Source organism: Pseudomonas sp. HN2-3, from assembly GCF_020691745.1.
Taxonomy (GTDB): domain Bacteria; phylum Pseudomonadota; class Gammaproteobacteria; order Pseudomonadales; family Pseudomonadaceae; genus Aquipseudomonas; species Aquipseudomonas capeferrum.
Window position 1 is genome coordinate 2,787,582 of sequence record NZ_CP085704.1, and the last position, 115,343, is coordinate 2,902,924.

At 63.6% G+C, this 115,343-nt stretch carries 73 protein-coding genes, 2 pseudogenes and 1 riboswitch (2 of these 76 cut by a window edge); of the genes and pseudogenes, 56 read left to right on the top strand and 19 right to left on the bottom strand.

The window, feature by feature from the left end:
* The 4 genes from LJX93_RS27350 to LJX93_RS12660 all read left to right on the top strand — a co-directional run.
* Positions 1-15,162, top strand: the 3' portion of a protein-coding gene (locus LJX93_RS27350) for a non-ribosomal peptide synthase/polyketide synthase (protein ID WP_320442646.1). It extends 7,161 nt beyond the left edge of the window; 15,162 of the gene's 22,323 nt are visible here — the last part of the coding sequence; its start codon lies off the left edge, out of view; the stop codon is at positions 15,160-15,162.
* Positions 15,159-26,480: a non-ribosomal peptide synthetase gene (locus LJX93_RS12650; protein WP_227697256.1), complete on the top strand. Its 11,322-nt coding sequence runs from the start codon at positions 15,159-15,161 to the stop codon at positions 26,478-26,480. Before LJX93_RS27350 ends, LJX93_RS12650 begins: the two co-directional genes overlap by 4 nt.
* 63 nt (positions 26,481-26,543) lie before the next feature.
* Entirely contained in the window at positions 26,544-27,701 is a 1,158-nt protein-coding gene (gene macA / locus LJX93_RS12655; protein WP_047583598.1) for a macrolide transporter subunit MacA, read from the top strand.
* A 2-nt stretch (positions 27,702-27,703) separates the two neighbouring features.
* Positions 27,704-29,707 carry a MacB family efflux pump subunit gene (locus LJX93_RS12660; protein WP_052040686.1) on the top strand — a complete coding sequence of 668 codons (2,004 nt, stop codon included), beginning with the start codon at positions 27,704-27,706 and terminating at the stop codon, positions 29,705-29,707.
* 144 nt (positions 29,708-29,851) lie between these two features.
* Here LJX93_RS12660 and LJX93_RS12665 read toward each other — a convergent pair whose 3' ends face one another.
* Entirely contained in the window at positions 29,852-30,496 is a 645-nt protein-coding gene (locus LJX93_RS12665) for a helix-turn-helix transcriptional regulator (RefSeq protein WP_227697257.1), read from the bottom strand.
* Positions 30,497-30,715: 219 nt separating this feature from the next.
* On the opposite strand from LJX93_RS12665, the gene hisN reads away from it, so the two are divergent.
* On the top strand, positions 30,716-31,507 hold the full coding sequence (hisN, locus tag LJX93_RS12670; RefSeq protein ID WP_033697704.1) for a histidinol-phosphatase: 792 nt from the start codon (positions 30,716-30,718) through the stop codon (positions 31,505-31,507).
* A gap of 148 nt (positions 31,508-31,655) precedes the next feature.
* On the top strand, positions 31,656-32,387 hold the full coding sequence (locus LJX93_RS12675) for a hypothetical protein (RefSeq protein ID WP_033697706.1): 732 nt from the start codon (positions 31,656-31,658) through the stop codon (positions 32,385-32,387).
* Positions 32,388-32,398: 11 nt separating this feature from the next.
* On the opposite strand, the gene LJX93_RS12680 is transcribed toward LJX93_RS12675, so the two are convergent.
* Positions 32,399-33,283: an alpha/beta hydrolase gene (locus tag LJX93_RS12680; protein ID WP_047583597.1), complete on the bottom strand. Its 885-nt coding sequence runs from the start codon at positions 33,281-33,283 to the stop codon at positions 32,399-32,401.
* 84 nt (positions 33,284-33,367) lie between these two features.
* Positions 33,368-34,330 carry a LysR family transcriptional regulator gene (locus tag LJX93_RS12685; RefSeq protein ID WP_047583596.1) on the bottom strand — a complete coding sequence of 321 codons (963 nt, stop codon included), beginning with the start codon at positions 34,328-34,330 and terminating at the stop codon, positions 33,368-33,370.
* Positions 34,331-34,685: 355 nt separating this feature from the next.
* Here LJX93_RS12685 and LJX93_RS12690 point away from each other — a divergent pair, with 355 nt between their 5' ends.
* From LJX93_RS12690 to LJX93_RS12765, 16 genes are all read left to right on the top strand, one after another.
* Positions 34,686-35,564 carry a quaternary amine ABC transporter ATP-binding protein gene (locus LJX93_RS12690; RefSeq protein ID WP_271910504.1) on the top strand — a complete coding sequence of 293 codons (879 nt, stop codon included), beginning with the start codon at positions 34,686-34,688 and terminating at the stop codon, positions 35,562-35,564.
* Positions 35,565-35,583: 19 nt separating this feature from the next.
* A complete protein-coding gene (gene proW, locus LJX93_RS12695; RefSeq protein ID WP_033697709.1) occupies positions 35,584-36,537 on the top strand; it encodes a glycine betaine/L-proline ABC transporter permease ProW in 954 nt (317 codons plus the stop codon).
* Between the two features lie 58 nt (positions 36,538-36,595).
* Positions 36,596-37,624 (top strand): glycine betaine/L-proline ABC transporter substrate-binding protein ProX, encoded by a 1,029-nt coding sequence (gene proX, locus LJX93_RS12700; protein ID WP_033697712.1) that lies wholly within the window; start codon positions 36,596-36,598, stop codon positions 37,622-37,624.
* Between the two features lie 79 nt (positions 37,625-37,703).
* Complete coding sequence (locus tag LJX93_RS12705; protein ID WP_033697714.1) at positions 37,704-38,750, top strand: GlxA family transcriptional regulator; 1,047 nt, start codon at positions 37,704-37,706, stop codon at positions 38,748-38,750.
* 237 nt (positions 38,751-38,987) lie between these two features.
* Complete coding sequence (locus tag LJX93_RS12710; RefSeq protein WP_033697715.1) at positions 38,988-39,944, top strand: helix-turn-helix transcriptional regulator; 957 nt, start codon at positions 38,988-38,990, stop codon at positions 39,942-39,944.
* 101 nt (positions 39,945-40,045) lie between these two features.
* Complete coding sequence (gene benA, locus LJX93_RS12715) at positions 40,046-41,404, top strand: benzoate 1,2-dioxygenase large subunit (protein ID WP_047583601.1); 1,359 nt, start codon at positions 40,046-40,048, stop codon at positions 41,402-41,404.
* Positions 41,401-41,886, top strand: a complete 486-nt coding sequence (gene benB, locus LJX93_RS12720; RefSeq protein WP_033697718.1) for a benzoate 1,2-dioxygenase small subunit — start codon at positions 41,401-41,403, stop codon at positions 41,884-41,886. Before benA ends, benB begins: the two co-directional genes overlap by 4 nt.
* A gap of 70 nt (positions 41,887-41,956) precedes the next feature.
* A complete protein-coding gene (benC, locus tag LJX93_RS12725) occupies positions 41,957-42,970 on the top strand; it encodes a benzoate 1,2-dioxygenase electron transfer component BenC (RefSeq protein WP_033697720.1) in 1,014 nt (337 codons plus the stop codon).
* Positions 42,971-43,025: 55 nt separating this feature from the next.
* Positions 43,026-43,787, top strand: a complete 762-nt coding sequence (locus tag LJX93_RS12730) for a 1,6-dihydroxycyclohexa-2,4-diene-1-carboxylate dehydrogenase (RefSeq protein ID WP_227697258.1) — start codon at positions 43,026-43,028, stop codon at positions 43,785-43,787.
* A 56-nt stretch (positions 43,788-43,843) separates the two neighbouring features.
* Positions 43,844-45,172 (top strand): MFS transporter, encoded by a 1,329-nt coding sequence (locus LJX93_RS12735; RefSeq protein ID WP_227697259.1) that lies wholly within the window; start codon positions 43,844-43,846, stop codon positions 45,170-45,172.
* A gap of 64 nt (positions 45,173-45,236) precedes the next feature.
* Positions 45,237-46,436 (top strand): benzoate/H(+) symporter BenE family transporter, encoded by a 1,200-nt coding sequence (locus LJX93_RS12740; RefSeq protein ID WP_033697725.1) that lies wholly within the window; start codon positions 45,237-45,239, stop codon positions 46,434-46,436.
* Between the two features lie 53 nt (positions 46,437-46,489).
* Positions 46,490-47,740 (top strand): OprD family porin, encoded by a 1,251-nt coding sequence (locus LJX93_RS12745; RefSeq protein ID WP_095064781.1) that lies wholly within the window; start codon positions 46,490-46,492, stop codon positions 47,738-47,740.
* A 104-nt stretch (positions 47,741-47,844) separates the two neighbouring features.
* Complete coding sequence (locus LJX93_RS12750) at positions 47,845-48,921, top strand: metal-dependent hydrolase (protein WP_033697728.1); 1,077 nt, start codon at positions 47,845-47,847, stop codon at positions 48,919-48,921.
* A 3-nt stretch (positions 48,922-48,924) separates the two neighbouring features.
* A complete protein-coding gene (locus LJX93_RS12755; RefSeq protein WP_156310279.1) occupies positions 48,925-49,617 on the top strand; it encodes a TraX family protein in 693 nt (230 codons plus the stop codon).
* A gap of 190 nt (positions 49,618-49,807) precedes the next feature.
* Entirely contained in the window at positions 49,808-50,020 is a 213-nt protein-coding gene (locus tag LJX93_RS12760) for a cold-shock protein (protein ID WP_003179963.1), read from the top strand.
* A gap of 309 nt (positions 50,021-50,329) precedes the next feature.
* The gene (locus LJX93_RS12765) at positions 50,330-50,554 is read left to right on the top strand and encodes a hypothetical protein (RefSeq protein ID WP_033697731.1); all 225 of its coding nucleotides are present in this window, start codon (positions 50,330-50,332) and stop codon (positions 50,552-50,554) included.
* A gap of 54 nt (positions 50,555-50,608) precedes the next feature.
* On the opposite strand, the gene LJX93_RS12770 is transcribed toward LJX93_RS12765, so the two are convergent.
* Positions 50,609-51,619 carry an aldo/keto reductase gene (locus LJX93_RS12770; protein WP_227697260.1) on the bottom strand — a complete coding sequence of 337 codons (1,011 nt, stop codon included), beginning with the start codon at positions 51,617-51,619 and terminating at the stop codon, positions 50,609-50,611.
* 276 nt (positions 51,620-51,895) lie between these two features.
* Between LJX93_RS12770 and LJX93_RS12775 the strand changes: the two genes are divergently transcribed.
* The 7 genes from LJX93_RS12775 (at position 51,896) to LJX93_RS12805 (ending at position 59,253) form a co-directional block, all read left to right on the top strand.
* On the top strand, positions 51,896-54,076 hold the full coding sequence (locus tag LJX93_RS12775) for a PQQ-dependent dehydrogenase, methanol/ethanol family (RefSeq protein WP_033697735.1): 2,181 nt from the start codon (positions 51,896-51,898) through the stop codon (positions 54,074-54,076).
* A gap of 48 nt (positions 54,077-54,124) precedes the next feature.
* Positions 54,125-55,516, top strand: coding sequence for an aldehyde dehydrogenase (gene aldA / locus LJX93_RS12780; protein WP_414004138.1), 1,392 nt, complete (start codon positions 54,125-54,127; stop codon positions 55,514-55,516).
* Between the two features lie 318 nt (positions 55,517-55,834).
* Positions 55,835-56,854 carry a PAAR domain-containing protein gene (locus tag LJX93_RS12785; RefSeq protein ID WP_227697262.1) on the top strand — a complete coding sequence of 340 codons (1,020 nt, stop codon included), beginning with the start codon at positions 55,835-55,837 and terminating at the stop codon, positions 56,852-56,854.
* A gap of 39 nt (positions 56,855-56,893) precedes the next feature.
* A complete protein-coding gene (locus LJX93_RS12790; protein WP_227697263.1) occupies positions 56,894-57,232 on the top strand; it encodes a hypothetical protein in 339 nt (112 codons plus the stop codon).
* A complete protein-coding gene (locus LJX93_RS12795; RefSeq protein WP_156056743.1) occupies positions 57,225-57,623 on the top strand; it encodes a hypothetical protein in 399 nt (132 codons plus the stop codon). The genes LJX93_RS12790 and LJX93_RS12795 overlap by 8 nt, the downstream gene beginning before the upstream one ends.
* Before the next feature lie 1,083 nt (positions 57,624-58,706).
* Positions 58,707-58,976: a hypothetical protein gene (locus LJX93_RS12800; RefSeq protein ID WP_227697264.1), complete on the top strand. Its 270-nt coding sequence runs from the start codon at positions 58,707-58,709 to the stop codon at positions 58,974-58,976.
* Between the two features lie 4 nt (positions 58,977-58,980).
* Complete coding sequence (locus LJX93_RS12805; protein WP_033697742.1) at positions 58,981-59,253, top strand: DUF3077 domain-containing protein; 273 nt, start codon at positions 58,981-58,983, stop codon at positions 59,251-59,253.
* A 46-nt stretch (positions 59,254-59,299) separates the two neighbouring features.
* Here LJX93_RS12805 and LJX93_RS12810 read toward each other — a convergent pair whose 3' ends face one another.
* The 3 genes from LJX93_RS12810 to LJX93_RS12820 all read right to left on the bottom strand — a co-directional run bounded on the left by LJX93_RS12810 (position 59,300) and on the right by LJX93_RS12820 (position 64,366).
* Entirely contained in the window at positions 59,300-61,201 is a 1,902-nt protein-coding gene (locus tag LJX93_RS12810) for a sigma-54-dependent Fis family transcriptional regulator (RefSeq protein WP_047583593.1), read from the bottom strand.
* Between the two features lie 166 nt (positions 61,202-61,367).
* The gene (locus LJX93_RS12815) at positions 61,368-62,888 is read right to left on the bottom strand and encodes an FAD-dependent oxidoreductase (RefSeq protein ID WP_227697265.1); all 1,521 of its coding nucleotides are present in this window, start codon (positions 62,886-62,888) and stop codon (positions 61,368-61,370) included.
* Between the two features lie 149 nt (positions 62,889-63,037).
* On the bottom strand, positions 63,038-64,366 hold the full coding sequence (locus LJX93_RS12820) for an MFS transporter (protein WP_033697748.1): 1,329 nt from the start codon (positions 64,364-64,366) through the stop codon (positions 63,038-63,040).
* 163 nt (positions 64,367-64,529) lie between these two features.
* On the opposite strand from LJX93_RS12820, the gene LJX93_RS12825 reads away from it, so the two are divergent.
* The 9 genes from LJX93_RS12825 (at position 64,530) to asnB (ending at position 75,043) form a co-directional block, all read left to right on the top strand.
* Positions 64,530-65,627 (top strand): sugar diacid recognition domain-containing protein, encoded by a 1,098-nt coding sequence (locus LJX93_RS12825; RefSeq protein ID WP_033697751.1) that lies wholly within the window; start codon positions 64,530-64,532, stop codon positions 65,625-65,627.
* Between the two features lie 115 nt (positions 65,628-65,742).
* A complete protein-coding gene (locus tag LJX93_RS12830; protein WP_095064775.1) occupies positions 65,743-66,903 on the top strand; it encodes a glycerate kinase in 1,161 nt (386 codons plus the stop codon).
* 203 nt (positions 66,904-67,106) lie between these two features.
* Positions 67,107-68,423, top strand: a complete 1,317-nt coding sequence (locus LJX93_RS12835; RefSeq protein ID WP_033697755.1) for an AMP-binding protein — start codon at positions 67,107-67,109, stop codon at positions 68,421-68,423.
* Positions 68,420-70,135: a prenyltransferase/squalene oxidase repeat-containing protein gene (locus LJX93_RS12840; protein WP_033697757.1), complete on the top strand. Its 1,716-nt coding sequence runs from the start codon at positions 68,420-68,422 to the stop codon at positions 70,133-70,135. The genes LJX93_RS12835 and LJX93_RS12840 overlap by 4 nt, the downstream gene beginning before the upstream one ends.
* A 9-nt stretch (positions 70,136-70,144) precedes the next feature.
* Complete coding sequence (locus LJX93_RS12845; RefSeq protein WP_033697759.1) at positions 70,145-70,552, top strand: hypothetical protein; 408 nt, start codon at positions 70,145-70,147, stop codon at positions 70,550-70,552.
* Complete coding sequence (locus LJX93_RS12850; protein ID WP_033697761.1) at positions 70,549-70,833, top strand: acyl carrier protein; 285 nt, start codon at positions 70,549-70,551, stop codon at positions 70,831-70,833. Before LJX93_RS12845 ends, LJX93_RS12850 begins: the two co-directional genes overlap by 4 nt.
* The gene (locus LJX93_RS12855) at positions 70,830-71,825 is read left to right on the top strand and encodes an AMP-binding protein (RefSeq protein ID WP_227697266.1); all 996 of its coding nucleotides are present in this window, start codon (positions 70,830-70,832) and stop codon (positions 71,823-71,825) included. Before LJX93_RS12850 ends, LJX93_RS12855 begins: the two co-directional genes overlap by 4 nt.
* Positions 71,812-73,197 carry an amidase gene (locus LJX93_RS12860; RefSeq protein WP_227697267.1) on the top strand — a complete coding sequence of 462 codons (1,386 nt, stop codon included), beginning with the start codon at positions 71,812-71,814 and terminating at the stop codon, positions 73,195-73,197. The genes LJX93_RS12855 and LJX93_RS12860 overlap by 14 nt, the downstream gene beginning before the upstream one ends.
* Positions 73,198-73,207: 10 nt before the next feature.
* Positions 73,208-75,043 (top strand): asparagine synthase (glutamine-hydrolyzing), encoded by a 1,836-nt coding sequence (gene asnB / locus LJX93_RS12865; protein WP_156310270.1) that lies wholly within the window; start codon positions 73,208-73,210, stop codon positions 75,041-75,043.
* Positions 75,044-75,045: 2 nt separating this feature from the next.
* Here the strand turns inward: asnB and LJX93_RS12870 are convergent, their stop codons facing one another.
* On the bottom strand, positions 75,046-75,987 hold the full coding sequence (locus LJX93_RS12870) for a LysR family transcriptional regulator (protein WP_033697770.1): 942 nt from the start codon (positions 75,985-75,987) through the stop codon (positions 75,046-75,048).
* Positions 75,988-76,262: 275 nt separating this feature from the next.
* Here LJX93_RS12870 and LJX93_RS27355 point away from each other — a divergent pair.
* Together LJX93_RS27355 and LJX93_RS27360 are read left to right on the top strand one after the other, a co-directional pair.
* A pseudogene (locus LJX93_RS27355) lies at positions 76,263-76,778 on the top strand (SDR family NAD(P)-dependent oxidoreductase); the annotation flags it as partial.
* Positions 76,779-76,799: 21 nt separating this feature from the next.
* Positions 76,800-77,909, top strand: a complete 1,110-nt coding sequence (locus LJX93_RS27360) for an SMP-30/gluconolactonase/LRE family protein (protein ID WP_320442650.1) — start codon at positions 76,800-76,802, stop codon at positions 77,907-77,909.
* On the opposite strand, the gene LJX93_RS12880 is transcribed toward LJX93_RS27360, so the two are convergent.
* From LJX93_RS12880 to LJX93_RS12895, 4 genes are all read right to left on the bottom strand, one after another.
* Entirely contained in the window at positions 77,899-78,879 is a 981-nt protein-coding gene (locus tag LJX93_RS12880; RefSeq protein ID WP_084213366.1) for a site-specific integrase, read from the bottom strand. The two genes, LJX93_RS27360 and LJX93_RS12880, sit on opposite strands and share 11 nt — an antisense overlap.
* A 34-nt stretch (positions 78,880-78,913) precedes the next feature.
* Positions 78,914-81,283: a putative bifunctional diguanylate cyclase/phosphodiesterase gene (locus LJX93_RS12885; protein WP_050506050.1), complete on the bottom strand. Its 2,370-nt coding sequence runs from the start codon at positions 81,281-81,283 to the stop codon at positions 78,914-78,916.
* An 80-nt stretch (positions 81,284-81,363) separates the two neighbouring features.
* A complete protein-coding gene (locus tag LJX93_RS12890; protein ID WP_047583588.1) occupies positions 81,364-82,350 on the bottom strand; it encodes an SCO family protein in 987 nt (328 codons plus the stop codon).
* Between the two features lie 60 nt (positions 82,351-82,410).
* Positions 82,411-85,803: an Ig-like domain-containing protein gene (locus LJX93_RS12895; RefSeq protein ID WP_227697269.1), complete on the bottom strand. Its 3,393-nt coding sequence runs from the start codon at positions 85,801-85,803 to the stop codon at positions 82,411-82,413.
* 243 nt (positions 85,804-86,046) lie between these two features.
* A riboswitch (TPP riboswitch) is annotated at positions 86,047-86,162 on the top strand.
* 79 nt (positions 86,163-86,241) lie between these two features.
* Between LJX93_RS12895 and LJX93_RS12900 the strand changes: the two genes are divergently transcribed.
* On the top strand, positions 86,242-86,889 hold the full coding sequence (locus LJX93_RS12900) for a TenA family protein (protein WP_033697780.1): 648 nt from the start codon (positions 86,242-86,244) through the stop codon (positions 86,887-86,889).
* 2 nt (positions 86,890-86,891) lie between these two features.
* The gene (tenA, locus tag LJX93_RS12905) at positions 86,892-87,551 is read left to right on the top strand and encodes a thiaminase II (protein ID WP_033697781.1); all 660 of its coding nucleotides are present in this window, start codon (positions 86,892-86,894) and stop codon (positions 87,549-87,551) included.
* Between the two features lie 140 nt (positions 87,552-87,691).
* Here tenA and LJX93_RS12910 read toward each other — a convergent pair whose 3' ends face one another.
* The 5 genes and pseudogenes from LJX93_RS12910 to LJX93_RS12930 all read right to left on the bottom strand — a co-directional run bounded on the left by LJX93_RS12910 (position 87,692) and on the right by LJX93_RS12930 (position 94,105).
* Positions 87,692-88,879: an MFS transporter gene (locus tag LJX93_RS12910; protein WP_227697270.1), complete on the bottom strand. Its 1,188-nt coding sequence runs from the start codon at positions 88,877-88,879 to the stop codon at positions 87,692-87,694.
* Positions 88,880-89,847: 968 nt separating this feature from the next.
* Positions 89,848-90,843 (bottom strand): aldo/keto reductase, encoded by a 996-nt coding sequence (locus tag LJX93_RS12915; protein WP_033697784.1) that lies wholly within the window; start codon positions 90,841-90,843, stop codon positions 89,848-89,850.
* A gap of 115 nt (positions 90,844-90,958) precedes the next feature.
* Positions 90,959-91,808, bottom strand: a pseudogene (locus LJX93_RS12920) (LysR family transcriptional regulator).
* A gap of 51 nt (positions 91,809-91,859) precedes the next feature.
* Positions 91,860-93,074, bottom strand: coding sequence for an MFS transporter (locus LJX93_RS12925; RefSeq protein WP_033697786.1), 1,215 nt, complete (start codon positions 93,072-93,074; stop codon positions 91,860-91,862).
* 95 nt (positions 93,075-93,169) lie between these two features.
* A complete protein-coding gene (locus LJX93_RS12930; protein ID WP_033697787.1) occupies positions 93,170-94,105 on the bottom strand; it encodes a LysR family transcriptional regulator in 936 nt (311 codons plus the stop codon).
* A gap of 101 nt (positions 94,106-94,206) precedes the next feature.
* Between LJX93_RS12930 and LJX93_RS12935 the strand changes: the two genes are divergently transcribed.
* Positions 94,207-94,479, top strand: a complete 273-nt coding sequence (locus LJX93_RS12935) for a PepSY domain-containing protein (RefSeq protein WP_050506051.1) — start codon at positions 94,207-94,209, stop codon at positions 94,477-94,479.
* 430 nt (positions 94,480-94,909) lie between these two features.
* Here the strand turns inward: LJX93_RS12935 and LJX93_RS12940 are convergent, their stop codons facing one another.
* Together LJX93_RS12940 and LJX93_RS12945 are read right to left on the bottom strand one after the other, a co-directional pair.
* Positions 94,910-97,465, bottom strand: coding sequence for an HWE histidine kinase domain-containing protein (locus LJX93_RS12940; RefSeq protein WP_227697271.1), 2,556 nt, complete (start codon positions 97,463-97,465; stop codon positions 94,910-94,912).
* A gap of 201 nt (positions 97,466-97,666) precedes the next feature.
* Positions 97,667-99,043 (bottom strand): amino acid permease, encoded by a 1,377-nt coding sequence (locus LJX93_RS12945; protein WP_227697272.1) that lies wholly within the window; start codon positions 99,041-99,043, stop codon positions 97,667-97,669.
* Between the two features lie 356 nt (positions 99,044-99,399).
* Here LJX93_RS12945 and LJX93_RS12950 point away from each other — a divergent pair, with 356 nt between their 5' ends.
* The 13 genes from LJX93_RS12950 to LJX93_RS13010 all read left to right on the top strand — a co-directional run.
* The gene (locus LJX93_RS12950) at positions 99,400-101,097 is read left to right on the top strand and encodes an FAD-dependent monooxygenase (protein ID WP_047583703.1); all 1,698 of its coding nucleotides are present in this window, start codon (positions 99,400-99,402) and stop codon (positions 101,095-101,097) included.
* 7 nt (positions 101,098-101,104) lie between these two features.
* Positions 101,105-101,293: a DUF2783 domain-containing protein gene (locus LJX93_RS12955; RefSeq protein ID WP_227697273.1), complete on the top strand. Its 189-nt coding sequence runs from the start codon at positions 101,105-101,107 to the stop codon at positions 101,291-101,293.
* Positions 101,294-101,378: 85 nt separating this feature from the next.
* Positions 101,379-102,719 (top strand): MFS transporter, encoded by a 1,341-nt coding sequence (locus LJX93_RS12960; RefSeq protein WP_047583704.1) that lies wholly within the window; start codon positions 101,379-101,381, stop codon positions 102,717-102,719.
* A gap of 76 nt (positions 102,720-102,795) precedes the next feature.
* Complete coding sequence (locus LJX93_RS12965) at positions 102,796-103,611, top strand: helix-turn-helix transcriptional regulator (RefSeq protein WP_227697274.1); 816 nt, start codon at positions 102,796-102,798, stop codon at positions 103,609-103,611.
* 26 nt (positions 103,612-103,637) lie between these two features.
* Positions 103,638-104,060, top strand: a complete 423-nt coding sequence (locus tag LJX93_RS12970) for a hypothetical protein (RefSeq protein WP_047583705.1) — start codon at positions 103,638-103,640, stop codon at positions 104,058-104,060.
* Positions 104,061-104,074: 14 nt separating this feature from the next.
* Complete coding sequence (locus LJX93_RS12975; RefSeq protein WP_047583706.1) at positions 104,075-104,692, top strand: dTMP kinase; 618 nt, start codon at positions 104,075-104,077, stop codon at positions 104,690-104,692.
* 53 nt (positions 104,693-104,745) lie between these two features.
* On the top strand, positions 104,746-105,123 hold the full coding sequence (locus LJX93_RS12980) for a VOC family protein (RefSeq protein WP_033697802.1): 378 nt from the start codon (positions 104,746-104,748) through the stop codon (positions 105,121-105,123).
* A 143-nt stretch (positions 105,124-105,266) separates the two neighbouring features.
* Entirely contained in the window at positions 105,267-106,193 is a 927-nt protein-coding gene (locus LJX93_RS12985) for a 2-hydroxyacid dehydrogenase (RefSeq protein WP_033697804.1), read from the top strand.
* 177 nt (positions 106,194-106,370) lie between these two features.
* Complete coding sequence (locus LJX93_RS12990; RefSeq protein WP_227697275.1) at positions 106,371-109,277, top strand: FAD-binding and (Fe-S)-binding domain-containing protein; 2,907 nt, start codon at positions 106,371-106,373, stop codon at positions 109,275-109,277.
* Positions 109,278-109,383: 106 nt separating this feature from the next.
* Complete coding sequence (locus LJX93_RS12995) at positions 109,384-110,946, top strand: PucR family transcriptional regulator (protein ID WP_033697807.1); 1,563 nt, start codon at positions 109,384-109,386, stop codon at positions 110,944-110,946.
* Between the two features lie 125 nt (positions 110,947-111,071).
* Positions 111,072-112,355: a 4-aminobutyrate--2-oxoglutarate transaminase gene (gabT, locus tag LJX93_RS13000; protein WP_033697808.1), complete on the top strand. Its 1,284-nt coding sequence runs from the start codon at positions 111,072-111,074 to the stop codon at positions 112,353-112,355.
* Positions 112,356-112,534: 179 nt separating this feature from the next.
* Positions 112,535-113,947, top strand: a complete 1,413-nt coding sequence (locus LJX93_RS13005) for an amino acid permease (RefSeq protein WP_033697810.1) — start codon at positions 112,535-112,537, stop codon at positions 113,945-113,947.
* Between the two features lie 70 nt (positions 113,948-114,017).
* Positions 114,018-115,343, top strand: partial view of an NAD-dependent succinate-semialdehyde dehydrogenase gene (locus LJX93_RS13010; protein ID WP_033697811.1) — the 5' portion only. The gene runs 150 nt beyond the window's last position; only the first 1,326 of its 1,476 coding nucleotides appear in the window; the start codon lies at positions 114,018-114,020; its stop codon lies beyond the right edge, outside the window.

A 115,343-nucleotide genomic window follows, 5' to 3' on the forward strand; every position in this document is an offset into this window, starting at 1 on the left:
GCCGAACTGGCTGACATCGACGCGCCGACCTTGCCCTATGGCCTGCTCGACCTGCAGGGCCAGGCCAGTGCCTTCGAACTGGCCACCGTGCAGCTGCACAGCGAGCAATACCGGCGCCTGCGCCGCCAGGCGCAGCAGCTGGGCGTAAGCGCCGCCAGCGTGCTGCACCTGGCCTGGGCGCGGCTGGTGGCCGCCACCAGTGGCCAGGACCGCGTGGTATTCGGCACCGTGCTGCTCGGCCGCCTGCAAGGCGGTGCGGGGGCCGACCGCGGCCTGGGCATGTTCATCAATACCCTGCCGCTGCGCTTGGACCTGCTGGGGCTGGGTGTGCAAGCCGGTGTGCGCCTGGCCCATCAGCGGCTGAGTGCGCTGCTGGTGCACGAGCATGCCTCGCTGGCCCTGGCCCAGCGCTGCAGCGGTGTGGCCGCGCCGACACCTTTGTTCAGTGCCATGCTCAACTACCGCCACGGCGCCAGCCAGCCCGAACAGCAAGCGCAGCGCGAAGCCCTGGAAGGCATCGAGGCCCTGCCCAGCGGCGGGCACGGCAACTACCCGCTGAGTGTCAACGTCGACGACCTGGGCGACGGCCTGCGCCTGACCGCCCAGGTCAGCGCCCAGATCGGCGCGCAGCGCGTCTGCGAGCAACTGTTGCAGGTGTTGGTCGGTTTGCTGGATGCCCTTGAGCATGCGCCCCACACGCTAGTGCAGCAGCTGCCAGTATTGACACCGAATGAACGCCAGCAACTGCTGGCCAACGCCACGCAGCGGCCCGACGCTGCGGAGCAACCGTTGCACGCGCTGTTCGAGGCGCAGGTGAGGCGCACGCCGAATGCCATTGCCCTGGCCGCCGAGGAGGGCGAACTGAGCTATCGCCAGCTCGACGAGCAGGCCAATCGCCTGGCCCATCACCTGATCGGCCTAGGGGTAAAACCCGATGACCGTGTGGCGATCTGCGTCGAGCGTGGTTTGTCGATGGTGGTCGGCTTGCTGGCCATCCTCAAGGCGGGCGGTGCCTATGTGCCGGTCGACCCGGGTTACCCGGCCGAACGCATTCGCCACATGCTGGTGGACAGTGCGCCGCTGGCGGTGCTGGTGCACAGCGCCACCCGCGAGGCCGCGCACGGCGCCCAAGCGCCCCTGGTCGACCTCGACCAGCCTTGCTGGCACGCCCAACCGATCAGCAACCCACGCGTGCCTGCGCTGAACGCTCGGCATCTGGCTTATGTGATCTACACCTCAGGCTCCACGGGCCTGCCCAAAGGGGTCATGGTCGAGCACCGCAACGTGGTCAACCTGGTGCGCTGGAGCCAGCGCCTTTGCCAGCCGGCGGGTGACGGCGCGGTGCTGCACAAAACCCCGGTCAGCTTCGATGCCTCGGTGTGGGAGCTGTTCTGGCCACTGTGCAGCGGCCTGCGCCTGGTGCTGGCACGCCCGGACGGCCAGCGCGACCCGCAGTACCTCGCGCAACTGATCGAGGCGCAGCAGGTCAGCGTGGTGCAATTCGTGCCGGCGTTGCTGCAGCAGTTCCTCGAAACTCCCGCCAGCAGCCGCTGCACCCGCCTCAGCGATATCGTCTGCGGTGGCGGCGAGTTGACCGAAGCCCTGGCCGCCCAGGTGCGTCAGCGCCTGCCGGGTGTGCGCCTGCATAACGTTTATGGGCCGACCGAGACCACCGTCGATTGCAGTGCCTGGACGCTGGAGCCGGGCGCCGAGCTGCCGCAAGGGGCATTGCCGATTGGCACCGCCATCGACAATACCCGCCTGTATGTACTCGACCCCTACGACCAACCGGTGCCCTGGGGCGTGGTCGGCCACCTGCACATCGGTGGCGCCGGCGTGGCCCGTGGTTACCTGGGCTTGCCAGCGCAACAGGCCGAGCGTTTCATCGCCAGCCCCTTCGTCGACGGCGAGCGCCTGTACCGCAGCGGTGACTTGGTGCGCCAGTGCCAGGACGGTAACCTGGTCTTCCTAGGCCGCAACGATCACCAGGTGAAGATTCGCGGCCTGCGCATCGAACCGGGTGAGATCGAAGCCTGCCTGGTGCGTATTCCCGGCGTACGCGAGGCAGTGGTGCTGGCCTTCGATGCCCCAGTCAGTGGCGCGCGCCTGGTGGCCTACCTCACCGGTGAGCCGCAGGCGGCAGACGGCCTGCGCAAAGCGTTGCTGATGCATCTACCGGAATACATGCTGCCGGCGCAGTACATCCACCTCGACCACCTGCCTTTGACGCCGAATGGCAAACTCGACCGCAACGCGCTGCCTGCCCCGGACGGTGCATTGCATGAGCGCCTGTACGAGGCCCCGCTCGGTGAAACCGAAACCCTGCTGGCTCGATTGTGGGCCGAACTGCTCGGCGTGCAGCAGGTAGGCCGGCACGACAACTTCTTCGAACTCGGTGGCCATTCGCTGCTGGCGGTCAGCCTGACTGCACGGCTGCGGCTGGAGGGCCTGCAAGTCGATGTGCGCACCCTGTTCGGTCAACCAACGGTTGCGGCCTTGGCCGCGACACTGGGGCGTAATCAGCAAGTAGTGGTGCCTGCAAACCGTATCCCTGCCGACTGCCCGCGTATCACCCCAGACCTGCTCAGCCTGATCGAACTCGACCAAACGGCGCTCGACCGCATCGTTGCGAGCGTGCCGGGCGGTGCCGCCAATGTGCAGGATATCTACCCCCTGGCGCCCCTGCAGGAAGGCATTCTCTACCATCACCTGAGCGCCGAGCACGATCCTTACGTGCTGTATTCACGGCTGCGCTTTGCCAGCCTGGAGCGCTTGCAAGCCTTCGCCAGCGCGCTGGACCAGGTCATCGCCCGCCATGATGTGCTGCGTACCGCCGTGCTCTGGGATGGCCTGCCACAAGCCGTGCAGGTGGTCTGGCGCCATGCGCCGCTGCAGCTGTTGCACCTCGACGCAGGCGCGAGCGGCCTGGACCTGAGCCAGGCGCCGCTGATCCGTCTGCTGCATCGTCAAGTGCCTGGCACCGAGCAGATCGAAGCCACCTTGCAGTTCCACCACATCGTCCTCGACCACACGGCCCTGGAGGTGGTCGGCGAAGAGCTGATCGGCTTCCTGCACGGCACGCCGCCGGTGGCCACCCCGGTGCCGTATCGCAACTATGTGGCCCAGGCGCGCCTGGGCATCAGCCCGGCCGAGCATGAGCGGTTCTTCCGCGAACAACTTGCCGATATCGATGAGCCGACCTTGCCGTTCGACCTCAGCGATGTGCAAGGCGATGGCCGCGACATGCACGAGGCCAAGCTGGCGCTGTCGGCCGAGCTGGCCGCAGGGCTGCGAGGCCAGGCGCGGCAGCTTGGCATCAGTGTCGCCAGTCTGTTCCACCTGGCATGGGCACGCCTGCTGGCGGCTGCCAGTGGCAAGGACTGCGTGGTGTTCGGTACCGTGCTGCTTGGCCGTTTACAAGGAGGCGAAGGCGCCGAGCGGGCGCTGGGCATGTTCATCAATACCCTGCCGCTACGCGTCGACCTTAACGAGGTGAGCGTGCGCGAGGGCGCGCAGGCCGTGCACCAGCGCCTCAGCGCACTGCTGGCCCACGAGCACGCGTCCTTGGCGTTGGCCCAGCGTTGCAGCGGTGTGGCTGCGCCATTGCCACTGTTCAGCGCCATGCTCAACTACCGCCATGGCGCTGAAACCAGCGCCGAGCAGCGTCAGGCATGGCAAGGCATCGAGGTGTTGGAAGGCCAGGAGCGTACCAACTACCCGCTGAGCCTGAACGTGGATGACCTGGGTGAAGGCTTCCGCCTGGTTGCCACGACCCTGGCAGAAGTGGGCGCGGCACGTATTTGCGGGCAGATGAACCAAGTGCTGGAGGCGATGGTCGAGGCGCTGGAACAGACGCCACAGTTGCAATTGCAGCGCTTGCCGGTGCTGGAGCCAGAGGAGCGCCAGCGAGTGCTGCAGGGCTTCAATGACACGGCGGCGGCGTACGACCTTGAGCAGACCCTGCATGGGCTGATCGAGGCGCAGGTGGTGCGCACGCCAGATGCGGTTGCAGTGCGGGCCGAGGAAGGCACGCTCAGCTACCGCGAGTTGAATGAACAGGCCAACCGCCTGGCGCATCACTTGATCGCGTTGGGCGTGAAGTCTGATGATCGGGTGGCGATCTGCGTCGAACGTGGGCTGTCGATGGTGGTTGGCCTGTTGGCCATCCTCAAGGCGGGCGGCGCCTATGTGCCGGTGGACCCGGATTACCCGACCGAGCGCGTGCGCCACATGCTGAGCGACAGCGCGCCGGTGGCGGTGCTGGTGCACAGCGCTACGCGCCACGTACCGGAGGCGGCCCAGCTTATTGATCTGGACCAGCCAACCTGGAATGCGCAGCCTTCCAGCAACCCGGTAGTTCCTACGTTGACCCCGCGTCATCTGGCCTACGTGATCTACACCTCTGGCTCCACCGGCTTGCCGAAGGGGGTGATGAACGAGCACGCCGGTGTGGTCAACCGTCTGCTGTGGATGCAGGACGCCTACAACCTCGGCGCAGACGATGTGGTCTTGCAAAAGACCCCATTCAGCTTCGACGTGTCGGTGTGGGAGTTCCTCTGGCCGCTGCAAACCGGCGCACGCCTGGTCATGGCTCGCCCCGGTGGCCATCGTGACCCTGAGTACCTGCGCCAAGTGATCCGCAGCGAAGGCGTCACCACCTTGCACTTCGTGCCATCGATGCTGGATGTGTTCCTGGCCCACGGCGATGCTTCGGCAGATGCTCTCAAGCGCGTGCTGTGCAGCGGTGAAGCCTTGCCGGGCAGCCTGGTACGGCGCTTCCACGCGCAGTTGCCAACGGTCGAGCTGCATAACCTTTACGGCCCGACCGAAGCAGCAGTGGACGTCAGCGCCTGGCATTGCATGACGGCGCCGGACAACACCCCGATCGGCAAGCCCATCGCCAACACCACGCTGTACGTGCTCGATACGCTGGGCCAGCCAGTACCGCAAGGTGTCGCTGGCGAGCTGTTCATCGGCGGCGTGCAAGTCGCCCGTGGCTACCTCAACCGCGCCGAACTGACCGCCGAACGCTTCATCGACGACCCGTTCAGCACTCGCCCCGGCGCACGCCTGTACCGCACCGGCGACCTGGCGCGGCACCTGAGCGATGGCAATATCGAGTACCTGGGCCGCAACGACGACCAGGTGAAGATCCATGGCCTGCGCATCGAGCTGGGTGAAATCCAGGCCGGGCTCACCGCCATCGACGGCGTCAAGGAAGCGGTCGTTATCGCCCGCGACCAGCGTCTGGTGGCGTACTACACCGGCGAGCAGCAGGCCGTGGAAGCCCTGCGCAGTGCACTGCTGGCTCATCTGCCAGCGTTCATGGTGCCCGCGCTGTTCATGCACCTGCCGGCGCTGCCGCTGAGCCCCAACGGCAAACTCGACCGCAAGGCCCTGCCGCTGCCAGACGCCGAAGCCCTGCAAAACCGCGAGTACCAAGCCCCCGAAGGCGACACCGAAACCCTGCTGGCTGCGATCTGGGCCGAACTGCTGGGCGTGGAACGGGTAGGGCGCCACGACAACTTCTTCGAACTGGGCGGCCATTCGCTGCTGGCAGTCAGCCTCACCTCGCGCCTGCGTCAGCAAGGCCTGCATGCCGATATCCGCGTGCTGTTCGGCCAGCCGACCCTGGCTGCGTTGGCCGCCGCCATCGGCGGTGAAACCGGCGTGAGCGTGCCGGCCAACCGCATCCCGATAGATGGCACCCGCATAACCCCGGACATGCTGCCGCTCGCCGAGCTGTCCCAGGCGGCCATCGACACCCTGGTCGGGCAGATCCCAGGGGGCGTGGCCAATGTCCAGGACATCTACGGCCTGGCCCCGCTGCAACAAGGTATCCTCTACCACCACCTCGCCAGCGAGGGCGCCGACCCCTATGTGCTGCAAGCGCGCTTTGCGTTCCCGGGGCAGGCCGAACTCGATGCCTTCGCCGCGGCGTTGGATCAGGTCATTGCCCGCCACGATATCCTGCGCACCAGCATCCACTGGCAGGGCCTGGACGAACCCGTGCAGGTCGTCTGGCGCAGCACGCCTGCAGTGGCCGGCCAGGCTGGCACCACCACCCTCGACCTGAACCAGGCCCCCTTGATCCGCCTGGTGCCAAGCCCAGGCAAAGGTCGCGTGGAGGCGACCCTGCTGATTCACCACATCATTCTCGACCATGCGGCTGTCGAGCAACTGGTGGCCGAGATCACCGCGGTGCTGCAAGGCCAGGCCCTGTCGCACGCCAGCGTGCCTTACCGCAACTACGTGGCCCAGGCGCGCCTGGGCGCCGATGCCCAGGCCGACCAAGCCATGTTCGGCGAGCTGCTGGGCGATATCGACGAACCTACCACCGTGTTCGGCCTGCGCGATGCGCACAGTGACACCAGCCGGGTGCTGGACAGCCGCCTGGCACTAGACAGCGCCCTGGCCGGCCGCCTGCGTGAGCAGGCCCGTGTGCTGGGTATCAGCGTCGCCAGCCTGGTGCACCAGGCCTGGGGGCAGGTGCTGGCGCAATTGTCCGGGCGCGAAGAGGTAGTGTTCGGCACCGTGCTGCTCGGCCGCCTGCAAGGCGGCGAGGGGGCCGAACGGGCGCTGGGCATGTTCATCAATACCTTGCCGCTGCGGGTGAGCGTGGGCGCGATGGCGGTGGCCGAGGGCGTGCGCCTGACCCACCAGCGTCTGGCGCGTTTGCTGGCCCACGAGCAAGCTTCGCTGGCCCTGGCCCAGCGTTGCAGCGCAGTGCCCGCGTCCCAGGCGCTGTTCACCAGCCTGCTCAACTTCCGCCACAGTGCCCCGGCCAAGGCCGAGCTGCGCCAGGCCTGGCAGGGTATCGAACAACTGGCCGCGCATGAGCGCAGCAACTACCCACTGGTGGTCAATGTCGACGACCTGGGCGACGCCTTTGTGCTGACCGTGCAAGCGGTGCCAGAGGTCGATGGCGCGCAGGTCTGCCAGTTGCTGAGCACCGCCCTCGAACAATTGGCCGAGGCCCTTGCACAGGCACCGTCCATGGCCTTGCACCAGGTGAGCAGCCTGGCGCCGGCCGAGCGCGAGCGGGTGCTTCAAGGCTTCAACGCCACCCGCCGCGATTACCCACGCGAACAGGCGCTGCATACCCTGTTCGACACCTATGCCGCGCTCAGCCCTACTGCGCCGGCGGTGTTGCACGGTGACCGGCAATGGAGCTACGCACAGCTCGAACAGCACGCCAACCGCCTGGCCCATCACCTGTTGGGCCTGGGCGTACGCCCTGGCGACCGGGTTGCGCTGTTGTTGCCACGCAGCATCGAACTGCTGGCGGCGCAACTGGCGGCCAGCAAGTGCGCTGCGGTGTTCGTGCCGCTGGACAGCAATGCGCCGGTCGAACGCCAGGCTTTCATGCTCGATGACAGCCAGGCGCGGGTGTTGCTCACCCTCAGCAGTGAACACGCGGTGGGCCACGCCCTGCGCGTCGAGCTGGACCGCCTTGACCTTGCCGGCTACCCGCAGCAGTCTCCGGGCCTGGTGGTGGATGCCGAAAGCGCCGCCTACATCATGTATACCTCCGGCTCTACCGGCACCCCCAAGGGCGTGCAGGTACCGCACCGGGCCATCGTGCGCCTGGTGATCAACAACGGCTTCGCCGACTTCACCTGCCAGGACCGCGTCGCGTTCGCCTCCAACCCGGCGTTCGACGCCAGCACCTTGGAAGTCTGGGCGCCGCTGCTCAACGGCGGCGCAGTGGTGGTCATCGACCAGCACCAGGTGCTGTCGCGTCAGGCCCTGCGTGAGGTGTTGCTGGAGCAGGGCGTGACGGTGCTGTGGCTGACTGCAGGCTTGTTCCACCAGTTTGCCGACGACTTGCTGCCGGCCTTCGCCAAGCTGCGTTACCTGATAGTTGGCGGCGATGTACTGGACCCGGCCGTGGTCAACCGGGTATTGCGCCATGGCGCCCCGGCGCACCTGCTCAATGGCTATGGCCCGACCGAAGCCACGACGTTCAGTACCACCTACGCCATCCGTGCGGTCGATGCGGGCAGCATTCCCATCGGCAAACCGATCGGCAATGGCCGCTGCTATGTGCTCGATGCGCGTCAGCAGCCGTTGCCAGTCGGCGCGGTCGGTGAGCTGTACATCGGTGGCGACGGCGTCGCCCTGGGTTACCTCGGCCAGCCCGCGCTGACCGCCGAACGCTTCCTCGACGACCCGTTCAGCCGCGAGCCGGGTGCGCGCATGTACCGCAGTGGCGACCTGGCCTGCTGGCAGGCCGACGGTACCTTGCGCTACCTGGGCCGTGCCGACCAGCAGATCAAGCTGCGCGGCTTCCGTGTCGAACTGGGCGAGATCGAAGCGCGCCTGGGGGCGTGCGCCGGGATCCGCGAGACGGCGGTGGTGGTGCGCGAAGATGTGCCGGGCGACAAGCGCCTGGTGGCTTATTTCACCGCCAGTGAGCCTGCCCCAGGCATTGCCGAACTGCACCAGCAGTTGCAAGGCCAGTTGCCGGACTACATGCTGCCGGCCGCCTATGTCTGCCTGGGTGGGCTGCCGCTGACCGCCAACGGCAAGCTTGACCGCCGTGCCTTGCCGCAGCCAGGCAGTGATGCCGTGCTGAACCGTGCGTTCGAGGCTCCGCAGGGTGAGGTCGAAACCACCTTGGCAGCGATCTGGGCCGAGCTGCTCAAGGTCGCGCAGGTCGGCCGCCACGACCATTTCTTCGAACTGGGCGGCCATTCGCTGCTGGCCGTGACCCTGGTCGAGCGCATGCGCAAGGCCGGCCTTGGCGCCGATGTGCGTGTGCTGTTTGCCCAACCGACGCTGGCAGCTTTGGCTGCTGCGGTGGGCAGCGGGCGCGAAGTGCAGGTGCCGGCCAACCGTGTGCCGCAAGGTGCCCGCCACATTACCCCGGACATGCTCAGCCTGATCACGCTCGACCAGGCCAGTATCGACCGTATCGTCGCCACCGTACCCGGCGGCGCGGCCAATGTGCAGGAGATCTACCCGCTGGCGCCGTTGCAGGAGGGCATCCTGTACCATCACCTGAGCGCCGCACAGGGCGATCCGTATCTGCTGCAATCGCGCCTGGCGTTCGACAACCTGGCGCAGTTGCAGCGCTGGGCGGGTGCCTTGCAGCAGGTTATCGACCGGCACGACATCCTGCGTACTGCTGTGGTCAGTGAAGGGTTGGAGCACGCCGTGCAGGTGGTATGGCGTGAAGCGCGGATGCAGGTGTGCGCAATCGACGGCTTGGCCGCCGGCTCGGTGATCGACGCCTTGCAGGCACGCTTCGACGCCCGCCACCAGCGCCTGGACCTGTCGCGTGCACCGCTGTTGCGCCTGCTGCATGCCGACGACCCGGCCAACCAGCGTGTGGTGGCGATGTTGCAGTTCCACCACCTGGCCCTGGACCACACCGCCATGGAAGTCATCGCCAGCGAGATGCAGGCGGTGCTGGCGGGCCACGGCGAGCGCTTGCCGGCGCCAGTGCCTTACCGCACCTACGTCGCCCAGGCGCGCCTGGGGGCCAACGATGCCGGCCACGAGGCGTTCTTCCGCGACATGCTGGGCGACCTCGACGCGCCGACCTTGCCGTTCGGCCTGGCCGATGTGCAGGGGGATGGCCGCGCCATCGAAGAAGCCCGCCTGGCCATCGATGCCAGCTTGGCACGCGGCCTGCGCGAGCAGGCGCGACGCCTGGGGGTGAGCGCCGCCAGCCTGGCGCACCTGGCCTGGGCACGGGTGCTCGGGGTGCTCGCCAACCGCACCGATGTGGTGTTCGGCACGGTACTGATGGGGCGCTTGCAGGGCGGCGAAGGAGCCGACCGGGCGTTGGGCGTGTTCATCAATACCCTGCCGCTGCGCATCGACCTCTGCGCACCCGTGGCGCAAGCGGTGCGCATCACCCACCAGCGGCTCTCGGCGTTACTGGCGCACGAGCACGCGTCCTTGGCATTGGCCCAGCGTTGCAGTGGCGTGGCGGCATCCACGCCGTTGTTCAGCGCCTTGTTCAACTACCGTCACAGCACGGCTGGGGCACCTGCCGAGGCCGATACCGGCACCCCGGGCGTGCGCCTGCTGGGCGGCGAGGAGCGCAGCAACTACCCGCTGACCCTGAGTGTCGACGACCTGGGTGAAGGGTTTGCCCTGAGCGTGCTGGCCCAGGAGGGCATCGGCGCCGAACGGGTCGCCGGCTGGATGAACCAGGCCCTGATCGAGCTGTTGCAGGCCCTGACCCAAACGCCGGACAAACCGGTGGATACGTTGTCGATCCTCGACCCGACAGCGCGCCGACAGGTGCTGGAAGCCTTCAATACCACCGCACGCGACTACCCGAAAGGGTTCACCGTGCACGCCCTGGTCGAAGCCCAGGCGGCCCGCACGCCGCAAGCGGCGGCGTTGGTGCAGGATGGCCAGGTGCTGAGCTATGGCGAGCTGAACCGCAGCGCCAACCGCCTCGCCCACCACCTGATCGAGCGTGGGGTAAAGGTCGGCGACCGGGTTGCGTTGTGCTTGCCGCGTACCCTGGAGCGCGTGCTGGCACTGCTGGCCGTGCTCAAGGCCGGTGCAGCCTACGTGCCGATCGACCCGGCGTACCCGGCCGAGCGCATCGCCTACCTGCTCGAAGACAGCGCACCGGCACTGGTGCTGGTCGAGTCCGCCACCCTGGCGCTGGTCGGCGAGACCCCTTGCGTCCAGCTGCACCGCGATGCCTGGCAGGGCGCAGCCGACAGCAACCCGCGTGTGGCAGGCCTGGATGATCGCCAACTGGCGTACGTGATCTACACCTCCGGCTCTACCGGCCAGCCCAAAGGGGTGATGGTCGAGCACGCCACACTGGCCAACCTGGTGCATTGGCACGGCGAGGCCTTTGCCCTGAACGCCGGTAGCCATACCAGCACGGTGGCCGGTTTCGGCTTCGATGCGGTGGCCTGGGAGGTGTGGCCGGCGTTGTGTGCCGGGGCCGTGCTGCACCTGCCGCCTGCGCGTATCGCCGCTGAGCACGTCGATGAACTGCTCGACTGGTGGCTTGCGCAACCGCTGGCGGTCAGCTTCCTGCCAACGCCGGTGGCCGAGCAAGCGCTGCGCCGCGAGCGCCAGCACCCGACCTTGCGCACGCTGCTGGTCGGGGGGGATCGCCTGCGCCAGTTCGAGCGTGACCCAGGCTTTGCCCTGGTCAACAACTATGGGCCCACCGAGGCCACGGTGGTTGCCACCTCCGGGCAGTTGGCGGCGGCCGGTGCGCTGCATATCGGCATGCCGATCGCCAACACCCGGGTGTATGTGCTCGACGAACGCCAGCAACCGCTGCCAGTGGGCGCCGTGGGCGAGTTGTACATTGGCGGGGCGGGGGTCGCCCGCGGTTACTTCAACCGCCCGCAACTGACCGCAGAGCGCTTTGTCGCCGACCCGTTCAGCGGGCAACCCGAGGCGCGGCTGTACCGCACGGGTGACCTGGTGCGCTGGAACGCTGACGGCACCCTCGACTACCTGGGCCGTAACGACGACCAGGTGAAGATTCGTGGTGTACGCGTGGAGCTTGGCGAGATCGAAAGCGTGTTGGCCGCACAGCCCGGTATTGGCGATGCGGTGGTGCTGGTGCGCGGCGAGCGGTTGCTGGCCTGGTTCACCGAAACCGCACCGGTGGCCGTGGACACACTGCGCCAGGCGTTGCAGGCAAGCCTGCCCGCGCACCTGGTGCCGATGGCCTTCATGCATCTGCCGGCATTGCCGTTGACCAGCCATGGCAAGCTCGACCGCAACGCGTTGCCCGACCCCGACCCGAACCTGCTCGCAGGCCAGGCCCACGTTGCCCCGCAAGGTGAGGTGGAAACTGCCCTCGCGGCAGTATGGGCCGACATGCTGGGTGTCGAACGCGTGGGCCGGCACGACAACTTCTTCGAGCTGGGTGGCCATTCGCTGCTGGCCGTGAACCTGACCGCGCGCCTGCGCCGGGAAGGCTTGCAAGTCGATGTGCGCACGCTGTTCGGCCAACCGACCGTGGCGGCGCTGGCAGCAACCCTGGGCCAGGGAGGCCAGGTGCAGGTGCCGGCCAACCTGATCCCGGCTGGCTGCCAGCACATCACCCCGGGCATGCTGCCCCTGATCGCGCTGGAGCAGGCGGCCATCGAGCGCATCGTTGCCCAGGTGCCGGGCGGCGCCAGCAATGTGCAGGACATCTACCCGTTGGCGCCGTTGCAGGAGGGCATTCTCTATCACCACCTCAGCGCGCAGGCACATGACCCTTATGTGTTGCAGTCGCGCTTCGCCTTTGCCAGCCGCGAGCACCTGGACCACTTTGCCACAGCGCTGGGCAAGGTCATCGCCAGGCATGACGTGCTGCGTACCGCCGTGCTTTGGCAGGGCCTGCCGCAAGCCGTGCAGGTGGTCTGGCGGCATGCGCCGTTGTCGGTCATGCCGGGCGGCGATGAGCGCGATGCAACGCTCGACCTGGGCCAGGCACCGCTGATCCGCCTGCGCTACACCCAGCAGCCGGGTACGGAACGTATCGAAGCGACCCTGCAGTTCCACCACATCGTGCTCGACCACACCGCCATGGAGGTGGTCGGCGAGGAACTGATCGGTTACCTGCAGGGCGCTGGCGAGCCGGCGCAGGCGCCGGTGCCATATCGCAACTATGTAGCCCAGGCGCGGCTGGGTATCAGCCAGGCTGAGCACGAAGCGTTCTTCCGCGAGCAGTTGGCGGATATCGACGAACCGACCCTGCCGTTCGGCCTCAGCGATGTACAAGGCGATGGCCGCGACATCGAAGAGGCCCAGCTGTGGCTGCGGGACGACCTGGCACAACGTCTGCGTCAGCACGGCCGGCAGCTGGGGATCAGCGTTGCCAGCCTGTTCCACCTGGCGTGGGCACGCCTGCTGGCGGCTGCCAGCGGCAAGGATCGCGTGGTGTTCGGCACCGTGCTGCTTGGCCGTTTGCAAGGCGGCGAAGGCGCCGAGCGGGCGCTGGGCATGTTCATCAACACCTTGCCGCTGCGGGTCGACCTGAACGAAGTGAGCCTGCGCGAGGGTGCGCAGGCCGTGCATCAGCGCCTCAGCGCCTTGCTGGCCCATGAGCACGCGTCCTTGGCCTTGGCCCAGCGTTGCAGCGGTGTGGCTGCGCCATTGCCGTTGTTCAGCGCCATGCTCAACTACCGGCACAGTACGCAGGTCACTGACAGCCAGCGTCAGGCTACCCAGGGTATGGAGAACCTCGAGAGCCAGGAGCGCAGCAACTACCCGTTGGGCCTGAACGTGGACGACCTGGGTGAAGGCTTCCGGCTGGTTGCCATGACCCCGGCCGAAGTGGGTGCGGCTCGTATTTGCGGGCAGATGAACCAGGTGCTGGAGGCGATGGTCGAGGCCCTGGAGCAGACGCCACAGTTGCAATTGCAGCGCTTGCCGGTGCTGGCGCCAGAGGAACGCCAGCGGGTGTTGGTGGACTTCAATGACACCGCGGTGGCTTACGACCTTGAGCAGACCTTGCACGGGCTGATCGAGGCGCAGGTGGTGCGCACGCCAGATGCGGTTGCAGTGCGGGCCGAGGAAGGCACGCTCAGCTACCGCGAGTTGAATGAACAGGCCAACCGCCTGGCGCATCACTTGATCGCGTTGGGCGTGAAGTCTGATGATCGGGTGGCGATCTGCGTCGAACGTGGGCTGTCGATGGTGGTTGGCCTGTTGGCCATCCTCAAGGCGGGCGGCGCCTATGTGCCGGTGGACCCGGATTACCCGACCGAGCGCGTGCGCCACATGCTGAGCGACAGCGCGCCAGTGGCGGTGCTGGTGCACAGCGCTACGCGCCACGTACCGGAGGCGGCCCAGCTTATTGATCTGGACCGGCCAACCTGGAACGCGCAGCCTTCCAGCAACCCGGTAGTTCCTACGTTGACCCCACGTCATCTGGCCTACGTGATCTACACCTCTGGCTCCACCGGCTTGCCGAAGGGTGTGATGAACGAGCACGCCGGTGTAGTTAACCGCTTGCTGTGGATGCAGGACGCCTACAACCTCGGCGCAGAAGACGTTGTCTTGCAAAAGACCCCATTCAGCTTCGACGTGTCGGTGTGGGAGTTCCTCTGGCCGCTGCAAACCGGCGCATGCCTGGTCATGGCTCGCCCCGGTGGCCATCGTGACCCTGAGTACCTGCGCCAAGTGATCCGCAGCGAAGGCGTCACCACCTTGCACTTCGTGCCATCGATGCTGGATGTGTTCCTTGCTCATGGCGACGCTTCGGCAGATGCCCTCAAGCGCGTGCTGTGCAGCGGTGAAGCCTTGCCGGGCAGCCTGGTACGGCGTTTCCACGCGCAGTTGCCAACGGTCGAGCTGCATAACCTGTATGGCCCGACAGAAGCGGCGGTGGACGTCAGCGCCTGGCATTGCATGACGGCGCCGGACAACACCCCAATCGGCAAGCCCATCGCCAACACCACGCTGTACGTGCTCGATACGCTGGGCCAGCCGGTACCGCAAGGCGTCGCTGGCGAGCTGTTCATCGGCGGCGTGCAAGTCGCCCGTGGTTATCTGAACCGCGCCGAACTGACCGCCGAACGCTTCATCGACGACCCGTTCAGCACTCGCCCCGGCGCACGCCTGTACCGCACTGGCGACCTGGCGCGGCACCTGAGCGATGGCAATATCGAGTACCTGGGCCGCAACGACGACCAGGTGAAAATCCATGGCTTGCGCATCGAGCTGGGTGAAATCCAGGCCGGCCTGACCGCCATCGAGGGAGTGAAGGAAGCGGTTGTAATCGCCCGCGACCAGCGTCTGGTGGCGTACTACACCGGCGAGCAGCAGGCCGTGGAAGCCCTGCGCAGTGCACTGCTGGCTCATCTGCCAGCGTTCATGGTGCCCGCGCTGTTCATGCACTTGGAGGCCCTGCCGCTAAGCCCCAACGGCAAGCTCGACCGCAAGGCCTTGCCGCTGCCGGACGCCGAAGCCCTGCAACACCGCGAATACCAAACCCCCGAAGGCGACACCGAGACCCTGCTGGCCACGATCTGGGCCGAACTGCTGGGCGTGGAGCGGGTAGGTCGCCACGACAATTTCTTCGAACTGGGCGGCCACTCACTGCTGGCAGTGACCCTGACCTCCCGCCTGCGCGACCAAGGCCTGGAAGCCGATGTGCGCGCCCTGTTCGACCAACCGACATTGGCAGGCTACGCAGCCATCACAGACAGAATGGAGATCGTCCTGTGAGCATCAACCAACTACTGGCAACACTGACGGCCAAAAACGTGCAGCTGGCGCTGAAGGACGGCCAGCTGGCCGTCCAGGGCAACCGCCAGGCCTTGACCGACGCCACACTGGTGGCGCAACTGCGCGAGCACAAGCCGGCGCTGGTGGCGATGATCGAGCGCGGCGAGTACGTGGCCGTGAGACAGGGCGCGGTGCAGGTGCCGGCAAACCTGATCGCGCCTGGCTGCACACGCATCACCCCGCAAATGCTCAACCTGATCGACCTCGACCAGGACACCCTCGATGGCATCGTTGCCTGCATCCCCGGCGGCGCGGCCAATGTGCAGGACATCTACCCGCTGGCACCCTTGCAGCAGGGCATGTTGTTCCACCATGCCAGCGCCACCGACAGCGACCCTTACGTGATGCAGGCGCGTTTCGTGTTCGCCAGCGAAGCACGCCTGCAGGCGTTCGCCGAGGCCCTGCGCGGGGTGATCGCCCGCCACGATATCCTGCGCACCTCGGTGCACTGGGAAGGGCTGGAAACACCGGTACAGGTGGTGTGGCGCCGTGCCGACCTGCAAGTGGCGACACTGCCCGCCAGCGACCCCCAGCGCGGCATGCTCGACTTGACCCAGGCGCCGCTGATCCGCCTGCTGCGTGAGGCCCCAGAGGCCGATGGCGCATTGAGTGCCACCCTGCAGTTTCATCACATCGCCATGGACCACAGTGCCCTGGAGGTGGTGCGCCACGAACTGATCGCGTTTCTGGCGGGCGAGGGCGAGCGCCTGGGCACGCCGGTGCCGTTTCGCAACTACGTGGCGCAGGCCGTGCTGGGGATCAGCGAGGCCGAGCACGAGGCGTTCTTCCGCGACATGCTGGAGGGCATTGATGAATCGACTCTGGCGTATGGCATCCAGGATGTGCAAGGCGTTGGCGAAGTGCACAACGAGCACTCGCTCGACCTGCCGCTCGCCCTGTGCCAGCAACTGCGCACCCTGGCGCGCAGCCTGGGGGTGAGCGTCGCCAGCGTGTTCCACCTGGCCTGGGGGCGTGTGCTGGGGGGGCTGACCGGCCGTGAGCAGGTGGTGTTCGGCACGGTACTGATGGGGCGCCTGCAAGGGGCCGAAGCCACTGACCGGGCGTTGGGGATTTTCATCAACACCCTGCCAGTACGTGTGGACCTGGGCAGCGAGGACCTGGCAACGGCCATTCGCGCCACCCACCAGCGGCTGAGTGCATTGATGCGCCACGAACACGCGCCTCTGGCGCTGGCCCAGCGTTGCAGCGGTGTGGCAGCGCCGGCGCCGCTGTTCAATGCCTTGCTCAACTACCGTCACAGCGCGGTGGACACTACCCAACCACGCCGCGCAGCCCTGGCGGGTATCGACATCGTCGAGTCCGCCGAGGCCACCAATTACCCGTTGACCCTGAGCGTCGATGACCTGGGTGAGGGCTTTCGCCTGACCTTGCTGGCCAGTGCCGAGGTCCCGGCGCAGCGCGTCTGCGGCTATTTGCAGCAGGTCCTTGAAGGCCTGTTGCAGGCCCCTCAGGCAGCGGTCACGGCGCTTGCCATGCTGCCTGACAGCGAGCGCCAGGAACTGCTGGAAACGTTCAACGATTACCCGGCCAGCTACGAACGGCAGCTGGCGCTGCACCAGCGCATCGCACAACTGGCCGAGCAGTACCCTGACCACGTTGCCGCCACCTGCGCCGGCGCGTGCCTGACTTACGCCGCGCTCAACCGCCAGGCCAATGCCCTTGCGCAGCACCTGATCAGCCTGGGGGTGCGGCCCGATGACCGTGTCGCCGTGGTCGCCCGGCGCAGCCTGGAGACGCTGGTTGGCTTGTTGGCTGTGCTCAAGGCAGGGGCGGGCTACGTGCCGGTAGACCCGGCCCACCCGGATGAGCGCGTGCACTACCTGCTCAGCGACAGCGGCCCGGTGGTGGTACTGACGCAACAGGCATTGCAGGCGCGCCTGGGGCCCGTCGAGGTGCCGGTGCTGCTGCTGGACCAGCCGGGCTGGCCCGCCTGCGACAGCAACCCCCTTGTGCCCGGCCTGGATGCAAGCAACCTGGCCTATGTGATCTACACCTCGGGCTCGACCGGTCAGCCCAAGGGGGTGATGGTCGAGCACCGCACTGTCAACAACCTGGTCGACTGGCATTGCCGCGCCTTTGACCTGTGCCCTGGCCGGCACACGTCGAGCCTGGCCGGCTTTGGTTTCGATGCCATGGCCTGGGAAGTCTGGCCGGCGTTGTGTGCCGGGGCCACGTTGCACCTGGCGCCAGCATCCCAGGGCAACGAAGACCTCGACGCCATGCTCGCCTGGTGGCAGGCACAGCCGCTGGACGTCAGTTTCCTGCCCACGCCGGTGGCCGAATACGCCTTCAATCACCAGCTCGAACACCCGACTTTGCGCACTCTGTTGATCGGCGGCGACCGCCTGCGCCAGTTCAACCGCACCCTGCGCTTTGCCGTGGTCAACAATTACGGCCCCACTGAAACCACCGTGGTGGCCAGCTCTGGCGTGTTGGAGCCCGGCGCGGCGCTGCACATCGGCCGGCCGGTCGACAACGCGCGCCTGTATGTCCTCGACGCCCATCAGCAACCTGTCGCGCTGGGCGTGCCAGGGGAGCTTTACATTGGCGGTGCCGGGGTCGCCCGGGGCTACCTGAACCGCCCGGCATTGACCGCCGAGCGCTTCCTTGACGACCCCTTCGTCGCCACGGCCGGCGGGCGTATGTACCGCACGGGCGACCTGGTGCGCTGGTTGCCCGACGGCACCCTGGACTACCTGGGGCGCAACGACGACCAGGTCAAGATCCGCGGCGTACGCATCGAACTGGGCGAAATCGAAAGCCGCCTGAGCGCCTTGGCCGGCATCGATGAGGCGGTGGTGCTGGCCCGCGAGGACCAGCCCGGCCAGCCACGGCTGGTGGCTTACTTCACCGCCCAGGCCGACGTCAAGCCGCTCACCCCCGAAGGCCTGCGTGCCCAGTTGCAGGCGCACTTGCCCGAATACATGGTGCCGGTGGCGTTCGTCGCGCTGCAGGCGTTGCCGCTGACTGCCAATGGCAAACTCGACCGCCGGGCATTGCCCCAGCCTGACCGCTCGGCATTGTTCGAGCAGGGTTACGAGGCCCCCGAGGGCGAGCTGGAGCAGGCCCTGGCGCACGTGTGGGCCGAGCTGCTGCAGGTCGAACGCGTCGGCCGTCGCGACCATTTCTTCAGCCTTGGCGGCCATTCCTTGCTGGCCATGCGCATGGTCTCCCAAGTGCGCGTGCGCCTGGGCGTCGAGCTGAGCCTGAGCGAACTGTTCGCCAACCCGGAGCTGGCTGCGGTGGCCGACGTGCTGGCCAAGGCCGTGCGCAGCGAGCTGCCGGCGATATGCCCGGTGCCGCGCGATGCGCCGCTGCCAATGTCGTTTGCCCAGCAGCGGTTGTGGTTTCTGGCGCAGATGGACGGCGGCAACCAGGCTTACAACGTGCCGATGGCCCTGGTCCTGCGCGGGCCACTGGACGCGGATGCCCTCGAGACTGCATTGCTGCGGATCATCGAGCGCCACGAAACCTTGCGCAGCCGCTTCGTGCCGCGTGATGCCAGTGCCGAGGTGGTGTTTGCCGCCACAGCGGGTGGCGAGTGGTTCCAGCGCGAAGACATTGGCGCCGATGCCCTGCCAGCCCGCTTGCATGAAGCGGCCAGTGCACCGTTCGACCTGGCCCACGGGCCGTTGCTGCGGGCGTGTCTGCTGCGCCTGGGCGCCGAGCATCATGTGCTGGCCCTGGCCGTGCACCACATCGTCGCCGACGGCTGGTCGCTGGGTGTGCTCACGCACGAGTTGAGCGCGCTGTACACCGCCATCTGCCAGGGCCGGGATGAACCACTGCCGGCATTGGGCATTCAGTATGGCGATTACGCGGTGTGGCAGCGCCGCTGGCTGGCCGGCGCCCAGTTGCAGCGCCAGGCCGATTACTGGCGCCAGGCCCTGGACGGTGCGCCCAGCCTGCTCAAGCTACCTAGCGACCGCCCACGCCCCGAGCGCCAGGACTTTGCCGGGGCAAGCCTGCCGCTGCAGCTGGAGCCGCGCCTGGCGGCGGGCCTGCGCACCCTGGCCCAGCGTCATGGGGTGACGCTGTACATGGCCGTGCTCAGCGCCTGGGCTGGCGTGCTGTCGCGCTTGTCCGGCCAGGCTGAGGTGGTGATCGGTTGCCCTGTGGCGGGCCGCGGCCGTGCCGAGCTGGAGCCCTTGGTGGGTTTGTTCGTCAATACCCTGGCCCTGCGCATCGACACTGCAACGGCACCGACAGCGCACGCCCTGCTAGAGCAGGTGCGCGCGCGTGTACTGGACGCCCAGGCGCACCAGGACTTGCCGTTCGAACAGGTGGTGGAAATCGTCCACCCGCTGCGCAGCCTGGGCCATACGCCGTTGTTCCAGGCCACCCTGAACTGGCAGGCCACCGAGGGTGCCGCCTTGCAGTTGCCGGGCCTGCAACTGGAAGCCGTGGCCCAGGCTGGCCAGGTGGCCAAGTTCGACCTGACGCTGAACCTTGGCGAGCATGGCGACAACTTGCGTGGCAGCCTCGACTACGCCACTTCGCTGTTCGACGAAGCCACCGTGCGGCGCTATGTGGGCTACTTCGAAACGTTGATGTGGGCCATGATCGATAACGATCAACAGCCACTGTCGCAGGTGCAGCTGGTTGGCGACGCAGAACGCCAGGCCTTGCTGAATGGCTTCAATGCCACCCAGCGCGACTACCCTCGCGAATGTGCGGTGCAGCGCCTGTTCGAGCAGCGCGTGGCCCGCCACCCGCTGGCACTCGCGGCGGCGCATGGCGACCAGGCCGTGGACTACGCCACGCTCAACGAGCGCGCCAACCGCCTGGCGCATTACCTGATGGGCACCGGTGTGGCGCCGGGCGCCTGCGTTGCGGTGTTGTTGCCGCGCTCGTTGCAACTGCTGGTGGCGCAACTGGCAGTGCTCAAGTGTGGTGCGGTCTATGTACCGTTGGACATCCATGCCCCCGCCGATCGCCAGGCGTTCATGGTCGAGGACTGCCAGGCCGCCGCAGTGCTGACGCTTGCCGCTACGCCAGTCGATCTTGCGGTGCGGCGTGTGAACCTCGACCAACTGTCACTCGACGACCAGCCCGGCCACAACCCTGGGCTGGCCCAGGATGGCGGGAGCACGGCCTACGTGATGTACACCTCCGGTACCACCGGCACACCCAAGGGCGTTTGCGTCACGCACCGGGGCATCGCGCGGCTGGTGCTGAACGACAGCTTTGCCGAATTGACGGCGGGCGACCGTATCGCCTTCGCCTCCAACCCGGCGTTCGATGCCAGCACCCTGGAGGTCTGGGGCGCACTGCTCAACGGCGGGCAGGTGCGGGTGATCGATCACCACACGCTGGTCGACCCGCAGCGTTTCGCGGCGGCGCTGGTGGACCAAGGCATCACCGTACTGTTCCTGACCACGGCGCTGTTCAACCAGTACGTGCAACTGATCCCCGAGGCCTTGGCGCTGCTGCGCGTGTTGATCAGCGGCGGTGAGCGTGCAGAGCCCGCAGCCTTCCGTACGCTGCTGCAGAAGGCGCCTGGGTTGCGCCTGGTCAATGGCTACGGGCCGACCGAAACCACCACCTTCGCGGTCACTTTCGAAGTGCATGAACTGGCGCCGAACGCGCCTCAGGTGCCGATTGGCCGGCCTATCGGCAACACCCAGGTGTATGTGCTGGACGCCTGGCAGCAACCCGTGCCGCAGGGGGTGGTCGGTGAGCTGTACATCGGCGGTGACGGTGTGGCCCTGGGCTACCTGAATCGCCCGGAGCTCACGGCGCAGCGTTTCATCGATGACCCGTTCAGCCAGCAACCCGGTGCCAGGCTGTACCGCACCGGCGACCTGGTGCGCTGGCAGCCTGACGGCCAATTGGAGTGCCTGGGGCGCAATGACGACCAGGTCAAGATCCGCGGCTACCGGATCGAGCTGGGTGAAATCGAGCAGCAGTTGGCCTTGGCACCGGGGGTTGGCGAGGTGGTGGTGATGGCCGTGCCTGGCGAACAGGGGCCGCTGCGGCTGGTGGCCTGGTTCACCCGGCTCGAGGCAGCGCTGCAGGCCACAGAGCTGCGCGCGTTCCTGCGTGGCCGCTTGCCGGAATACATGGTGCCGAGCGCCTTTGTCGCGCTGCCACGGATGCCGCTGAACAACAACGGCAAGGTCGATCGCCAGGCCTTGCCGGCACCGGGGCCCCAGGACCTTGCGCTGACGGCTTACGAAGCGCCCGAAGGCGAGCGCGAGCAGGCACTGGCCACGCTGTGGGGCGAACTGCTGCAACTGCAGAGCGTCGGGCGCCAGGACCGCTTCTTCGAACTGGGGGGCCATTCGTTGCTGGCGATGCGCATGGTGGCCCAGGTTCGCCAACGCCTGGGCCTTGAGCTGGCCCTGGGTGATCTGTTCGCCGATGACAGCCTGGCGGCGGTTGCGGCGCGCCTTGCCCATGACGGCAATGCGTTGCCGGCTATCCAGCCGGGCCCACGCCAGGGTGCCTTGCCGCTGTCGTTCGCCCAGCAGCGGCTGTGGTTTTTGGCGCAGATGGAGGAGGCCAGTGCGGCCTATCACATTCCGCTGGCCCTGCGCTTGCAGGGCCGCCTGGACTGCGCAGCGCTGGAGCGGGCCTTGCGGCGCCTGGTCGAGCGCCATGAGAGTTTGCGCAGCCATTTTGTGAAGCGGGACGGCGAGCCGCAGGTGGTACTGGCCAGCGGCAGCGATGGCTTCCAGCTTGGTTGGGAAATCTGCAATGGGCTGGATGAGCTAGCGCTGGCGGCGCTGATTCGCGAGGAGGCCGGCCGACCCTTCGCCCTGGCCAGGGACTTGCCGGTGCGGGCGCGCATGCTGCAGCTCGCCCCGGACCACCATGTGCTGTTGCTGACCTTGCATCATCTGGTGGCCGACGGCTGGTCGCTGGCCGTGTTGGTACGCGAGTTGGGGGCGCTGTACCAGGCTTTCGGCAGCGGTGGCGACGACCCGTTGCCAGCCTTGCCTGTGCAGTACATCGACTATGCCCTGTGGCAGCGGCGCTGGCTGAGCGGCGATGCGCTGCGCCAGCAGGCCGATTACTGGGTCGGCCAGTTGGCCGGGGCACCGGCGCTGATCAGCCTGCCCTGGGACCACCCACGGCCCGAGCGCCAGCAGTATGCCGGTGGCAGCGTCGCGGTGTGCCTGGAGCCGCGCTTGAGCCGCGACCTGAAAGCGTTGTGCCGGCGCCATGGCGTGACGCCTTACATGCTGTTCATGGCGGCCTGGGCGGTGCTGTTGAGCCGGCTGGCTGGCCAGGACGAAGTGGTGATCGGCTCGCCCGTGGCCAACCGCAGGCAAGCGGAAGTGGATGGCCTGGTCGGCATGTTCGTGAACGCCATGGCGTTGCGCGTGCAGACTTCGGATGCACCGGATGTCGCCACGTTGCTGGCCAGGGTCAAGGCTGTGGTGCTGGCCGGGCAGGCGCACCAGGACCTGCCGTTCGAGCAGGTGGTCGAGCTGCTGCGCCCACGCCGCAGCCTGGCGCATACGCCGCTCTACCAGGCCACCCTGGACTGGGAGGCCAGCCCGGAGCGGCAGGCGCTGCAGTTGGCCGACCTGACGGTGAGCGCAGTGGGTGGGCCGGCATGCATTGCCAAGTTCGACCTGAGCCTGAGCCTGGGCGAGTCTGGCGATGGCTTTGCTGGCGGTATCGTCTACGCGACAGCCCTGTTCGAGCGGGCCACCATCGAGCGTTATGCGGGGTATTTCGAACAGTTACTGTGGACCTTCGCTGAAAGTGATCGGGCCATCCCTGCCCATACCGGGTTGCCCGATGCCGATGAGCGCAAGCGGTTGCTGCAGGGCTTCAACGATACTGCGGTAGCTTACGACCTTGAGCAGACCCTGCATGGGCTGATCGAAGCTCAGGTCGTGCGCACACCGGATGCGGTTGCAGTGCGGGCCGAGGAAGGTTTGTTGAGCTACCGCGAGCTGAACGAACAGGCCAACCGCCTGGCGCATCACTTGATCGCGTTGGGCGTGAAGCCTGATGATCGGGTGGCGATCTGCGTCGAACGTGGGCTGTCGATGGTGGTTGGCCTGTTGGCCATCCTCAAGGCGGGCGGCGCCTATGTGCCGGTGGACCCGGATTACCCGACCGAACGCGTGCGCCACATGCTGAGCGACAGCGCGCCGGTGGCGGTGCTGGTGCACAGCGCTACGCGACACGTACCGGAAGCGGCCCGGCTAATTGATCTGGACCAGCCAACCTGGAACGCGCAGCCTTCCAGCAACCCGGTACTCGCCGCACTGACCCCGCGTCATCTGGCCTACGTGATCTACACCTCTGGCTCCACCGGCTTGCCGAAGGGTGTGATGAACGAGCACGCCAGTGTGGTCAACCGCCTGCTGTGGATGCAGGACGCCTACAACCTCGGCGCAGACGATGTGGTCTTGCAAAAGACCCCATTCAGCTTCGACGTGTCGGTGTGGGAGTTCCTCTGGCCGCTGCAAACCGGCGCACGCCTGGTCATGGCTCGCCCCGGTGGCCATCGTGACCCTGAGTACCTGCGCCAAGTGATCCGCAGCGAAGGCGTCACCACCTTGCACTTCGTGCCATCAATGCTGGATGTGTTTCTTGCTCATGGCGACGCTTCGGCAGATGCCCTCAAGCGCGTGCTGTGCAGCGGTGAAGCCCTGCCGGGCAGCCTGGTACGGCGCTTCCACGCGCAGTTGCCAACGGTCGAGCTGCATAACCTGTACGGGCCGACCGAAGCGGCAGTGGACGTCAGCGCCTGGCATTGTGTGACAGCGCCAGACAACACCCCAATCGGCAAGCCCATCGCCAACACCACGCTGTACGTGCTCGATACGCTGGGCCAGCCGGTACCGCAAGGCGTCGCTGGCGAGCTGTTCATCGGCGGCGTGCAAGTCGCCCGTGGTTATCTGAACCGCGCCGAACTGACCGCCGAACGCTTCATCGACGACCCGTTCAGCACCCGCCCCGGTGCACGCCTGTACCGCACCGGCGACCTGGCGCGGCACCTGAGCGATGGCAATATCGAGTACCTGGGCCGCAACGACGACCAAGTGAAAATCCATGGCCTGCGCATCGAGCTGGGTGAAATCCAGGCCTGCCTGACGCGGATAGAGGGGATCAAGGAAGCCGTGGTGATCGCCCGCGAACAGCAGCTGCTCGCGTACTACACGGGCCAATTCCATCCGGTGGAGGCGCTGCGCTCGTCGTTGCTCGGGCACCTGCCGACGTTCATGGTGCCCGCGCTGTTCATGCACCTGGAGGCGCTGCCGCTAAGCCCCAACGGCAAGCTCGACCGCAAGGCCTTGCCGCTGCCAGACGCCGAAGCCCTGCAACACCGCGAATACCAAGCCCCCGAAGGCGACACCGAAACCCTGTTGGCCGCGATCTGGGCCGAACTGCTGGGCGTGGAGCGGGTAGGGCGCCACGACAACTTCTTCGAACTCGGCGGCCATTCCCTGGCCGCGATCCGGCTGGTCGACAAGATCACCAAGGCGGGTTTGCAAGTGGCCATCAACGATGTGTTCCAGCAGCCCAGCGTCGCCTTGCTGGCGGCGCGGCTGGGCAACCGGGATGCCGCGCCGCGTGGTGTGATCACGGTGCGGGCCAGCGGTACGCAGACGCCGCTGTTCCTGGTTCACGAATTCACCGGCCTGGACTTCTACTTCCCGGTGCTGGCCCAGCACCTGCCCGGTGACTTCGCTATCTACGGACTGCCCGGCGTACCGGGTGACCGCCCACAACCGCGCACCCTGGAGTGCCTGGCCCGCTACCACATCGAGCAGATGCGCAGCGTACAGGCGCAGGGGCCTTACCGCCTGGCCGGCTGGTCGTTCGGTGGGGTACTGGCCTTCGAGATCGCCAACCAGTTGCTGGGTGCGGACGAGCCAGTCGAGTTCCTGGGCTTGATCGACACTTATGTGCCGCGCCTGGCCGACCAGGGCAAGGCGCGCTGGGAGGGGCCGCGTGCACTGGAGCGGCAGTTGCTGGCCAACTGCAGCCTGTTCTGGCGCACGCAGGGCCCGGCAGGCGCCGACAAGCTGGCGCGGTTGCAGCACCTGGAAGCCGGGGAGACGGATTTTACCGCCCTGGTGGCCAGTTGCCGCGAACATCAGCTGCTGTATGGGCTGTGGGCGAGCATGACGGATGCGCAACTGCAGCACTACTTCACCCGCGAACTGGCGCACGGCCGAGCATTGGCGCATTACCGCCCTGCGCCGCTGAGTGTACCGGTGCACCTGCTGCGCGCCGAGCAGGGCAGCGACAGCCTGTCGGCCCTGGGCTGGGGCGAGACGCTGCCGACTCAGGCGCTGGTCGCCCTGGGCGTGCCGGGCGACCACCGCAGCGTGATGCAGGCGCCCCATGTGGCGGCGCTGGGGCAGGTGCTCGGGCAGGCGTTGGGCGCGGTGCCTAACGCCGAGGTGGCGGCTTATCAGCCGTTGGTAGCGATCCAGACCGGTCAGGCTGGGCACGCGCCGGTGTTCTGCGTGCCGGGGGCCGGCGACAGCGTCACCAGCTTCATTGGCCTGGCCGAAGCGCTGGGGCCGGACTGGCCGCTGTATGGCTTGCAGGCCCGCGGGCTGGATGGCTGCTCGGTGCCGCACAGCACGGTGGAAGCCGCCGCCGATTGCCATGTGCTGGCGATCGAGGCGCTGTACCCGCAGGGGCCGTTGAACCTGGTCGGGCATTCGTTCGGGGGGTGGGTGGCACATGCCATCGCCGCCAGGTTGCAAGCCAAGGGGCGGCAGGTGCGCTCATTGACGCTGATCGACAGCGAGGCCCCGGGCGAGGGTGGCACCTGTGGCCAGCCCTACACCTTCGGCGAAGCGTTGCAGCGGCTGATCGACGCGCTGCAGCTTTCCACTGGCAAAGCGCTGGGCATCGACCCAGGTGCATTTGCCGACGCCAGCGACGATCAACAGTTGAGCCAACTGCACGCGGCCATGGTCCGGGTCGGCTTGATGCCGGCACGGTCGCAGCCCGCTGCGCTGCACGGCACCGTGCGCACCTTCGCCACGGCATTGCGCACGGCCTACCGGCCAACGCTGGCCTACAGCGGCGCGGTCGGGCTGGTATTGGTGGACGACCCGGGCCTGGATGCCTTGGGCAATGCGCGCGAGCATGCCGCCATGCAGGCCGGCTGGCAGCAACTGATGCCGAAGCTGGCGCTGTGGCAGGGGCCGGGTGACCACTTCAGCATCCTCAAGGTGCCGGACGTGTTCAGCCTGGCAGCCTGGTGGCACGACGGGCAGGCGCTGCAGCACGGCAAGGTTACCCCGTAATGATCGGCCTCCCCGACCCCGCTGGGGTCGGGTTATGCGAATCCCGAGAGAAAGTGAGTGTTCATGGAAAAGTCCAGATTCCGCAAATTCGGCCTCGGCATCGCCGTGGCCCTGGTGGCCGGCATCACGCTGTATGCCATCCAGGCCCCGGCCAAGCCGCCGCAGTACATCACCGCCACGGTCGAGCGTGGCGATATCGAGAACGCCGTGCTGGCCACCGGCACGTTGGAGGGCATCAAGCAGGTGGACGTCGGTGCCCAGGTTTCGGGCCAGCTGAGGTCGCTGAAGGTCAAGCTGGGCGACAAGGTCAGCGAGGGCCAGTGGCTGGCCGAGATCGACCCGCTGGTGCTGCGCAACACCTTGCGCCAGGCCGAAGTCGACGAGGACAAGCTGCAGGCCGAACGGCGTTCGACCCTGGCCCAGCTCAAGCAGGCCCGGCGGGTGTATGAGCGTTATCGCGAACTGCAGGCCGACGAGTCGGTGTCGCGCCAGGACTTCGAGAATGCCGAGTCGGAGTACGAAGTGCAGCAGGCCGCCGTGCGCTCGCTCGATGCGCAGATCCAAAGTGCCCGGGTCGAAATCGACACCGCCAAGGTCAACCTGGGTTACACCCGCATCAATGCGCCGATCAACGGCCATGTGGTGGGCATCGTCACCCAGGAAGGGCAGACCGTGATCGCCAACCAGCTGGCCCCGGTGCTGCTCAAGCTGGCCGACCTCGACACCATGACCGTGAAGGCGCAGGTGTCGGAAGCTGACGTGATCCACATCAGCCCCGGCCAGCAGGTGTACTTCACTATCCTGGGCGAAGACAAACGCTACTACGCCAAGCTGCGCGGCACCGAGCCTGCCCCGCAGAACTACGCGCAAAGCGCCGACAACAGCGATGGCAGCGCCGCCAAACCCAATGGTGCGGTGTTCTACAACGCGTTGTTCGAAGTGCCGAACCCCGAGCATCGCCTGCGCATCTCGATGACGGCCCAGGTGCATATCGTCCTCGACACCGCCCAAGGGGTGCTGACCGTGCCGGTGGCAGCGCTGGGCGCACGCAATGGCGACGGCAGCTTCCCGGTGCGGGTGCTCGATGCCAAGGGCTTTGCCCAGGTGCGCAACGTGCAAGCGGGGATCAACAACAACGTCAAGGTACAGGTGAAGGACGGCCTGGCCGAAGGTGATCGGGTGGTGATTGGTGAGCCGGTGTCCGGCGAAGCAGGGGCGTGAGCATGAACATGAATGTCGAGCTGAGCGCGCCCCTGGCCGTGGCCAACGGCAACGGCGAACCGTTATTGCGCCTGCAGGGCGTCAGCCGCAGCTTCCTGGCGGGCGACCGCGAGTTCCTGGCACTCAAGGGCATCGACCTGCAGATTCACAGTGGCGAGCTGGTGGCGATCATCGGCGCATCAGGCTCGGGCAAGTCGACCTTGATGAACATCCTCGGCTGCCTGGACAACGCCAGCAGCGGCAGCTACCAGGTTGGCGGGCAGGAGACCCGCACGCTGGGCGATGACGCCCTGGCAGCGCTGCGCCGCGACCACTTCGGTTTCATCTTCCAGCGCTACCACCTGCTGCCGCACCTGGATGCCCTGCACAACGTCGAGATCCCTGCGGTGTATGCCGGCACCCCACAAGCGCAGCGCCACGCGCGGGCACGTGAGTTGCTCACGCGTCTGGGCCTTGTAGGGCACCTGGGGCACCGCCCCAGCCAGCTTTCCGGGGGGCAGCAGCAGCGGGTAAGTATCTGCCGGGCGCTGATGAACGGCGGCCAGGTGATCCTCGCCGATGAGCCGACCGGTGCGCTGGACACTGCCAGTGGCAAAGAGGTGATGAACATCCTGCTGGAGCTGCACGCGGCCGGGCACACGGTAATCCTGGTAACCCACGACCCCAAGGTCGCCGCCCATGCCGAACGGATCATCGAGGTCAGCGACGGGCAGATTGTCAGCGACCGGCGCACTGGCACGGCAGCCGTGCCCACCCCGGCCGCGGAGCCGCCACGGGCCGCCGAACCTGCCCGGCGCCTGGTGGCCAGCCTGGGGATGTTCCGCGAGGCCTTCAAGATGGCCTGGATCGCCTTGATCTCGCACCGCATGCGCACCTTGCTGACCATGCTCGGGATCGTCATCGGTATCACTTCGGTGGTGTCCATCTCGGCCATCGGCGAGGGCGCCAAGGGCTATGTGCTCAAGGACATCCAGGCGATCGGCAGCAACACCATCGATATTTATTCGGGCAGCAACTTCGGTGATAGCCGGGCCAAGACCATCGAGACCCTGGTGCCGGCCGACGTGACCGCGCTCAACGCGCTGTACTACGTTGACAGTGCCACCCCGGTGATCGGCCAGAGCACCTTGGTGCGCTACCGCAACCTGGACGTCGACGTGCAGCTCAATGGCGTCAGCGAACACTACTTCCAGGTGCGCAACATACCCCTGGCTGCAGGCATCGTGTTCAGTGCCGACGACGCCCGGCGCCAGGCCCAGGTGGTGGTGATCGACCACAACACCCGCAAGCGGCTGTTCGGCCCCCATGTCGACCCGCTCGGACAGGTGATCCTGGTAGGCAACCTGCCGTGCACGGTGATCGGCGTCACGGCCGAGAACAAGAACCTGTTCGTCGCCAGCAACCAGCTGAACATCTGGGTGCCCTACGAGACCGCCGCTGGCCGCGTACTCGGCCAGCGCCATCTGGACAGCATCAGCGTGCGCATCAAGGACGGCGTGCCGAGCAAGCGGGTGGAGGAGGAGGTGACCAAACTGATGCTGCAACGGCACGGCACCAAGGACTTCTTTACCAACAACCTCGACAGCATCATGCAGACGGTGCAGAAGACCAGCCGCTCGCTGACCTTGCTGCTGTCGCTGATTGCCGTGATCTCGCTGGTGGTCGGTGGTATCGGGGTGATGAACATCATGCTGGTGTCGGTGACCGAACGCACCCGGGAAATCGGTATTCGCATGGCGGTGGGGGCGCGGCAGTCGGATATCCGCCAGCAGTTTCTGGTAGAGGCGGTGATGGTCTGCCTGTTTGGCGGGGTGGTTGGCATTGGTTTGTCGTACGGGATCGGCTATCTGTTCGAGTTGTTCGTCAAACAGTGGGAGATGGTGTTCTCGCCGGCCTCGATCGTGATGGCGTTTGCCTGTTCGACCTTGATTGGCGTGTTGTTCGGGTTTGTGCCGGCACGTAATGCTGCGCGGCTTGATCCGATCGAGGCGTTGGCGCGGGATTGAGTTTTGCCTTGTCCGGCCTCTTCGCGGGGCAAGCCCGCTCCCACAGAGACTGCACTCCTACAGAGACTGCACTCCTACAGAGACTGTGCTTACTCTGTGGGAGCGGGCTTGCCCCGCGAAGAGGCCGTGACAGGCAACACATGATCAATCGGCGGTATACATCCAGCGCATCAACGAATGCCGCCCGCTGATCCCCAGCTTGATCGCCGCCCGGCGCAAATAGCTCTCGACGGTATTCACCTTCAAGGCCAACCGCTCGGCCTGCTCCGGGGCGGTAAGCCCGGCCAGCAGGCCAAGGCACACCTGGCACTCACGTTCTGACAACTTCAGCCCCGATTGCCCCAGGCGGTCGGTAAAGCGCTGCTTCAGGCTCTCCTGGGGGGGGCGCTCTGGGGCGGGTTGCAAGGCATTGATGTGTTTCTCCAGCATCGGCAACAGCAGCGGCGAGATATCGTCCAGGCGGTTGCGTTCGAAGGCCGAAAACCCGTAGGTCGAGTCGGCGCGCAGGACATGGATCTCATAGCGCGAATCGCCTTTGCGGCGGATCATGTGCAAGCGCGAAGGGTCGCTGAAATCCCTGGCCGGCGGCTCGTCCGAGGAAAACACCGTCTCGTCGATCAGGGTGGCGTGGCTGTCATAGCCGGCCGGTGCCATTGGCAACAGGCGTATGTGCGTGGCATCGATGGTCAGGTGGGCCTGGATCAGGTCGTGCAGCATGCGCGGGAACTGGCGGCTGCCGGTGCTGGCAATCACTTTGCCAATTTGCGGGTAGAGCAGGTGCGAATTCATCGTGTCATCCATGAGGTTCGGTGGTGCAAATCCCCGTCTGCCTGCTGGCCCGCATCCTGGGCCGCATTCGGGAGGTGATGGGTATCCTAGTACAACGATTGGGTGACGGTTAAATGAAGTGGCGATAATGTCATAATAGTGGCCATGGTACTGGGCGGCTGGTGCGGCGCGGCTTGTCGGGTATGATGCTGGCCCCACTATCTTCAAGAGGCCCGCCCCATGTCCCTGAGTGCTGAACAGATCGTCGAATACCGCGCCTTTGCCGAGCAGCTGGCTGATGCCGCCGCGCTGGCGATCAAGCCGTATTTTCGCGCCAGCCTGGACGTCGAGGACAAGGGCGGGCGCTTGTACGACCCGGTGACGGTGGCCGACAAGGCGGCCGAAGACGCCATGCGCGAACTGATCCAGGCCCGCTACCCCGAGCACGGCATTCTGGGTGAAGAGCAGGGCGTGGCGGTGGGGACCAGCCCGCTGACCTGGGTGCTCGACCCGATCGACGGCACCCGCGCCTTCATCACCGGCTTGCCGCTGTGGGGCACGTTGATTGCCCTGAACGACGGTGTACGCCCGGTCGTAGGCGTGATGAACCAGCCCTTCACCGGCGAACGCTTCGTCGGCACCCCGCAAGGTGCCTGGAGCAGCGGCACCCCGCTGAAGACCCGCGCCTGCGCCGACCTGGCCTCGGCCACGCTGATGTGCACCACGCCGGACATGTTCGACACCGCCGAACGCAAGGCGGCCTTCGAGGCGGTTGCCGGCAAGGCCAGGCTGATGCGTTATGGTGGTGACTGCTATGCGTACTGCATGCTGGCTTCGGGCTTTGTCGATGTAATCGTCGAAGCCAGCCTGCAGCCGTATGACGTGCAGGCATTGATGCCGATCATCGAAGGGGCGGGCGGGCTGATCACGGCTTGGGACGGCAGCTCGGCGCAGCATGGCGGCTGTGTGGTGGCGTGTGGTGACCCGGTACTGCACGCGCAGATGGTGGAGATGCTGCGCCACGCCCTGTAAGTGCTGTGTTGTCGATGGCGGCCTCTTCGCGGGGCAAGTCCTGATACCCAGTTACCGCAACCATCGCACTTTTTCCGGTTTGTGCGCTCTATGCTTGGCCAGGCCGCGCTGATCCCCGGTGCGGCCGCCGAATATCGACCCGGTGCCGATGGTTGCAAGCCCTTTCAAAACCCTCCCCGGCCTGCTGCTGGCAGGCGCCTTGACCTGCCTGTGTGCCTGCACCCAGGAGCAGGGCCGTGACATCGTCAGCCAGTTTGGCAACGGCAAGCCCAGCGAGCTGTTCCAGACCAGTGTCGACCGCCTGGCGACGCTGTCCATGCGCGACAACCTGCAAAGCCTGTACCTGCTGATGAACAAGCTGTACCTGCGCAACCCGAACCAGTGGAAGATGTCCGGCTACGTCGATGCCGCCACGGCTGAGCGGCAGATTCGCATCGCCATCGAGCAGCGCCAACCCTTGGCGCAGTTGGGCAATCGGCGCGACCTTGCGGCCCTGAGTTACGCCCTGAGCCCGGAGTTTCGTGGCGATCGGGTCGGTGCGTTCATCTACGCCATCGGCAGCATGTTGATCACCGCCCATGGCGGGCGCTCCGAGTTCTACATGACCGACACCATCGACCCGCTGTTCGTCAACAACGCGGCGCGCAATATCGAGAAGGCCACCTGGATGCTCAGCCAGCGCCAGGATGCCAATGGCGTGCTGTTGCTGTTCTCCAACGAGATTTCAGAGGAGGGCAGCAACCTGAGTTTCGCCGTTGAGTTCGGCAAGATCGTCGCGCGCCTGGATTTGCTCGCAGAGCTGCTGGATGAGCGCTATCGGCGGATCGGGCTCAACTATGCGCAAAGCCTGTTGCTGATGAATTTTTTGCCGGTGCAGTGAATGCCCTGCCTTCACAACAACGCCTGAATCGCCCGCCGATACCGTTGCCCTGCCAGGCTCATGCTGTTGTTGTGGGTAGCCCCCGGCACCAGCAACAAGGTCTTCGGCTCTTGCGCTGCGTTGAACAGCTGTCGGCTGAACCGCGAGGGTACAAAGCGATCGTCCAGCCCGTGCACCAGCAGCAACGGCAGGCCTACGTCCTTGATCTTGTCCAGCGAATCGAATTTTTGCGACATCAGCCAACGCACGGGCAGGGTGGTATCGGCAACAGCCGCAGCGACGTCGCCCAGGGAGGTGAAGGTGGATTCGAGTATCAAACCCCGGGCGGGGGGCGGGCTGCCGTCCTTGTGTGCTTGCCGTGCAAGCGCCGTGGCCAGCTCGACCGCGACCGCGCCCCCCAGGGAGTGGCCGAAGATCAACCGCTTGTTGGCATCAGGTTGCAGCTGGGCGAAGCGTGCCCAGGCGATCTGCGCATCTTCGTACACCGTCGCCTCGGAGGGCAGGCCGCCACGGCTCTGGCCAAAGCCGCGGTAATCCACGGCCAGCACCGAATAGCCCATGGCATGCAACTGCTCGATGCGGAACAATTGCCCGGTAAGGTTCCAGCGCACGCCGTGCAGGTAAAGGATTGCAGGCGCATCGGCGCGTTTAGCCGGCCACCACCAGGCGTGCAGGCTCTGGTTGTCGGTGAAGCTGTGCGGGCGCAGGTCAAGTTCCTGCACCCCGCTGGGCAGGCCGCGGAACCAGCTGGCCTGGCCCGGCTCGATGCGGAACACCAGCTCGCGCTCTTTGTGTTGCAGAACGGCGCAGCCGGTGGGGAGGCCGATGACCAGCAGGGTGGCGCACAGCCAGGTGAGCCAACGGCGGCGCAGGTGGGTAAGGAAGAAGGTAGGCATGGCGCGGTTGTACCAGATGCATGGGGTTGGATGTCGGGAAAAACGCCGAGCGGTAGCTGCGCCCTTGCGCGACGCAAGGCCGCTCTACAACAGCGGCTGGAACGCTGACAGCAGCCAATCGCGCAGGCGTCGGCAGCTGGGCTCATGTTCCTTGTCTTCGTTGAAGGCCAGGAAGTGGAAGGTGTCCTTGAGCTCCAATTGCTGCGCCACCGGCCGCACCAGCAACCCTTGGGCAACGAGCGGGGCCACCAGATGGTGCCAGCCCAACGCCACGCCCTGGCTGCCCAAGGCAAGCTGCACCAGCAGGTTGTAGTCATTGGCATTGAAGAAATGCGGCGCCGTGCTGGAGCGGCTTTTCAGGTCGACATCATGGAACGCCAACCAAACGTTCCAGTCCACGTGTTCGGCCACCTGCGAGCGGCCATAAGGGCTGAGGTTGAGCAGCGAGCCGTCGCGAATGCCTTCCAGGGTGGCCAGCTGCGGGTGCTGGGCCAGGTAGTGCGGGCTGCACACCGGGTAGATCAGGTCATGGTTGAGCGGGTGGCAGCTATAGCCCGCCTGGATCTTGCCCAGCTTGGTGATGTAGATGTCCGGCCGCACTCCCGGCTCCATCGACAAAAAGTTCTGGGTGGTCACCAGGTTGATGTCGATATCCGGGTTCTCGTCGAAGAACTTCGGCATCCGTGGCCCCAGCCACAAGGCGGCAAACGCCGGTGAGCAGCACAGGGTGACCACGTGCTTGGTGTTGGTATTGCTGCGGATTCGCTCGGCCGCCTGGGAGATGTTGACGAACGATAACTGCACCGCATCGAAGAAGATCGACCCGGCCACGGTCAGCTCCACCGCGCGGCCGACCCGGGTGAACAGTTCGGCACCCAGGTAGGTCTCCAGCTCGCGGATCTGCCGGCTTACCGCCGCCTGGGTCACGCACAGCGCTTCCGCGGCACGGGTGAAGTTCTGGTATTTGGCGGCCGCGACGAACACTTTGACCGCGCGCAGCGAAGGCATCTTGAGCAGGGTCTGATCGGGTTCGGAGTGTCTGACCATGGTGCTGGGGTGGGGTCCTTCGTCTAGCCAAGGCCCTCACTCTAGCCTTTGCGCACCCTGCGGTAAATGCACAAGCGCTCTACCACCGGGGCTGCCGCCCAATTGATAACTTCAGGTAATGGTTAGCGCCCTGCAAATGTCGTTGGACCCGCTCTGGAGCTAGGCATAACGTGAAATACCGGCGCGACATTGAGACATCGATGTCGAATAACTTTTTGAAGCAGGACTTTCTGCGTGCCGGTTTTGACTCACGTTCGATTTTGAACGGACTGCCAAGCGTACTCGCACTGATCTACCCGCCTTATTGAAAGTGCGAAGTTGATAGATTGGTTATAAGCATAATAAAGAGGGTCGTATGAGCCATGCCGATGAGATTCTTTCGGTAAACAACATCTTCAAAGTGTTCGGCCCCAACCCGAACATGGCCATGGAGATGCTCCGCAAGGGCGCCGACAAGAACGAAATCTTCAGCAAGACCGGCCACGTCGTCGGCGTGTTCGATGCAAGCTTTTCCGTCAAGCGTGGCGAAATCTTCGTCATCATGGGCCTGTCAGGCTCGGGCAAGTCGACCATGGTGCGGCTGTTCAACCGCCTGATCGAACCCACCTCTGGCAGCATCCACCTCAACGGCCGTGAAATCACCGGGCTGTCCGATAAAGCCTTGCTTGATGTGCGCCGCAAGGAAATGGGCATGGTGTTCCAGTCCTTTGCCCTGATGCCGCACATGAGCGTGCTGCAGAACACGGCCTTTGGCCTGGAAATCGCCGGCGTCGGCGAAGCCGAGCGCCACAGCCGTGCTCGCGAAGCGCTGAGCCAGGTTGGCCTGGCCGGCCACGAGCACAGCTACCCGCACCAGCTTTCCGGTGGTATGCAACAACGGGTGGGGCTGGCCCGGGCGCTGGCCAACGACCCGACCATCCTGCTGATGGACGAAGCGTTCTCGGCCCTCGACCCGTTGATCCGCAGCGAGATGCAGGGCGAACTGATGCGCCTGCAGGCCGAACAGCAGCGCACCATCATCTTCATTTCCCACGACATTGAGGAGGCTATCCGCATTGGCCACCGCATCGCGATCATGGAGGGCGGACGGGTGGTGCAGATCGGCACGCCGCAAGCGCTGATCAACCAGCCGGCCAACGACTATGTGCGCGCGTTCTTCAAGACCTTCAATAGCCGCTGCCAGTGCGCCAGCCTGGCAAACAGCGCGCCGTTGCAGTCCCTGAGCCGCCACTGAACCTACGCGAGGTTGTCCCATGTCCGAATTCAGCCTGCTCGACCCGTTCCAGGCGGCCACCATCCCCCTGGGTGACTGGGTCACCGCCACCCTCAACTTCCTTGTGCACAACTTCCGCGAGGTGTTCCGCGCCATTCGCTGGCCGATCGACCAGGTGCTCAATGGCATCGAGTTCACCCTGCAGAGCATTCCACCCACCATTGGCATCCTGCTGTCGTCGTTGCTCGGCTGGCAGCTGGCCGGCAAGCGCATGGCGCTGCTGTGCTTTGTCACCCTGACCCTGCTCGGTTTGATTGGCGTCTGGTCGGAGTCGATGACCACCCTGGCACTGGTGCTCACCTCGGTGTTCTTCTGCGCGGTGATCGGTATTCCGCTGGGCATCGTCTGCGCCCGCAGCAACCGCCTGGAAAGTATCATTCGCCCGCTGCTCGATGCCATGCAGACGCTGCCGGCGTTCGTCTACCTGGTGCCGGTAGTGATGCTGTTCGGCATCGGCAACGTGCCGGGCGTGCTGGTGACCATCGTGTTTGCCCTGCCGCCGCTGGTGCGCCTGACCAACCTGGGCATCCGCCAGGTGCCGGAAGACAAGATCGAAGCCGCCCGCGCCTTTGGCTGCACGCCGCGGCAGATGCTGACCCGGGTGCAGCTGCCGCTGGCCACCTCGACCATCATGGCCGGGCTCAACCAGACCCTGATGCTGTCGCTGTCGATGGTGGTCATCGCCTCGATGATCTCGGTCGGCGGCCTGGGCCAGATGGTGCTGCGCGGCATCGGCCGGCTGGACATGGGCCTGGCCACGGTCGGTGGCGTCGGGCTGGTGCTGCTGGCGATCTTCCTCGACCGCCTGACCCAGGCCATGGGCGCGCGCAGCAGCGCCGACCCGAGCCTGCGCTGGTACCACACCGGGCCGGTGGGCGTGGTGCTGCGCCTGAGCGGTGCAGGGCAAGCTGCAGGGCGGCGCAAGACCGCCTGATACAACCCCATTTCGAACTGCCGCACACGCTATAAAAACCACAAGAAGGTACGCGACGATGTTGGAATCCATGTTTTCCCGCAGCATCCTGCAAGGCGCCAGTGCCTTGGCCCTGATCATCGCCTCGCTGTGCGCCAACGCTTCGGCCGACCAGCCGGGCGAAGGCGTGAAGGTGACGCCGATCTTCCCCTCCATTGCCGAGGAGCGCTTCCGTGGCGAGGTGGCCATGGAGGGCCTGCGCGAACTGGGCTACAAGGTCCAGGAACCCAAGGAAACCGAATACGGCGTGATGATGGTGGCGCTGGCCAACGGCGATGCCGACTTCACCGTGCACCTGTGGGACAAGCTGCACGACAAGTTCTACCAGCAGGCCGGTGGCAATGACGTGATGGTCAAGGCCGGCGACATCATGCCAGGCGTGCTGCAGGGCTACCTGATCGACAAGAAGACCGCTGAGCAGTACCACATCAAGTCCATCACCGACCTTAAAAAGCCAGAGATCGCCAAGTTGTTCGACACCGACGGCGATGGCAAGGCCAACCTCACCGGCTGCAACCCCGGCTGGGGCTGCGAGCTGGTCATCGCCCACCACATGAAGGCCTACGACCTGGGCGATAGCGTGCACGTGGACCAGGGTTCGTACTTCGCGCTGATGGCCGACACCATCACCCGCTACAAGGAAGGCAAGCCGATCCTGTACTTCACCTGGGTGCCACAGTGGATTTCCACCGTGCTGGTCGAGGACAAGGATGTGGTCTGGCTGGAAGTGCCGAAGACCGATCTACCCGATGGCAACAACGCGGTCGACACGATGTACAAGGGCAAGAACCTGGGCTTTGCGGTCGACAAGGTCGAGGCTGTGATGAACAAGGAGTTTGCCGAAGAGAACCCGGCGGCCACCAAGTTCCTGTCACTGATGCAGATCACCACGGCTGACGAGAGCGCGCAGAACCTGAAGATGCAGCAGGGCGAGAAGAAGCCTGCCGACATCACCCGGCATGCCAAGGAGTGGGTGGCGGCGCACCGCCAGCAGTTCGATGAATGGCTGCAGGCGTCGCGCGCAGCGGCGACCCAGGCCAGCAAGTAACCTGGTCCATCGGTGTTGGCTTCATCGCGGGTTCACCTGCGATGAAGGGCACCGCGATTTTCGCAGTAGAGTTGAAACCATGAGCCATTTCGAAAGCACCCTCAAGAACGCCAACCTGGCCCACCTGGACGCGGCTGGCCGCAGCGCGCTGTCGATGCCGTGCCAACGCGTCGCCTTCGTGCTGCGCGAGCACTTCTCCATGATGGCCTTCACCGCCGCCATGGACACCTTGGTCACCGCCAACCTGATGAGCGCCACGCCACTGTTTCAGATCCAGGTGGTAGGGGATGGGGCGCAGGTCATGAGCGACCTGGGCATCGCCTTGCCGGTCAACACGCCACTGGCTGAGCTGGATGTGCTGGCCCTGGACAGCCTGTTGGTGTGCGGTGGGTTTCGGGTGCGCCTGGAAAGCGCGCCGCTGCTGCGCGCCAAGTTGCGCCAGGCCGACCTGCATGGCTGCCAGCTCGGCGGTTTGTGGAACGGCGCCTACTTCCTGGCCGAGGCGGGCCTGCTCAATGATCACGACTGCGCCTTCCACCCCGATGGCCGGGCGATGATGAGCGAGCTGTTCCCCAAGGTACGGGTCAGCCGCCAGGCCCATGTCCTGGACCGCCGGCGTTTGAGCTGCGCGGGCGCCAGCAGTGCCTTGGACATGATGCTGGCGTTGCTTGAACACAGCGGCGGCCCGCTATTGCGCCGGGCAGTGGAGCAGATGCTGGCGTGCGACCGCGCGCGGGTGATGAGTGATGCGCCGGCCAGCGCAGCGGAAATCGACCCGAGCCTGCCCAAGGGTGTACGTTTGGCCCTTGAGCTGATGCATGCCAATATCGAAGACCCGATCGGCATCGACGAAATCGCCGAGCATGCGGGGTTGTCGCGTCGTCACCTGGAGCGCTTGTTCCGCCGCCACGTGCAGGCGACACCGCCGCGCTATTACCTGGAGCTGCGCCTGACCCATGCACGCCAGCTGCTGCAACACACCAGCAAGTCACTGACCGAGGTGGCGGTGGCTAGTGGGTTTGTGAGTTTTCCGCATTTCTACCGGCGCTTTAGGGAGCTGTTCGCCATCGCCCCGCGCCAGTTCCGGGCGCGCAGCCAAGGCTGGGCGGTGCAGCAGAGCGCATAATAGTGTTCGGTAATCGAACATTAAGCATTGACGCCTTGTCCGCTATCCGCACGCCCATTCCAATCGTCGCATTGCCCAACCCCCGCCTTTTTGCTTAAGTGTGGCCATTCACCGGCTGTCGCCTGCCCCAATTCCCTGCGCCCAGCCCGATAGAATGACCGTGATCGACCGCAACCACTGGCCACAAGCCCGTAGGGAGCGGCGCCCAGAACAATAACGAAACCGAGTGCCTTGCCTATGGAAAGCCGCCTGCTGAGCGAGCGCAGTAGCGTGTTTCATCACGCCGACCCCTATGCTGTGTCCGACTATGTGAACCAGCACGTGGGCCAGCATTGCATCGGCTTGTCCCGCACCACCCATCCCCAGGCCAGCCTCAGCCACCGCAAGTTCGCCGAACTCGACCTGTGCCGCATCAGCTACGGCGGTAGCGTGCGCGTCACCTCGCCAGCGCTGGAAACCATCTACCACCTGCAGGTGCTGCTCAACGGCAACTGCCTGTGGCGCGGGCACCAGCGCGAGCATCACCTGGTGCCCGGCGAGCTGCTGCTGATCAACCCCGACGACCCGGTTGACCTGACCTACTCGGAAGACTGCGAGAAATTCATCCTCAAGGTGCCGACCCGGTTGCTCGATTCGATCTGTGACGAGCACCGCTGGCAGCGGCCTGATGGCGGCGTGCGGTTCTTGCGCAACCATTACCGGTTGGAGGAGCTGGACGGGTTCGTCAACTTGCTGGCCATGGTCTGCCATGAAGCCGAGGTGAATGAGCCGTTGCCCCGCGTGCAGGGGCACTACAGCCAGATTGTCGCGAGCAAACTGCTGACCTTGATGAGCACCAACATTCGGCGCGAAAGCCTGAATACGCCGGCGGCGAGCCTGGAGCGGATACTGGATTACATCGAGCGCAACCTGAAGCTTGAACTGTCAGCCGAGGTGCTCGCAGAGCAGGCCTGCATGAGCTTGCGGTCGCTGTATGCGCTGTTTGATCGGCACCTAGGTACCACGCCCAAACATTATGTGCGGCTGCGCAAGCTGGAGCGGGTGCATGCATGCCTGAGCGATGCCAGTTGCAGCGTGAGGAGTGTGACCGAGCTTGCCATGGACTATGGCTTCCTGCACTTGGGACGCTTTTCGGAAACCTACCGGCAGCGCTATGGGGTATTGCCCTCGGTAACGCTGCGCAACCGCGGTTGATGTGCACAAAGCGGATAGCACTCTGCACGAAAAGGATATTGCCACCACGCCTTGATCCCTAACCTGACATGGTCTGAACAATAACAATGGAGACCCTGGCCATGTCCCTGGGATTCGACTACCTCAATGCCATGCTCGAGGACGACCGTGAACAGGGCATCTACCGCTGCAAGCGCGAGATGTTCACCGACCCACGGCTGTTCGACCTGGAGATGAAACACATCTTCGAGGGCAACTGGATCTACCTGGCCCATGAAAGCCAGATCCCCGAAAAGAACGACTTCCTCACCCTGACCATGGGGCGCCAGCCGATCTTCATCGCGCGCAACAAGGACGGGGTGCTCAACGCCTTCCTCAATGCCTGCAGCCACCGTGGTGCCATGCTGTGCCGGCACAAACGCGGCAACCGCGCCAGCTACACCTGCCCGTTCCACGGCTGGACCTTCAACAACAGCGGCAAACTGCTCAAGGTCAAAGACCCGAGCAACGCCGGCTACCCCGACAGCTTCAATTGCGATGGCTCCCACGACCTGACCAAGGTCGCGCGTTTCGAGTCGTACCGGGGCTTCCTGTTCGGCAGCCTGAAGGCCGATGTCAAACCGCTGGTGGAGCACCTTGGCGAGTCGGCCAAGATCATCGACATGATCGTCGACCAGTCGCCTGAAGGCCTGGAAGTGCTGCGCGGCGCCAGTTCGTACATCTACGAAGGCAACTGGAAGCTCACTGCCGAGAACGGCGCCGACGGCTACCACGTCAGCTCCGTGCACTGGAACTACGCCGCCACCCAGAACCAGCGCAAACAGCGCGAGTCGGGTGACGAGATCAAGACCATGAGCGCCGGTGCCTGGGCCAAGCAAGGCGGGGGCTTCTATTCCTTCGACCACGGCCACCTGCTGCTGTGGACCCGTTGGGCCAACCCCGAGGACCGCCCGGCATTCGAGCGACGTGATGAGCTGGTTGCCGACTTCGGCCAGGCACGCGCCGACTGGATGATCGAAAACTCGCGCAACCTGTGCCTGTACCCCAACGTGTACCTGATGGACCAGTTCAGTTCGCAGATCCGCATTGCCCGGCCGATTTCGGTGAACAAGACCGAAATCACCATCTACTGCATTGCGCCCAAAGGCGAAAGCACCGATGCCCGCGCCAAGCGCATCCGCCAGTACGAGGACTTCTTCAACGTCAGTGGCATGGCCACCCCGGACGACCTGGAAGAGTTCCGCTCGTGCCAGACCGGCTACGGCGGCGGTACCGGCTGGAACGACATGTCCCGCGGCGCTGCACACTGGGTCGAAGGCGCCGACGAGGCGGCCCGCGAAATCGAGCTCAAACCGCTGCTGTCGGGTGTGCGCACCGAGGACGAAGGCCTGTTCGTGCTGCAGCACAAGTACTGGCAGGACACCATGATCCAGGCGCTCAAGGATGACCAGCAACTGATCCCCGTGGAGGCCGTGCAATGAGCCTCTACGAAACCGTGCGCGACTTCCTCTACCGCGAAGCGCGCTTCCTGGACGATGCCCAGTGGGACCAGTGGCTGGAGCTGTATGCCGCCGATGCCAGCTTCTGGATGCCGGCCTGGGACGATGACGACCGCCTCACCACCGACCCGCAAAGCGAGATATCGCTGATCTGGTACGGCAACCGTGGCGGCCTCGAGGACCGGGTGTTCCGCATCAAGACCGAGCGCTCCAGTGCGACCGTGCCGGATACCCGCACCTCGCACAACATCAGCAACATCGAGATCGTCGAGCAAGGCGAGGGCTACTGCCAGGTGCGCTTCAACTGGCACACCCTGAGCTTTCGCTACAAGACCACCGACAGCTACTTCGGCAGCAGCTTCTACACCCTTGACCTGCGCGGCGAGCAACCGCTGATCCAGGCCAAGAAGGTGGTGCTGAAGAACGACTACGTGCGCCAGGTCATCGACATCTACCACATCTGATCCGAGGTAACGCGAGCCGCTCGGTGTGCCGCTTGGCGCGCCGTGGCGACGCTCGCCCGCGAGGTGCTACATGAGCTTCCAGATCGCACTGAATTTCGAAGACGGGGTGACCCGCTTCATCGAGGCCGATGGCCATGAAACCGTGGCCGACGCTGCCTATCGCCAGGGCATCAACATCCCGCTGGACTGCCGCGACGGCGCCTGCGGCACCTGCAAGTGCAAGGCCGAAGCCGGGCGTTACGACCTGGGCGACAACTTCATCGAAGACGCCCTGAACGAGGACGAAATCGCCGAAGGCTACGTGCTGACCTGCCAGATGCGCGCCGAAGCCGACTGCGTGCTACGCATCCCGGCGTCTTCGCAACTGTGCAAGACCGAGCAGGCCAGCTTCGAGGCCGCCATCAGCGATGTGCGCCAGTTGTCGGCGAGCACCATTGCCCTGTCTATCAAAGGCGAGGCGTTGAGCCGGCTGGCGTTTCTGCCGGGGCAGTACGTCAACCTCAAGGTGCCGGGCAGCGAGCAGAGCCGTGCCTACTCGTTCAGCTCGCTGCAAAAGGACGGCGAAGTCAGCTTCCTGATCCGTAACGTACCCGGCGGACTGATGAGCAGTTTCCTTACCAGCCTGGCCAAGGCCGGCGACAGCATGAGCCTGGCAGGGCCGCTGGGCAGCTTCTACCTGCGGCCGATCCAGCGGCCGCTGTTGCTGCTGGCCGGTGGTACCGGGCTGGCACCGTTCACCGCGATGCTGGAGAAGATCGCCGAGCAGGGCAGCGAACACCCGCTGCACCTGATCTACGGGGTGACCAACGACTTCGACCTGGTCGAACTGGACCGCCTGCAGGCCTTGGCGGCGCGCATCCCCAACTTCACCTTCAGTGCCTGCGTGGCCAACCCTGACAGCCAGCATCCGCAGAAGGGTTACGTCACCCAGCACATCGAGCCGCGCCACCTCAACGACGGCGATGTGGATGTGTACCTGTGCGGGCCGCCGCCGATGGTCGAGGCGGTCAGCCAGTACGTGCGTGAGCAGGGGATTACGCCGGTGAACTTCTACTACGAGAAGTTCGCGGCGGCTGCGGCCTGAGCGTTCGTGGGGGCTGCCGCTCCCACACAGACAGCATCAATATGGAGCGTTTCAGATGACGACAAGATTTCACGATAAAGTCGCCCTGGTCACCGGTGCTGCCCAGGGCATTGGCCGAGGGGTGTGCTGGCGGCTGAAGGCCGAAGGCGCGCAAGTGGTGGCGGTGGACCGTTCCGAGCTGGTGCACGAACTGGCCGGGCAGGGCATGCTGACCCTCACCGCCGACCTCGAGCAGCACAGCGATTGTGCACGGGTCATGGCCGCTGCAGTCGAGGCCTTCGGGCGCCTCGACATCCTGGTCAACAACGTCGGCGGGACCATTTGGGCCAAGCCCTTCGAACACTATGAAGTGGAACAGATCGAGGCCGAAGTGCGCCGCTCACTGTTCCCGACCTTATGGTGCTGCCACGCCGCCTTGCCCTACATGCTGGAACGGGGGGCAGGGGCCATCGTCAACGTTTCGTCCATCGCCACCCGTGGCGTCAACCGCGTGCCCTACGGCGCGGCCAAAGGCGGCGTGAACGCACTGACCGCCTGCCTGGCCTTCGAAACCGCCGGCCGCGGTATCCGCGTCAATGCCACCGCCCCTGGCGGCACCGAGGCGCCGCCGCGGCGGGTGCCACGCAACAGCGCCGAGCAGAGCGAGCAGGAAAAGGCCTGGTACCAGCAAATCGTCGACCAGACCCTCGACAGCAGCCTGATGCACCGCTACGGCAGCATCGACGAGCAGGTTGGCGCAATCCTCTTCCTGGCCTCCGACGAGGCCTCCTACATCACCGGTGTGACCCTGCCGGTAGGGGGCGGCGACCTCGGCTGAGCCACACCCTAAGGCAAAGGTTTTCTTCCACAACAAAAACAATAGAGACAGCTGCCATGCGAACCCTTGACGTACACCCGATCATCGATAACGCGCGCTTCACACCCTTCCACTGGATGGTCATGGCCTGGTGCGGCCTGTTGCTGATCTTCGACGGTTATGACTTGTTCATCTACGGCGTGGTGTTGCCGGTGATCATGAAGGAGTGGGGGCTGACGCCACTGCAGGCCGGCGCCTTGGGCAGCTACGCGTTGTTCGGGATGATGTTCGGCGCCCTGGTATTCGGCAGCCTGGCCGACCGGATCGGGCGCAAGAAGGGCATCGCCCTGTGCTTTGCCCTGTTTTCCACGGCAACCATCCTCAACGGCTTCGCCAGCAGCCCCAGCGAGTTTGGCATCTACCGCTTTATCGCCGGCCTGGGCTGCGGTGGGTTGATGCCCAACGCCGTGGCACTGATGAACGAATATGCGCCAAAACGCCTGCGCAGCACGCTGGTGGCGATCATGTTCAGTGGCTACTCGATGGGCGGCATGCTTTCGGCAGGCGTCGGTATCTTCATGTTGCCGCGTTTCGGTTGGGAGTCGATGTTCTTCGCCGCAGCCGTACCCCTGTTGCTGTTGCCGGTGATTCTCTACTACCTGCCAGAATCCATTGGTTTTCTGGTACGCCAAGGGCGCACCGATGAAGCCCGCGCACTGCTCAAGAAGCTCGACCCCGCTTGCGACATACAGCCTGGCGACACGCTGCAGGCAACGGACCGCAAGGGCGGCGGCAACGCTGTCGTGGAGCTGTTTCGCAACGGCCTTGCCGTGCGCACCCTGGCCCTGTGGCTGGCGTTTTTCTGCTGCCTGCTGATGGTCTACGCACTCAGCTCGTGGCTGCCAAAACTGATGGCCAACGCAGGTTACAGCCTGGGTTCGAGCCTGTCGTTCCTGCTGGTGCTGAACTTTGGCGGCATGGCCGGGGCTATTCTGGGGGGCTGGTTGGGCGACCGCTACAACCTGGTGAAGGTCAAGGTCGGCTTCTTCATCGCTGCGGCACTGTCGATCAGCTTGCTGGGCGTGAACAGCCCGATGCCGGTGCTGTACCTGCTGATCTTCATCGCCGGCGCCACCACCATCGGCACGCAAATACTGCTGTACGCCGGCGCGGCGCAGATGTACGGCCTGTCGGTACGCTCCACCGGCCTTGGCTGGGCCTCGGGGATCGGCCGCAACGGCGCCATCGTCGGCCCGCTGCTGGGGGGCGCACTGATGGGCATCAACCTGCCGCTGCAACTCAATTTCATCGCGTTCGCCATCCCTGGCGCAATTGCTGCGATGGCCATGGCCGTGCACCTGGCCAGTGGCCGGCGGCATGGCCTGGCTACGGCTGCGCAGGCCTAGCAAGATCACAGGCCTTGCAAGAGGCCTGATCCACACACCCGCCCCAAGCCTTGCGAGAGGTGCCATGAAAACCCTGTTCAAGGACAGCTCGCTGTCCGCCATCGTCGCCGGTTGCCTGGCGACGATGATTTCCTACGCCGGCCCGCTGGTGATCATCTTCCACGCCGCCGAGGCCGCGCACATGCCTCACGGCCAGCTGTCGTCCTGGGTGTGGGCCGTTTCCATGGGCAGCGGTGTGCTCGGCGCATTGCTGAGCCTGCGCTATCGGGTGCCGGTGGTGATCGCCTGGTCGATCCCGGGTTCGGCCCTGTTGGTGACTGCCTTGCCGGCACTAGGGCTGGAGCAGGCCGTGGGGGCCTACCTGGTGGCGAACCTGATCCTGCTGCTGATCGGCATCAGCGGGGCCTTCGACCGCATCATCACACGCCTGCCCGGGTCCATCGCCGCTGGCATGCAGGCGGGCATCCTGTTCAGTTTCGGCACCGAGGTGTTCCGCGCCTTGCCCGTGCAACCGCTGCTGGTACTGGCGATGTTCGTTACCTATGTGCTGATGCGCAGGGTTCAGCCGCGTTATGCGGTGGCCGCCGTATTGTGTATAGGGGCCGTCGTCACCGTGGCCAGCGGCGCGTTCCGCAGTGAGGCCCTGGTGCTGCAACTGGCCTCGCCACAGTGGGTTACCCCGCAGTTCAGCCTGGCGGCGGTGTTCAGCCTGGCGCTGCCACTGGTGCTGGTGGCCCTGACCGGGCAGTTCATGCCAGGGATGGCGGTGCTGCGTAACGCCGGCTACGCCACACCGGCCAGCCCTTTGATCGGTGCCAGCGCCATCGGCGGCGCCTTGCTGGCACCTTTCGGTTGCCACGGCCTGAACCTGGCAGCCGTCACCGCCAGCCTGTGCACCGGCCATGAGGCCCATGAAAACCCGCGCCGGCGGTATGTCGCGGCCGTCGCCGGCAGCGTGTTGTACCTGCTGTTGGGGGTTGCCGGTGCCACGTTGATGTCGCTGTTTGCTGCCTTCCCTGCGGCATTGATCGCGGCCCTTGCCGGGCTTGCCCTGTACGGGGCGATCAGCGAAGCCCTGGCGCGCAGCCTGGCCGAGCCTACGGAGCGCGATGCCGGCCTGTTCACCTTCCTGGTCACCGCCTCGGGGGTGTCTTTCCTTGGCCTGTCGGCGGCGTTCTGGGGGCTGTTGTTCGGCCTGTTGGCGCATGCGCTGCTCAGGCTGCGTCGGCCGCAAGCGAGCGAGGTATTGCGCCGTACCCCATGAGCCCCGTGTTCCCAGCGCTTTACCCATAACAACAAGATCAAGAGAGCTTCGGAATGAACCACACCCCTTGCGTTGCCATCGGCCTGACCTTGCTCAGCCAACCTGCGCTGGCCGCTGATGGCGGCTTCTTCGAGGATTCGAAAGCCAGCCTCAGCGCCCGTAATTACTACTTCAGCCGTGACTTTTCGGACATCGTCGGGGCCAATCAGCAGTCCAAGGCCGAGGAGTGGGCCCAGGGCTTCATTCTCGACTTCAAGTCGGGGTACACCCCCGGCACGGTCGGCTTTGGCGTGGATGCCCTGGGCCTGTTGGGCATCAAGCTCGACAGCAGCCCTGACCGGGTCAATACCGGCCTGCTGCCGGTGCATGGCGATGGCCGCGCCGCAGACGACTACAGCCGCCTGGCACCGACGTTCAAGGCCAGGGTGTCGAAGACCGAGCTGCGTGTTGGCGAGCTGCAACCCAACTTGCCGGTGCTGACCTTCAGCGATATCCGCCTGTTACCTCCGACTTACCAGGGCGTGAGCCTAAGCACGTCCGAGCTGCAAGGCCTGAGCCTGCAGGGCGGGCATTTGCGGTCCACGCACCTGCGCAACGAAGGCGGCGACGGCAAGATGAACGCCATGCTCGGCCATGTGCCGATGCGCCAGGCACAAAGCGATGCGTTCAACTATGTCGGCGGCGACTACGCGTTCAATGCGAACCAGAGCAGTGTCAGCCTGTGGTACGGGCAACTGGAAGACATCTACGAACAAGGTTTTGTCGGCTTCAAGCACAGCAAACCCGTGGGGGACTGGGTGCTGAGTGCCAACCTGGGGTACTTCACCGCCCGCGAAGACGGCGACGCACTGCTCGGCACCATCGACAACCAGGCCTTCTTCTCGCTGTTCACCGCCCGGCAGGGTGGGCACAGCGTGCATGTGGGGTACCAGGGCATCTACGGCGACAGCCCGTTCCCCCGGGTATTCGCCAACATCTCACCGTTGGGTAACGAGGTCCCCACCTACGAGTTCGCGTATACCGACGAGCGCTCCTATCAGCTGCGCTACGACTACAATTTCGCCGCCATGGGCGTACCCGGGTTGACGGCAGGGGTGCGTTATATCACCGGCAACAATGTCGATACCGGGCTGGGCTATGAGGGCCGTGACCGCGAGCGGGACCTGGATATCGGCTACGCGGTGCAGAGCGGGCTGCTGAAAGGGTTGGGGATCCGGCTGCGCAATGCCATGGCCCGCTCCAACTACCGCAGTGATATCGATGAGAACCGCCTGATCCTGGTGTACACCTGGCAGTTGCTGTGAATACCCATCGCCCGGCTGTTGCCACCTTTTGTCACTGAACCGCATTTGCACCGCAGGGCTGGAGAGGGGTAGTTTTCCTGGGTCATCCACACAGGAACTCCCCCTTGGACTCATTGACCCAAGCCGTACTCGGCGCCGCCCTGCAGGGCACTGTGCTCGGCCGCATCCAGGGCCGCCGTTCGCTGCTGTATGGCGCCGCGCTGGGCACCCTGCCTGACCTGGACGTGATCATCCGCTACGCCGACCCGGTCTCGCAGATGACCTACCACCGGGGTTTCTCCCATTCCCTGTTCGTCCTCACCGGGCTGGCGCTGTTGCTGGCCTGGTGCGTCAACAGGTACTGGCCGGGCAAAGGCTACACCTTGCCGCGGCTGTTCCTGGCGTTCTGGCTGGTGCTGGTCACCCACCCGGTGCTCGATGCCTTTACCGTGTATGGCACGCAACTGTTCTGGCCGCTGTCGGTTACCCCGCAAAGCTGGGCGGCGGTATTCATCATCGACCCGGTCTATACCGTGCCGCTGCTGGCCGCAGTGGTCTACACCCTTGCCAAGGGGGTGACGGGCAAGGCCGTGAGGCTGATGACCCTGGCACTGGTCTTCAGTACCGCCTACCTGGGCTTTGGCCTGGCCGGGCGCATGCAGGCGGAGCAGCGTTTTCAGGCAGCCCTGGACCACCAAGGCATCCCGGCCAGTGACGTACGCGCCGTGCCTATCGCCTTCAACAGCCTGATCTGGCGCGTGCTGGCCAAGACCCCGGACGGGGCGTACTACGAAGGTGTCAGCAGTTGGCTCGATCAACATCCGCCGGAAATGCAGCGCCTGCCCCGCAACCTTGAACTGGCTTCGGCGCTTGCCGTTGCGCCACTGCATCAACGCCTGCGCTGGTTCACCGGTGACTGGCTGCGTTACGACGAGGTCGACGGCGCGCTGGTGGTGACCGACCTGCGCATGGGGATTCCAGGCAACTACACCTTCCGTTTCAACATGGCCCACCGCGACAGCCAGGGGCACTGGGTTGCCGATACCCCCACGGCATGGCAGGGGGCAGGGGTAGCGTCGATGTTCAACAGCCATGACCTGGCCTTGATCTGGCGGCGCATCGTCGACCAGCAACCGCCGCTGCCGCTGGCTGCCTGGACCTCCCGCTACCTGGCGCCGACGGCGGCACAGCGCGGGCACTAGGGGATGCGCTCGGCAGGGCTGGACCTGGTCAAGTGGGTGGCGATCGTGACCATGGTCGCCGACCACCTGCGCTTCATATGGCCGCGTGCCGAAGGTTTGTTCATCCTTGGCAGGTTGGCCTTCCCGCTGTTTTGCCTGGCTATCGCCGTCAATGTCGGGCGCCGGCACGGGGGGGCGCTGTCAACCGGCGTCAACCTGCGCTACTTGGGCGCGATGCTGGTGTTTTCAGTAGTGTCCGAATGGCCCTACCGTTGGCTGGACAGCGGTTCGCAAACGTTCAGTGTGATGCCGACGCTGGCCCTTGGGCTCCTGGTAGTTTTGGGCGTGCAGCAGCATCAGGTGGCAGCACGGGTACTTGGCCTGGTAGCCCTGGCGGCTGCGGCCCTGTTCAGTGAACGCCTGATGTACGGCCTGGCCGGCGTGCTGTTGCCGGCCGCCTGGCTCATGGCCCGCCGCCTGGGCGCGCTGACGTGGCTGCTGCCGTGCCTGCTGGCAATGGCGGGCAACCTGACCAACGGCTGGTTGCGCGAACATCCGCTCGCGCCGTTCACCCTGCTGACTTTGGCCGCCGCTGCCCTGGCGGTGCCGTTCGGCTGTTTGCTATTACGTCGTGATGAGTGGCGCGTGCCAGCGGTGGGGCGCTGGGGGTACCTGTTCTACCCGGTGCATTTGCTGGTGATCAATGCGCTTATTTGAAGGGGTACAGGGGCATTTTGCCGGTGAATTCGGGTACAGGATTCAGCTATTTTCGATACTGGTAAAATTGTTAGTAGCTTCTCGCCGACAAAGCGCTCAATATGTGGCTTGCAGGGGCTTGTTGTTTGACATGGCCCTCGTTGTAAATTTCACGGAAAACGCATCAAAACAGCCATCGAGGGCTCAGAGCATGTCCAACAGACAAACCGGTACAGTTAAATGGTTCAACGATGAAAAAGGCTTCGGCTTCATCACCCCACAGGGCGGTGGCGACGATCTCTTCGTTCATTTCAAAGCCATTGAATCGGACGGCTTCAAGTCGCTGAAAGAAGGCCAGACTGTCAGCTTCGTTGCCGAAAAAGGGCAAAAAGGCATGCAGGCCGCCCAAGTGCGTCCTGAGTAAGACACGTACCAGCCGGCTCAACGTTCGAACAGGCACCCGCAACCTTGCGGGTTGACCGAGGTACTTGATCGAACGATGTGAAGCCAGGCAATTGTGTAACGTGTAAAAAAAGCTCCGTATCGAAAGATATGGGGCTTTTTTCGTTTTGGCTGGACAGTAGCCGTGGTCGCCCGATCAACAGGGATTACCTGGTAATAGTGCTAGTAGCCGTCTGCTTGCCGATGGGCGATTATTTACAGTGATCCGTGAATAGTTTGCTCCAGGCTACTGATAACAGTGACCAGTCAAACACAACAGGAGGTGCTGCTCATGCCCAAAAAAGCGCAGTCGCTGACCGCAATGTCGTTAGCACAGGTTGATCCCCAGTTTGTAGCACCGGGGGTTGGCGAGGTGGTGTTTCTGATGGGGGACGGCGGCCAAGGTGCCCCAATCATCCGCGAGGGTCAGCACGTCAGTTATGAAATCGAGCAGCGGGAAGATGGGCTGTTCTATGCGGTGAACATCGTCATCGAAGATGAGCCACCCTTGAACTAGATTAACTGCTCGATGGCTGGCCAGGGGGCTTCATAGCCCCTTGCCGATCTGCCTTCAACCGCGCGCCAGTCGTCCGCTGACAAAGTGCGCCACATCATTGAAACCTGGGGTAGATGCATGCCCCGGCGTCACCAGCGAATCGATGAACGCTTCATCCTCTGCCGTGATCTTCACCTCCAGTGCCCCGGCATAGGTGTCCCATTGCGCTTCGGTGCGGGGCCCGACAATCGCCGAACTGACCTGTTGGTTGTTGAGCACCCAGGCAATCGCAAATTCCACGATACCCACGCCCTTGGCCTCGACGTATGCCTGGATCTGGCGAGCGATGGCCAGTGACTCCTGGCGCCACTCCACTTCCATGATGCGCTTGTCCTGGCGCCCGGCACGGCTGCCGGCATCCGGTACCGAGCCAGGTGCGTACTTGCCGCTTAGCACGCCGCGGGCCAAGGGGCTGAACGGTACCACGCCCAGGCCATGGTAGGCCGCTGCGGTTAATTGCTCGGGTTCTGCCTGGCGGTTGACGATGTTGTACAGCGGCTGGCTCACTACCGGCTTGGCCACGCCCAGGCGCTCGGCCAGGTTGCAGATTTCGGCAATACGCCAGCCGCGGAAGTTGGACACGCCCCAGTAACGGATCTTGCCCTGGCGCAGCAGGTCGCCGATCGCCTGCACGGTCTCCTCCAGCGGCACCTTGTGGTCCTCGCGGTGCAGGTAGTAGATGTCCAGGTAGTCCAGGTCCATGCGCGTCAACGTGGCATCGATGGCATTGAACACATGTTTACGCGACAACCCGCTGCGGTTGGGCAGGCCGTCGGCGGGGCCAAAACCAACCTTGGAGGCGACGATCCAGTCCTGGCGATGACGTGCCACGGCTTCGCCGACAATTTCTTCCGAGTGCCCAGCGTTGTAGACATCGGCGGTGTCGATGAAGTTGATGCCCTGATCCCAGGCTTTTTCGATGATCCGCAGGGCGTCTTCGGTGCTGGTCTGCTCGCCGAACATCATGCTGCCCAAGGTAAGGGCGGAAACCTGCAGGCCACTTTGGCCGAGGGGACGGTAGATCATGCGGGGGAGTCCTTTGCAGTGGGCTGATGTGCCTGTTTTACACAGAACCAAGCGGCATTGAAAGCCTGCAGCAAGGGCTGACACACCTGTGTCACGGCCGCATCAGCTGTGCCATGGCTGCTGCAGCCACAGCCTGCAGACAAGCGCAGGCCGTTTGCGCTCGAACCGCTCTGGCATGGCTGTTTCGACGGGGCTGGGCGACGCTGGCACAACCGTTGCTCTGTCTGTTGCAGGCGCCTGCCATGGCGTCGCCATAACAAGAACGGAGAAGCCACCATGAACCGAACAGGCCCGCACCGCCGGCCCCTCCCGCACGCCCTGGGCTGCCTGGCCCTAGCCTTGGCCTGCTGCGCACCTGCCTATGCCGCCGACGTCGATGGCAAACGCATCATCGCCGCCGACCAGGAACCCGGCAACTGGATGAGCCACGGCCGCACCTACGATGAGCAACGCTTCAGCCCCCTCAAAGCCATCAACCAGGACAACGTCAATCAGCTAGGCCTGGCCTGGAGCTACAAACTCGACCTGGACCGTGGGGTGGAGGCCACGCCCATTGTGGTAGATGGGGTGATGTACACCACGGGGCCGTTTTCGGTGGTGTACGCGCTGGATGCCCGCAACGGCAAGCTGCTCTGGAAATACGACCCGCAGTCGGATCGCAACCGTGCCGGTGAGGCCTGCTGCGATGCGGTAAACCGAGGCGTGGCGGTGTGGCAGGGCAAGGTCTACGTCGGCGTATTGGACGGGCGCCTGGAGGCGATCGATGCCAAGACCGGCAAGCGGGTCTGGTCGGTGGACACCCGCAGCGACCATAAACGCAGCTACACCATCACCGGCGCGCCGCGGGTGGTCAACGGCAAGGTCATCATCGGCAATGGTGGGGCGGAGTATGGCGTGCGCGGCTATGTAACGGCCTATGACGCCGAAACCGGCAAGCAGGCCTGGCGCTTCTTCACCGTGCCAGGTGACCCCAAGCTGCCGCCGGAAGACAAGGCCATGGAAATCGCCAGCAAGACCTGGCACGGCGATGCCTTCGTCGAGTGGGGCGGTGGCGGCACGGCCTGGGACTCGTTCGCCTACGACCCGGAGTTGAACCTGCTGTACATCGGCGTCGGCAATGGCTCGATGTGGGACCCGAAATGGCGCAGCCAGGCCAAAGGCGACAACCTGTTCCTGTCGTCGATCGTCGCGGTCAATGCCGACACGGGCGAATACGCCTGGCACTACCAGACCACCCCGGGCGATGCCTGGGACTTCACCGCCACCCAGCACATGATCCTTGCCGAACTACCGATCGACGGCAAGCAACGCAAGGTGCTGATGCAGGCACCCAAGAATGGCTTTTTCTATGTGCTGGACCGCGCCACTGGCGAGCTGCTGTCGGCCAAGAACATCGTGCCGGTGAACTGGGCCAAGGGCATCGACATGAAGACCGGGCGGCCCATCCTCGACGACGAGGCGGCGGCCTACTGGAAGGACGGCAAGCGCAAGTTGGTGACCCCGGCATTCTGGGGCGCTCATGATTGGCACCCGATGTCGTACAACCCGAACACGGGGCTGGTGTACATCCCGGCGCATATCATGTCGGCCTACTACGAGCACATTCCCGACGCACCCAAGCGCAACCCGTTCAAAAGCGTGTACCAGCTCGGCCTACGCACCGGCATGATGCCCGAGGGTGCCGAAGGCCTGCTGGAGATGGCCAAGACCTGGTCCGGCAAGCTGATCGCCTGGGACCCGGTTAAACAGGCGCCAGCCTGGGAAGTGCCCTACATCACTATCTTCAACGGTGGCACCTTGAGCACCGCCGGCAACCTGGTGTTCGAAGGCAGCGCCGATGGCCGGGTGATCGCCTACGCCGCCGACACCGGCAAGAAACTCTGGGAGTCACCGGCCGCCAGTGGCGTGATGGCGGCACCGATCAGCTACTCGGTCGATGGCGAGCAGTACGTCACCTTCATGGCCGGTTGGGGCGGGGCATTCTCGACGTTTGCCGGGGCACTGTCGCTACGTGCTGGGGTACAGCCTTTCTCCCAGGTGCTGACCTACAAGCTTGGCGGTAATGCCACGTTGCGTGAGCCGGCACCGCCCGCCAACGCGCCCGAACCACCACCCCTGACCGCTGATGCCAACGCAGTGGCCGCCGGTGCTGCCCTGTACGACGGCAACTGTTCGCAGTGCCATGGTATTCATGCCGTCAGCGGCGGCGTACTGCCTGACCTGCGCAAGCTCAGCGCGGAAAAACACCAGATGTTCCTCGGCATCCTCTATGGCGGCCGCGTGCCCGATGGCATGCCGTCGTTTGCCGACAACCTCAAGCCCGAGCAGGTGGAACAGGTGCACCAGTACCTCATCAAGCGTGCCCATGACCTCAAGCGCGAGGGCAGTACCTGGCAGCAGTTCAGCGCCAAGCCGGCTGCCCAGTCGCCACTGGCCGACAACCACCCACAGGAGTGAATGACCATGACTGCAACGATCTACCAGAACTACATCGACAATGCCTTCATGCCCAGCGAGCAACTGATTGAGGTGTACAACCCGGCCAACGCACAGCTGCTGGGGCGTGTCCCGGAGTCGCCGGTGGAGCACGTGGAGCGGGCCATTGCCGCAGCGCGTCAAGCGCAAAAAGGCTGGGCGGCCAAGCCTGCCATCGAGCGCGCCGGGTATCTGCGCCAGATCGCGACAAAGGTACGCGCCAATGCCGAACGCCTGGCGCGCATCATCACCCTGGAAGGCGGCAAGGTGCCGGGGCTGGCGCAGGTCGAGGTCAACTTCACGGCCGACTACCTCGACTACATGGCTGAATGGGCGCGACGCCTGGAAGGCGAGGTGCTGACCAGCGACCGCGCCAATGAGCACATCTTCCTGATGCGCAAACCCTTGGGTGTGGTGGCTGGGATTTTGCCGTGGAACTTCCCGTTCTTTTTGATCGCCCGCAAGATGGCCCCGGCGTTGTTGGCGGGGAACACCATCGTAATCAAACCCAGTGAGGAAACGCCGATCAATTGCTATGAGTTCGCGAAGTTGGTGGCCGAGGCCGACCTGCCAGCGGGTGTGTTCAACGTGGTCGGCGGCAAAGGGGCGAGCGTCGGCCATGGGCTGTCCAGCCATGCCGGTATCGACCTTGTAAGCTTTACCGGTAGCGTCGCCACCGGCGCACGGATCATGGCTGCGGCGGCGCCGAACATCACCAAGCTCAACCTTGAACTGGGCGGCAAGGCCCCGGCGATCGTGATGGCGGACGCCGACTTGGACCTGGCGGTGAATGCCATCGTCGCCTCGCGGGTGATCAATACAGGCCAAGTGTGCAACTGCGCCGAGCGGGTGTACGTGGAGCGCCAGGTGGCCGACGTCTTCGTCGACAAGGTGGCCCAGGCCATGGCGGCCACCCGTTATGGCGACCCGTCGAGCCGTGCCGACCTGGACATGGGGCCGCTGATCAACCAGGCCGGGCTCGACAAGGTGGCGCAGATGGTGCGAACGGCGGTCGGGCAGGGCGCCCAACTGGTGACCGGCGGGCAGGTGGCCGACCTGGGTGCCGGGTTCCATTACCAGCCGACTGTGCTTGCGGGCTGTGCGTCGGACATGGAGATCATGCGCAAGGAAATCTTCGGGCCGGTGTTGCCGATCCAGGTGGTCGATGACCTGGACGAGGCGATTGCCTTGGCCAACGACAGCGAATACGGGCTGACGTCTTCGCTTTACACCCGCGACCTGAATGCGGCGCTGAAGGCCTGCCGCGAGATCGACTTTGGCGAGACCTACATCAACCGGGAGAACTTCGAGGCCATGCAGGGCTTCCACGCCGGGGCGCGCAAGTCCGGGGTCGGCGGGGCGGATGGCAAGCACGGCTTGTATGAGTACATGCGCACGCAGGTGGTGTACATCCAAGGGTAGAGGGTGGCTCTGCTGGCCTCTTCGCGGGGCAAGCCCGCTCCCACTGAACAACTGCTAACTCATCGATTTAGCGAGACGCTGTGGGAGCGGGCTTGCCCCGCGAACACCGGCGAAGCCGGTGCCAGGCACCGTGCACGGCCATTCGCGGAACAGGTGTTTTACCTGTGTGCGTGCTTTCCTGCTCAGTAGCAGATTGATCAATGGCGTATGGGGCAGTACCTGCACGCTGCTTGTAGGGTAATTCTGATTTTCGCAGGCCCAGGCTTTTGCATGTTTTTCCAGTGTTAGCTTCCAGCTTTCTACGGCCGGAGGCTATTCATGACGCGCATATCGATACATGGAAAAGGGCAAGCGCTGGATGGCGATATCACCACCACAGGCGCAGTCTGCATTGCCAGCAGTACGAACTACCGGGGGGACAACCGACGTACGCTGCGCCTGGGCGATGCCACGACCGAGTGCCCGAACTGCAAGAAGGTCGGTGTCATTGTAGAAGGGGTGAATGCTTTCGTCATCGGAGGTAAACCGGCTGTTGTCGATGGGGCGCTGGTCAAGTGTGATTGCCCAAACGGCAGCAACCGGGTCATCGCGCAGTCAGCCATGCACCGGGCTGGCAGCCGTCCTGCTCAGGCTGCATCGCCTGCCTCTGCCGTCAGCCATTCGGCGCCTTCATCAGGGCAGAGTCCTGCTCAAGTGTACAACGCATCTCCCGTCGGCTCATCATCGATACTTGAGCCTGGCTTCCATATTGTGCAACGCAGCATGTCGTTCGGACAGGTGCTTCAGAGCCTTGGCGCGACGCACAGCCCTTTGCCAGTGGCGTTATTGCAGCGCTTGAATCCTACCTTCCCAGATGGTTTCAAGGCGGGCGAGATATTTGTGCTGGGCAGCCCAAGCAGTGGGCATGCCTGCAGCGCGCTGGAAAACGAACTGATCATGGTGGCCGAAAAGACGAGGGAGTCCCTGTCGATTCTCTCCCGTGAAGAAGCTAACTTCATGATGAAGCACATCGGTGAGATTGCCGGGGTGCTCAATGGCGCCAGCCAGTCGATGGGGGTGGGCAAGGACATGCTTGAGCGTGGACTGGGGCAGGTCAAGGACACGTTGAAGGGCATTGAGGCTTTGCACCAACAGCAGTTTGTTTTGCATGGCCACTTGAACAGTGCGGAGTTCTTCGCCAAGCGCAGGGGGCTTTATGAGCAACTGAGCGCCCAGTTGCGCGTAGGTTTTCTGAACAAGACATTGAACCTCGGCAGTTACGACACGCTCCGCCGCGACCTGGGTATCTCCACCAAAAGCCTGGTGCATCATTGGACCAAGGCAGGCGTGCCGGGCTAGATACCCGGATATGCGAGCCACCTGGATGAGGTGGCCAAGATGTCGAATTACTTAAAATATGGTGGGTTTGCGGCGATTGGACTTGGTGCGGGTTCTTCTTATTTGAAAGTTCAGGCGGCGTGTCGGGCTGGAGAAACTGAGGCTCGTAAGAAAATTAGATTTACCGAGACGGGGAGCTTTTCAGGTGGGTTAACTGGCGGAATAGTCGGCGCAAAGATAGCTGGTGAGGCTGCTCGGCTAGTCTGCTCATTCGGGGTGTATGGTAAAGTTGCTTGCGGAGTCGTTCTCGTTGGCAGTGGGTCCTTTGCTTTTAGTAAGGGTGGCGAAAAGCTTGGGGAGACATCTGGAGAGGCAATCTTCGAGAGACTTTATGACTGATTTAACTACATGGCCTGCAAGCCTGCATATTGCGTTTCTTCTCGCACCATTTCTTATTGGATTGATTGGTCTGGGCATTCATTACCATATTGCCGGCTCACGTCACTTTGAAGTGCTTTGCTCGGCGTTTCAGAACAGCCCTGGTCTTATTGAGGACTTAAGGTACTGGAGCACGATATCAATTCGAACCAGGGCCATGATAGTGGCTGGTGTAACACTAGCAGCGGTTTGCCCAACGCTGGTGGTACGTCGAGGTTGGTTGAGTGCTGAAGATTGCAAAAATTGCCCAGCCTACCTCAAACGTCGGCTGCAGATTTCATTCTGGTGCACTGCAATAGCGGGCTTTTGGATTATGGCTGGGTGGGTACTTATCGAATTCGATGAGCTATAAAGAAAAACTCACGGTGGTGGGTCGCCCATGGGATAGTCGCTGTCTTAAAAGCGGCGCTTTACCTATGTGCACGCACATCGATACTGGGGAGGTACTTCATGATTGACTTATCAAATCTACCAGCTGGCGTAAAGATCGTGCTGGGGGTTGTGCCTTTTACCCTGAGTGTCGTGGGTATTGGCATGGGTCTTTACATTGCGGGTTCACGTCACTTCGGATCATCACGCTGAGTGATGCGGGGGAGCGGTTCGGGGAAGTGGGGTACGAGGAGCGCTATGATTGATTTTTCAAATGTGCCCATGGGTTTGAAAATGGCTTTTGTACTCGCACCTTTCATTATTGGGCTCGCCGGGGTGGGCATAAGTTATCATATAGCCGCTACTCGGCATTTCGATGTGCTTTGCACGGCATTTAGAAATAGCCAGGGGCTAGTGGATGACTTGAAATATTGGAGTACTATTTCGCTTGGAACAAGAACGAGAATAGTGTATGGCGTGACGTTAGCATCGGTATGGCCGAGTTTGGGCGTTCGCCAAGGCTGGTTAGATGCTGATGATTGTAAAAACTGTCCGCTCTATCTCAAGCGTCGACTGCAGGTCTCGTTTTGGTGTCTATTAATCGGTTGTTCATGGCTTTTTGTGGTCTGGGCTCTAATTGAGTCGGGCGGGTTGTAAGGCCGAAAGGGCCTCCCGTCAGCGGGTCGTTTGCCGATTACTTCGTGAATTTTGGCTGCTCATTTGGATGGCGGCCAAAGCCATGGCTGTACGACATTTCTGAACTTGAAACTAAATACTTCAGGAATGGCCTGCTTTGGAATTATCCTACGCGGGCTGCTGAAGTATCGCTGTTGTCGGGGAAACCTCTCAGGGATAACGTTTTCGGGCCGCCTAACCGGGTGGCCGGGTGTGAGAACCCGCTTCGAATTTCATGCAGCAGCACTGCTATGGCAGCTGTGCGCGGGCAGGCTTCGGCCTGGCCGGGCTTTGCATGGTTCACCGGTTTCTCACCCCGCGTACCGCTGCCACCCTCACCCCGTGAGAAGGTTGAGATGGTAGGTCTCGATAACGAACTGTGAGATCGATCATGAAAAAAATTGTTCCTGACCCACTTCGCCGCAAACCGATCACCTCCCCATTCTTCACCGTCCAATCTGACATGTACCCACCCCATGCCCTCGCGCACGTCAGCGAGTTGCTCCGCGGCGTCATCGAAACCATCGACGACCATTGCCGCGGCCACGTCGGCGAACCTGGCCTGAACATGCTGAGCAACGCCTTGCATGCCAGCGAAATCGCCCGTTCGCTGGTAGAGCATGTACACAACCGTCTCTATGGCCAACAGGCCGAGGAGTGAGCCCATGGCCGACGAACCCAAGCCCCTCACCACCGCTGGCCTGGCAACCTTCCTTGATGTGGGCAACCCATCGTTGAACTTGCTGCGTGTGCAGCCTGGCATCCCGATTGATGTTGCATACGAGCAGGTGTCGGTGCTGCTGGGCTACATCAAGCACCTGGTGCGTGAAGGCGATATGGACGATGACCACAAGTTGCTCGGCGCGGCTGACTATCTGAGTGTCCTGGCCAAGGCGCTGATGGACGATATCGAGTTAGCCAAGAACCGGTTGCACTGATCTTGCTGGCCTCTTCGCGGCTGCACCCGCGAAGGGGCAGCTACAGTCAGCCCAACTGGTTGGGCTGGACGATGCCGTACCGCTTCATCTTGCGATACAGCGTTGACCGCGAAACCCCCGCGGCCTCTGCCGCTGCGCTCATGTTCCAGCGCTCTCGCTTCAACACCTCCAGCAAATGCCGCGCCTCGGCAGCCTCGACTTGCTGCTCTAGCACCTTTGGCCGCGCAGGCGCTGCAGGGTCGGCCACTACCTCCGGCAGGTCAGCCACTTCGATCAGCCCACCTTCGGCCAGCGCGACGGCCTGACGCAACGCATTGAGCAACTGCCGCACGTTCCCCGGCCAGGCGTGCCCGAGCAAGCAGCGCCACGCTTCATCGCTCAGGCGCATACCAGCGCCCCCCGGCAGCCCTGCCAACAACCCTTCGATCAATGCGCGCCGGTCACTGCGTTCACGCAGTGCCGGCAACGTCATGCGCATCCCGCACAACCGGTAGTAGAGGTCTTCGCGAAAGCGCCTGTCGCCGATCATTGCCTGCAGGTCCTGGTGGGTTGCCGAAATCACCTGGAGGTCCAGTGCTACCGGCGCTTCGGCACCCAGCGGCACCAGCTCGCGCTCGGCAAGCACCCGCAGCAGGCGCGTTTGCAGGTGCGCCGGCATGTCGCCGATCTCGTCGAGGAACAGCGTGCCGCCATTAGCCTGCTCCAGCTTGCCTTTCATGCCCTTGCGGTTGGCCCCGGTGAAGCTGCCGGCACGGTAGCCGAACAGTTCGCTTTCGATCAGTGATTCGGGTATCGCCGCACAGTTGAGCGCCACAAACGGTTTGGCATGGCGCTGGCTAGCCTGGTGCAAGGCACGGGCGAATGCCTCTTTGCCGGTGCCGGTTTCGCCGTTCAGAAGAATCGCGATGTCTCGGTCCAGCACCTTGCGCAGGCGTTTCACGCCTTGTTGCAGCTGTGTGTCCTGGCCTGCCAGTTGCTCAAGCGTGGGGTGTGCAGTGCGGGTGGGCGCGGGCCGCGCAGAAGGCGCTTGGCGGTAACCGGCCGGTACGCGCAGGCCCACATCCAGCAGGTGCGCTTGTTCATGACCGCGCAGTTGAGTGCCACGTGCACCGCCGCGCGTCAGGTCCAGCAACTGGTCGATGGTGGCAGGCAGCAGTTGCTCGATGGCCACGCCCAACAGCTTGCCGGTATGCGCCAGGAACGCTGCCCGATTGGCGCCGATCACCCGGCCGCTTTCGTCCAGTGCCAGCAGTTGCTCAGCGGCCAGGTCGCAGAAGTCGTCGCGTGGTTTGATGGCCAAGGTCAGGCGGTCGCGGTAGCGCTGGCGGAAATGGCTGTTCTCGATCAACCGGGCGTACAGGGTCACCAGCTGCAAGGTCAGGTGCTGGGCTTGCTTGGGGCCGTCGTTGTACAGGCAGGTCGCGTTGAGGCAGCCGAGCAGTTGGTTGTGGGCATCGAAGATCGGTGATACCGAGCAACTGAGCCGAGCATTGGCCGCAAGGAAGTGCTCCTGACGATGGATGGTCAGTGCCTGCTGAGAGGCCAAGGCGGTGCCGATGCCGTTGGTGCCGGCAATCGACTCGTCCCACCGCGCGCCGACGATCAGCCCGGAACGGGTGTAGCTTTGTGGGTCGGCGGGCAGGCGGGCAGCCAGCGTGATGCCGTCGGCGTCACTGAGCAGCACGGCGAAACCGGCGTCCACCACGCGCTTGGCCAGGCCACTGACGCCCTGGCTGGCGATGGCCAGGTAGGCCTCGTGCTGGGCTTGGTGCTGGCGGATTTCAGCGGCGCTGAGGATGTTGTCGACGTGGCGCAGGGTGGGGTCCAGGTGGTGCTGATTGATGCTGCGGTACCAGGATTCAGCGACCACCGGTTCTGGCGTCAGGCCACGTTCGGCAAAGTGGCAGTCGACGAAGGCGGCCAGTTCACTGGCGCGGGGTTTGGCCATGGGCGCTCTACCAAGTTCTTGTTATTTGAGTTGGGGAAACCATAGCTGATTTTGGGTTTGGGAGTTGCTTGTCTTTAGCTTTGCAGGGGGGCGGATATCGAGCGCCGCCCGCGCGGCGCTCGATATCCGCCCCCCCGAAGAACCCAAGCAAAAAAGCAGGCGTGTTTCAGCCGATCAGCTTGAGTGCCTCATCCAGACCCAGCGGCCGCTTCATCCGCTGCGACAGCTGCGCCATGGCATCCGAATACCCCTTGGCCACCACCGCTTCAACCTGCTCCGCGACACACTGCAAGGCAATGAAGTCACCTTTCTCCGGCTCGCCGACGAACTCGATTCGGTCCCAGTCCCGGGCATGCCCCAGCACTTCATAGGTGCGCCCATGCTGATAGGTCCAGAAAAACGGCACATCCGCGTAACGACGCTGCTCGCCCAGCATGTTGGCCGCGGCGATTACGCCATGCTGCTGGGCCAGGCGCCAGTGTTCGATGCGCACCGGGCGGCCAGCGAGGGGGAAGGTGGCGATGTCGCCGGCGGCCCATAGGCGGTCGGCGGCATGCAGTTCGGCGTCGACCCGCAACGAACGATCCTCGGCCAGTTCCACGCCCTGCACGAACGCAGTGGCCGGTGCGACACCGGTACCCAGCAACACCAACGACGTCGTCAGCTTCTCGCCATTGGCCAGCAGCACGGCGTCGACCCGTTCTTCACCGAGGAAGCGCTCGACCTCGGTCGGGCCGTGGAACACCACGCCCTTGCGCTCATGCAGCGCGCGTATGCTGCGCCCGATACGCTCACCTAACTGTTTGCTCAAGGGCACCGCGTGGCGGCTGACCACATGCACCTGCGCGCCATACTTGCGCAAGGCCGAGGCCGCCTCCAGGCCGATGAACCCGTCGCCGACGATCACCACAGGCTGCCCCGGCTCGACGGCATCCAGCAGGCGTGCTGCATCTTCGCGTGAGCGCAGGGTCATGACCCCTGCCAGGTCGACACCGGGCAGATCGGGGCGTTGCGGTTTGCCGCCAGTGGCCAGCAAGGCGGCGTCATAGTCGATGCGGTGGCCGTCGCTGAGGGTGATTTGGCGCTTTTTCACGTCCAGTGTGCGCACCTTGCCCAAGCACCGCTCCAACTGGCCCGCGCGCAACTGGCCAGCCTCCAGCAGCGCCGGGACTTCATCGGGCGGCATCTCCCCGGCGATGACGAATTTGCTCAGCGCAGTGCGGTCGTAGGCGGGCTGGCGTTCATGGTCAAGCCAGACCAGACGCCCGCCGAAGCCATGGGCCAGTAGCGTGGCCACCGCCGCCGAGCCTGCGGCCCCGGCACCGATGACGACGAAGCAGCGCGCGTCACTGTGGCGTGGTGGCTCGGCCTTTGGCAGCGGCTGGTCATCGACCCAGACTTCACCGTCCTTGACCCACGCCCGGTAGCGGCGCAGGTCGGTCAGTGCCGGCGGTTCGCACACCGCGCCTTCGTCCACGGCAAACGCCGCCTTGTGCCACGGGCAGACCAGCAAGCCTGCGCAGATCACGCCTTCTTCCAGCGGGGCGCCGGCATGGGGGCAGTTGGCCTGGTAGGCCTGCACCAGGTCGCCCTGGCGGATGAGGATGAGTTCTTCGTTGCCGGCCTGCACACGCAGAGGGCGGTGGGGGTCGAGCTGATCGAGGCGGGCCACGGTGTGCTGGGTCATGAGGCTTCTCCAAAGGGGGCCTTTGGAACCATTTGACGCCTGTGCCGTTGAGATGCTGACCCGAGCCGACGATCGGGGCATTATTCTGAGGCACCGTGTGGGGGCGGGTTTGCCGGCTCCCACACGGGCTGTGGCGCATTGCAGGTGTTTTAGGTGGACTTTACCGTGGCCAGCGCGCCAGCGCGCGTTACCCGCAAGGCCACCAGGCTACCCACCACGATCAATGCCGCCAACGAATACAGCGCGGCATCGGTCGACCCGGTCTGGTCCTTGATGAAACCGACCAGATACGGGCTGAGGAAGCCCGCCATCTGCCCCACCGAGTTGATCACCGCCAGCCCGGCCACGGCCGCACCGGCGCTGAGCAGCGCGGTGGGCATTGGCCAGAACATTGGCAGGCCGGTGAGCGCGCCCATGGTGGCGATCGACAGGCCGAGGATGGCAATCGGCGGGTTGCCGGCGAAGTTCACGGCGATCAGCAAGCCGATGGCGCCCATCAGCATGGGCACTACAAGGTGCCAGCGGCGCTCGTTGCGCAGGTCGGCCGAGCGCCCGCAGACGATCATGAACACCCCAGCCAGCAAGTACGGAATGGCGCTCAGCCAGCCAATCAGCAAGGGGTTGTCGAAGCCCATGCTCTTGATGATCGACGGCAGCCAGAAGTTGATCGCGTACACACCGCTCTGGATACAGAAGTAAACGAAACCGAACGTCCAGATCAGCGGGTTGGTCAGCACTGCGAGCACGCTGTCACCGCTGGTGGCGGGCTTGCTGGCGGCATCGGCTTTAAGGTCGGCCTCGATCAGTTGGCGCTCGGTCGGGTTCAGCCACGTGGCTTTCTGGTAGCCGTCGCTGAGCAGGCGGATGGCCAGGAAACCCAGGATGACGGTGGGCACGCCCTGGATCAGGAACATCCATTGCCAGCCGGCAAGGCCATGCTGGCCGGCGGCGAAATGTTCGAGGATCCAGCCGGAGAACGGCCCGCCCAGCAGCCCCGACACCGGGATCGCCGACATGAACAGGGCCATGATGCGGCCACGGCGGGCGGCCGGGAACCAGCGCGAGAGGTACAGCACCACGCCTGGGAAGAAGCCGGCTTCGGCGGCGCCAGTCAGCAGGCGCAACGTGTAGAACTCGGTGGGTGTGGTGACGAACAGCAGGCAGGTCGAGAGGCTGCCCCAGGCGATCATCATCAACGCGATCCAGCGCCGTGGGCCGAAGCGGTTGAGTGCCAGGTTGCTCGGCAGGCCGCAGAGCACGTAGCCGATGAAAAAGATACCGGCGCCGAGGCCGTAAACGGTTTCGCTGAAGTTCAGGGCGTCGAGCATCTGCAGCTTGGCGAAGCCGACGTTGACGCGGTCCAGGTAGTTGAACAGGTAGCAGATGAAAATGAACGGAATCAGCCGCAGGGTGATGCGCCGGTACAGCGCGTTACGGGTGGTGTCCGTGCCTTGGTCAGGGGCGGGGCTGTGTGCCATGATCGGGTTCTCTGTTGTTATGGTTGTCACCGCGTCGCCTGTTCCGGCGCTCGCCCTGACGAGTCTGGCGGGACTGCGGCGTGCCTGTCTTTGTGCTTTTGCACAGCGCTTGGCCAAGGCTGCTGTGCCCGCGACCAAAGCCTACCACCCCAAGGACCGTTGAATGTTCGAACTCGACCATGACCTGGCGCAGGATATCGTTGATCGGGCGATGGCCATCCTGCCCTGCAACGTCAATGTCATGGACAGCCAGGGGCTGATCCTTGGCAGTGGCGAGCCGGAGCGTATCAACACCCGTCACGAAGGCGCGCAACTGGTGCTGGCCAACGGCCGCATCGTCGAGCTGGATGTGGACGCGGCAAAGTGCCTCAAGGGCGTACAGCCAGGGGTGAACCTGCCGCTGATGCTCGATGGGCGGCTGATGGGGGTGCTGGGCCTGACCGGCGACCCACAGCAGTTGCGCACCTATGGCGAGCTGGTGCGCATGACCGCCGAGATGCTCCTGGCCCAGCGCCATCTGCAGGTCGAGCAGCAATGGCGGCGGCAGCGTTGTGACGATTTGCTGGCCTTGTTGCTGGGTGGCAGCGGCGATTCACCCAGGTTGCTCGACGAAGCCCGGCAGTTGGGCCTGAAACCCCAGCTGCCTAGGGTGCCCTGCCTGTTCGAGCTGGAGTCGGGGCCAACCGCCGAAGCCTTGTCGGCCTGGCTGACCAGCCGCTACCCGGACAGCTGGTGCGTCAGCCCCGCACGCCAGTCGCTATTGTGGTGCCGCCCGGCAGCCTTGGTGCTGGACGAAGCGCGGCTGCTCGAGCGCCTGCAGCGCCACGGCTGGCAGGTCGAGCGCCTGGCCCTTGGTTGCGTGGCGCAGAGCCTGGAGCAGTTGCGCCGAGGCTATCGCCGGGTGCGCGACTTGCTGGCCTATGGGCAGGAGGTGCTGCCCGCCGAACGCCTGCTCAGCCTTGAGCGCTATCGGTTACCGGCCTTGCTGTGGCGCCATCGCAATGACGATGCCCTGGATGAACTGCTCGAACCGCTGCAACGCATCCGGGCCAAGGACGCGAGTGGTCAGCTGATTGCGACCTTGCGGGCCTGGTGCGCCCATGATGGCCAGAGCCAGGCCTGTGCCGATGCCTTGGGCATTCACCGCAACAGCCTGCGCTACCGGCTGGAACGGGTCGCCGAGCTGGGCGAAGTCGACCCGCTGCGGATGGAAGGCATGCTCAGTTTGTACCTGGGGTTGCAACTGCTGCCGGCCGGTTGAGGGGGGGGGGCGAAGGCATTTGCCCAAACAACGCCTCTGCTGTTTTGTGCATTTGACCGAGGCCAGCTTGCCAGGCAACTGTCAGCATGCCGCTCATCTGGACAGGAGAATCCCCATGAAGATCGTCATCGCCCCCGACTCGTTCAAGGACAGCCTCGACGCTGCCGGTGTCACCCGCGCCATTGCCCTGGGCCTGGCCGAGGTGTGGCCGGATGCCGAGCTGGTCGAATGCCCCATGGCCGATGGCGGTGAAGGCACCATGGAGGCCATTCTTGCCGCCAGCCAGGGCGAACTTCGCCGCCTGGCCGTGCGTGGGCCTTTGGGGCAAACCGTCGAGGCCGGTTGGGGGTGGCTGGCGCCGAGCCGCACCGCAATCATCGAGATGGCCCAGGCCAGTGGCCTGCAATGGGTGCCGACCGAGCAGCGTGATGCGTGCCGCAGCAGCACCTGGGGTACTGGCGAGCTGATCGCTGCCGCGTTGGCCGCTGGTGCCAGGCGTATCGTGCTGGCAATTGGCGGCAGCGCTACCAATGACGGTGGCAGCGGCATGTTGCGCGCCCTGGGCTTGCGCCTCCTGGATACCGATGGCAAAGCGCTGGAAGAAGGGGGCCTGGCCCTGGCAAGGCTGGCGCACATCGATGCCAGCGACCTGGACCCACGGCTGGCCGAAGTGCAGGTCGAAGTGGCTGCTGACGTTGACAACCCGCTGTGTGGGCCCAATGGCGCCTCGGCGATCTTCGGCCCGCAGAAAGGCGCAAGCCCGCAACAGGTGCAGGCGCTGGACCAGGCGCTGGGGCATTTTGCCGATCACTGTGCGCGGTTGCGCGGTGAGGATGTGCGCGACTTCCCTGGCTGTGGCGCCGCAGGCGGCATGGGGTTCGCGGCCAAGGCGTTCATGGGCGCGCAATTTCGCCCTGGGGTGGAGGTGGTGGCGGAGCTGGCCGGGCTCGATGCGCTGGTGCAGGGTGCTGACCTGGTGGTGACCGGCGAAGGACGCTTCGACGCCCAGACCCTGCGTGGCAAGACGCCGTTGGGCGTGGCCCGGGTCGCCAAGCGCCACGGTGTGCCGGTGGTTGTACTGGCCGGCACGCTGGGGGAGGGCTACCAGCAGCTGTATGCCCATGGGATTGACGCCGCTTTTGCCTTGGTCAACGGGCCGATGAGCCTGGAGCAGGCATGCGCCAACGCGCCAACGCTACTGCAGGCGCGCGCGGGTGATATCGCCCGGCTGTGGCGCTGCGCTCCTGCAGCCCCCAAAACGCATGTGAAATATTAAAAACATCTTAGTCTGATACCTCGCCCAAAACACAAGGCGAATCGGGTGCTTTTGCCAGAAAAGTACTACATACAGCGAGCGTAAAAGCCCCTATTTAGGCCGATTAATACCTGGCAACTCTCACCGTCGCCGAGAAATAAGTATTTTACTAACCCCCTGTCGCTCGCCAATTCTCTGCGCTGCACATTTGAGAGGGCGAGTCGATGTTGGTTCATGGCGATAAGGATTTCGAAGTATTGAAGAACGCCGAGCGCGAACTTCAACAGCAGGTCGGGCATATCCCCGATGCCGGGTTTTATGAGCGAAAGTTGCAAGCAGCCTGGATGCGAGCACAGCACAGCGCCCACTACGCAGAGATAGGCCCCTACCGTTTTTCGGCGTTTCAGCAATTACCGCTGACGGCCAAGGCCTTGCTTAAACGTCAACCATTGGCGTTCTGTACCGTGGCCCTGGGCGATGCGGCCAAGTACTACGCCACTACCGGCACCACGGGCGAGCCGACCCCGACCCCGCGCCTGAAACAAGACATCATCTGGAATGCTGTCAGCGTCGCCGCCCACTGGCGCTCGGTGCTGCGCCCGGGAGCACGGGTGGCCAACCTGATGCCATCGGACATCGTCCCGGTCGGCGACCTGATCGCCAATGTCTGCGAATACCTGGATGTTTCCCATGTGCGGCTGTATCCGTTCACCACCGGCATCACCGACTGGGAGCGGGTGTGCAACACCTTCGACACCTACCGGCCAACGGTGCTGTTCATCGCCCCCGGCGTGCTGGTACAGCTGACCCGCTACCTCAAGCAGCGGGACCTGTTGCACACCTTCGCCCAGTCGGTGCGCTCGATCATGCTGCTGGGCGAGGTCAACACTCAGCCGTTTCGTGAACGTCTGGCCCGTGGCTGGCAGTGCGAGGTGTTCGACGCCAGCTATGGCAGCACCGAAACCGGCACCTTGGCCGCCGTGGGCGAAGACCAGCAGATGCGCCTGGCCACAGCCACCCACTACTTCGAACTGCTGTTGCCCGACGGCAGGCTGGTGACGCCCGCCGAGGGCCTTACCGGGCGCCTCGTGGTCACCCCACTGAACCTGTATGCCCGCCCGTTGCTGCGGCTGGACACCGGCGACAGCGTGACCATCACCGCGCCGTGGCAGCCCGGGCAGCTCAGCCCCAGCTTGCTGATCAATGGCCGCGACAGTGACAGCATCATGATTGCGGGTGTCAGCCTTGAGATTCGCGCGGTCGAAGAGGTGGTCTACGGCACCTGTGACGCCACCGGCTACGTGATCGAGATCGACCGCCAGAACGACAGCGCCGCCCTGATCCTGGAGCGCGACGTGCACTGGGACAACGCGCAGGAAAGCCAACTGCAAGCGCAACTGCTGGAGCGCTCCCAACAGCTGATGGGCCTGCGCTGGAGCCGCGTGCTGTTCGTCAACAACCTGTCGGCCATCAACAAAAGTGGTGGCTCGCAAAAAAGCTGGAAGAAGACCAACCTGCGCTTCGTGGGGGGCAAGCAATGACCGCACCACGCTTTGCGCAAGGGCGCGGCCTGGGCAATGGCCAGCCTGACCTGTGGTGCACCTACGCCGCCGTGCGCAGCCTGGCCTGGGTCGAGCGCCTCGACAGCGTCGATACGGCCAGCCTGCACACCTACATTCAGTCCCGCCGCAACCGTGACGCTGGCTTCGCCTGGAGCAAAGGCATGCCGTCCGACGCCTGGGCCACGTTCTATTGCTGCGAAACGCTCAAAGACTTGGGCATTGCCATCGAGCAAGGCACCCAGACCGCCGAATGGCTGCATACCCTGTTCGACGGTGACGCCTACGCCATGTGCCCGGGGCAGACCGCAGACGTCTGGGCCACCCACTATGCGGTGCGCACCTTGGTCGAGGTTTGCGATGGCCGCGTGGCCGACCCCGATGCCTTGTATGCCTGGCTGGAAGGGCTGCAGTGCAGCAATGGCGGCCTGAGCTGGTCGGCGGACTTTGCCCGGCGCAACCTGGCCGATACCCGTGCTTGCTTCTATGGCGTGATGGCTGCGCGCGCGCTGGCTCGGCAAGGGCTGCCAGCGCCGGCCTGGGACGTGCCGCGGTTGATAGGCTGGTTGCAGGCGCAACAGATGGACGACGGTGGCTTTCGCTTCAGCGAAGCCGCCGAACGGCCTTGCCTGTGGGCGACCTACCGCGCCACGGCCAGCCTCGCAGCATTACAGGCGCAGCCGCTGGGGCCCGGCGAGTGCGTCGCCTGGATCGAGGCGCTGCGTGGCCCGAGCGGCGCCTTCGTGCGCTGGCAGGGCTATGACGTCGAAGATGTCTGGGCCGCCTTTTGTGCGGTGGGCTCGCTCAAGGCGCTGGGTGAGCCGGTCGCACACCTGGCAGATGCCATCGCAAGCTTCATCGCGACCCTGGCGTTGCCTCAGGGTGGTTACACCTATCGGCAGGTCGACGCTGCGGCTGATGTGCTGACCACGGCGGCCGCAGTGATCGGTGGACAGATGACGGATGCACAGCGGGCGGATGCGCTGCGCTGGATCGAGGGCTGCCAGATGCCGAACGAGCCCGGGATCATGTACATGCCGGGGCGTGGGGCCGAAGTGCGTTGCACCAATTGGGGCCTGGCCGCCGGTGCCTTCGCTGACCGCCCCGACGCACGCAAGGCAGTCGGACACTGGCTGGCCTCGCTGCAGAACCCCGACGGTGGCTTCGGTTTCTGGGAGGGGCGTGGTTCTGACCTGGTGTCCACTGCATCGGCGGTGGCGATTCTGCAGCAACTGGGTAACAACGCCGGTGTCGACCTTGTCGAGCTCGAAGCCTTTGTCGCCAGCTGCTGCCAGCAGGGCCGCCATGCCGCGTACCCGCGTGGGCAGGTCTCTTTGCGCGCCAGCCTGCAGGCATTGATCTGCCTGCGCCATGTTGGCCGGGATGTTCGCGCGCAGGCAAGCGACCTGCTGGCCGCGCACAAGGTGCGCCAGGGCGGCTTCGCCAACCAGGGGCAGCGCATCCCTGATCTGCTCAGCACCTACCAGGCCGTGGCGTTGGCCGCAGCGCTGGGGTTGCCGGTCGACCTGGCGCACCTGCGCTTCTTCCTCGACAAGGTGCGCAGCGGCCCGGGGTATGCCTGGTCGCCGCTCTACCTGCAGGGGCACGACGCGTTGTCGGGCTGCCTGGGGCGCCTGTTGCAGGCGTTTGCCGACGGCAAATGCCTGCACCTGCCCAACTTGCAGCTGTCGTGAGGAGCAGGCATGCCGACCATCACTGTTACCTGCGCGCCGCTGCAGGCCATTGAACGCAAGCGCCTGGCCCTGGCCTTCACGCGCCAGCTCAAGGCGCTGGGTGCCGAGCCTGCGCACTGCATGGTGTTTTTCAACCCGCTGACGCCTGGCTGCGTGTTCGGCGCGGGCATGCCGTTGCCTACCGTGGACGGTGACGGCGCCGCCTTGCAGTTCTACCTGCGCATCACCTTGTCGGTGGCGCGCGATGCAATAGCCCACGCGGTATTGGCTGAGGGCCTGCACCGCTGCCTAGCCACGCACTACCCGGATGCTTTTGTCTATCTGCAGTTCGACCCGATCCTGCCGGAACAGGTGTTCTACAGCACGGGAGCGGAACTTATCAATGCCGGCAACCCACAAGGAACAACAGGCCCGTGAGCAACTTATCTATTGAACAGCGTATTCGTCAGGCATTGGCGCAGTTACTGGGCGACGAAGTCCTTGCCATCGAGAAACAGGATAGTTTTCGCGACTTCATTGGCGAGCGTTTCGACAGCCTGATGGCCGTCGAAGTCATTACCGCCATTGAAGGCTGTTTTGAAATCGAAGTGGATTACCTGAGTGACGATGTCCGCTACTGGTTTGAAACCTTGGAGAAGATGGAAACGTTCGTCGCCCAGAAGCTTGAAGATCAATTGACCCTGCAGGCCGCTGAATGAGCAGCGACCATTTGTTCACCACATCGGGCTCTACCGGTGTGCCCCGCCAGTGGCTGCGCAGCCACGCGCAGATGACCCAGGAGGCGGCCTTGATACTCGGCCACTGGGCGGCTGGCGCGACCGAGGTCCTGTCATTTGCGCCGAGCACGCACAGCTACGGCATGATCCTGGGCGAGGTCGGCGCGCAATGGCTGAACGCGCGGCTGCAAGCCTGCTCCCTGGAGCAGCAGGTATTGCCGCAACTCGATGGCGACGGGCCTTGTGTGATCCTCGCCATTGCCAGTACCTGGCGGCTGTTGCCCACCCTGTTGGCGCGCCTGTCGGCACGGCGCTCGGTGCTGGTGGTGCACAGCGCTTCGCTGCTGCCCCCCGACGCCTTGGCCATCGTCCAGCGCCTTGCCGGGCCGCTGGTGCGCTTCATCGAACTGCTGGGCGCCACCGAAACCGGCGCCATGGCCGTTCGCGAGCTGGATGCGCAAAGCAACGCGGAGCAACCCTGGACGCTGTTGGGCGACGTCACGTTGCTCAGCCCGATCGGCGCGCCGAGCCCGCTGGAAGTCAGCAGCCCGCGTATCGCCCGGGAGCAGGGGGCTGCGGCACCGGCCAGCCGTCACCGTTGCGATGACCTGGTGCTGGCGTTGGACGCCCGACGCTTTCAATGGCTGGGCCGTGCCAGCAGCCTGATCAAGGTCAACGGGGTACGGCTCGACCTGGCACGTGTGGCCAGCGAGCTGAGCCAGCAACTGCACTGCCCGACCCTGGCCTGCGTGGCGGTGCGCGATGCGCTGCGCGCCGAGGCGTTTGAAGTGCTGTTCAGCTCGGCAACGTTGACCGAGCGGGCAGTGCGTGAAGCGTTCACACACTGGCCAGCGCACCACCCGCGACCGGTCGCCGTGCGCCGGGTCGCCCATCTGCCTCTGTCTGCCACCGGCAAGCCCCAGCCGTGGGCGGCCGCAACTTCTGTCAAGGAATACACCCATGAGCCACGCTGATACCCAGAACACCATCGCCCATTACCTGAACCACTGCGGTGCGCCGCTGGACAGTGGCCGCGAGCAACCCGAATACCTTGGCCTCAGCCTGCGCAAGCGCCTCGAACTGCTGCAGCGCAGCCCCGCGCTGGCGGCTGACTGGGCCGCGCAGTACGACGCCTGGCGCGACCATGCCGACAGCCACTATCGGTGCCTGACCAGCACCCGCCCGGCCGAGGCACCGTGGTTTCGGCTGGGGGTCAAGGACACCGTGGATGTCGCCGGCCTGCCGACCCGTCTGGGGCTGCGCAGCTACCGTCACTACCCGCAGCGCAGCGCCAAGGCGCTGACCTGCCTCGATTCGCGCATCGTGCTGACCAGCAAGGTGGCGACCACCGAGTTGAACATTGCGTTCGGCGCAGGCTGTCGCAACCCGCACTACCCGAGCATCGATCCGTCAGGGTCCAGTACAGGGTCTGCGGTCTCCGTGGCGGCGGGCCTGTGCGATATTTCGTTGGGTACCGATGTACTCGGTTCGGTGCGCTGGCCGGCATCGCACTGCGGCATGGTCGGCTTGCGCATGACCCAGAAGGCCGCCAGCCTAGCCGGGGTATTCCCACTGTCGCCACGCATGGACGCCCTCGGTTGGGTCACCCGCAGTGCCGACGACCTCGACTTGCTACTGCCATGGCTGGGCCTGGCACCGCTGCTGGGGGATCAGCAACCGCTCAAGCCGCACTACCGAGTTGGCCTGTTGGCGCACGCCCTGGACCCGGCACTGACCAGCGCGCCCATGCTCGACATGCTGGGCCATGCCCGAACCGCCTTTGCCGACCTGGGCATGACGCCGCGCGACGTCGCCATGCCGGAACTGTGGGCCTGCCGTGGCGATGCCTGGCAGCTGTGTGCGCGTGACGCCTGGCTGGCCTCGGCCGCCTGGGCACGCCGCTTCGACAGCGAACTGCACTGGTCGACCCTCAGTGCGCTCAAGGTCGGTGAAGGGGTGAGCGACAGCGATTATCAGCGCATTCATGGGCGCATGGACGCCGTGCGCGCGGGCATCGATGCCTGGTTCGACAGCGCCCAGGTGGACTTCGTGGTCTTTCCGATGGACCCGAACCGGCCATTCGACCGGCGCAACCCGCAACCGGGTGACTCGACCATTCCGTCACCCCACGATCACGATTACCCGCAGAAGATCGGCTTCACCCCACTGGCCAGTTTCAGCGGCCTGCCAGCCATCACCGTGCCGGTTGCCCTCAGTGCCGACGGCAAGGCGCCGTTGGCCATCCAGATCATGGGCCGACGCGACAGCGAGCAGCAGCTGCTGGACATCGCCAAACGGCTACAGGCGTTGATCGGCCTGCTGCCTACCCGCCGTCTTCAGGTGTAAGGAGCGAGCCATGTGCGGAATTACCGGCTGGGTGGACTACACCCGCGACCTGAGCCAACAGCGCCAGGTGCTCGGCGCCATGACCGACACCCTGGCCCTGCGCGGGCCAGATGCCAGCGGCAGCTGGCAGCACCGGCATGCCTTGCTGGGCCACCGGCGCCTGGCGATCATCGACCTGAGCGGTGGCGTGCAGCCGATGACCTACCGCTTCGCCAGTGGTGAGGAAGTGGCGCTGGTGTATACCGGCGAGGTCTATAACCACAATGCCCTGCGCGAGCGCCTGCGCCAGGCCGGGCACACCTTTCAGACGCGCAGCGACACCGAAGTGGTGCTGCACGCTTACCTGGAGTGGGGCGAGCAGTGCTGCGACTACCTCAATGGCATGTTCGCCTTTGCCGTGTTCGACGGGCGCGATGGCCATTTCCTGCTGGTACGTGATCGCCTGGGGGTCAAGCCGCTGTACTACGCCCGCCACCAGCAGGGGCTGCTGTTCGGCTCGGAGATCAAGGCGGTGCTGGCGCACCCCGACTTCGCCAGTGCCCTGGACGCGGTCGGCCTGGTGGATGCCCTGAGCCTGAGCCGGGGTACCACCCGCACGGCGTTGCGCGGGGTCAGCGAACTGCCGCCCGGGCATCGGTTGTCCTTGCGGCCCCAGGGGCAGGTCAGAATCAGCCGCTATTGGCAACTGCAACGCCGAGCGCACGAGGACGACCTGGCGACCACGGTCGAGCGCACCCGCGAGCTGCTCGACAACGCGCTGGGCGAGCAGCTGCACGCCGATGTGCCGGTCTGCTCGCTGCTGTCCGGTGGCCTGGACTCGACCCTGCTCACCGCCATGGCGCAACAACGGCTTCAGGCGGAGCAGGGCGGGGCGGTGAACTCGTTCTCGGTGGATTTCGTCGGCCAGGCCGAACAGTTTCAGAGCGACGCGTTTCGCCCGGAGCGCGATCAACCTTACGCCCTGGCTGCCGCGCAGTACATCGGCAGCCAGCACCAGACCATCCTGATCGACAACCGCGAGCTGGTAGCGGACGCAGCGCGTCTGGCGGTGTACCGCGCCAATGACAGCGCGGCAACCTTCGGCGACGTGGATACCTCGCTGTACCTGCTGTTCAAGGCCATCCGCGCGCACTCTACGGTGGCAATATCCGGTGAGGCGGCAGACGAGGTATTTGGCGGCTATGCCTGGTTCCGCGATCCGCAGGCCGTGGCGGCAGCGCGCTTCCCTTGGTTGTCGCGCATGCAACTGCTGCAGCCTGGGCTGATCAACCCGGAGTTCAACCGTACCTGCGACTTTGCCGGCTATCAGGACAGCTGCTATCACCAGGCCATGGACAGCGTCGAGCACCTGCCGGGTGACAGCCCGCTGGAGCGGCGCATGCGCGAGATCTGCCACATGCACCTGCAGCGTTGGCTGCCGATTCTGCTCGACCGCAAGGACCGCCTGAGCATGGCCGCCAGCCTCGAAGTGCGGGTGCCGTTCACGGACCACACCTTGGTGGAGTACGTGTACAACGTGCCGTGGTCGATCAAGGGCAAGGATGGCGAGGAAAAATGGTTGCTCAAGCAAGCCAGCGCCGGCCTGGTGCCGCCTGCGGTCTTGCAGCGGCGCAAGAGCCCGTACCCGACGTCGGCCAACCTGGCCTATGAACGCTTCCTGCGGGGGCGCATCGGGCAGTTGCTGAATGCGCCAGGCCAGCCGGTGTTTCAGGTCATCGACCGTGGCCAGCTGGCCGCCGAGTTGCGCCAGCCCGAGGGCTACTTCAACTCGCAGCTGCGGCGCAACAACCTGGAGACCGCCTTGGCGCTCGATACCTGGCTGCAGGAGTATCGCCTGACGCTGTAGGGCTACAGGATCAAAGGGCTCTGCAGGGTGTCGCTGAAGCGCTTCGGCGCGCCCTGGTCGAGCATGGCGATGAAGCTGCCCAAGGCAGGCGAGGCGTTCTGAGTGTTCCAGTTCATGTACAGGCCCATGGTCGGGGTCGGCTGGTCCTTGATCGGGCGTATCGGCCGGAACTGCACACGGTCGCGCAGCGTGGAGTAGGCGATCGACTCGGGCACCAGGGCCACGCCGAAACCACAGGCCACCAGGCCGATCAAGGTATGGATCTGCGCCGCTTCCTGGACAACCTTGGGGTAGAAACCGGCCGACTCGCACAGGGCGATCAACTGGCTGTGGTAGCCACTGCCCAGGGCTTGCGGGGTGAACACGAAGTCCTCTTCGGCGAAGTCGCGCAGGTCGACCAGGGGCTGCTGCGCTTTGGCGTGGCTGGCCGGCAGGGCCATGATGATCTGCTCGTTCAGCAACAGCCGCGATGCGATGATGTCGGGCGGCATCGGCAGTTTACGCATGAAGCCGATGTCGGCTTCGCCGGCCAACAAGGCCTTGGCCTGGGAGGCTGAGGGCATCTCCCGGATGGTCAGGCGCACATTCGGGTAGACCTCGCGGAACCTGCGCAAGGTGGTGAGCAGCGACTCGTAGTACGCGATGGAAATGGCCGTGATGGTCAGCTTGCCGCAGATGCCTTCGGAAACATTGCGCGCGTACTCGATGCCTTGCTCCAGTTCCTTGAGCGTGCGGTAGGCGGTTTCCAGGAAGGCCATGCCGGCGGCGGTCAGCTTGACCCCACGCTTGTTGCGCAGGAACAGGCTGAAGCCGAGCTTTTCTTCAAGGCGGTTGATCGCTTGGCTCAGGGGCGGCTGCGCCATGTGCAGGCGGATGGCAGCCTTGTGGAAGTGCAGTTCCTCGGCCACGGCAATGAACTGCCTGAGCAAACGTGTTTCGATCATTCTACGTTCCTTCATCGACATGCAGGGTGCCCGGAAGGCGGCCGGGCCGCCCCTGCAAGGCGGCCATCATAGTGCGTGGCACCCGAGTGACAAAGCCCGGTGATATCCCTGAGATATCAAAGTTGCATGCTTTTAATATTAAGTCATTGATTTTTTTATTGTTATCGTAAAAAAGGAGAATCTGAAGGTGCCCCGCAATGCCCATGACAGACCCTTTCAATAATAAAGTTGCCATCATTACCGGTGCCGCCCAAGGGCTGGGCCTGGCCTATGCCATGGCGCTGGCCGAGCGTGGCGCCCGGGTGGTGATCAGCGACCTGGGGACTGACCGCGCTGGCCAAGGGCAAGACCCGTCAGCACTGGACCAGGCGCTCGAGGCCCTGCAGGCCAAGGGCTGCAACGTGGTCGCCCATGCCGGGCAACTGGAAGACGAACGTGAATGCCAGCAGTTGATCGAGCTGGCCATCGAGCATTTCGGCTCGCTGGACATCCTCATTCACAATGCTGGTTGGGTCGATTACCAGGGGATCGAGGCGCAGGAAGAGGGCTTTCTTCAGCGTGCGCTGGGCATCAGCGTGCACGCCCCGGTGTGGCTGGCCAAGCATGCCTGGAAGTACCTCAAGCACTCGGCGGCGCCGCGTGTGGTGCTGACCACCTCGGACCGCGCCATGTACCAGCGCTATTCGCAGCCCGGCCTGGTGGCCTACTCGGCCGGCAAGATGGCCCAGGTCGGCATCATGAACGCGTTGAGCATGGAAGGGCAGGAGCACGGCATTCTGGTCAATGCCATCTCGCCCGTGGCCAAGACCCGCATGTGGGGCGTGACCGACGCACCGGAAGAGCTCAAGCCCGAATGGGTCACGCCGGGGGTGTTGTACCTGGCCAGTTCACTGTGCCGTGACACGGGGTACATCCTGCGTGCCAGCAACGGGCAGTTCACCGCCACCCGTTTCACCGAGAACAGCGGCGTCAGCTACCCGCGCGACCTGGCGCGGGTGCAGGCGGGCAACCTCAAGGAAGTGGCCGAACGCTGGAGCCGTATCAAGGAATGCCACTATGTGCCGGTCAAGGTCGCCAACACCCGTGCCGACCTGGGCGAAAGCCCGGTCTGGGACGTGCACAGCGGCGCGCTGTACTTCGTCGACATCTCCGGTGGGCGCATCAATCGGCTGAACCCGGATGGTGAGGTCGAGAGCCTGTATGAATCGGCGGCGCGCATTGGTGCCCTGGCGTTGACCGACAAGGGCAACCTGATCTTCACCGAAGACTCCAGCGTCGCCATTCTTGACGTGAACGCGCGCAAGGTGCGGCAGTGTTCCGTGCCGGTCCATCCGCGTTCAACCTACCGCTTCAACGATGGCGCCTGCGACCCCCAGGGGCGTTTTGTCAGCGGCCTGATGGACGAAGCGCCCAGCGGCAATACCGGTGCCTTGTTCCGTTTCGATGCACAGCTGAGCGACGAGGTGATCCACGACGGCATGGCACTGCCCAATGGCCTGGCCTGGTCGGAAGATGGGCACACCGTGTACTTCGTCGACTCGGTCGCCCGTTCCATCTACCGCGCCGAATACCTGCCGGAAGGCCGCCTGGCCGAAGTCGTGCTGTTCGCCGAAACCCCCGCCGAGCTGGGCCGCCCGGATGGCATTGCGCTGGACCGTGAGGGCGGGCTGTGGGTCTGCCAGTTCAATGGCAGTTGCCTGTTGCGTTACGACCGTAACGGCCATCTGACCGACCAGGTGGTGATGCCGGTGCCACGCCCGACCAGTTGCTGCTTTGGCGGCGAAGGCATGGCCACCTTGTACATCACCACGGCGCGTTTCGGCATGAACGCGGTTGAACTGCGGCACTATCCGGATGCCGGCGACCTCTACGCCATTCGCCCGGAGATCGCTGGCATCCACCGCCACGCCTTCAAGGAGTGAGCTGATGCACCCGGCTGGCCGGTAACACGGCCAGCTCGCCAAAGCGCTGCGCTGCATCGATGTAGCGCAGCGCCGACTTGGCGTCTTTCCAGCCCACGTAGCTCATCAACGCCTTCAGCTCCCAACCATTGGCCGTGGCCCAGGTGGCGAAACCGCGGCGCAGGGAGTGGCCGGTGTACAACGCCGCCGGCACCCCGGCACGCTCCAGCATGCGCCTGAGCAGGCCGACCAGGCTGTTGCTGTTGAGCGGCGCGTCGCCGAGGTTGCCCCAGCGGTCGAGCTTGCGAAACACCGGGCCATGCGCGATGCCGGCCACTTCCAGCCATTGCAGGTAGGCGGTGACCGGGCACAGCGCCTTGAGTGCCGGTGTGCGGTGCTGCACGCCAAGCGCTTCCCGGTCGCCCTTGCTGCGCGGCAGGAACAGCGTGATGCCGACACCCGCCTCGGCCTGGATATGTTCGATGCGCAGCCGGGCCAGCTCATCACCGCGAAACCCTCGCCAGAACCCCAGCAACAGCAACGCGGCATCGCGACGTGCGCGGCGCAGCGCGGTCAGGTCATGGTTTTCGAGTGCCTGGCGAGCTTCGTCCTCGAAGCACTGCACCGCTGTTTGCAGGTGCTGCAGCAACAGCGGTGCGGCCTGCTTCGGAGGGGTCGGGTGCAGGGTGCGGATACCGCGTAGCACCTGGCGCACCAGCGGTGCCTTGGTCGGGTCAGGGAAGCCCTGGCTGATATGCCATTGGCTAAGGGCCGCAAGGCGTTGGCGCAGTGTGCTCACGGCGTGCTGTCCGGCGTGGTCGGCCAGGTAGCGGGCTACCGCCTCGGCAGTGGCCGGCAGAAAGCCGCCCCATTGGGTCTCGAAATGGTCGATGGCAGCCTGGTAGCTGCGCCGCGTGTTGTCGCGGGTGGCGGCGCGGACGTAGCGCTCGATGTCGGTCATGGTGCGGTAGCCGGTATTCAGTGGTGACACGATAAACCGAATCGGCGGGTATGTCCTGGCACACTTAGCCGCTGTGGCCCATGGCACTGGTTTCGAGCGTATACGCGGGTGAACCCGCTGCCACCAAGTCCTCGATGCCGTTGAAGGGCGGGTAGTCGAGCAGTTGCGCCGGCGACAGCGGGCGGCTGAAGTGATACCCCTGAGCGATGTCGCAACCGGCGAGCTTCAGGCACACCACTTGCTCGCGGGTTTCCACGCCCTCGGCTACCACCTCCAGGCCCAGGCGCTTGGCCAGGATGATGGTGGAGGAGACGATCGGGCTGTCGTCGTGGCTGTTGGACAGCGGCGCAATCAGCGAGCGGTCGATCTTCAACTTGCTCAACGGCAGCGAATGCAGGTGGGCAAAGCCCGCATAACCGCGCCCGAAATCGTCCAGGCTGATGCCCAGGCCCGCGTCGCGCAGGCGGTGCAAGTGGCCGACTGCAGTGCCCTCGGGGTCGAGGATGGTGGTTTCGGTGATCTCCAGCTCCAGCCGTTGCGCGGCAATTCCGTACCCCTGCAACTGGCTTAGCAGCCGCGTGCTGAAGTCTGCCTGGCGCAGTTGCAGCGCCGAGACGTTGACCGCCAGGCGTGCTTCACGGCCCTGGGCGTGCCAGCGCGCCAGTGCCTCGCAGGCCAGGCGCAGCACCTCCCAGCCGAGCTCGATGATGAAGCCGCTGCGCTCGGCCAGGTCGATGAAGCGGTCCGGGTAGAGCAGGCCGAATTCAGGGTGGTCCCAACGCACCAGAGCCTCGTAGCCCAGCACCTGGTGGGTATCGAGGCGGATCTGCGGCTGGTAGTGCAGGACGAACTGGTGCTCGGCCAGGGCTGCGCCAAAGGCCTGTTCGAGGGTGAAGGCATGGATATCGATCAGGTTCAGCGAGGGGTCGAAGAAGCGGTACTGGGCACGCCCGGCCTGCTTGGCCGAGTACATGGCGGCATCGGCGCAGCGGATCAGGCTGTCGATCTCCTGGCCATCGCGTGGGCAGATGCTGACACCGACACTGGGGCTGGTGTTGACCTCCTGGCCATCCAGGGCATAGGTGGCCGAGAGTTTCTGCACCAGTTCGCGTACCCAGGCGTTGATCTGCTCTTCGCTGCGCTGCCCGGCTAGCAGCACCACGAACTCGTCACCGCCAAAGCGCGAGGCCTCGTCGCCGGGCTCCAGCAGGCGCTGAATACGCCCGGCCACGGCTTGCAGCAGCAGGTCGCCGATCTTGTGACCGAGTGAATCGTTGATCGACTTGAAACGGTCCATGTCGATGAACAGGATCGCCATCAGCCGGCGCTGGCCCCGTTGTCGGGTCAGCGCAAACCCCGCCACCTCGACGAACTGGCGGCGGTTGTGCAGGCCGCTGAGGTGATCGGTGGCGGCGGCATGGCTGCTGCGCCGGTGGGCCTCCTCGAGCCGCTCGATCAGTTGCTGGTTGACCTGTTGCGCATGCTCCAGGGCACTGAACGCTTCCTGGCGTTTGCGCAGCAGGCGCAAGGTCCAGGCCAGGCTGGCGAGAATCATCAGGGTCATGCTGAGGTTCAGCCAGAACTGGCGGGCGTAGGCCTGCGTCGAGGGCGCAAGAATCGCTTCGTAGCGCTGGCTGACCACCACGCTGAAGCCGCGTTCGGCAACCCGCCGGTACAGGCTCTGGTAGGCGCCACCGGGTGAGTACTGGGTCAGCGCCCCGGCGTCTGGCCCCGCTTGTGGCAGCCCGGGCTCGAGGTTGTCTGCGGCCATCAGCACGCCACTGGCGTCGATGCGCAGGCGTTCCTGGCCATCGTCCTGCAGCAGGCGCATCAGGCCCGTGCTGCCCAGGTCGATGTGCTGGAACAGTACCGCCAGGTAGCCGATGTCCAGTTGCACCACGAGGATGCTGTCGATTTCACGGCCAGGCAGGTCGGTCAGCGGCATTATGAACGGCAGGCGCCAGCTAGGCATGGCGTTGATGCCGGGTGCTTCGGCGCTGGGCAGGAAGGGTTTGAAGCCATAGCGGGCCACGTGCAACTGCAACTGGCGCAGCCAGTCTTCAGGCAGTGTCGCGGCCTCGTCGGCATGGCTGGCCGACACCAGCCGACCCTGCCGGTCGTACAGGCTCATGCGTTTGAACACCGGGTCTTCGGCGAGCAGCCGCGCCAGGTTGGCGTTGCCCTGGCGCAGCGCCTTCATGTCGCCCTGGGTGACGCGGCCCACGGCCTGGGCCCGGTCGACCAGCTGGCGCAGGCTCTGCGCGACAATGCTGGCCAGGTTCAGGTGTTCGGCAGCCTTGGCCGACAGTGCATCCTGGCGTGCGGCGGCCTTCTGCGAAACGTGCAGCCCCCAGAGAAAGGCCAGGGTGGCTGCACACAGCATCAGGACCAACAGGCGCAGAAGGCTTGCAGAAGAGAGCGAGCGGCGAATCACGGCGGAGGGTCCCGACCCAGGGTGATGCCGGCAAAATACGACAGCAAGATGACAGGCTAATGACTGATGGCCAATTGCTTCTAAGGTTTTGCCGTATCCGCCAAAGGCGTCTGCAGGCGCGTGGTTTCTTCTTCCATATAGGCCATCAACGCGCTGACCTCGGCATCGCCCAGGCGCAGGTTGGGCATCGCCAGGCGGTTGTACTGCTCATACAGCAGCATGGCCAGCGGGTCTTTCTGTGCAAGCATCTGGTCAGGCGCTTTCAGCCAACGGCTCAACCAGCTGGCATCGCGTTGGCGGGTTACCCCCAGCAAGTCGGGGCCGATGCCCTGTTGCATACCGGGCTCGGTGTTGCCCAAGGTGTGGCAGGAGGAGCAGCGGGTACGGAAGATCTGCTCGCCACTGCTGGGCGAGCGCACTTCCGGCGCCTGGGCATAGTCGTTGGCCATGGCGCTGGCTTGTTTCCAGTTGTGCAGGCTGTTGCCCAGGCGGTCGGCGAGGATATAGGGGCTTTCGAAGGGCGAGGCTTTCATCCAGCGGCCGGTGGCCTGGTTGCCGATGATCAGGCTCAGGTTGTGGTCTTTGGAGCGGCCGTTTTCCAGGCCCTCTATGTACAGGCCCAGGCTTCTGCGCAATTGCTCGATGTCGTCGGGCTCGCCGGTGAGCAAGGTCCACCCGGGGCCGATGGCGAATTTTTCGGCGTAGCGTTTGAGGGTGGCGGGGGTGTCGTTGTAGGGGTCGATGCTGATGGAGTAGAGGAATATATCCTTGCCTACGCGGTCGCCGAGGATCTTCTGCACCTGGCGCAGGCGGGCGGTTTCAACCGGGCAGGAATCGGAGCAGCCGGTGAAGATGAAGTTGATGGCGACGACCTTGTCCTTAACCAGGTCGTCGAAGAAGCGGACCTTTTCGCCATCCTGAGTGAGCAGGGGGGTATTGGGGAAGTAGTCGGCGCCCCAGGGCGTAGCAGCTTCGTTGGTAGGGGCTTGCTGGGGCTGTACGGGCCAGAACGGGACACTGGCAGCGAACAGCGACAGCACGAGCAGAACACGCCATGAGCCGGTCATGATGCACGCCTCGGAAGGTGAGCCAGTGGGGCTGCGCAGCAGCCCCGTTTCGCCAAGCGATTACTTGTAACTGATCGGCACCGTCACGCTTTGCCCCAGCGTCGATTTCACGGTCGCCGTTGCGGGCGTTGCCGGGCCGTAGCCGGTGGTGGTGACCGACACCCGCCAACGGGCACCGGTGGTGGCTGCGGTCAGCGTGGCCGCGCCCAGGTTCAGCGGGCCGTTGGTGGTTGCCACCGACACATTGATGCTGTTGCCGGTGGCGATCGAGGTCGTCCCTATCAGCTCCCAGGTGTAACGGTTGCCGCTGCGCAATTGCACCGAGGCACTGCTGACCTGGATAACGTCGACGGGTGCTGCGGGGCTTACTGCAACGCTGACCGTGGCCGGGACCACCGACTCGGCACCTTTGGTATCACGTGCCGAGTAGGTGAAGCTGGCAGTGAACGGCGTGGCGACAGTGGCCGGTGGTGTGTAAGTCACCGTGGTGCCATTGGTACTGGTGGTACCCTGGCCAGAGTCCGGCTGGCTCAAGCCAATGATGGTCAAGGGCAGATTGCGCTCGGGGTCGGTGTCGTTGGCCAGCACACTCAGCGTAAGTGCCTTGCCTGCTGTGGTGGCTGCACTGTCGCTGACCGCAACCGGTGGCTTGTTGACATCGTCATCATCGTCATGGGCAGCCGTGCGGAAGGTCGGCAGGCCAACGGAGGCGACGTATTCTACGCCGTCCCAACCCGGCAACGGGGTTGGCATCACCTGGAATTGGCCAGGGTGTTCCAGGTCCCAGCGCAGCAGCATGGACGAATCCTCATGCTGGGTGTTGTGGCAGTGCTCCATGTAGGTCCCGGCGAACTCACGGAAGCGGATTGCCACATCCAGTTCTTCCGAGGAGTCGGTTTCCGAGCCGATGCGGTAGACGTCCTTGCGTGCCCATTTCTCCCATTCTGGCGGTGCCTTGCCGTCGCGGCTGAGCACGATGCCTTCCTCGAAGTGAACGTGGACTGGGTGGCTCCAACCATTACCGCCATTCTTGATCTTCCAAACCTCCAGGGTGCCATCGCCGCTGAAACCGGCGGGTGTGGCTTGGCTGGCCAACTGAGGGGCGGCATTGATGCGCCGTGGGTCCATGCTGTAGCCGAAGCCACCATCGGTCTTGATGGTCCAGGGCTGAGTGTCAGTACCATCCGAACGGCCAAAAAGGAATTCGCGGTGGCGAGCATCCTTGAGTTTGGCCTGGTCGGCAACGGCGTTGCGGTCGAGGGTCAACGGAACCATTTTCAGGCCTGCAGCCTTGCCCGGCTTGGCCGGTTCATAGGCAACTGGGTCCATACTCAGGTCCTGGCCACTGTAGGGCTGTACCAGCAACTGCAGGAACTTGCCCACCACCGGGTCGCCATTGTCCCATTGCGGGCCCTTGCTGGTCTGCTTGATGACAGCCTTGTATTTCTCCGACAGCACGTCCGCCAGCGCGATGGCCATGTTCGGGCCCTTGCCGGACTGGTGCTCCATCAGGTTGATGAAGTACAGCTTGTCGCCGGCCTTGATGCCGTTCTTGGCGAAGTTGATGATGATGTCGTAACGCTCGGCAATGCCTTGCACCGGCAGGATGCCGTTGTTGTCCTTGAGGTCGCCGTCGCCATTGAGGTCCAGGCTGCCGTCGAACGGCACGGCGTGTTCCATGATGTTGCCGTCGTTGGCGATCATGTGGAACGGCACGCGGGCATACGACAGGTTGGAACCGGTCGGCCCCTTGAATTCGCCGCTGGTGCCGGCGATTTCACGCACCACAGCGAACTTGAAGTAGCGCGAAACCGAGCCGTTGAGCAGGCGGAAACGGTAGCTGCGCGCCCGCACTTTAAGCTTTGGCTGGTACTGCCAGTTGACCAGGATTTGGTCGCCGAGGAAGCCGTCGGTGTTGAACGGGTTGAACCACAACTGGCCGTTGGCATCCCAGGCCTTGTCGGCGATCATCAGGTTGACGTCGTAGTCGCGGTTGCCCCACGGCATGCCCGAACCACTGGGCAAGCGCAGGTTGACGCCGTCCTGCAGGGCCTCGTTGCCGCGGTCCAGGGCGCTGTAATAGTTCATCATCGCGGCGTTGCCTTTGTAGACGTTCTGCGCCGTGAAATCCATCATGTGGTCGTGGAACCAGTGGCTACTCATGGTTTCGCGCCAGTCGCCACGAATCTTGATGCTGCCGTTTTCGCAGGTCTTCAGGCCAGGCGACGCATCATTCACAAACAAGGTTTCGCCAGGTGAGCAAGGGAACGCTGCACGCGGGTCCTGGGCACGGGTATTGATCGTGTCGTAGCCAGCCAACTGGACCGGCCAACGGTAGTCGTAGTACTGGCCGGGGAAAAAGTAGGCATTGGCAAAGCCATCGCTCTCGGCCGGTGAGTGGCCGTTATGCTCGTGGGTCGAGAGGGTGTGCAGGCCAAAGCCACCGTTGGCCGAAGGGTCGATCGGCAGGGCGTTGTAGTGGCGCATCAGGATCGGCTGGCCATACCGCACCATCAGCAGCTTGGGCGGGAAGGTGCCATCGAACGACCACAGCGATTTGTGGTTTTGCAGGGGCATGCTTGGGTGAAAACGGGTGTCGATGCCCTTGGTGGTGCCCAGCGTGGTAGGGATGTCCGAGGTCTGGTAGTACAGCCCGCCCGGCGCGAACTCGCCGGCCGCATAGTTGTGCAATTGCTTGCGGTCGCGCAGCCCGAGGTTGATGCGTGCACCGGCTTGGGCGGTCTTGAATGCAGCCTGGGGGTAGAACTCGTTCCAGCGCTGATGGGACCAGCCTTTTCCTGGTGGCCGGCCCTCAGCCGGCGAACCGACCGGTTGGCGGTTGAGGAACATTTCGATCTGCGCCTTCCAGGGGTTGCGGTCGAGCACGTTGGCGTATTGGGTCGGGAAAGGGTACAGGCCAGGTTGTTTTAGAAACGCCTCCAGCGCCGTGCCACTGGGGCCGCTGCGGGCGACGATGTTGGGGTCTTGCGCAGGCGCGGCGCCGAGGGTCGGCACCGGGAACGTCAGGCTAGGTACCGGGATGCTTGGGTCGAGCTTCTCGGGGCCGAACTCTTCGAACAGCAGCAGTTGCTGGGTGAACGGCTGCGCACCGAACAGCGGGCTCGGTTTACCGTTGGTAGGGTATTTTTCGGAGGTTTGCAGGGCGGGCGGCAGCACGTTGTCCTTGCGCACGGTGGTGCGGTCGCCGTAGGCACCGTCGGTAAGTTCCAGTGAGCCTTCGTTGGCTTCCGGCAGGGTATACAAATTGAGTAACGCCGGGTTCGGGTCGGCCGGCTGATTGGAGTAAGCCGACGGGTCGGTCGGCGGGGGCTGGCTGACGTCATCAAGGGAGGAGGCGATGGCCGGGATCAGCCCAAGGCCGAGCATCAGCACGGTGACGGAAGACAGCCTGAAGGCGTGCCTGGTTGGGTGGATCACGGCAGGTGTTTTCATTGCCCTGTGCCTCGCTCGCGGCTAAATGGCTTGGAGCCATCAATGGCGTTTTGCCTGGTTTAGGGGCCTGAGCAACGGCTGTGCCAACAGATGTTTCGGTAATGCTTTGTTAAACAAATCCTTGCGGCGCCTGAGTCGCGCTAAATAATGGGGTGTCAAAAAATGGGTATAAGTCCCCACAAGCGGGGTACCCATGCCCACTGTTTGGGTAGTGACAGCACCTTCGTACCTGCTGTATACCTGTGCGCCACCAAGGGGAGCCCCGGCAACGGGCTGAGAAACCGCTGAATGCTTTAGCGCGGTGACCCTTCGAACCTGATCCGGATCATGCCGGCGAAGGGATGGGACTTGCGACCTGCCTTTTTGCCGGCCTCACTGCGAGGCCAGTCCATGCCAGCTGCAACGGTCTCGCTGTCACCCCCTTCAGAGGACAGCATCATGACCGAACGCTTCACGCAAACCCTGCGTCGCCAAAGCGAGCCGACCTGGTCGGCGGCCGTCGGGCACCGTTTCGTTACCCAATTGTGTGACGGCAGCCTGCCGGACCCGATCATGGTCCGCTACCTGGTGCAGGATCATCGTTTTCTCGACAGCTTCCTGACCCTGCTCGGCGCAGCCATCGCGACCGCCGACACCTTCGAGGCACGCCTGCGCTTCGGCCAGTTCGCCGGGATGATCTCGAGTGATGAAAACACCTATTTCCTGCGTGCCTTCGAGGCGCTGGACGTAAGCCCGGCACAGCGCGTAGAAGCCGACGACACTGCCCCAACCGCAGGTTTCAAGGCCATCATGCGCGAAGCTGCGGCCACCCGTTCGTATGCCGCCGCGCTGGCTGTGCTGAACGTTGCCGAAGGCTTGTACCTGGATTGGGCAATCAAAGCCCCCAAGCCCTTGCCCGAGCACTTCGTGCATGCCGAATGGATCACCCTGCACGACAACCCGGCGTTCCAGGCCTTCGTTGCCTTTCTGCAAGCCGAGCTGGACCGCGTAGGGCCGCAGGAGGCTGAGCTGAGCACCGACTTCTACCTGCGTACCGTGGCCCTGGAACTGGCTTTCTTCGATGCCGTGTATGAGGGGGAGGCGTGAGCATGGATATTTTCGATCGCCTCAAAGCCGCCCGCGCCGGCCAGTGGAATCGCTATGTCGATCACGATTTCGTGCGGCAGATGGGCGAAGGCACGCTGAGCGAAGCTGCGTTTCGGACTTACCTGGTGCAGGACTACCTGTTCCTGATCCAGTTCGCCCGCGCCTGGGCGCTGGCCGCCTACAAAAGCCGCCTGCCGGCTGACATTCGTGCCGCCCAGGCAGGCCTGGCGGCGATTCTCGACGAAACCGAACTGCACCTGCGCCTGTGCGCCCGCTGGGGGCTGACCGAAGCCGATATCCAGGCTGCGCCGGAGCATCAGGCCACGGTGGCCTATACCCGCTATGTGCTCGATTGCGGCGCTGCGGGCGATCTGCTTGAACTGCACGTGGCGTTGGCCCCCTGTGTGATCGGCTATGCCGAAATCGGGCGCACGTTGGCTCAGCGTATTGGCGACCTGAGCCAGCACCCTTACCGTGAGTGGATTGGTGAGTACGCCGGGGAGGGCTATCAGGCCGTGGCGGCCAATGCGCGCAAGCACCTGGATGAACTGGCGGCGCGCAGCATGACCGAGCAACGGTTCGTCGAGCTGGCAGGCATCTTCGGCCAGGCCTCGAGCCTTGAAGCCGACTTCTGGCAGATGGGGCTCGATGGCGCTGCCTAGCAGACTGCCCCCGTAAGCTGCGTATTCTGTGGGAGCGGGCTTGCCCCGCGAATGGGGCACACGGTGCGTGGCACCGGCTTCGCCGGTGTTCGCGGGGCAAGCCCGCTCCCACAGCGCCCCCCCCCATTACCTCGATTGGATCAATGCCCCCCCTTCATGCGACGGGCCACCAGGTAAATCCCCAAACCGACCAATGCCGTAGCCGCACCGATGTAACCCGTACTGGTCCAGCCCAGCCCCGCGGTGATGGCCATGCCACCCAACCACGGCCCAAGCGCGTTGGCCAGGTTGAACGCCGCATGGTTCGAAGCCGCCGCCAGGCTTGGCGCTTCATGGGCAATATCCATCAGGCGAATCTGCAACGGCGCGGCCAGGGCAATCATGGTGCCGACCAGGCCGACGCCCAGCAGCAGCGTCCAAAGCGATTGTGCCGCAAAGGTGAAAAACAGCAGCACAGCAATCGACCAGACCAACACCAGGCCCACGGCGCGGAACTGCAGGAGATCGAACAGTTTGCCACCGGCGATGTTGCCAATGATGCCACCCGCGCCAAAGGCGGCCAGGCCAAAGGGGATCCACTGCGGCGACACCTGGGTCACGTGCAGCATGGTCGGTGCCAGGTAGCTGAACACACAGAACATGCCGGCAAAGCCGATCGAGGCAATGGCCAGTGCCATCCACACCTGGGGCAGGGCGAACGCCTGCAGTTCCTTGCGCGGGTCGCTGCGCACCTCATCGTGCGGTTGCGGCACGAAGCGCCAGACCAGCGCGATGGTGCACAAGGCAATCAGCCCGACCAACACAAACGCAGAGCGCCAGCCAAAGTACTGCCCCAGGAAGGTCGCAACCGGGTTGCCCAGCAGCATGGCCAACGTCAGGCCCATCATCACCCGCGCCACGGCGCCCGCCCGCTGGTTGTTCGCCACCATGCTCGATGCCACCACCGCCGCAATGCCGAAGTACGCGCCATGGGGCAGGCCGCTGATGAAGCGAAAGGCCACCAGGCCGCCGAAGGAGGGGGCAAATGCCGTGGCCAGGTTGCCCAAGGCATACAGCGCCATCAACAGCAGCAGCATGTGCTTGCGCAGCAGCTTGGCGCCGAGGATCGCCAGCGTCGGGGCACCGACCATCACGCCCAGCGCATAGGCACTGATGGCATGGCCCACCTCAGGCTCGCTCAGTTGCAGGTTGCTGGCGATGTCCGGCATCAACCCCATGATGGCGAATTCGCCGGTGCCGATGGCAAAGCTGCCCAGCGCCATGGCGGCTTCCATCTTGGCGACAGTGCGTTTCGGGAGGGCTAGCGGTGGTGGTTCTTGGACAGACATTTGAATCCTTATTGAAACATGCTGAAACGTTCAAGGCGGAATCATAGTCAATCCGGGAGAGGCACGTCGAGGCTGCAGGGGGCTTGCGATGTGCTTGTCGCAAGTTCTTTGGCGCCTATGAGATCGAGCGCCGCCCGCGCGGCGCTTCGCGGCGCAAGGCCGCTCCCACATCTGTTTCGGGCCAGTGAGGCCTGTGATATTTGCGCGCGACCGCCTTGTTTGTACGACGCTATATAGGGGCGGGCGCCAAAGGGCCGCGCGGCAATGCTTCAGGAATAACTGGCCCGAAACAGATGTGGGAGCGGCCTTGCGCCGCGAAGCGCCGCGTGGGCGGCGCTCGATCTCATAGGCGCTGAACCTCCCAAGCCTGTTTCGGGCCAGTGAGGCCTGTGATATTTGCGCGCGACCGCCTTGTTTGTACGACGCTATATAGGGGCGGGCGCCAAAGGGCCGCGCGGCAATGCTTCAGGAATAACTGGCCCGAAACAGATGTGGGAGCGGCCTTGCGCCGCGAAGCGCCGCGTGGGCGGCGCTCGATCTCATAGGCGCTGAACCTCCCAAGCCTGTTTCGGGCCAGTGAGGCCTGTGATATTTGCGCGCGACCGCCTTGTTTGTACGACGCTATATAGGGGCGGGCGCCAAAGGGCCGCGCGGCAATGCTTCAGGAATAACTGGCCCGAAACAGATGTGGGAGCGGCCTTGCGCCGCGAAGCGCCGCGTGGGCGGCGCTCGATCTCATAGGCGCTGAACCTCCCAAGCCTGTTTCGGGCCAGTGAGGCCTGTGATATTTGCGCGCGACCGCCTTGTTTGTACGACGCTATATAGGGGCGGGCGCCAAAGGGCCGCGCGGCAATGCTTCAGGAATAACTGGCCCGAAACAGATGTGGGAGCGGCCTTGCGCCGCGAAGCGCCGCGCGGGCGGCGCTCGATCTCATAGGCGCTGAACCTCCCAAGCCCTACACCAAGGCCTACTTGAACCCCGTAACCGCATGCGGCACATAAGGCGCTTCCAGCCGCATGACCTCTTCATCACTCAACTCAAGCCCCAATGCCGCAATGGCATCGTCAAGGTGCGCAGGCTTCGATGCACCAATAATCGGTGCAGACACGCCGCGGTGCCCCAGCACCCAGGCCAACGCCACCTGCGCCATGGGTACGCCACGTTCAGCGGCAATCTGCTCGACCACATCAATCACCCGGCCATCCTCGGCTTCGGTCCGCTCATAGAACGACTTGCCGGAAATATCGCTCAGCGTGCGCGCCGTTTCCTGCCCCTTGGGCCGGGTCAGCCGCCCGCGTGCCAGCGGGCTCCAGGGCATCAGCCCAACGCCTTGGTCCTGGCACAAGGGGATCATTTCCCGCTCTTCTTCCCGATACACCAGGTTGAGGTAGTTCTGCATCGAGACGAACCGGCTCCAGCCATTGGCCGCGGCAACGTGCTGGGCTTTGGCGAACTGCCAGGCATACATCGACGAGGCACCGATGTAGCGGGCCTTGCCGGCCTTGACCACATCGTGCAGCGCTTCCATGGTTTCTTCGATGGGGGTGTGATAGTCCCAGCGATGCACCTGATACAGGTCGACGTAATCCACCCCCAGGCGGCTCAGGCTCGCGTCGATACTGCTGAAGATGGCTTTGCGCGAAAGGCCCTGCTCATTGGGCTTGCTGGCGCCTTCCCACATGTTCGCGGGGTAGAAGACCTTGGTCGCGATCACCGTGTCTTCACGGCGCGTAAACGCCTTGAGCAGTTGGCCCAGGATGACCTCCGAGGTGCCGGCCGAATAGCTGTTGGCCGTGTCGAAGAAGTTGATGCCCTGTTCCACCGCGTGGCGGATGATCGGGCGGCTCTGGTCTACATCCAGGGTCCAGGGATGGGTACCGGCATCGGGGTCACCGAATGTCATGCACCCCAGGCACAGCCGGGAGACATCCAGGCCGGTGTTTCCGAGTTTGACGTACTGCATCTGCGTGCCCTCTCTGGCGGCATTGCCCGGCGCAGTTGCCGAGCGATGGCACAAGGTTAACGGCGATGCGGCACTGCGCAAATTCCCGGAATGTGCAGGCGATGTTTGCAAAAATTCACAAGCGAAGCAGGGGCTTCACCTGTTCGATCAAAAAGTCGGTCACGGCTTTGATGCGGGGTGTGTTGCGCACGTCCTCATGAACGGCCAGCCAGATTTCGATGCTCATCGAACTGTTTTCGTTGGCTGGCTTGAGCCCGTATTCCTCAGCCATGAAGGCGGGCAGGCAGGCAATGCCCACGCCCCCGGCTGCTGCCTGGGCCTGGATGCGCAAGTCGTTGCTTTGCAGGGCGAAAGGGCGGCCTGTGGCGTGCTTGAGCAGCCACAGTTGCTGTGGGGATTTGGCCTGGGAGTCGTCGTAGCCGATATACACCTGCGGTTCGCGTTGGCGCAGGTAGGCCGCCGAGGCGTACAGCGTGTATTCCAGATGGCCGAGCAAGCTGGCCACCAAGGTGGGTTCGGTGGGCCTGGCCAAGGCGATGGCCACGTCTGCTTCGCGACGCGCCAACGAGGCGCGTGACTTGCTGCCGACCAGTTTTAACTGCAAATGGGGGTAGCGTTGATACAGTGCCCCCAGCCTGCGCGCCACCATGCTGCCCAGCAGCGCAGGGGGGGGCAGCAATCACCACTTCGCCTTCAACGGTGTGCTGGTCGGCACTGGCAAAGTGCTCCAGTGCAAACGAAGAGGCCAGCATCTGCTCGGCGAACTCGCCGACCCGCAAGCCTTGTTCGGTGAGGGCGTAGGCCCGCGGCCGACGGTCCACCAGTTTGAGCTGCAAGGACGCTTCGAGCGAGCTGATGCGCCGGGCCACGGTGGCGTGGTCAACGCCCAGGCGCTTGGCGGCGGCCGAGAGCGAGCCGGCGCTGATGAAAGCAGAAAAGTGACGCAGGTCTTCCCAATCGAACATGACAGGCCTCGGCTGTGAGGCCTGATGATACGCGGATTCAGGCAGTGCCCGTCAGCCGGGTTGTACCGCCATATGCTCAGCCCGTGCCTGCAGGCGCGCCACGCCGGGCACGCACAGCATGGCCAGCAGGGCTACGCCCGCCGCCACATAACCGAGCGACGATACACCGAACGCCGGGATGACCAACCCGCCCAGCAGCGCGCCCAGGCCGATCCCGGCATTGGCGGCAGATACGTTGGTAGTGCCGGCCAACGCCTGGGAATGCGACACCGCGTTCATCACCCGCACCTGGCAGATGGGGTACAGCGCCGTGTTGGCGATGCCCCACAGTGCCAGCGCCGCCCAGAGCGTAACCGGTGCAGAAGCCAGCGGGCTGAATGCCGCCATGCCCACCCCTAGCAAAGCCAGGAACAGCGCAGTGGCCTTGATCGGCGATTGCCTGACCGCGCGGCCACCCAGCCAGTTGCCCAGCAAACCGATGGCACCGAAGCCCATCAGCCACCAGCCGACATCTGCTGTTGCCACACCTGCGGTGCGCTCAAGCATGTCCGCGAGGTAGGTGTAGGCAATGAACATGGCGGTGAACACCAGGACCGAGAGGGCCACGTTGGCCAGGAAGATCGGTTCACGGAAAATTCGCGCCTGCTGGCTGAAGTCGACTTTAGGCTGGCGGGCAACCGCTGGCATCCAGGCCAGCACGGCAAAGGCCATCAGCGCTGAGGCGGCGGCCAATACCCAGAAGGCGCCGCGCCAGCCGATGGCATTGGCCGCCAAGGTACCCAGCGGGATACCGAGCAGCAGGGCCGCTGAAATGCCCAGGTACACCTGCGCGACGGCCTGCCCCTGGCGATCTGCGCTGACCATCCTGGCCGCCGTCTCGCTGGCCGTCCCCCAGAAAACCGGCAGTGCCAGGGCGGGCAAGAATCGCGCTACTGCTAGCACCCAGATGTTCGGCGCAATGGCAGCAAGCGCATTGGCCGCAGCGAACAAGGCCAGGATGGCTGCGAACAGCTTGCGCCTGTCCAGGTGGGCAAGTGCTGCTGTCAGCGGCGGGCCGGCGAGCATGACGGTGAAGGCGAACAGCGTGATCAGCTGCCCGGCACTGGAAATCGACACATCAAGGTCTCTTGCCAGCCCCGGCAGCAGGCCAACCATCAAAAACTCGGTGGTTACGATCAGAAAGGCCGAGGTGGCGAGGATCAACGTCCCCAAGGTGGCGCGTCGATTGGTCGCCAAGCCCAGGGGAGGACGTTCAACAGCAGTCATGCAGGCAGTTCCTGAAATCAAAGGTGCTGCCATTGTATTGATTCAAAAAAAGCTTATCGCTGGCAAAAATTCACTGGCTTGGCGAATATTATTCACTAATCACCGGGCTGCAGAACGTGGCCGTCCATGCGCAGTGATTGCAGCAATACGTCCAGTAACGCCCTGACGCGTGGCAGGGCCTCGCGCTTCCTGAGCCATACCACGTTCATCGGCAAGCCCTCTGTTGCCAGGTGCGGCAACACCTCAACCAACTCGCCACAGGCCAGTTGCTGGTTGACCAGCCAGGTAGGCACCTGGGTGATGCCCAAGCCTTGCAGCACGGCTTGTACCACACCTTCGCCATCGCCAATGGCAAGCCGCGCCGGCATGAAGCGCCGTTCCATTTCGCCAGGCTGGGTACCGGTCATGTGCCAAGGGCTGCCCAAACCGTCGGCTTGCCCGTAAACCACACAGTCATGGGCGTGCAGGTCACGCTCATCGACGGGCGTGCCACGCGCTTGCAAGTAGGCCGGTGACGCGCAAAAGATGACCCGCTGAGCGCCGATGAACTGGTGGCCCAGCTCGTCCGGCCAAACGTCCGGGCCGCCGATACGTACCACGATATCGATGCCCTGTTCGGTCGGGTTGACGAAGCTGTCGGTAAAGGACACGTGTGGCTGCAGCTGATGATGGCGTTTGACGTAGTCGAGGATGACCGGCAATACGTGCAGCCGCCCGTAGGCCGCAGGCAGGTCGATACGCACTCTGCCTCGCGGCTCGAAGTAGTCCTCGTGCAGCGACAGCTCCGATTCTTCGAGGTCGGCCAGCACCCGTGAGCAGGTCTTGTAGAAGGTCTGCCCCGCGTCAGTCAGGGCAAGCCGGCGGGTGGTGCGTTCGAACAGGCGCAGCCCCAGGCGCGCTTCCAGCCGCGCGATACCTTTACTGACCGCCGAACTTGTCAGGTTCAGGCGCTGCGCTGCCGCCGCAAAACTGCCGAGGTCTGCAACGCAGACAAATACATCGATGCCTTTCAGGCGCTCTGATGAGTGCACATCAACCCTTATGTCATGAATAGCCGTCTTGCCACTTTAATTGAACCGAAGCGACAGTGCTTGGGTCGCAGTGTTTAACTCTGGCAAAAAGGATGTTGACGATGAAAGCGATGACACGACTGTTCACGGGTTTGGCCCTGGTGGGTGCACTGGGGGTTAGTGCTGCCTGGGCGGATCAGCCAGGCGCCGACTGGAAGGTGAACAAAGACCAGGCCGAAGCCGCGCTGAAGAGCGCCGGCTACACCCAGATCACCAAGATCGAGGCCGATGATGGCCATTGGGAGGGCGAGGGTATCAAGGCAGATGGCAAGCAGTACGAATTCCACGTTGATCCGCACACTGGCGCCATTACCAAGGATGAGTTGGACAAGTGACCGGGTGCTGAACGAATACGACCCGCGCCTGTGCGCGGGTTTTTTTTGGGGGTAGCGGCATGACAGGGTGGGAGTGAATGGCTGCGATGTGTTCGTCGGGGGGGTAGGGGGAGGGCTATGGGCTGTCTTTAGGTTTGCAGGGGGCGGATATCAAGCGCCGCCCGCGCGGCGCTTCGCGGCGCAAGGCCGCTCCCACATTTGTTTCGGGCCAGTGAGGTCTATAGCATTTGCGCGCGACCGCTTTATTTGTACGACGCGATATTCAGGCGGACGCCAACGGGGCGCGCGCTAATGCCTCAGGATTAACTGGCCCGAAACAAATGTGGGAGCGGCCTTGCGCCGCGAAGCGCCGCGCGGGCGGCGCTCGATATCCGCCCCCCTGCAAGGTTATAGACAGGCACAAATGCTGCTCGAAATCGGCTACGCGTGCCTACTTCACAGCATCCTGAACGTCGATCAGGCTTTCCAGGTTCGACAATATCGACAAGGCGTCATAGGGCTTGCGCACCACGGGAACGTGCTTCAAGTGCGCGGGAATGCTGACACTGTCGCCGTAACCCGTGGCAAACAGGAATGGGATGTGCTGGCGCGAGAGCGCTTCGGCTACGGCAATGGAGGTTCCCGTCCCCAGGTTGATGTCCAGCACGGCGACATCAGGCCTGTGGCTGGCCAGCAGTTTCATTGCCTCGGCTTCCGAGCTTGCGGTGATCACATCCTCGACCAGCGCATCGGCCAGAATCTGTTCAAGGCCCACGGCAATCACCAGTTGGTCTTCAAGAATCAGCACGCATGCATTGACCAGGGCCGTGCAGCTTACCGGTGGCGCAGCCGGCGCGACCTGCGGCGCTGGGGTGTCGGCTGTTTCAAGCTGAGTCAGGTGTTTGCCAGGAATTTTGAAATACCCATGCAGGCCTTCTGGTCTGAACTCGAGCGTGCTGCTGCCGCCCAGGTCGAAGGGGATGCTGCGTTCAATCAGTACCGAGCCAAAACCGCTTCGGCTCGGCGGGCGCACCGTCGGCCCACCGCTTTCGCACCAGGCGATGTCGCAAGCCCCACCCGAATCAATCGTCCAGCTGACCGCCAGCTTGCCGCCTGCCCGAGACAACGCGCCATACTTCGCGGCGTTGGTCGCCAGCTCGTGAAGCACCAGCGCCATTACCGAGTAGGCGCGGGCATCGAGCAGCAGGTTCGGGCCGTTCAGGGTGATGGCATCGGCTGCAGTGCGGTACGGCGATAGTTCCGCTTCCAGCAGCGTTGCGAAACGGCCGCCGCCATCCCCCCGCACCACCTGATCGTGCGCCAGCGACAACGCCTGGATGCGGCCCTTCAGCGTGGCCACGTAGCTGTTGAGGGTCTGGTTTTCAGTGGTGGGGTGGGCCACCAGTGCACCGATCAGTGAAAGAATGTTCTTCACCCGGTGGTTGAGCTCTTCGTTGAGCATCCGCTGGCGCACTTCGGCCTTGGAGCGCTCATCGGCCATCAGCTCACTGTTGTGCAGGGCAACCTCGACGATCGCGGCGCGGATGGCCTCGCCGAACTGGCGGTCCTGTTCGGACCAGGGCTGCGAGTGCTGATGTACGGTCTGCTTCCACACAGCAAAGCTTTTGCGTGGGGTCAGGCGCTCACCGAGCGGGCCGCTTTCGTAGGTCTTGTTGGGGTCACCGGCCCAATCCAGGGTTTCGATCACCTCCTTGCGAAACAGCATGAGGTAGTCCCTCGGTTGCTGCGACATCGGAATCACCAGTACGCCCGAAACGTCGACGGCATAATCCTGGGCGGCAGGGTGCGCCATCGACAGGCAGTTCGACGCCCATGTACGCCCCTCGGCGACCCCCTCGGCAAAGCGCAGCAGGTTCGGTACCGCCGCCTTGGGCGGTGTCAGCGCGTCGGCCGACCAGCGCCCTTGCAGCGACATGGCGATGCCGTCGCAAGGGATGAGTGCCTTGAAGTCTGTCATGCGGGCACGCAGCAGTTCTTCGATATCCGCGGTGCGGTGGGCATCGCGCAGCAGGTTGTCCAACACCTGGCGGGCGTAAGCAGCGGCTTCCACGGTTTGCTTGGCCCGCAGAGTCTGGACATGCAGCGAGAAGAACTCGCCGAACATCTCCGCCGCGACCCGCTGACCCATGGTCAGCGTGCGGGGTGCGTAATGGTGGCAGGCAATCAGCCCCCAGAGCGCGCCGTCGACGATGATCGAAATGGACATGGACGCGCCCACGCCCATGTTGCTCAGGTACTCGCAGTGAATGGGCGAAACGCTGCGCAGGTGCGCGTAGGACAGGTCCAGTGGCTCGCCGGAAAGGTCCAGTACCGGCTCGATCGGCACGGTTCTGAACTGGGCATCGGCAATGATTCGCACCGGGTTGCGCAGGTACAGGGCGCGTGCCTGCTGAGGAATGTCCGAGGCGGGGAAGTACTGCCCCAGAAAGCTTTCGAGGCCGCTGCGCTTGGCCTCGGCAATGACCTTGCCGGCGCCGTCGACGCCAAGTTGGTAGATCATCACCCGGTCATAACCCAGTAGTGCGCGAACACGCCGGGCAGTATCGGGGAACAGCTTGTCGGAGCGGTCGATCTCGCGCAACTGGGCGATGACGGTGCGCACCAGTTCGATTGGTTCGGCAATGCCCGCACCGGAGGGCTCGAACTCCAGGATGGCAGTGCCTTTGAAAATATGCGCGGCCACATCGAACACCTGCCCGGACGGCAGACTCACGGCAAAGCTCAGCGCCGGTCGGGACGCCTCTCTGACGCGTGCCAGCGCGTTGCGCAGCGTATGGGCAGCCTCGCTGCCGATGATGGTTTCGAGCCGTTGCCCGTTGATTTCACCCGCCACGCCCAGCATGCCGGCGGTATTGGCGGAGTGCCGCAGCACAACGCTTGCCGACGCGTTGCAGGCCAACAGGCAACCGTGCGGCTGGATGCTGCCGGGGATCTGGATAGGTTCGCGATCGCAGTTGGTCAAGTTGACGGGAGGTTGCAAAGTCATGGGCTGCCCCTGCCGGTTTACCAGAGGCCGGCTGCCTGCATGACCGCCGAACATTTTCAGGCAAACGAAGTGTTTACAGTCAAATTCAGCATGGGAGTCTAGCTTGCAGGGCACGCTTCGTCATCAAGGGCAACAGGTGGCAAGCACAGGGGTTTAGCGTGCCGCCATGGGGCAGGAGCGGGAAACCCGCTCCTGCACTGGTCAGCTCCCTGCGTAACCAACCGACTTCGCCGCCATCCGATTACGTTTCACGAAGTAGGCCGCCACCACCACCAGTGAGGTCACCGTGGTAAACCAGAACTGAAAGCGCGACCCTGGGTCGAAGGCCTGGGTGACAATCACGGCCAGCAGCGCGAACAGCGCAACGATATTGGCGTAAGGGAAGAACCACGCCCGGAACGCCGTGGGGTCGACCGCTTCATGCCGGGTTTTCCAGCGCATGGCAAAGTGGGCGATGATGATGAAGATCCACACGATCATCACGAACGTGCCGCTGCTTTTGGCCAGGGTCATGAACAGGTCGCCGCCGCTGACAAAGTGCACCGTCAGGATCAACAGGCAGATGCTCAGGCTCAGCAGCAGGGCGTTGAGCGGCACCCCTTTGGAGGTGGTGCGGGAGAACAGCTTCGGCGCGTGGCCACGCTGGCTCAACGAGAACAGCATGCGCGAGTTGGAAAACATGAACGAGTTCATCACCGACATGAACGAGATGAACAACACGATCTTCATGGCCACCGCCGCGCCACTGAACCCGGCCAGGCTGAACAATGACACATACGGCGAAGCCAGGTTTTCAGTGTCTGTCCAGGGCAGGCACAGAATCAGAATCGACACCGAACCGACATAGAACAGCATCACCCGCAAAATCACGCTCTTGATTGCCCTGATGACGTTCTGCCGCGGGTTTTCCGATTCGCCGGCCGCAACGGCTGCAATTTCACTGCCGCCCAGCGAGAAGATCACCACCACCACGCCCGCCATCACCGGCGACAGGCCATTGGGCATGAAGCCATCGTGCGCCGTCAGGTTGACCCAGCCAGGGGAGGGGATGTTGCTGTGCAGGCCGAGCAGTATCGAAGCACCCAGCACCATGAAGATGAGAATGGTGGCGACCTTCATCGCGGCCAGCCAGTACTCCACTTCAGCGAACGATTTGACCGAGTAGGCGTTGCTGGCCATCAACGTCACCAGCATGATGAAGGCGCCCGCCCAGATCGGTAGCCACGGCAGAAAGTCGTTGAGGATGGCGCCTAGCAGCACCGCCTCCAGGGTGATGGTCAGCATCGATTTGAGCCAGTACAGCCAGCCGACGGCAAAACCCGCCCATTCGCCGAGGTAGGTATTGGCATAGGTCGAGAACGAGCCGGCGTCCGGGTTGCGACAGGCCATCTCGCCGAGCATGAACATCACCAAGGTGACCACGATGCCGCCGATGAAATATGACAGGATCGCGGCCGGCCCCGCCGAGGCAATCAACTTGCCCGACCCCATGAACAGCCCCGCGCCTATCACCCCGCCTAGCGCAATCATGGTGATGTGCCGTTGTTTCAGGCTTTGCTTCAGACTGTTGGATTGCATTTCCTTGTCCTCTCTTATTATCGGGGAGGAATTGGCAACGTTCGTGCAGCGCAAGGCTTGCGACCGCAAAAATAGTTACCCCCCACACACAGGCGTCGTCGTGCGCCTGCGTCCACGCCCTGCAGCCTTTTATTCAGGCAATAGCTGTCAGGCTGGCCACCTTGGGCAATGCGGCCGTCTATCTCAAGCGAATTCTGCGCACAACATCCTGCGTTTTTTTCCTGAGGGCGTGCTTTCTGCTGTGCAAAGTTGTCCCTTCAAGGGGACATGTCTGTTTCTCACACCGCTTACAGTCCGCTGCATATCCGAAATGGCTCAGGCCAAAAAAAAGCATAACAATCCGGAGATGCAGTGTGATGCACACACCACTCGCAGAGCCTCGTCGCTCTATCTATTTCGATTACCAGGTTTTCCCTGCCCACACCGCCAGCGTGAATGCCCAGGTGCAGCATCACCCTGTGGTGATCGTCGGTGCTGGGCCGATTGGCCTGACCACGGCCCTGGACCTGGCCCGCTACGGCATCCCCTCGATCGTGTTGGAAGCCGAACGGCAGGTCAGCGAAGGCAGCCGGGCGATCGTGTTCACCCGTCGATCACTGGAGATCCTGCAGCAGGTCGGCATCTCCGAGCGTGTCACCTCAGCGGGCCTGCCCTGGCGCTTTGGCAATTCCTACTACCGCAATCAGCGGGTATTTCGCATGGAGGCCCCGCACGACCCCGATGACCGTTTTGCGCCCATGACCAACTTGCAACAGCCTTGCCTGGAGCAGTTTCTGGTCGATGCCTGCCACGCCAACCCGATGATCGAGCTGCGCTGGGGCAACCGGGTCAAGGCGCTGGCCCAGGCAGAAGACCGCGCGACACTGGAGGTGGATACCCCCGCGGGTGAGTACACCCTGCAAGCCAGCTGGGTGGTTGCCGCAGATGGGGCGCGTTCGGCCATTCGCACGCTGCTTGGGCTGCAACTGGAAGGTGCTTCATACGAAGGCCGTTTTGTAATCGCCGACATCAAGATCGACCTAGACCTGCCCACTGAGCGCCTGGCGTACTTCGACCCGCACTGGAACCCGGGCAATACCGTGCTCATGCACCGCGAGCCAGGCAATATCTGGCGCATCGACTATCAACTGGCACGGGGTGAAACGCCCGAACAGGCCTTGTCGGCTGACTCCCTGCGCGAGCGTATCAATGCCCAGTTGGGCATCGTCGGGGTAGCGAACCCGCAGTGGGAGCTGGACTGGTGCTCGGTGTACTCGGCGCGCGCACTGACACTGTCCGATTACCTGCATACTCGGGTGATATTCACCGGCGATGCCGCGCATTTGCTGCCCATTTTTGGCGTGCGCGGTGCCAACACCGGTTTCCAGGACTGTCACGGCCTGGGCTGGAAGCTGGCGCTGACCCTCAAGGGTATTGCCGGCCCGGGGCTGCTGGCCTCGTATAGCGCGGAGCGGGTAGGGGCCGCGCGCGAGATCATTGCCGAAGCGGGGAAGAGCACCCGTTTCATGACGCCGCCCAGTGCGGGTTATCGCCTGTTGCGCGATGCCGTACTGTCGTTGTCACTGACCCAGGCGTTCGTCCGCCCGCTGTACCACTGGCGCACTTCGCGGCCACATGACTATGTGGACTCTGCACTCAACTGCAAGCATGACGACAATTCACGCTTCAGCTGCGGGCCGCACCAGGGCGCGCCGCTGCTGAACGTGCGGCTCGGCGATGACCAGTTCCTGTTCGACAGGCTAGGGGCGTCGTTCTGCCTGCTGTATTTCACTGATGCCGTTGAAGTGCCGAGCGATATTCAAGCGCAGGCGCAAAGCCTGCGCGACCAAGGCGTGCCATTGCAGTTGCTGGCTGTCGTGGGTAATCGGCAAGGCGAGGTCCGGGGCGCAGACGGGGTGATCGACGACCCTGGCGGCCACCTGCGCAACAAATATGGTGCGTCGGCGGGCGGTGCTTACCTGATGCGCCCGGACCAGCACGTTTGCGCGCGCTGGCATCACCTCAATGGGCAGGCTTTGCGTGATGCCGTCGAAACCGCTTTGGGCAATGAGTGAGAACCCTATGGAACACAAGCAATTGACCATCAGCGACATTGAGACCCTCTACGACCAGCTAGCGGATGCCCTTGACCACATCGAAGAGGGCAAACGCGAGCTGTTTCTGGTGAAACTGGCGCTGCTCAGCGCCCAGGCGCTTGGCGACGCAGAGCCGTTTCTGGCGCTGACGCGCACGGCGTTGCTGGACCTGTAATCAGCCCCTGGCTTTCGTGCATTTGCCGCCGGTTTATCTGTTCGAGCCGGCGAGCCTTCCTATAACAATAATCAGGAAGTTCCCCATGACACGCAGTCCTATCGCCAGCGCGACCACCCCGACGGTGGCCGGTGTTGACGACCGCTATCAGCACGTGTGTAAAAAGATCTCGAAAAGGCTGATCGGCTTTTTGTTTGCCTGCTTCGTACTGTCGTTTCTGGATCGCATCAATATCGGTTTCGCCGGCCTGACCATGATGGGCGACCTGGGCCTCACGGGCACTCAGTTTGGCCTGGCCAGTACCTTCTTCTATGTCGCATACATCGCCTGTGGCATACCCAGCAACATGGCCCTGTCGCGTATCGGGGCCCGTCGCTGGATCGGCAGCCTGATGATTGCCTGGGGGCTGGCGTCTACCTGCACGCTGTTTGCGACCGATGCCACCTCGCTTTACCTGTTGCGGATTCTGGTGGGTGTGACCGAAGCGGGGTTCTTGCCTGGCGTGTTGCTGTACCTGACCTTCTGGTTTCCTTCGGCTTACCGGGCCCGCGCCAACGCGCTGTTCATGATCGCCATGCCATTTACCGCCGGGTTCAGCGCTGCGCTGTCGGGGCTGATTCTGGGCCTGGATGGCATCTGGGGGCTGAAGGGCTGGCAATGGCTGTTCCTGCTCGAAGGCTTGCCCTCGGTGCTGATGGGCTGCGTGGTGTTCGGTTATCTGGATGACCGCCCGCAACAGGCGAAGTGGTTGGATGGCGAAGAACAGGCGCTGCTGCAGCGCGCACTGCAAGCGGACCGCGCTGCCTGCACGGCAACTGCGACACAGCCTGCCCGCAGCGTGTGGCGCGAACTGGCCTCGCCGCGCATCCTGCTGTTCTGCCTGGTCTACTTTTGCCTGGTCAACACCTTGGCAATGATTGCGGTATGGACGCCGTTGATCGTCAAAAGCTTCAACAGCGCCAGCAGTAACCAGGCGATCGGCTTTCTGGCGGCCATCCCGCAGATCTGCACCATTGTCCTGATGATCGTCTGGGGCCTGCATTCGGACCGCACCCGCGAGCGCCGGTGGCACTTGGTGCTGCCCATGCTGATGGCTGCGGCTGGCTGGGTGCTCACTGCGCTGTCGAGCTATCCGGCGGTGCAATTGCTGGGGGTGTGCATGGCGGCCAGCGGCTCTTACAGCGCTATGTCGATTTTCTGGACAACGCCCGACCAGGTGCTGAGTTTCAGTGCCCGTGCGGTGGGTATCGCGGTGATCAACGCCATGGGCAATATCGGCTCGGCAGTCAACCCGCTGGTGGTCGGCTGGCTGAAGGACCTGACGTCCAGTTTCAGCGCAGGTTTCGCCTATGCTGCCCTGCTGCTGGTCCTCGGCGCACTGCTGGCCCTGCGCCTGCCCATAGCGCCGCCAGAGCCCGGGCGCTGAAGGGTGATAGAGTGTCGGGTAGCCGTAGTAGGCAATAACCACAAAACCTGCGCCCGACACGTCGAGAGAAACCGCTATGCAGTACTGGCCCTTGCGCCCCGGCAGTAGTGAACACCGCTTCAATATCGCTCACACCGCCAATCTGTTCGCCAGGGTGGGCCAGAACCGCAGCAAGTTCCTCGCAGCGGATTTGCTGCAGGTGATCGGCTCGGGCGTGCCGTTGGCCCAATGCACGATCTTCGCTTATCCGCAGCGGCGCAACGCCGAGGTGTTCTCGTTTGCGGACCGGGCGCGCGAAGTCTCGCTGCCGGCGATCTCCCACAAATATGTGCAACGCTTCTTCGGCCTGGATGGCAACCAGCAGGTGATGAGCCAAAGCCACTGCGTCACCAAGACCATCGTGCAACGCCAGTCAGCTGACGACATCACGCACCCCGAGTACCGGCGCATCTGCTATGAGCAGCCACAGATTGCCGAGCGGGTAGCCTTGCTGACCCACTGTGAAAGCAACCGCTGGTTGTCGGTGAACTTCTACCGCGGCCGCGAGCACGGGCGCTTCTCGGCGCAGGAAATGAACTACCTGGAAGCCCTGGCGCCGTTGCTGATCCAGGCCGTGCGCCTGCATTACCATGCGCACCTGCAAGCCAATGAGCTGCCCTTGCTTTTGGCCGAGCGGGTAATCAAGCAGCAGCATGTGGCGCTGACCTTGCGTGAACAAACGCTGTTGCGCCTGATGCTGAGCGGCCTTGCAGTGGAAGACATTGCCGAGCATCTGGGGGTTCGCCCCGTCAGCGCCGCGACGTATGTGAAACGGCTATACCGCAAACTGGGTGTCAACGGTTTGCGTGAGCTGTTTGGCTTGACCACGCAGGCCCAGTGGGCGCTATCCTGAATGCCTGCACCCTTGGGGCATCTATCATGCGCAGGTTGATGGTGTTGCTCGCGATCACGGCGATTGCGGGTTGTCAGGCGCCAATGCCGGCTGCCGATCCGCAGATGGCCTGGGTCGACTTCTCGGTGCCGTTTCCCAACGACAGGTTGTTGATGGCTGAACGCCTGGACCAGCAACGCCTGCGCGACGGCCGGTTTTTTCAGGTCAGCCCCGGCGGCCATGAGCTGACCGTCAGGTTCGACTACGAAGCAAGCGGGGGTTCGGGCATGAGCATGATGGGGGGCTCCACCGTGCGCGAGTGCTACCTGACGCTCAACTACCCGCATTTCAAAGCCGGCCAGCGCTATGTGCTGGAGGCGCGTTCCATGGCCTTGACGCCCGAGGCGCGGCTATACGATGCCAAGGGGGCGATCGTTGCCGAGGTCAGCGCGTATTATTGCCTTATGTGAGTGATGTTCAAACAATGAATCGTCCGCTGTTCGTTTCTCTGGATGGGCCCAAGGGCACTGGCAAGACCACACTGCTTGAGGCCATTACAAAAGTACTGAGGGCAGGCAACAACAAGGTGGTCCGGCTTTGCGAGCGCAATAACGACCCCAACAGGGGTGCAACAATGGCGCTGGTCAACCAACTGGTCAGAAACCCCAGCCGGGAGCTGGAAATGGGGGTTTGCGAGCGCCTGGCCGATAGCCGTAGCTGGATTTCACAGCATGTGCTGCCCAGACAGCCCCAGGGCAGCATCATCCTGATCGACCGCTGGTACCCGTCGGATGCCGCGTTTCGCCGGATAGTCCCGTTTGCAGACATTCTGCGCCTGAATATCGAGCGCAATGTGCGCGTGCCAGACCTGCATGTCGGGGTGGTTACCGACCCTGAAATCTCATGGGCCAGGGCAGCGGCGCGGTCGCGCGGGCTGGGCAGTACCGTGATGTTCAACCTGCATGAGCAGGTTGCCAGTACCCAGGCGTTCGAGCGAGCGGTTGCGGAGCAGGGGTGGGTGTTGTGCCGCAATGAGGGCACGGTCGAGGAGGCGACGATGCAGGTGGTTGCCGAGATTTATAAGGTGTTGCGAGGCCAATAGGGGACCGCACATAAAGAAAACCCGACAACGCAGGCAAGGGAGCTTCTACCGCAATGATTGATCACTTGGATCATCTGGTACTGACCACCACTGATGTCGACGCTTGCAAAGATTTCTACGTCCGTGTTCTGGGGATGCGTTTGCAGACCTTTGGGGCAGGCCGCCTTGCGTTCTGTTTCGGCAATCAAAAGATCAACGTCCATGTTCGCGGGCATGAGTTCGAGCCAAAGGCCCACCTGCCGGTGCCGGGGGCCTTGGACGTGTGCTTGATCGCCAGTGTCGGGCTCGAGCAAGTGGTCGCACACCTCGAGGCTCAGAACTGGCCCATTGTCGAAGGGCCTGTTCAGCGGACCGGGGCGACCGGGCCTATCCTCTCGGTCTATGTGCGCGACCCTGATCTCAATCTGATCGAAATTTCCGAACAGCTGTGACTTGGCGGTTCAGGGCTTTCAGTACCGGTGGTGAAACTACCTACTCAAGGCAGGAGGAACGGCTGTTCTTTTAGTGCACCCATGAGAAGGCATCATGTCGTTGGGGTGGGCATCATGTGTGTACTGAATAACAGGAGCCAGACATGGCTATTCTCTACATGGCCGAGCCCGGCAGTGCTGCTCAATGGCGTCAGGCTTTTCATGAAAGTGCCCCCGAACTTGAGTTTCGCGAATGGCCCGAGGTGGGCGATGCGCGCGACATCGAGTATCTGATTGCCTGGAAAGCGATGCCGAGGCTGATGGCGCAGTTCCCAAACCTCAGCGTGCTGTACTCGGCAGGCGCCGGCGTCGATCAGTTCGACCTGTCTGAGCTACCCGAGCACGTTTCGCTGGTCAGGCTGGTGGATGGCGCCATGGCCGACATCATGGCCGAGTACGTGACCTTTGCCGTGCTGGCCTTGCACCGTGACATCCTCACTTACCAGAACAGTCAGCGCGAGCGCCGCTGGGCGCCTTTGCCGATCATCCCTGCGTGCGAGCGGCGTGTGGGTGTGATGGGGCTGGGGAACCTCGGGCAGGTAGCCCTGCAGCGGTTGCAGCCACTGGGCTTCCAGCTGCATGCATGGAGCCGCTCGCCCAAAGCGGTCGCGGGTGCGCGTTGCTACGTGGGCAATGAGCAATTGCATGCATTTCTAGGCCAATGCGACATCCTGATCAATCTGTTGCCTCTGACACCCGAAACGACGGGCATATTGAACGCGACCACGCTCGATGCGCTGCCCACAGGGGCAGGTGTGGTGAACGTGGGGCGGGGTGCTCATGTTATCGAGCAGGATCTGTTGGCGGCGCTTGATACCGGCAAGGTCGCAGGCGCGGTGCTGGACGTGCTTGATCAGGAGCCTCCCTTGCCCGACCACCCGTTCTGGCGGCACCCGCGGGTGTTGCTGACCCCGCATATCGCCAGCAATGTTCAGGTCAAGGGCGCTGTTGATGTCATCGTGCGAAACCTTCACCGCGCGCGCAGCGGCCTGCCCTTGCTGAACACGGTGCATCGCGGCAAGGGGTACTGAGGCGTTGCGATTTGATCCTGCCTGAAGAAGCATGAAAAGCCTGTTTCTTCCTATTCCGAGTTGGTAGAGCCTCATCCGCGCTCGGCTTACAGTAGTTAACGCCCACCGCTCTACCCTGGGGAGTCCCCGTAGGGCCGTTGCGTTTCCGTGCTGATGATCGAGACCAGGCTTCTCCCAATGACAAAAAACAACCCTATCCCTTTCGACCTCAACCTCCTGATGACCCTGCGCGCCAAGCTTGAGGCGCAAACCTCGGCGGAGGTTCGATTCGACGCCGCCACCCGCGCCATCTACGCCTCCGAGGCCTCAAACTATCGTCAGCTGCCGATAGGCATTGTCATTCCCAAAACCGTCGACGATATCGTGACCACGGTACGCCTCTGCAAAGAGGCCGGCATGCCGATATTGCCGCGTGGCGCGGGTACCTCCATGTGCGGCCAGGCGGTGAACGCGGCGGTTGTGATCGATGCCTCCAAATACCTTCACGCTGTTCATGAGATCGACCCTGCAAGGCGCCTGGCCAGGGTGCAGCCGGGTGTGATCTGCGATCAGCTCAAAAGCGAGGCGGCCAAGGTGGGGCTGACCTTCGGCCCGGACCCTGCAACCCATAGCCGCTGCACGCTGGGCGGCATGATCGGCAACAACTCCTGTGGCGCTCACTCGGTGATGGCCGGCAAGACAGTCGAAAACGTCGAGCGCCTGGAAATTCTGACCTATGACGGTGAGCGTTTCTGGGTAGGGCCTACCGACGAGGCCGCCTACCAGGAACACATCAAGGCCGGTGGGCGGCGTGCTGAGATCGTGCAGGCATTGAACGCGCTGGTCGATCGCAACGAGGCGCACATTCGCCAGGGGTTCCCCAAGCTCAAACGTCGCGTGTCGGGCTATAACCTCGATCAGTTGCTGCCTGAAAACGGCTTCAACATTGCACGCGCGCTGGTGGGCGTCGAAGGCACCTGCGTCACCGTCCTGCAGGCTGAGACGATTCTGGTGAAGAACCCGACTCACCGCGTGCTGGTGGTGCTGGGCTATGACGAGATCTATTACGCAGCCGACTCCGTACCGCAGTTGCTGCCGCTCAACCCAATCGCAATGGAAGGGTTGGATGATGGCATCATCGATGGGCTCAAAGAACGCGGCATGAAGCTTGCCGATATCGCTGAGCTTCCGGCTGGCAACGCCTGGTTGATGATCGAGTTCGGTGCTCTGTCGACTGAGCAAGCGATTGCCTTCGCCCAGAAGGCCGTGGACATCGCGCCTGAGTTGCCGGGCAGCCCAAGTGTGCGGCTGGTGACCGATGCAGGTTTGATGAATCGAATCTGGACGATCCGAGAGACGGGCGCCTCGGCGACCTCGCTGGGGCTGGACCCGAACGCGCCTGATCCTGTCGTAGGGTGGGAGGATGCAGCGGTCGAGCCCGAGCACCTTGGCCAGTACCTTCGCGAGTTCAAGCGCTTGGTCAGCAGCTACGGCTACAAGACCAACCTCTACGGGCACTTTGGTGATGGCTGTATCCACTCGCGCATTACCTTCGACCTGAAATCCCAGGACGGCCTGGATAACTGGCGAGCATTCCTGGAGGAGGCGGCTCACCTGGTCGTGCGCTACGGCGGTTCGTTGTCGGGCGAGCATGGTGATGGCCAGGCCAAGGGGGAATACCTGCGGATCATGTACTCCACCGAGATCATGAATGCCTTTGCCGAATTCAAGGCGATCTGGGACCCGCTGAACAAGATGAACCCAGGCAAGCTGATCCATGCCATGCCGGTCGATGCCAACCTGCGGTTGGGCCCGGACTATGAGCGCCGCGAAATCCCCAGCCAGTTCACCTACGATGCACGCCTCGGTGACAAGGGCCTGGCGCGCGAGGCCGAGCGCTGCATCGGGATGGGTAAATGCCGCTCGCTCGAAGGCGGCACCATGTGCCCAAGCTTCAGGGCGACCCGCGAAGAGACGTACTCCACCCGCGGCCGTGCACGTTTGTTTTTCGAGCTGTTGAAGGGCGAGGTGATCGAAGGTGCCTGGCAGAACGAGGAGGTCAAGGATTCCCTGGATCTGTGCCTGAGCTGCAAGGGCTGCAAGACGGACTGCCCGACCAATGTGAACATCGCCCGCTACAAGACCGAGTTCCTTAGCCGCTATTACAGCCACAAGCCGCGCCCGGTGATGGACGCCATGATCGGGCGCATCGGCGCATGGCTGCCGCATGCCACCAAGCTGTCACCCGTACTCAACTACGCCATGGGTAACCCGCTGGTGCGTAAGGCGGGTGCTTATTTCGGGCTGGCGCGTGAAGCCAAGTTCCCAAAGGTCGCCTCGCAGAGTTTCCGTAGCAGCGCTACGGCCAGGCGTATCCTGAAAAATGAGCGTGTGCGTGCCGGTACAGAGGTGCTGTTGTGGGTGGACAGCTTCAATAATGGCTTCACGCCCAACGTGCTCGAAGCGGGTGTAACCGTACTCGAGGCGCTTGGGTTTAGCGTAAAACTGATGAAGCGCCATGTGTGCTGCGGCCGGCCTTATTACGACGTGGGCATGATCGATCAGGCCAAGTCGAACCTTGAGCAGATCCTTGCCCAGTTGGCGCCGGTGCTCGAAGAGGGGCTTCCAGTCATCGTCCTTGAGCCCAGTTGCTTGTCGGTGTTCCGCGACGAAATGCCGGGCCTGTACCCGACGGACCCGCGCGCCAAAAAGCTCGAGAAGTCGATCATGACCTTGAGTGAGTTCATCGAGCAGCGTGGTCTGCAGTTGCCTTCGATCAACGAAGACGTGCGCATACATGGGCATTGCCACCAGAAGTCCTGCGGCGGGATGGCTGGGGAGCAGGGCGTTCTTGAAAAGCTGGGCGGCCAGGGCCAGGTGATTGCTGCGGGGTGCTGCGGCGTGGCGGGTGCATACGCTTACCATAGCAAGACGGCTCCGATTGCGAAGATCATCGGTGAGAATGAGTTCAAACCTCACATCGACAAGATCCCGCAGCAGGCGGCGGTCGTTGCCGATGGCTTCAGTTGCCGCGGGCAGATCCGCAACGTGAGTGGCAGAGAAGCCATGCACCTGGCCGAGTACCTTGCGAAAATTCTGGGTTAGTTGCACGCAGCGCAGCATTCTCCAGTATCTGGCTGCTAAGGTCGTTGCAAACCTGGCAGCCATCGAGTGCTGTCGAGTGGTTATAACTAAGTGGGATTGATAGGTCATGAAGCTCGACGCAGCGATAGGTAGCACTGTGCTTCGCGAGGCCACTGTGGTGGCCGGTGAAACAGCCATGGATCGCGAAATCACCTGGGTTCACATCGTCGATCACCCCGAGATCACCAATTGGTTGAAGCCTGGCGAGCTTCTGTTGACCACCGGCTACAACTGGCCAGTAGACGACGAAGAGTGCCGTGTGATGGTGCGCCGGCTGAGTGAAATCGGTTTGGCGGGGGTGGTACTGGCTGTTCCGCATTTTCGCGAGCATTTCACCCAGGCCGCCATTGACGAAGCGAACCGCTGCGACTTGCCACTGCTCGAGTTGCCGTGGGAGATCCAGTTCAGCGAGATCATGCACGATGTACTGGCCCGGATCATCAACATCCAGGCCGAGACCATTCGCCGCTCAGACCATATCCATCGCACGTTGACCGAGGCTGCCTTGGAAGGCAACAACCTGGAAGGCTTGGCCAAGGCGCTGAAATCCGCCCTGGACAAGCATGCAACCGTGGTCTCTGCGGATGGTACTGTTCTGGGGGCCTCCGACCCCGCGGTCGACGCGCTGGCCGAGCGCGCACTGATCAAGAAAATCACCGAACTGGATTCGCTCACGGGCTGTTTCGATACCACCACGGCAAAAGTCGTGACGCAGGGCGTGCAGCGCCCCAGGCTGGGCGGTGCCATCAGGCTTCGTGGAGAAGTGGTGGGCATTGTCTGGCTGCACGGCGAAGAAGGGGCGTTTGAGGAGCTGGAGTCTCGAGCGCTCGAACACGCCTCGGTGATTGCGGCGTTGCACCTTGCCTACCAGCGCCAGTTGTCCGACCAGGAGACTCGCTTAGGTTATGCATTCGTCGCTGGGTTGCTGGAGGGCAAGTTCTCTGCCACGCCAAGTGCCATAGAGCGGGCGCAAGTGTCGGGATGGGGCGAAAACAGGGACTACCGGGTTTGTCTGGTGTTGTTGAATGAACCTATCCCGTTGTCGGTGGAAGGCTTCAACCGACGCTCGCGAATTGCCGAGCGTATTGCCCAGTCGATGCAGGGCATGGGCATCGCGCCGCTCATGTCCGTCTCGCTGAACCAGGTCAGCTTCTTGCTCCCGGCAGAAAACGCCCCAGACGCCATCTGGAGGTCGGTACGCACAGAAGGTAGTGCGATGGCCGTCAGCCGCGTGCACAAGGGGGTGACGGGCATGGCTCAAGGGGCAGAGGACGTGCTGGCGCTGCTGCCTCTGCTCAAGCCCGGAAAGCTGCATGACTTCGACGAGGTGCTATTCCCTCGCGCCTTGATGGGGGACTCGGACGCCCGTCGCTTGCTGATGGAAAAGCTGATCGAGCCGCTCGGCAACCCCAAGCGCGGCAATGCCCTGATAGACACCGTACTGACCTTGGCCAGAGAAGGCTTTCAACTACTCAATACGGCCAAGGCACTGGATATTCATATCAGTACGCTGCGGTACCGGGTCGAGCGGATCGAGTCGATGCTGAATATCTCGCTCGACAATCCAGACGACAAGTTCAAATTGCAGGTAGCGGCTCAGATGTACGTGTTGGCAACGGATGATAAGTAAAAGCGTTGAATTGGCTTTTCCTGCTTTAAGCAGGATTAGTTTGCGCGCGCTTCCTACTTCCTGGTTGTAGTTGGAGGGAAAGGCAGTGGTTAGCATTAAAACACTGACACATAAAGGTGAATGCTATGTCCTCTCAACAAAAATTGTCTGTATCGGCGCGTGCCCAGCATGTTTCCAACGGTGTTGCAGTTGCTCACCCCATTACGGTGAGCCGCGCTGCGGGTGCCTACCTATGGGATGATCAAGGTAAGAAATACCTGGATTTCGTGGGTGGCATAGGCGTGTTGAACGTGGGGCACAATCACCCGCGTGTGGTCGAAGCGGTACGCAAGCAGTTGGACACCTTCTCGCATATCTGCTTCCAGGTTGCGGCTTACGACCAATACACCGATCTGGCTGCCAAGCTGAATAACCTGGTTGGCGGCCCAGAGCACTACAAGTCGGTGTTCCTGACCACCGGTGCCGAAGCGGTCGAGAACGCCATCAAGATCGCGCGGGGCTACACCAACCGCCCAGGTGTGATCGCATTCCGCGGCGGTTTCCACGGCCGTACCTTGATGGGCATGACCCTGACCGGCATGAGCCAGCCGTACCGCCAGAACTTCGGCCCTTACGCGCCGGACATCTACCACACCCCGTACCCGAACGAATACCGAGGCATCACCACCGAGAAAGCGCTGGTGGCCCTGCAGGAGGTGTTCGACACGCAGATCGCTGCTGATCGTGTTGCGGCAATCATCATCGAGCCAGTACAGGGTGACGGTGGCTTTATCGCAGCGCCCGTCGAGTTCATGCGTGCACTGCGCAAGAAAACCGAAGAACTGGGCATCGTGCTGATCTGCGATGAAATCCAGACCGGCTTTGGCCGTACCGGCAAAATGTTCGGCTTCGAGCACGCCGGCATCCAGCCTGACCTGGTAACCGTTGCCAAGAGCCTGGCCGGCGGCTTGCCGATCTCGGGCGTTGTCGGCCGTGCCCGAATCATGGATGCCCCGCAGCCAGGCGGCCTGGGCGGCACCTACGGTGGCAACCCACTGGGCTGCGCCGCTGCCCTGGAAGTGATCAAGATCTTCGAGTCCGAGAACCTGACCGAGCGTAGCCGCGCTATTGGTGCGCAACTGCTGGAAGGCTTCAAGCAACTTGAGGGCCGTTTCAACAGCATCGGCCACGTACGCGCCATTGGTGCCATGGCAGCGGTCGAGTTCGTTTCCAATCGCGACAGCAAAGAGCCGGATGCGGCGATGGCGCAGCGCGTGATTGACGCTGCCCGTGAAGAGGGCCTGCTGCTCATCAAATGTGGTGTGTACCGCAACGTGGTTCGCTTTATCTGCCCGTTGGTGATCACTGAGCAGGACGTTGCCAAGGCACTTGGCATGTTCGAGCGTGCACTGGTTGCCGCACAAGCCTGAGTCCGACTGCTTGCCGGTGCAGGGATTGAACGGATCATTCTGTTCACGTTCACCGACTTGAACTTGCCCCCTCCCTGCAGGGGGCTATCACACCGCAAGTTAATCAAACAGCGTGCCGGGAAGGGGGTTGGCGGCTTCTCGCGCGTCAATGTTTCCCGTCAATTAATAGAGGTGCCTCGATGATGAATACAAGTATAAGTATCGATAAACCGAACACCCATGACAGCCAACTCAAGGCGGGCTTGAAGTCTCGGCATCTGACAATGATGTCGATCGCAGGGGTCATTGGTGGCTCCTTGTTCGTAGGGTCGGGGAGTATCATTCACAGCGCGGGGCCAGCCGCCGTTCTGGCCTTTCTGGTTGGCGGCATTCTGATGATGCTGATCATGCGAATGCTGGGGGAAATGGCAACGTCATCGCCAGACACTGGGTCATTCTCGACCTACGCCGACCGCGCCATTGGTCGCTGGGCCGGTTTTACCATTGGGTGGCTGTACTGGGGTTACTGGGTCAGCCTGATGGCGTGGGAAGCATACGTTGCCGGAAAAATACTCAACGGCTGGTTTCCATCGATCAGCATCAATGTCTTTGTGCTGGCAACGACCCTGGTTTTGCTCAGTATCAACTTCTTCAATGTGAAGAACTACGGTGAATTCGAGTTCTGGTTCGCCTTGATCAAAGTGGTGGCGATCTTCTGCTTCCTGATTGTGTGCGGCCTGGCCGTGACCAACCTCTGGACGCTGGGGGAGGTGAGCGGCATCAGTAATCTGACCGCGCATGGCTTTATGCCAAACGGCATAGACCCCGTCGTCGGCGCAATGCTCGGGGTGATGTTTGCATTCCTGGGGGCCGAGATTGCGACGATTGCAGCGTCAGAGTCTGCAAACCCCTCGCAGCAGATCATCAAGACGACGAAGTCGGTTGTCTGGCGCGTAGGGCTGTTTTACGTGGGGTCGATTTTCCTGATTGTGTGCCTGGTGCCGTGGAATGACCCCATGCTGGGCGTGTCGGGCTATGGCTCGTACCGCCGGACACTGGAGCTGCTTGGGGTGCCTGGCGCAGAAGTGCTGATGAACTTCGTGGTGCTGACCTCGGTGAGCAGTTGCCTGATTTCTGCGCACTACACCGCCTCGCGCATGCTCTTCTCCTTGGCCACCCGCGGTGACGCACCTGCGTTCTTCAAGTTCACCAAGGCCGGAACGGGCATCCCGGTCTACGCGATTATTGGCTCGTGCCTGGTGGCTGTGATTCTGGCACTGATCAACTTTAGTGAGGCGCTGCGGCCCAAGGATGTACTGGATACGCTGATGAACATGACCGGCACTATTGCACTGCTGGTTTACCTGGTCATCGCCTGCTCTCAACTGAAGATGCGACGCAAACTGGAACTCAAAGGCAGTGACATCCCGTTGAAGATGTGGCTGTTCCCTTGGCTGACCTGGGCGGTGATCGTGTTCATCGTGGTTTGCCTGGGGGTGATGTCGTTCATGCCTGACTACCAGGTGCTGGTGGTGTCTACGGGCAGTGCAGGGCTCGCGTTGGTGCTAATCGGAATCGTGCATCAGATTCGATGCAATCGCTTAAAGCGATAGTTACAGGGCACGCGCGGTGTCGCGGCCTGTCGGCTTAGTTGCCAAGACTGCTACTCAAATTGGGGGTTTTATGAGCTTTAAACTGCAGCGCGACGCGTTGATGGTTACCAAGAATTACATTGCGGGTGAGTGGCAGGATGCAGTATCGGGCGCCACCCTGCCGGTCAATAACCCGGCGACTGGGGAGCCTGTTGCCTGGGTTGCAAATAGCGATGAAAAAGATGCGGAAGCTGCCATTGACGCGGCAGCCGCCGCTTTTGAAGCTTGGCGCGCCACGCCCGCCAAACAACGCGCTGTCATTTTGAAACGCTGGAATGACCTGATCATGGCGAACGCCGAGGATCTGGGCAAAATCATTTCCTCTGAGCAAGGCAAACCCCTTGCGGAAGCCATTGGTGAAATCGCTTACGCCGCCAGTTATGTCGAGTGGTTTGCAGAAGAAGCGACCCGCGCAAACGGCGACATCATTCCTCAGGCGGTGCGTGGCCGTAAAATGACAGCCTACTGGGAGCCTGTGGGTATCGTTGCTGCCATCACGCCCTGGAACTTCCCCGCCGCGATGATTGCCCGGAAAATCGCGCCTGCACTGGCTGCCGGTTGTACCGTTGTGTGCAAGCCCGCAGCAGAAACCCCACTCACTGCGTTGGCCTTGGTCAAGCTTGCGCAAGAGGCGGGCGTGCCGGCAGGTGTTCTGAATATCGTCAACACCCTCTCGTCAAAGACCGTTGCCGATGTGTGGCTGGACGATGCGCGCGTTCGTAAAATCACCTTCACCGGCTCGACCCCCGTGGGTAAGCACCTTGCCCACGAATCCTCCCGTACCCTGAAAAAACTGGCGTTGGAGCTGGGTGGTAACGCTCCGTTCATCGTGTTCGAAGATGCCGATGTCGATGCTGCGGTAGAAGGCTTGATGGTTGCCAAGTTCCGTAACGGCGGCCAAACCTGCGTGTGCCCCAACCGTGTCTACGTTCAGTCGAAGATCTACGGCAGGTTCCTGGAAAAACTGGCAGCCCGCGTAGCAGCCTTGGTCGTCGGCCCGGCGAGCGATCCGGCGTCGCAGATCGGCCCAATGATCAACGCCAAAGCCATCGCCAAAATCGAAGAGCATGTTAACGATGCCGTTGCCCGGGGCGCCCGAGTGCTGACCGGCGGCAAGCGCCTGTTCACCGAACAGCGCGCCGAGTCCACATACTACGCGCCAACCGTTCTGGCCGACGTAGACCGCGCTGCCAAGTGCTTCCATGAGGAAACCTTCGGGCCCGTCGCGCCGATCACTCAATTCGACACCGAGGAGGAAGTCATCAAGATGGCCAACGACTCGCCATTCGGGCTGGCAGCCTACTTCTATACCAACGACATGCGCCGTGTGCACCGCGTTACCGATGCGCTGGAGTGC

What these genes read in the sequence shown, in the direction of transcription:
- macA (WP_047583598.1), top strand. Translation starts at nt 26,544, where the DNA reads ATGGAAAAGTCCAGATTCCGCAAATTCGGCCTCGGCATCGCCGTGGCC.
- LJX93_RS12660 (WP_052040686.1), top strand. Translation starts at nt 27,704, where the DNA reads ATGAACATGAATGTCGAGCTGAGCGCGCCCCTGGCCGTGGCCAACGGC.
- LJX93_RS12665 (WP_227697257.1), bottom strand. Translation starts at nt 30,496, where the DNA reads ATGAATTCGCACCTGCTCTACCCGCAAATTGGCAAAGTGATTGCCAGC.
- hisN (WP_033697704.1), top strand. Translation starts at nt 30,716, where the DNA reads ATGTCCCTGAGTGCTGAACAGATCGTCGAATACCGCGCCTTTGCCGAG.
- LJX93_RS12675 (WP_033697706.1), top strand. Translation starts at nt 31,656, where the DNA reads ATGGTTGCAAGCCCTTTCAAAACCCTCCCCGGCCTGCTGCTGGCAGGC.
- LJX93_RS12680 (WP_047583597.1), bottom strand. Translation starts at nt 33,283, where the DNA reads ATGCCTACCTTCTTCCTTACCCACCTGCGCCGCCGTTGGCTCACCTGG.
- LJX93_RS12685 (WP_047583596.1), bottom strand. Translation starts at nt 34,330, where the DNA reads ATGGTCAGACACTCCGAACCCGATCAGACCCTGCTCAAGATGCCTTCG.
- LJX93_RS12690 (WP_271910504.1), top strand. Translation starts at nt 34,686, where the DNA reads ATGAGCCATGCCGATGAGATTCTTTCGGTAAACAACATCTTCAAAGTG.
- proW (WP_033697709.1), top strand. Translation starts at nt 35,584, where the DNA reads ATGTCCGAATTCAGCCTGCTCGACCCGTTCCAGGCGGCCACCATCCCC.
- proX (WP_033697712.1), top strand. Translation starts at nt 36,596, where the DNA reads ATGTTGGAATCCATGTTTTCCCGCAGCATCCTGCAAGGCGCCAGTGCC.
- LJX93_RS12705 (WP_033697714.1), top strand. Translation starts at nt 37,704, where the DNA reads ATGAGCCATTTCGAAAGCACCCTCAAGAACGCCAACCTGGCCCACCTG.
- LJX93_RS12710 (WP_033697715.1), top strand. Translation starts at nt 38,988, where the DNA reads ATGGAAAGCCGCCTGCTGAGCGAGCGCAGTAGCGTGTTTCATCACGCC.
- benA (WP_047583601.1), top strand. Translation starts at nt 40,046, where the DNA reads ATGTCCCTGGGATTCGACTACCTCAATGCCATGCTCGAGGACGACCGT.
- benB (WP_033697718.1), top strand. Translation starts at nt 41,401, where the DNA reads ATGAGCCTCTACGAAACCGTGCGCGACTTCCTCTACCGCGAAGCGCGC.
- benC (WP_033697720.1), top strand. Translation starts at nt 41,957, where the DNA reads ATGAGCTTCCAGATCGCACTGAATTTCGAAGACGGGGTGACCCGCTTC.
- LJX93_RS12730 (WP_227697258.1), top strand. Translation starts at nt 43,026, where the DNA reads ATGACGACAAGATTTCACGATAAAGTCGCCCTGGTCACCGGTGCTGCC.
- LJX93_RS12735 (WP_227697259.1), top strand. Translation starts at nt 43,844, where the DNA reads ATGCGAACCCTTGACGTACACCCGATCATCGATAACGCGCGCTTCACA.
- LJX93_RS12740 (WP_033697725.1), top strand. Translation starts at nt 45,237, where the DNA reads ATGAAAACCCTGTTCAAGGACAGCTCGCTGTCCGCCATCGTCGCCGGT.
- LJX93_RS12745 (WP_095064781.1), top strand. Translation starts at nt 46,490, where the DNA reads ATGAACCACACCCCTTGCGTTGCCATCGGCCTGACCTTGCTCAGCCAA.
- LJX93_RS12755 (WP_156310279.1), top strand. Translation starts at nt 48,925, where the DNA reads ATGCGCTCGGCAGGGCTGGACCTGGTCAAGTGGGTGGCGATCGTGACC.
- LJX93_RS12760 (WP_003179963.1), top strand. Translation starts at nt 49,808, where the DNA reads ATGTCCAACAGACAAACCGGTACAGTTAAATGGTTCAACGATGAAAAA.
- LJX93_RS12765 (WP_033697731.1), top strand. Translation starts at nt 50,330, where the DNA reads ATGCCCAAAAAAGCGCAGTCGCTGACCGCAATGTCGTTAGCACAGGTT.
- LJX93_RS12770 (WP_227697260.1), bottom strand. Translation starts at nt 51,619, where the DNA reads ATGATCTACCGTCCCCTCGGCCAAAGTGGCCTGCAGGTTTCCGCCCTT.
- LJX93_RS12775 (WP_033697735.1), top strand. Translation starts at nt 51,896, where the DNA reads ATGAACCGAACAGGCCCGCACCGCCGGCCCCTCCCGCACGCCCTGGGC.
- aldA (WP_414004138.1), top strand. Translation starts at nt 54,125, where the DNA reads ATGCCCAGCGAGCAACTGATTGAGGTGTACAACCCGGCCAACGCACAG.
- LJX93_RS12785 (WP_227697262.1), top strand. Translation starts at nt 55,835, where the DNA reads ATGACGCGCATATCGATACATGGAAAAGGGCAAGCGCTGGATGGCGAT.
- LJX93_RS12790 (WP_227697263.1), top strand. Translation starts at nt 56,894, where the DNA reads ATGTCGAATTACTTAAAATATGGTGGGTTTGCGGCGATTGGACTTGGT.
- LJX93_RS12795 (WP_156056743.1), top strand. Translation starts at nt 57,225, where the DNA reads ATGACTGATTTAACTACATGGCCTGCAAGCCTGCATATTGCGTTTCTT.
- LJX93_RS12800 (WP_227697264.1), top strand. Translation starts at nt 58,707, where the DNA reads ATGAAAAAAATTGTTCCTGACCCACTTCGCCGCAAACCGATCACCTCC.
- LJX93_RS12805 (WP_033697742.1), top strand. Translation starts at nt 58,981, where the DNA reads ATGGCCGACGAACCCAAGCCCCTCACCACCGCTGGCCTGGCAACCTTC.
- LJX93_RS12810 (WP_047583593.1), bottom strand. Translation starts at nt 61,201, where the DNA reads ATGGCCAAACCCCGCGCCAGTGAACTGGCCGCCTTCGTCGACTGCCAC.
- LJX93_RS12815 (WP_227697265.1), bottom strand. Translation starts at nt 62,888, where the DNA reads ATGACCCAGCACACCGTGGCCCGCCTCGATCAGCTCGACCCCCACCGC.
- LJX93_RS12820 (WP_033697748.1), bottom strand. Translation starts at nt 64,366, where the DNA reads ATGGCACACAGCCCCGCCCCTGACCAAGGCACGGACACCACCCGTAAC.
- LJX93_RS12825 (WP_033697751.1), top strand. Translation starts at nt 64,530, where the DNA reads ATGTTCGAACTCGACCATGACCTGGCGCAGGATATCGTTGATCGGGCG.
- LJX93_RS12830 (WP_095064775.1), top strand. Translation starts at nt 65,743, where the DNA reads ATGAAGATCGTCATCGCCCCCGACTCGTTCAAGGACAGCCTCGACGCT.
- LJX93_RS12835 (WP_033697755.1), top strand. Translation starts at nt 67,107, where the DNA reads ATGTTGGTTCATGGCGATAAGGATTTCGAAGTATTGAAGAACGCCGAG.
- LJX93_RS12840 (WP_033697757.1), top strand. Translation starts at nt 68,420, where the DNA reads ATGACCGCACCACGCTTTGCGCAAGGGCGCGGCCTGGGCAATGGCCAG.
- LJX93_RS12845 (WP_033697759.1), top strand. Translation starts at nt 70,145, where the DNA reads ATGCCGACCATCACTGTTACCTGCGCGCCGCTGCAGGCCATTGAACGC.
- LJX93_RS12855 (WP_227697266.1), top strand. Translation starts at nt 70,830, where the DNA reads ATGAGCAGCGACCATTTGTTCACCACATCGGGCTCTACCGGTGTGCCC.
- LJX93_RS12860 (WP_227697267.1), top strand. Translation starts at nt 71,812, where the DNA reads ATGAGCCACGCTGATACCCAGAACACCATCGCCCATTACCTGAACCAC.
- asnB (WP_156310270.1), top strand. Translation starts at nt 73,208, where the DNA reads ATGTGCGGAATTACCGGCTGGGTGGACTACACCCGCGACCTGAGCCAA.
- LJX93_RS12870 (WP_033697770.1), bottom strand. Translation starts at nt 75,987, where the DNA reads ATGATCGAAACACGTTTGCTCAGGCAGTTCATTGCCGTGGCCGAGGAA.
- LJX93_RS27360 (WP_320442650.1), top strand. Translation starts at nt 76,800, where the DNA reads ATGTGGGGCGTGACCGACGCACCGGAAGAGCTCAAGCCCGAATGGGTC.
- LJX93_RS12890 (WP_047583588.1), bottom strand. Translation starts at nt 82,350, where the DNA reads ATGACCGGCTCATGGCGTGTTCTGCTCGTGCTGTCGCTGTTCGCTGCC.
- LJX93_RS12895 (WP_227697269.1), bottom strand. Translation starts at nt 85,803, where the DNA reads ATGAAAACACCTGCCGTGATCCACCCAACCAGGCACGCCTTCAGGCTG.
- LJX93_RS12900 (WP_033697780.1), top strand. Translation starts at nt 86,242, where the DNA reads ATGACCGAACGCTTCACGCAAACCCTGCGTCGCCAAAGCGAGCCGACC.
- tenA (WP_033697781.1), top strand. Translation starts at nt 86,892, where the DNA reads ATGGATATTTTCGATCGCCTCAAAGCCGCCCGCGCCGGCCAGTGGAAT.
- LJX93_RS12910 (WP_227697270.1), bottom strand. Translation starts at nt 88,879, where the DNA reads ATGTCTGTCCAAGAACCACCACCGCTAGCCCTCCCGAAACGCACTGTC.
- LJX93_RS12915 (WP_033697784.1), bottom strand. Translation starts at nt 90,843, where the DNA reads ATGCAGTACGTCAAACTCGGAAACACCGGCCTGGATGTCTCCCGGCTG.
- LJX93_RS12925 (WP_033697786.1), bottom strand. Translation starts at nt 93,074, where the DNA reads ATGACTGCTGTTGAACGTCCTCCCCTGGGCTTGGCGACCAATCGACGC.
- LJX93_RS12935 (WP_050506051.1), top strand. Translation starts at nt 94,207, where the DNA reads ATGAAAGCGATGACACGACTGTTCACGGGTTTGGCCCTGGTGGGTGCA.
- LJX93_RS12940 (WP_227697271.1), bottom strand. Translation starts at nt 97,465, where the DNA reads ATGACTTTGCAACCTCCCGTCAACTTGACCAACTGCGATCGCGAACCT.
- LJX93_RS12945 (WP_227697272.1), bottom strand. Translation starts at nt 99,043, where the DNA reads ATGCAATCCAACAGTCTGAAGCAAAGCCTGAAACAACGGCACATCACC.
- LJX93_RS12950 (WP_047583703.1), top strand. Translation starts at nt 99,400, where the DNA reads ATGCACACACCACTCGCAGAGCCTCGTCGCTCTATCTATTTCGATTAC.
- LJX93_RS12955 (WP_227697273.1), top strand. Translation starts at nt 101,105, where the DNA reads ATGGAACACAAGCAATTGACCATCAGCGACATTGAGACCCTCTACGAC.
- LJX93_RS12960 (WP_047583704.1), top strand. Translation starts at nt 101,379, where the DNA reads ATGACACGCAGTCCTATCGCCAGCGCGACCACCCCGACGGTGGCCGGT.
- LJX93_RS12965 (WP_227697274.1), top strand. Translation starts at nt 102,796, where the DNA reads ATGCAGTACTGGCCCTTGCGCCCCGGCAGTAGTGAACACCGCTTCAAT.
- LJX93_RS12970 (WP_047583705.1), top strand. Translation starts at nt 103,638, where the DNA reads ATGCGCAGGTTGATGGTGTTGCTCGCGATCACGGCGATTGCGGGTTGT.
- LJX93_RS12975 (WP_047583706.1), top strand. Translation starts at nt 104,075, where the DNA reads ATGAATCGTCCGCTGTTCGTTTCTCTGGATGGGCCCAAGGGCACTGGC.
- LJX93_RS12980 (WP_033697802.1), top strand. Translation starts at nt 104,746, where the DNA reads ATGATTGATCACTTGGATCATCTGGTACTGACCACCACTGATGTCGAC.
- LJX93_RS12985 (WP_033697804.1), top strand. Translation starts at nt 105,267, where the DNA reads ATGGCTATTCTCTACATGGCCGAGCCCGGCAGTGCTGCTCAATGGCGT.
- LJX93_RS12990 (WP_227697275.1), top strand. Translation starts at nt 106,371, where the DNA reads ATGACAAAAAACAACCCTATCCCTTTCGACCTCAACCTCCTGATGACC.
- LJX93_RS12995 (WP_033697807.1), top strand. Translation starts at nt 109,384, where the DNA reads ATGAAGCTCGACGCAGCGATAGGTAGCACTGTGCTTCGCGAGGCCACT.
- gabT (WP_033697808.1), top strand. Translation starts at nt 111,072, where the DNA reads ATGTCCTCTCAACAAAAATTGTCTGTATCGGCGCGTGCCCAGCATGTT.
- LJX93_RS13005 (WP_033697810.1), top strand. Translation starts at nt 112,535, where the DNA reads ATGATGAATACAAGTATAAGTATCGATAAACCGAACACCCATGACAGC.